This window comes from Variovorax glacialis, from assembly GCF_051216375.1.
Taxonomy (GTDB): Bacteria; Pseudomonadota; Gammaproteobacteria; order Burkholderiales; family Burkholderiaceae_C; genus Variovorax.
Genome location: NZ_JBPJZT010000003.1, coordinates 109871 through 220933, shown reverse-complemented (window position 1 = coordinate 220933; position 111063 = coordinate 109871). Strand labels below are relative to the sequence as shown.

The following is a 111063-nucleotide window of genomic DNA, read 5'->3' as shown; positions in this document are numbered from 1 at the left end:
GACCGGGGGCTGCGCCTCGACTTTGTCGCGGAAGACCTCGGAGCTGTCCTGCGGCACGAAGCCCAGCTTCGCGGCGGCGGCGTTGTCCCACCAGATGTCCCGGTTGGCCGACATGCCGTAGACGATGGTGTGCTGCACGTCAGGCGTGAACAACGACTTCTCGATGAGGTTGGTGAGGTCGCGGTAGCTGAGCCAGGTGCTCATCATCCGGCGGTTGGCGGGCTCCGGGAAGGACGAGCCAATGCGAATGCTGACGGTCTCGATGCCCCAGCGGTCGAAGTAGAACTGCGCGACGTCTTCGCCGAATGACTTCGACAGGCCGTAGTAGCCGTCGGGCCGCCGCAGCGCGTGCGCGTCGAGGTGCTCGCTCTGCTTGTAGAAGCCGATGACGTGATTGGAACTGGCGAAGACCACGCGCTTGACGCCATGCCGGCGCGCTGCTTCGTAGATGTGAAACACGCCCTTGATGTTGGCTTCGAGGATTTCCTCGAACGGACGCTCGACCGAGACGCCGCCCAGATGCACGATGGCATCGCAGCCTGCGACGAGCGCGTCGACCGCCGCCTTGTCGGCCAGGTTGCAGGGCACCGTCTCCTCGAATGCGCCCTGTGCAGGGCCCAGGGCGGCAACGTCGGACAGGCGCAGCACGTCGGCATAGGGACGCAGGCGCTCGCGGAGCACCTTGCCCAGGCCGCCGGCAGCGCCGGTCAGCAACAGGCGACCGAGCTTGCGGTCAGGGTTCGTCGTTGACATGGTGGAAACGTCTCCTGGATCAGGAAGGAAATTGAAATCGCGAGTCCGCGCGGAAGGCAGGCTGGCTCGGATGGCGCCAGCGTTCGAATTGCGCAATGATCATGGACTCGAAGTGAAACTTATATGTTGTCGTACAACGGCTTCGGATTATGATCGTGGCATGCAACCGTTGACCTCGGGTAATCCCTTAGCTCAGGCGCAGCCAGTCGCATCGGGCGACAGCGCGGGTCCCGCCATGCCTGGAGACGCCTTCGTGGGGCGGCCGCGCCAGCGTGCCCGCGGCCTGGCGCACGGCCTGGTCGAAGATCTCGGCATGAAGATCCGCGAAGGAGCGCTGCGCCCCGGCGACAAGCTGCCGACCGAGTCCGAGATCATGCAGGCCTTCAGCGTCAGCCGCACCGTGGTGCGGGAGGCGCTGTCGAAGTTGCAGGCGGCGGGCCTCGTGGAAACCCACCACGGCGTCGGCACCTTCGTGCTGCAACCGCGCGGGGGCGTCTTCCGGCTCGATCCGGGCGACGTGGCCACTTCGGTGGACGTGCTGGCGGTGCTCGAATTCCGTATCAGCCTGGAGACCGAATCCGCCGGGCTGGCCGCGACGCGCCGTACCGATGCGCAATTGTTGGCGATGCGGGAGGCGCTCGACGAGTTCGAACGCAACATGGCGCAGGCCGCCAACACGGTGCCTGCCGACTTCCGGTTTCACCTCGAGATCGCGCAGGCCACGGGCAACCCGTACTTCGCGGACATCATGAGTCACCTGGGCACGACCATCATTCCGCGCACCCGCATCAACGCGATCCGCGACCAGGAAAAGGGCAGCGAGTACCTGAGCCGGGTGAATCGCGAACATGAGGAGATCTATGCGGCGATTGCCCGCCAGGATCCCGAATCCGCACGCGCGGCCATGCGCATCCACCTCACGAACAGCCGCGAGCGCCTTCGCATCGCCCAGGAAGCTGCGAAGGGCGCCGCTGCAGGCGCTCAAACGCAAGCGCCGGCCTGAGCCGGCGCGGTCGTCTTGTTGTGTGACAACTGACGACCTGGCGGTTTCTGATCTTTTGGCGGCGCCTGTCGCTTCGACAGACGCCGCGCTGCTCAAGGCGCCCAGTGCGTGCCGAAGGGATTCGACGCACCAATGGCCGGGAAGTCGACGAAGGCCTGGCTGCAATCGAGCACGCGTTCCGGCTTGACCTTCTCCGTCGCCTCGCCGTTGAGCACGATGCGATTGGCGGTCGAAGCGAAGATCGGCAGGTTGACGCCGTCCAGCGTCAGGTTGGCGTCCGACGCGATCGTCGAGATCAGGGCCGGGCTGTCGGCAACCACGTCGGTCATCGTCATGCCGAGCGGATAGGCCGGCAGATAGCCCGTCGGGTAAGCGGGGGTCGGCGTGAAGTAGCCGCCGGTGTTGGCCGCGAAGCCCTGCAGCTTGATCGCAGCGCCCTCCATGATGCGCACGTTGCTCAGGTGGATGTCGTGGAAGTTCGGCACCTTGGGTCCGCCGCTCGGCAGCGCCTTGGTGCTGTAGTAGGCGGTGAACAGCAGGGCGTTCTGCGCATTCCGGACGCAGATGTTCTTGTAGAAGATGTTGCTCACCTCGCCGCCGCGCGCGTAGTCGGACTTGATGCGCAGGCCTTCTTCGGAATTGGTGAACGAGTTGTCGTAGACCTGCACGTTGGTCACGCCCGAGTTCGTCTCGCTGCCGATCGAAATGCCGTGGCCCCAGTAGATGTGGTTGTGCGCGATCACGATGCCGTAGGCACGATCGCTGCGCTTGCCGCGGTTGCCGTCGATGCCGAAGCCGACCGGGTTGGGGTTGTTGCTGCCCTTGAGCGCGATGTCGTCGTCGCCCGTGCTCACATGGTTGAAGGCGAAGACGAAGTTCTTCAGGTAGCCGTCGAAGGACATCTTGCCTGCCGTCGTCGTCTTGCTGCCCGTCGTCAGCGCATTCGACTTGGCACTGGACGCCGAGCCTGGATCGAAGGCGTCGGTGTTCTTGACGTTGTCGGCATTGAAGGTCTGGCCCGTGTACAGCGGATTGCCGTTGCCCGCGGGATTGGCGAAGGCGGCGAGCGATGGAGTCTGCACCTTGACACCCCAGATCGTCAGGCCGTCGACGCCGCTGGGCACGACGTGGAAGTTGGCGCTGTTGTTCAGGCTGACCTTGTACAGCGTCAGGTTCTTCGCGTAGTTGAAGACCATCATCCGGAAATTCGACTGCGAGCCGGAGCCGGTCGTGCCGTTCTGCACCATGTTGCCGAGATAGGCGAGGTCCCACCAGGTCATGTTGCGGACCGAGGACTTCGAATCGACCAGGGTGCCGCCGTTGTCGCACGGTGTGCCGTCGGGCGCCTGCGTGCTGGTGGCGAAGGCGGTGTAGGTGTTGGAGCAGCTCAGGTCCACCTTCATGATCGGGTACAGCGCGTTGGAGGTGACGATCTCCGCATAGGCACGGCTGTCGATGCTGCCTTCGCCGACCACGGCGGAGTTGACCGTGTAGTCGCCCCCGATCAGCGGGAGACAGTTGCCCGAACTGCCTGCTTGCGTCGCGCTGACGGCGGTATTGGCGCAGTATTTCGCGGGCGTGGTCTTGGGCAGGTAGGCCATGACGTCGCGCGTGGCGTACAGGGTCGCGCCCTTGTCGATCCACAAGGTCACGCCCGAGGGCAGCGTCAGCGGTCCGGAGATGAAACCGTTGCCAGGGCCCCTGCGGTTGGGCACCAGTCGCACGGCGAACTGCGGCGCCTTGTATTGCGGCTTCGCGAGCTCTTCGCCGGATGCGCCGGCGATGTTGATGTTCGGCAGCGCGGCAGCCTTCTGGCTGGCTGTTTCGCTTGCGTCGACCGACGCGATCGCCGCACCGACCGCCGCATCGACAGCGGCACCGCATGCGTCGAGGGCGGCCTGGATGCGGGCCTGGTCCGGATTCGCGGTCGCGACATTGACCGCGACGCCGACGCCCGGAATGGACGGGTCGGCCTCCGGCGGCAGCGCGCCATCCGGGCGGCGCACCAGGCTGTTGCCGGCCTCGAGGGTGGCGCAGACCTGGGCGTCGGTCGGAAGCACGGGCTCCGCGGGCAGGTCGGGATCGAAGGTCGTGGTGCCGACCTGGAACGGCTTGGCCAGGGAAGCATCCGGCTGCGCCGCGTTGGCGGCTTGGGACACCGCGGGCGTGGTCGTCGGACCGGCGGCCTGCGGCAGGAAGCCCGCGTTGCCACCGCCACCGCCGCCGCAGGCCGTGAGCACGGCAGACGCAACCAGCGGCAGCCACCAGGAAACGATCGGCTTGCGACGAGCCGATCCGGATTTCTGCAAGTTCATGGAATCACCTTTGAAGAAAAGCCGGCCTGAAGCGGCGTTCAGCCGCCGCGTCGAACGACGCAGCGCCTCCCGTCGCGAGCCAGCGGGACGGAATGCGAGTTTTAGAAAGCAGGGGTGACGGTCGTGCCGTGCGGGCGCGCGGCCGTCGAGGTCGGTCGGCCGCGTGTACGAGGTTCTTTCATGGGGTCTCCATCTATCGACGGTCGAGCAGCCAAAAAGCAGCGCGCCGGTCGTTGTTAGTTATCGGTTGTCGTACAAGAGCGGCGATTATTCGGCGCGTGCGCTGACCATGTCAACGCGTCGAACCCAGGGCGATGGCATCCGTGTCACAGGGGAAAACCCCAAGTAAGTCACGCTTTCAGGCGGTTGGGATGCCGGTGCCGTCTCACGAAGATGACGACCGTGAGGCTGGACAAGCTGGCAGACTAGTTATACGATAACCGATGAGCTGACAATGAGCGGGCGCAAGGCGCCGGCTTCTGTCCCATCCATTCGCATCCGGAGACAAATCCATGTCCTTGAATCGACGCGATCTCATGATCGGCGCGCTCGGCGGTGGCCTGATGGCCGCCGGAGGTGTCCAGGCGGCCGACAACTGGCCGTCGAAGCCCATCCGCATCGTCGTGCCTTACCCGCCCGGCGGATCGTCCGACATCATTGCGCGTTCCATCAGCCAGCCGCTGTCGGAAGCGCTGAAACAGTCGGTCATCGTCGAGAACCGGGCCGGCGCCAACGGCAACCTGGGTGCCGATTTCGTCGCGAAGGCGCCCGGCGACGGCTACACGCTGCTGTTGTGCGACGTCGGTGCCCTGGCGATCAGCCCCTCGGTCTACACGAAGCTGTCCTTCGATCCGTCCAAGGATCTGCGAGGCGTGACCATGCTGGCGTATTCGCCGCACCTGCTTGTCGTGCATCCGTCGGTGCCGGCGAACAACCTCAAGGAACTCGTTGCGCTCTCGAAGAAGAGCGACTTGAACTTCGCCGTGACTGCCACCGGCAGCGCGCCCCACCTCGCCGGCGTCGCGCTCGAACGCGCGAGCGGCGCGCGCTGGCAATACGTGCCCTACAAGGGCGGCGTCCAGGCGGTGCAGGACACCGTCGCGGGCCAGACGCAGGTGCTGATGAACGGCATGCTTGCGACGTTGCCGCACGTGCAGAGCGGCAAGCTCAAGGTGCTCGGCGTTTCCAAGGGCACGCGCATGCCGCTGATCGGCGACGTGCCGACCATCGCGGAGCAGGGCGTGGCGGGCTTCGAGTCCGGCACCTGGCAGGGCGTGCTCGTTCCCCGTGGCACTCCGGATGCGCTGGTCCAGCGTCTCAACAAGGAACTGATCACGATCATTCGCACGGCGGACATCCGCTCGCGTCTGGCCGGTCAGGGCGCCGAAGTCGTCACGATGACCCCGACCGAGCAGGAGCAGTTCTTCGAGAAGGAACGCTCGCGCTGGGCCAAGGTCGTCACTGCCGCGCAGATCAAGCTCGACTAAGCGTCGACTTTTCACTTTCGCCTCACTACACACTGACATGACTCCTCAAGAACTCAAATCCATCATGGGCTCCGGCCTGCTGTCGTTTCCGCTGACCGACTTCGACGCCGATGGCACCTTCGACAAGAAGGGCTACGTCGAGCGTCTCGAATGGCTGGCGCCCTACGGTGCCAGCGCGCTCTTCGCGGCCGGCGGCACGGGTGAATTCTTCTCGCTGACCGCCGACGAATACCCCGGCATCATCAAGACCGCCGTCGACACCTGCCGCGGCGTGGTGCCGATCATTGCGGGCGCGGGCGGCCCGACGCGCTTCGCGGTCCAGTGCGCGCAGGAAGCCGAAAAGGCGGGCGCGCACGGCGTGCTGCTGCTGCCGCACTACCTCACCGAAGCCGGCCAGGAAGGCCTCGCCGCGCACGTCGAAGCGGTCTGCAAGAGCGTGAAGTTCGGCGTCATCGTCTACAACCGCGGCCAGAGCAAGCTCTATCCCGCCACGCTCGAGAAGCTGGCCGAGCGCTGCCCGAACCTCGTGGGCTTCAAGGACGGCATCGGCGACATCGAGCTGATGAGCTCCATCCATCTGCGCATGGGCGATCGCTTTGCCTACCTGGGCGGGCTGCCGACGGCGGAGGTCTACGCGGCGGCCTACAAGGCGCTGGGCACGCCGGTGTATTCGTCGGCCGTCTTCAATTTCATCCCGAAGACCGCGATGGATTTCTATCACGCGGTCGCGAAGGACGACATGGCGACGCAGCATCGCCTGCTCAAGGACTTCTTCATGCCCTACCTCGACATCCGCAACAAGGGCCAGGGCTACGCGGTGAGCATCGTAAAGGCGGGCGCCAAGATCGTCGGCCATGACGCGGGCCCGGTGCGTACGCCGCTGACCGAACTCAAGCCGAACGAGTATGAAGCTCTTGCGGCACTGATCGCCAAGCTCGGCCCGCAGTAAGTCGACGCCGTTTCACGGCCACCGACGACACAACACCAGGAGACAAAAACATGCTGAAGAAACTCGTCCTGATCGCCGCCGCCGTCGTGGTCTTCGCCGGCTGTACGAGCATGCGCCCTGGCGATCCGTCTTCCGAGGCGGCCGTGGCGACGGCGGCCGAGAAGCTGCGCGTGGCGATGATCGACCCGACGCCCGCGGCGCTCAACGCCCTGGTCGCCGACGATCTGAGCTATGGCCATTCCGCCGGCAAGGTCGACACGAAGGCGAGTTTCATCAGCGACCTGATGGACGGCAAATCGGACTTCGTGACCATCACGATCACCGAGCAGACCATCAAGGTGATCGACAACGTGGCGGTCGTGCGGCACACGCTCACGGCCGACACCAATGACTCGGGCAAGCCCGGCAAGGTCAGCATCAAGATCCTCGGCGTCTGGCAGAAGCAGGGCGACGCCTGGAGGCTGTTGGCCCGTCAGGCGGTGCGCCCGCCGCAGTGAGGTGAGCAACAGGGGCAAGTTCGCGCCGGACGCCCTCCGGCCGGGCCAACCGTTACCCTCGCCATTGCGCGCCGGGCCGCCCATGCTGCCCGGCGCTTTTTCCGACCGATTCCAAGGACCCAAGCCATGCAGAAATTCGACAACCTCATCAATGGCGAGTGGCTCGCCGGTGCCAACTACAGCGCCAACACCAACCCGAGCAACCTGGGCGACGTGCTGGGCCAGTACGCCCAGGGCGACGCGAACCAGGTGAATGCCGCCGTTGCCGCCGCCACTGCCGCCTTCCCCGCCTGGTCCACCGGCGGCATCCAGGCGCGTTCCGAAGCGCTCGACAAGATCGGCAATGAAATCCTCGCGCGCAAGGAAGAACTCGGCACGCTGCTGGCGCGCGAAGAAGGCAAGACCAAGGCCGAAGGCATCGGCGAGGCCACGCGCGCGGGGCAGATCTTCAAGTTCTTCGCCGGCGAGTGCCTGCGTCTCTCGGGCGAGGTGGTTCCCTCGGTGCGCCCCGGCATCGGCGTGGAGATCACGCGCGAGCCCGTGGGTGTGGTGGGCCTCATCACGCCGTGGAACTTCCCGATTGCGATTCCCGCATGGAAGATTGCACCGGCACTGGCCTTCGGCAACTGCGTGGTGCTGAAGCCGGCCGACCTCGTGCCCGGCTGCGCCTGGGCGCTGGCGGAAATCATCAGCCGCTCGGGCATCCCGGCCGGCGTATTCAACCTCGTGATGGGTCGTGGCAGCGTGATCGGCGATGCGCTGGTCAATCACCCGGGCATCCATGCCATCAGCTTCACCGGCTCGGTGGGGGTGGGCCGCAACATCGCGGTGCAGTGCGCCACGAACCACAAGAAGGTGCAGCTCGAGATGGGCGGCAAGAACCCGCAGGTCGTGCTGGACGACGCGGACCTGAACCAGGCGGTCGAGCTCAGCGTGCAGAGCGCGTTCTATTCGACCGGACAGCGTTGCACGGCGTCGAGCCGCCTGATCGTGACCGAGGGCATCTACCCCAAGTTCATCGAGGCGATGAAGGCGCGCATGGCCAAGATCAAGGTCGGGGACGCGCTTGCGCAGGGCACCGACATCGGCCCGGTCTCCAGCGAGAGCCAGTTGCAGCAGGACCTGAACTACATAGAGATCGGCCAGGGTGAGGGCGCGACGCTGGCTGCGGGTGGCGAGCGGCTCCGGCTCGACACCGAGGGCTACTACATGTCGCCGGCGCTGTTCAGCGAGTCCGTCGCGAGCATGCGGATCAACAAGGAAGAAATCTTCGGCCCGGTGGCGAGCGTGATTCGCGTGAAGAACTACGAAGAGGCGCTGGCGACGGCAAACGACACGGAGTTCGGCCTGTCGGCGGGCATTGCCACGACCAGCCTGAAGTACGCGACGCACTTCAAGCGCCACAGCCAGGCCGGCATGGTGATGGTGAACCTGCCGACGGCGGGTGTGGATTACCACGTGCCGTTCGGCGGTCGGAAGGGATCGAGCTACGGTCCGCGCGAGCAGGGGCGCTATGCGCAGGAGTTCTTCACTGTCGTGAAGACGGCCTACACGCTGGCTTGAGTGTCTTGCTCCCTCCCCCTCTGGGGGAGGGGACCCAATCACTTGGTGCGGATCGCGGACTTGGGACGGAACGCCTTGCAGACTGCGTCGTCGGTTTCCAGATACGGCCCGCCGATCAGGTCGATGCAATAAGGCACCGCGGCAAAGATGCCCGGCACGGCCTGGGAGCCATCCGCATTCTTCAGCCCTTCGAGCGTTTCGGCGATCGACTTGGGCTGCCCCGGCAGGTTGATGATCAGGCTCTGGCCGCGGATCACCGCGACTTGCCGCGACAGGATCGCCGTCGGTACGAAGCGCAGGCTGATCTGCCGCATCTGCTCGCCGAAGCCCGGCATTTCCTTGTGTGCCACCGCCAGCGTGGCCTCGGGCGTCACGTCGCGCAGCGCCGGCCCGGTGCCGCCGGTCGTCAGCACCAGTGAACAGCCCGCGTCGACCAGTTCGATCAGCGCTGCGCTGATGCCGGCCTGATCGTCCGGAATCAGGCGCGATTCGAACGTGATCGGATTGCGCAGTGCGCGCTGCAGCCATTCCTCGAGGGCAGGCAGGCCCTTGTCCTCGTAGACCCCGCTCGATGCGCGGTCGCTGATCGACACGATCCCGATGCGTATGGATTCCACAAAGCCTCCAACGTCAGATCAGGAACACCGCGGAACCGGCTTCGCCGGGCCGCTGGTGTTGCCCCCGGTGAGGGGGTAGGCGGCCACACGAAGTGGGCAAGCCTGGGGGAGTTTCATGCGTCTTCTTCGCGGGACTGCTCGGCTGCTTCGGCGGCGTGGTCGTCGCTGCCGTGCACGCTGAGCTGCGCGCGAACCAGCTGGAATACTTCGCGGTAGGCCTTGCCTTGTCGCGGCGCCTCGCCGGGTGGGCCGGCCTTGATGTCCTTGCGCGCCTGGCGGATCAGGGCCCGCAATTGTTGGGCGTCAGTGCCGGGGTGGGTTTCGATCCAGCCCCCCAGCGCGTCGTCGTCGGCGATGAGGCGGTCGCGCCAGCGCTCGGCGTCGTGGAGCGCGGCGGTTTCCTGTGCCGGGCCGCGGTTCTGCTCGTCCAGAGCGGTGCGGACGGCATCGAGCGTGGCCTCGTCGAGGCCGCGCATCAGCTTGCCGATGAACTGCATCTGGCGACGCTTGCCCTCGAAATTGGTGATGCGTTTCGCCTCTTCGATGGCGTCCTTCAGCTTGTCGCCGAGGTCGAGCTTGTCGAAGAGGCCAGCGCGCAGGGTGAGCAAGGCTTCGCCGAGCGCCTGCAGTTCGGCGCTCTCGCGTTTGAGGTCGGTCTTGCTTGCCGCGTCGGTACCCTTGAGCTCGCGCTTGAGCTCCAGGTCGAGTTCGCTGCCTTCGGCGACGAACTGGCCGCGGACGAAGTAGCCTTTTTTAGGTTTGCGGGACATAGAGGCAATCGTTGGCCGCACCATCGGGAACAGGGGGCGCAAGTATCATAGCCAACACATGACCACACCATCCTCGCGCGCCGATTCCGGCTTCGCCTACAGCCGTCCCTTCTTCGAAAACCTGGTCGATTCGGCCCTGGCGCACGCCAAGCGGCTCGGAGCGACCGATGCCGGCGCCGAGGCGTCCGAGGGCTGCGGCCTGAGCGTCTCCGTGCGCAAGGGCGAGCTCGAGAACGTCGAGCGCAACCGCGACAAGTCGCTCGGCGTCACGGTCTACGTCGGCCACCGCCGGGGCAATGCCAGCACTTCCGATTTCTCCGAGGCGGCCGTCGCCCAGACCGTGCAGGCGGCCTACGACATCGCCCGGTTCACCGCGGAAGACCCGGTCAGCGGGCTGCCGGACGAAGCCGACATCGCCAAGAAGCAGCCTGATCTGGACCTGTTCCACCCCTGGGACGTGACCAGCGAGCAGGCCGCGACGCTGGCGCTCGAATGCGAGGCCGCAGCGTTGTCGACCGACAAGCGCATCACCAACAGCGAGGGCGCAGGCGTCTCGGCGCAGCAGAGCCACTTCTTCAGCGCCCATACGCGCGGCTTCCGCGGCGGCTATGCCAGCTCGCGGCACTCGATCTCGGTGGCGCCGATCGCGGGCAAGGGCGACGACATGCAGCGCGACGCCTGGTACAGCTCCATGCGTTCGGCCGACGAGCTGGCGAGCCCGCAGGCCGTCGGCCGCTATGCAGCGGAGCGCGCCCTGAGCCGGCTCAAGTCGCGCAAGATCAAGACGACCGAGTGCCCGGTGCTGTTCGAATCCCCACTGGCGGCCGGATTGCTCGGGGGCCTCGTGCAGGCGACGAGCGGCGGCGCGCTCTACCGCAAGAGCACCTTCCTGCTGGATTCCCTGGGCAAGCCGGTGCTGCCGAAGCACATCGACGTGCTCGAAGACCCGCACGTGCTTCGCGGCAAGGGCAGTTCGCCCTTCGACGACGAAGGTGTCGTTACGCGCAAGCGGAAGGTGGTCGATGGCGGGCGGCTCGAGGGCTATTTCCTCAGCACCTATTCGGCGCGCAAGCTGGGCATGAAGACCACCGGCAATGCCGGCGGATCGCACAACCTCACGATGACATCGCGGCTTACGAAGAAGGGCGATGACCTCGACGAGATGCTCGCCAAGCTCGGCACGGGCCTGCTGGTGATCGAACTGATGGGCCAGGGCGTCAACTACGTGACCGGCGACTACTCGCGCGGCGCGAGCGGCTTCTGGGTCGAGAAGGGTCGAATCGCCTTCCCGGTGCAGGAAATCACCATCGCCGGCAACCTGAAGGACATGCTGATGGGCATCGAGGCCGTCGGTGCCGACGCGTACAACTACGGCGCCAAGACAACCGGATCGCTGCTGATCAACCGGATGAAGGTCGCCGGGAGTTGAGTTCGGTCGAACTGGACGGCTGCCCGGCGCGGCAGTCGTCGATACCCGCGCCGGTCGCGCACGGCATTCGCATCGAGGCGGTGACGCTGGTACGCGGCAACGAGCGCGTCTTCGAAGGGCTGACGCTGGACCTCCGGGAGGCCCGGATCGGGCTGATCGGCGACAACGGGGCCGGCAAGAGCAGCCTGTTCCGCCTCATCAGCGGGCTCGACGCGCCTCTGCAGGGGCGTGTCGTCCTGCCCGGCGGAGAGCGCGGGCAGCCGCCGCACGTAGGGCTGATGTTCCAGAACCCTGACGACCAGATCATCTTCCCGACCGTGGGCGAGGAACTGGCGTTCAGCCTGACCGCTCGCGGGCGTCCGCGGGATGTTGCAAGGCAGCAAGTGCGCGAGTTTCTCGCGCAGCGTGGGCTGGCCGCATGGGCCGGGCGCGCCATCGGGGAGCTGAGCCAGGGCCAGCGGCAGCAGGTGTGCCTGCTGGCCTTGCAGATCAGCGAGCCGGCGACGCTGCTCCTCGACGAGCCTTTCGCGAGCCTCGATCTGCCGAGCCAGGCACGCCTTGCCGCGCAACTCGACGCGACGCGGCAGCAGGTCATCCTGTCGACCCATCTCCTCGAACACGTCCATGGTTTCGAGCGCGTGCTGTGGCTGGAGCGCGGCAGCGTGCGGGCGGATGGGCCAGGGCGCGAAGTCTGCGAGCGCTATGCCGACCACGTGCGCCAGCGCGTGCGGGACGAACGGGCCGGGCATGCGTAGCCTTTATTCGGCGCAGGCGACCTGGCTGCACGCGATCCCGGCCTGGGTCAAGCTCGCGCTCCTGTCGGTGTGCGGAACGCTCCTGGTGCTCGTTCACCGACCGTCGTACCTGGCCGTTGCCTGTATTGCGGCGTTGCTGGTCTTCGTTTCGCTCGGCCAGCCCGCGTGGCGCCGCATGCGAATGCTGGGCGGCGTGGCGATCGCCGGCGGGCTGATCGTCGGCTTTCACTGGGCCCTCGGGACGCCATGGCTTGGCGCGGCCAGCGCCCTGCGCCTTGCCAGTGCGGCGACGCTGGCGCTGATGCTCACGCTGACCACGCGCTTCGAGGACCTGCTGGCCGTGCTTGAGGCCGTGCTGCATCCGTTGCAGCGGTTGGGCGTACCGACCGGGCGGATCGCGCTCGGCCTGGGTCTGATGCTTCGCTTCGCCGAGAATTTCTACGCCCAATGGCGACGGCTCGACGACGCCTACCGTGCCCGCACTGGCCGCGGCGGCGGCTTGCGACTGTTGGCACCGCTGACCATCCGTACCTTGCAGACGGCCGAGCGCGTGGCCGACGCGCTGACTGCGCGATCGGGCCGATGAGGGCGTCGGCCTGGCTTCCCTTTGAACTCTGTCCTATCAAATTCCGATGACCTCGAACCCTTCCCTTGCTGCATCCCGATCGCTTTCCTACATTGCGCTGTTCGCGGCCTTGATGGCCGTGTTCGGTCTGATTCCGAAGATCGACCTGCCCTTCGGCGTGCCGATCACACTGCAGTCGCTGGGGGTGATGCTGGCGGGCTGCCTGCTCGGACCGCGGCGAGGGTTCCTCGCGATCGCGTTGTTCCTGCTCGCGGTGGCGCTGGGGCTGCCCCTGCTGCCCGGCGGTCGCGGTGGATTGAGCGTGTTTGTCGGTCCGACCGCCGGCTTCCTGTTCGGATGGATGTTCGGCGCCTTTGCCTGCGGCGTGATGATGCGCATGCTGGCGCGTCGCCTCGACGGCGCGACCGGCGCGGGCCTGTTCGCGGCGGCCTTCCTCTCCTGTGCCATCGGCGGGATCGTCGTGGTCTATGGCTTTGGTATCGCGGGGCTTTCGTGGGTTGCCAGCATGTCGCTGTCGCAGGCGGCGCTGGCGATGCTGATCTTCATCCCCGGCGACCTGATCAAGTGCGGCATCTGCGCAACGGTCGTGCAGACCGTGATGCGGGGCATGCCCGGCTGGCGGCTGGATCGCGACTGAGGCGTACTTGCTGGACGGGTCTACAGCTTCCGCCGAGGGCTGAAAACCGTGTCCGAAACGTAGTCCTTGCGCGGGCCACGTACCGCGTGCCGGATAGTGAAGGTGCCGTCGACGAGGAAGCGGTAGCTGCTGTCGTAGGTGTCGGGCGCGCACAGGTGGGGGGCCGAGCCGAAGAGGGCGACTGCGTCGGGCACGATCCTGATGCGATGGAAGAGGCGCAGCGGCTCTTCCCCGAAGTAGACCGAGAAGCCGTCGGCGGAGCGCTCGAAGCGGTACTCGCGATGCGCGTCGAACGCCTTGCCGTCGGCCAGCCTGACCCGGCACTCTTCGCGGTACTTGAGCATCGCGACGGGCTGCGGCGTGAACACGGCGACGCCGGTCATCGTGGCCTGGTTTTCGATGGTCCGGACGAGGTCCCAGGTGCCTTCGAGACCATCGAAAACCGTTTCAGCGGTACCCCACGGGGAGAGACCCGGCATCAGCTCGCGAGGGCCTCCCGGACCTTCGCGATGGCCCGGACATAAGGGTCGGCAAAGGCGTCGAGCGGGGCATCGGGTGCCAGCCAGCTGAAGCTGAAGACGAGGCCGTCCTCCTCCGGACTGCCCATGGCCACATGGTCGAACGCCTCGGGCAAGGCCGCCTCGTGGCGCATCAGGAAGAGGTGCCACAGCTGCGGATGGCGGTACTTGTTGCCCTCGACACCCGCCTCGCAGTAACGGTCGATGGTGCCGAGCGGAACCAGGGCGCCGGTGAAGTCGATGCCCGACTCTTCCTGCAGCTCGCGGCGCACCGCATCCTCGGGCGCTTCGCCGTGCTCGATGGTGCCCTTCGGCAGCTGCATCCCTTTGTCCTCGGGGTGGTGGAACACCAGCAGGCGGCCGTTGGCATCGACCAGGCAGGCGCAGGCCTTGAGGACCGGGCTCGCCGTCACGCTCAGGCGCCCGAGAGCGCGGCCTTGACGGCGGCGCTGACCTGGCCCATGTCGGCCTTGCCGGCAAGACGCGTCTTGACGACGCCCATGACCTTGCCCATGTCGCCCGGGCCCTTGGCGCCGAGTTCGGCGACGATCGCCTTGACTTCGACCGCCACCTCGTCGGCGCTCATGCGCTGCGGCAGGTACGCCTCCAACACCTTGATCTCCGCGGCTTCCTTGTCCGCCAGATCCGTGCGGCCGCCCTGCGTGAACGCGGCGACCGAGTCCTTGCGCTGCTTGACCAGCTTGTCGACGATGGCCACCACGGCGGCGTCATCGAGGACGATGCGCTCGTCGACTTCCTTTTGCTTGAGGGCGGCGAGCAGCAGGCGGATGGTGCCCAGGCGCTCGGAGTCCTTGGCGCGCATCGCGGTCTTAATGTCTTCGGTGATCTGGTCCTTGAGACTCATGGCGTGTTTTCCTTGACGGTCAAAAAACAAAAGCCGCGGCAGGCATTCCTGGCGCGGCTCGATCCGGCTGAACCGGGCGATGGCCTGAAGCCAACGCTGCGGGTGCTTAGTACAGCTTCTTGGGGAGCTGCATGCTGCGCACGCGCTTGTAATGACGCTTGACGGCGGCTGCCTTCTTGCGCTTGCGCTCGGCGGTCGGCTTTTCGTAGAACTCGCGGGCACGCAGGTCGGTCAGCAGGCCGAGCTTTTCGATGGTGCGCTTGAAGCGGCGCAGCGCGACGTCGAACGGCTCGTTTTCTTTTACGCGGATGGTGGTCATTTAAAAATCGGTTGGTTGAATTTGGCCTGGGGAAGATCGGGCCCCGGGCCGGGGTTCCTCAACTGGAAATGGGGTAGGCCGTTGAGGGGAGGCCAAAGTTAGCCGGACATTATAGCGTCAGCTTTGGCGTCGAGCGCCAGTGCCTGGGCGCACGCGTGGGCACTGGCCCAGGCCCACTGGAAGTTGTAGCCGCCCAGCCATCCGGTGACATCCACGACTTCGCCGATGAAATACAGGCCGGGCTGCTTCGACTCCATGGTTTGCGACGACAGGTCGCGGGTGTCGACGCCGCCCGCCGTGACTTCGGCCTTCTTGTAGCCTTCGGTGCCGCTGGGCGTGATCTGCCAGCGCGCGATGCGATCGGCCAGCGCCGACAAGGCCCGGTCCGCCGCTTCGTTGATCGGGCGCTGCAAGGCGGCGTCCTGCCCGACCCACGCGTCGGCGAGGCGCGAGGGCACCAGCGCCGCGAGTTCGTTGGCGATTCGCTTGCGCGAGCGCTGCTTCGCCTCGCCAAGCGAAGCGGCGACGTCGGTTCCGGGCGCGAAATCGATCGTCAACGGCGCGCCGGGCCGCCAGTAGCTCGAAATCTGCAGCACGGCCGGGCCTGAAAGCCCGCGATGGGTGAAGAGCAGGTCTTCCAGGAAGCTCATCCGCTCTTTCTTGCTTCCCGTCTCGATGTGCACGGGCAGCGCCAGCCCCGCCAGCCCGGCGTACGGCTCCCAGGCCTCGCCGCCGAAGGTCAACGGCACGAGCGCAGGGCGCGGCGTGACCATGCGCAGCCCGAACTGTTCGGCGATGCGGTAACCGAAGTCACTGGCGCCGATCTGCGGGATGGAAAGGCCGCCGGTCGCGACGACCAGCCGGGGCGCGCGGACGCTGCCACGGCGCGTCTCGATCTCGTAGCCGCCTTCTTCCGAATAGGCGACGTTGCCCACGCTGCAGGGCTGCCAGTGGGCGACGTGACCTGCCGCGCATTCGGCCAGCAACATGTCGATGATCTGCTGCGAGGGCCCGTCGCAGAACAGCTGGCCCTTGTGCTTTTCATGAAAGGCGATGCCGTGCCGCTGCACCAGCTCGATGAACTGCTGCGGCGTGTAGCGCGAAAGGGCCGAGCGGCAGAAGTTCGGGTTCTCGCCGATGAAATGCTTCTGCGGGGCGCGCGGGTCCAGGTCGCGATTGGTGAAGTTGGCCCGGCCACCGCCGGAAATGCGGATCTTCTCGGCAATGCGTTCGTTGTGGTCGAGCAGCAGCACCTTCAGGCCGCTCTGGCCCGCGAGCGCCGCGCAGAAGAGCCCAGCCGCGCCCGCCCCGATGACGACGACGTCGAAACTGCTCAACGTGCCGCTTCCATCAGGCGTATCGGGTCCCGCGGCGTGTCGCCGGGACGCCAGCCGCGGCCAGGCCGCGCAGCACGTCGCCCACGACGATCACCGACGGGCTCGCCAGCCCGGCAGCCGCGATGTCGGCGCGCAGACAGGAGAGCGTGGTCGCGATGTGGCGCTGCTGCGGCAGGGTCGCGTGCTGGATCACGGCCACGGGCGTATCACCCGGCAAGCCGTGCAGGAGTTCGTCCTGGATGTGCGCGACACCGGTCACGCCCATGTAGATCACCAGCGTGAGCCGCGCGTCGCGTGCCGTTGCGGCGAGCTGCTGCCAGTCCGTCGGATGCTCCGCGGCCGAATGGCCCGTCTTGGCATGGCCCGTGACGAACACGACGCCCTGCGCATGGTCGCGGTGCGTGAGCGGCACGCCCAGCGCGGTGACGGCAGCCAGCCCCGCGGTGATGCCGTTGACGACACGCACTTCGATGCCCGCTTCGCGCAGGTGCTCGACCTCTTCGCCGCCGCGGCCGAAGATGAACGGATCGCCGCCCTTCAGGCGCACGACGGTCTCGCCCTCCTGCACCGCGGTGATCATGAGGCGTTCGATGAAGGCTTGCGGCGTGCTCCGGCAACCGCCGCGCTTTCCCACGTGCACGATGCGCGCGTCGGGACGGGCATAGGCCAGGATCTCGTCGCTGACCAGATCGTCGACCAGCAGCACCGTCGCGGCCTGGATGGCCTTGACGGCTTTGATGGTGAGCAGTTCCGGGTCGCCGGGGCCGGCGCCGACGAGGGTGCAACTGCCTTGATGGGAAAGGGTGCTCATTCGGACTCCACCTGTTGCCGTTCCTGCGCCGACTGCGCCAGGCGCGCCAATTGCAGGATCTGCGCCACCTGCTGCGCGATCGCGTCGGGCACCGGCGTCTCGCCTGCGAGCACGCGCCGCGTGTAGTCGGCGGTCGTCTCGATGTCGATCTCCTTCGGCAACCCGGGAACCTCGGTCTGGGTGCCGGGCTGCTGCGCCTGCAGTTCGACGCGCTGGCCGTTCACGAAGCCGTCGACCTGCGCGATACGGCGCGGATCGGCCGCGCTCTCGCCTTCGAGTCCGCGCGAGAGCAGGGCGGTCATGCCCATCAGCTCGAAGGTGGCGGCCATGGACTCCGCATAGGCCGGGTGCGTGTAGCTGCCGATCACCACGCAGGCGCCGACGCAAGGCTGCATCAGCTTGACCACGCTGTGGCCGGGATTGCGCAGGCCGACCACGCGACGCACGTCCAGCAGGCGCTTGAGGCCGGGGCTCAGCAATTCGGTGGGCGCGAACACCACTTCGCCGTTGTCGATGGGACGGATGCCAGTGAGCGCCCGCACGCCCAGCGCGGCGAGCACGTTGGAGGCCAGCACCCGGGTCGACTCGGTGGCCGCGCCATGCACGAGCACCGGCAGTCCTTCGCGGGCCAGCAGGAGCGCCAACAGCGGCGTGAGGACCGGGAGCCGGCGCGCGCCGTTGTAGCTGGGCACGACGATCAGGGGCCGATCGGTGGCGGGAAAGCGGGCCAGCCGCGCATGCGTGGCGTCGAGGAAGCCGGCCATCTCTTCGGGCGTCTCCCCCTTGATGCGCATGGCCAGGCAGAAGGCCCCGGTCTCCAGGTCGGTCACGGTGCCGTCCAGCACCTGGCCGAACAGGTCAAGCGCCTGCGCGCGGTCGAGCGGCTTCGCGCCGCGCGCGCCGCGACCGATTTCCTTGATGTACTGGCTGATTCCCATGGGTGTCCGGATTGTCCCGCATGCCTTATGCCGCAAATCGGGCCTGCTTATGCCCTGAAGCGCAGGAGGGTCTGAGAGTTTCACGATGCTTCCGCCAAGGCCGGTGCGACGCCAGCGCGCACCATCCGCTTGAGTTCGGGCAGGCAGGAACCGCATTGGGTGCCGCATTTCAGTGCGCCCTGGAGTTCGCGCAGGCGCTCACCGTCGGATCCGCAGGCGCCGGCGAGCATGTGGACGATCGACGTCTCCGTCACGCCGAGGCAATTGCAGACGGTCTTGCCGCGCGCGGCCACGCCGCTGGGCGCGGCGGCTCCCGGGCGCAGGATCTGGCGGCCGAGGCGCTGGGCGGGCAGCCGGTCTTGCAGGAGCGCCTTGATCCAGGCTTCGGCGCGGATGTCGCCGCCCAGGAGAAAGCCTTCCAGATGGGCATCCGCGCCGTCCCGCAGCAACCGTACGGTGCGACGCTGTCCGCGCCTGGCGTCGGCATAGCGCAGGGTGTCGGCGCCGTCGAGTGCCAGGCGTTCTTCGATTTCCGCGAGCAGGGCGTCCTGTGGCGCCTCGTGCGCAGCCGCGCGAAAGAGGACGCCTGTGCGATCCCAGTCGCTCCCCAGTGATGCGCCGGCGGCACCAAAGGGCACACAGCTCGCGAACGGAAAGCGTTGCATCAATTCGCGCAACACCGCGAGGGTCCGCAAGGCGGTGTCCTGCGGCATCCATGCCGCCGCGAGCAGGGACCACGGCAGTTCGGCCTTGATGATCTTCACGGCCGCGTGCTTGAGTTCCGGTTGCTTCGAATCGGGGCAGAACGCTGGCGTCGTGAGCGCATTCACGCCCGCCAGTCGGGAGCCGGTGCTCGAAGAGCCGCTGAGGTACTCGCCGCCCCAGTGCATCGCGATGAAGGCCTGGCTCAGGCCGATCTCGGCGCTGGCCGCGACAGGCACCACGATCGACCCACGACGCGACGTGACCTGCACGAGGTCGCCGTCGGCGATCTGGCGACGCGCCATGTCCTCGGGGTGCATCTGCACCACGGGCTCCGCGGCGTGGCCGAACAGGTGGCCCACGGTGCCGGTGCGGCTCATGCCGTGCCACTGGTCGCGCAGACGGCCCGTGTTGAGCGAGAAGGGATAGCGCACCTCGCGCGACTCCGTCACCGCCCTGTAGGGCGTGTCGACGAAGCGGGCGCGGCCATCCGGCGTCGGGAAGATGCCGTCCTCGTAGAGCCGTGCACGGCCCGTCGATTCGCCTTCGCGCAGCGGCCACTGCTGAGGCGCGGCTTCGAGCATCGCGTAGCTCATGCCGGTGATGTCGAGGTCGCGGCCGCGCGTGGATTCGCGGTGCTCGTTCCAGACCGATTCGGCATCGGCGTAGGGGAAGAGCGACCCAGAGCGGCCCAGTCGTTCTTCGAGTCGGCGCGCGAAGGCCACGCCGATGGACCAGTCGTCGCGCGCTTCGCCAGGTGCGGGTACGGCCGGCCGCACACGCGAGATGCGCCGCTCGCTGTTGGTGACGGTGCCTTGCTTTTCGCCCCAGGTGGTTGCCGGCAAGAGGAGGTCGGCGTAGTCGCAGGTGGCAGTGGTCGAGAAAGCCTCCTGCACGACGACGAACTCGCACCGTTCGAGCGCACGGCGCACCGTCGCCTGGTCGGGCATCGATTGCGCCGGGTTCGTGCAGGCGATCCAAAGCGCGCGGATCTTGCCGTCGGCGGCCGCCTTGAACATCTCGACGGCCGTCTTGCCAGGCTGATGCGGCACGTCCTGCACGCCCCACAGCGCCGCGACTTCGGCGCGATGTTGCGGGTTCGCGAGATCGCGATGTGCCGAGAGCAGGTTGGCCAGGCCGCCCACTTCCCGACCACCCATCGCGTTGGGCTGGCCGGTCAGTGAGAACGGTCCCGCGCCGGGCTTGCCGATCTGCGCCGTCGCGAGATGCAGATTGATCAGCGCCGCATTCTTGGCCGTGCCGGAGGACGACTGGTTCAGGCCCTGGCAATAGAGGCTCAGCGTCGAGGCCGAAGTGGCGAACCAGCGGGCCGCCTTGGCGAGGTCTTCCTCGGAGATGCCGCAGACCTGCGCGACGCGATCGGGCGTGCAGTCCCGCGCAGTGGCCCGGATCGCATCGAACCCGCTCGTGTGATCGGCGATGTAGCGCGCATCGATCCAGCCTTCCCGCAACATCAGGTGCAGCATGCCGTTGAAGAGCATCACGTCGGTGCCCGGCTGGATGGGCAGGAAGAGATCGGCGATTTCCGCCGTGTCGGTGCGGCGCGGGTCGGTCACGACGATCTTCATCGCCGGGTTGGCCGCCTTCGCGTCCTCGATGCGCCTGAAGAGGATCGGATGCGCCCAGGCCGTGTTGCTGCCGACGATGAAGAGGCACTCGGCGTGCTTCAGATCGTCGTAGCACGCGGGGGGTGCATCGGCGCCGAGCGTCTTCTTGTAGCCCGCGACGGCACTGCTCATGCACAAGCGCGAGTTGGTGTCGATGTTGTTCGTGCCGACCAGTCCCTTGGCCAGCTTGTTGAAGACGTAGTAGTCCTCGGTGAGCAGTTGTCCGGAGACATAGAAGCCCACGGCGTCCGGTCCATGATCGCCAATTACCTGCGCGAATTTCTCGGCGGCCACGTCGAGCGCGCCGTCCCAACTGATGGCCTCGGGGGTGGAGCCTCGGGTGGCGCGCTGCAGCGGCCGCAGCAGCCGTGTCTGCATCGTGACCGCTGCGCTGGCCGTCAGGTGCAGCGTCGAACCCTTGGTGCAAAGGCGCCCGAAGTTCGCGGGGTGATCGGGGTCGCCGCGCACGCCGGTGATCTGCGCGCCGACGGATTCGATGACCACGCCGCAGCCGACGCCACAGTAGGGGCAGGTCGAGCGTGTCTCTTTCATCATGGGCCTCAGGCCGCGACGGCGTTCACTTCGCCGAACATCAGCGCGTCGCGGATGTCATGCACGCTGCGGCGGTCGCGCAGCAGCTTGAAATACCAACTGCCGTCCACCGTGTCGCCGTACAGGCAGGCCCCGACGAGCTTGTCGTCCTTGATCACCAGCTTCTTGTAGACGCCGCCGAAGGGGTCGCTCATCACGATCTCTTCCGTGCCTTCGCCGCCCATGAATTCGCCGGCCGAGAACAGGTCGATGCCGGTGACCTTGAGCTTGGTCGAAGTCACCGAACCCATGTAGCGGCCGATGCCGAACTGCGCGAGATGGTTGGCCGCGACCTTCGCCTGCTCGAACAGCGGCGCGACCAGCCCGTAGGCGATGCCGCGATGGGCCGCGCATTCGCCGACCGAATAGATGCGCGCGTCGGTGACGGTCTGCATCGTGTCGTTCACCACGATGCCGCGATTCACGTGCAGGCGCATCTTCTCGGCCAGTTCCGTGTTGGGGCGGATGCCGACGGCCATCACGACCAGGTCGGCCGCGACTTCGGTGCCGTCCTTGAACTGGATTGCGGTGACGCGGCCTTCGGGACCGCCGATCAGCTCTTGCGTTTGCGCACCGATCCGGAACCGCAGCCCGCGTTCCTCCAGCGACTTCTGCAGCAGCTTGCCTGCGACATCGTCGAGCTGACGCTCCATCAGCCACGGATTGACGTGCACCACCGTCACGTTCATGCCACGCAGCATCAGCCCATTGGCCGCCTCGAGCCCCAGCAGGCCGCCACCGATGACCACCGCGTTCCTGTGCGTCCTGGCGGTCTCGATCATGCAGTCGGTGTCCGCGATATCGCGGTAGGCGATCACGCCCTCCAGGTCGTTGCCGGGGACGGGCAGCATGAAGGGGTTGGAGCCGGTGCACATCAGCAGCCGGTCGTACGCGGCTTCGGTGCCGTCTTCGGCACGAACGATGCGCCTGACGCGGTCGACCTCGACCACCTTCTTGCCGGCGTGCAGCGTGATGCGGTTCTCGTCGTACCACGCCCAGCTGTTGAGCACGATCTCGTCCACCGTCTGCTCGCCAGCGAGCACCGGCGACAGGAGGATGCGGTTGTAGTTCGGATGCGGCTCGGCGCCGAACACGGTGATGTCGTAGAGGTCAGGCTCGATCCTGAGCAACTCTTCGAGCGTGCGGACCCCGGCCATCCCGTTGCCGACCATCACGAGCTTCCGCTTGACGCGCATGTCCATCGCGATGCCCTCCGCCTCAGGCGGCGACTTTTTCCACGTGCGCCTGGCGCGTGTAGAGGAAGTCGATCACCGCCTTGCGGGCATGCACGTAGACCGGGTCTTCGGCGAGCTCGACGCGGTTGCGAGGACGCGGGATGTCGACGCTCAGCACTTCGCCGATCGTGGCGGCCGGGCCGTTGGTCAACATCACGATGCGGTCCGACAGCAGCACGGCCTCGTCCACGTCGTGCGTCACCATGACCACGGTGCTGTGCGTCTTCTGCACGATGGCGAGCAGCTCGTCCTGCAGCTTGGCGCGCGTCAACGCGTCGAGGGCGCCGAAGGGCTCGTCCATCAGCAGCACCTTGGGTTCCATCGACAGCGCGCGGGCGATGCCGACGCGCTGCTTCATGCCGCCCGAGATTTCGCCGGGACGCTTTTGCGCGGCGGCCGTGAGCCCGACCAGCGCGAGCGCCGCTTCGGTGCGCGCCTTGAGTTGGGCCTTGTTCTCGGTCGATGCGAACACGCGCTCGACGGCGAGGTAGACGTTCTCGTGGCAGGTCAGCCAGGGCAGCAGCGAATGGTTCTGGAACACCACTGCGCGCTCCGGGCCGGGGCCCTTGATCTCGCGGTTGGCGCAGAGCAGGGCGCCCTCGGTCGGCGTGGTGAGCCCGGCAATCAGGTTCAGCAGCGTCGACTTGCCGCAGCCCGAATGCCCGATGAGCGTGATGAACTCGCCCTTGGCCACGTTGAGGCTCACGTCGCGCAACGCGAGGAAGCTGCCCTTGGCCGTCTTGAAGCGCTGCTCGACACCCTGGATCTCGATGTACTTGTTGTCATCGTTCATGACTTGACCTCCTCGAACGTGAACGCGGTGGCGATCCTGATCAGCGCGAACTCGAGCACGAGCCCGACGATGCCGATGACGAAGATCGCGATGATGATGTTGGCGACGTTGAGGTTGTTCCACTCGTCCCACACCCAGAAGCCGATGCCCACGCCGCCCGTCAGCATCTCGGCCGCGACGATCACGAGCCAAGCGGTGCCGACGGCAAGGCGGACGCCGGTCAGCATGTAGGGCAGCACGGCAGGAAAGAGGATGCGAGTGAAGATCTTCCATTCACTGAGGTCCAGCACCCGGGCGACGTTCATGTAGTCGCTCGGCACCCGTTGCACGCCCACGGCGGTGTTGATGATCATCGGCCAGATCGAGCAGATGAAGATGGTCCAGATGGCCGCCGGATTGGCACCCTTGAACACCAGCAGGCCGATCGGCAGCCAGGCCAGCGGCGAGACCGGGCGCAGCAGGCTGATCAGCGGGTTGAACATGCGCGAGAGGAACTCGAAGCGTCCGATCGCGAAGCCGGCCGGAATGCCGACCGCGGCGGCCAGGCCGAAGCCGAGGCCCACGCGCTGCAGGGACGAGAGCACGTTCCAGCCCACACCCTGGTCGTTGGGGCCCTTGCTGTAGAACGGATCGCTGAACACCGTCAGTGCCTGGTGCCAGGTTGCGAGCGGCGAGGGAAACCCGGTGGTGCTCTTCATCGCCACCAGTTCCCAGATCAGGATCAGGAGGGCGAAGCCCAGTACGGGCGGCAGCACGCGCAGCCAGAGGGCGTTGAAGTCGCGCGGCAGGCGCAGCGCGGGTTCGGCAGGCTGCGCCGGCGCGGCGGACCTGGCTGCGACGACGGGTTTCGAGGGAGCCGGCATGGCCGGGCTGGCATCGAGGGGGGAATGGAAGACGGCGCTGACCATGGCGGGCTCCTCAGGCATGGACCTTGAACGAATCGGCGTACTGCTTCGGGTTCTTACCGTCCCAGACCACCCCGTCGAACAGCTTGCTGGTGCGCATCGTGTCCTTGGGCACCGCAGTCTTCGTGGCCGCGGCGGCCTGCTTGTAGATGTCGATGCGGTTGATCTGCGTCGCCACCTGCAGGTAGTCGGGATGCTCCTTCAGCAGGCCCCAGCGCTTGTGCTGCGTGAGGAACCACATGCCGTCCGACAGGTACGGGAAGCTGACCGCGCCGTCGTTGTAGAACTTCATGTAGTTGGGGTCGTCCCAGTTCTTGCCGAGGCCGTTGGTGTAGCGGCCCAGGATGCGCTGGTTGATGGCATCCACGCTGGTGTTGACGTAGCTCTTGTCCGCGATGGTCTCGGCCATCTTGTTCTTGTTCTGCAGGCCGGTGTCGATCCACTTGCCGGCTTCCAGGATGGCCGCGGTCACGGCGCGTGCCGTGTTCGGGTACTTCTTGACGAACTCGCCGGTGGTGCCGAGCACCTTTTCGGGATGGTCCTTCCAGATGTCCTGCGTGGTGACGGCGGTGATGCCGATGCCGTCCATGATCGCGCGCTGGCCCCACGGCTCGCCGACGCAGTAGCCATCCATGTTGCCGACGCGCATGTTCGCGACCATCTGCGGCGGCGGCACGGTGATGACCTTGGCGTCCTTCAGCGGATCGATGCCGTTGGCGGCCATCCAGTAGTAGAGCCACATCGCGTGCGTGCCCGTCGGGAAGGTCTGCGCGAAGGTGTACTCGGCCTTGTTGGCCGCCATCACCTTGGCGAGCGAGGCGCCGTCCACGGCGCCCTTGTCCGCGAGCTTCTTCGACAGCGTGATGGCCTGGCCGTTGTTGTTGAGGGTCATCAGCACGGCCATTTCCTTCTTCGGTCCGCCGATGCCGAGGTGCACGCCATAGACCAGGCCGTAGAGCACATGGGCGAAGTCGAGTTCGCCGTTGACGAGCTTGTCGCGAACGCCGGCCCAACTGGCTTCCTTGCTGGGAACGATCTTCACGCCGTACTTCTTGTCGATGCCGAGCACCGAGGCCATCACGACGCTGGCGCAATCGGTCAGTGGAATGAAGCCAATCCGGACTTCCTCCTTCTCGGGCTTGTCGGAGCCCTGCGCCCAGACGGCGGCGCGCATGGCGGGGTCGAGCCCGACGACGCCCGCCGCAGCGGCCTGCAGCACACGTCGGCGACTCAGTTTGGATGTCAGCGAATCGGTCATGGGGCGAACTCCGAGATGGAAAGACAAAAGTCGTAAGCGAAAAACAAAAAAGGCGTCCTCACCGCGCAGGGGCTGCTCGAGAACGAGCCCTTGCGGGTGGGGACGCCTTTGTCCGGTTCGGTGGGCAACACCCGTCGTTGGATGTCGCCTGCCTGGAGACCTTCGTTGGTCTATGCGGGAGTCAATGCAAGCTGTGTGCCAGCGGATTCAAGTACGCCGTTGCTACTAAAACGATAGCGAATGAAGCGCTCTGTTCTTGGGCTGGAGGCCGATGGAGCTGCCGGACAGCTGAAGCGCGATTGTTGTGCGGCGCACCATTGCGGGAAGTCTCCACGTTCAGGACGATGCGTCCCTGGGCAGGTATTCGGCCATGGCGAGCACCGATTCGGCGACGTCGATCAGACGGCGGTTCTGGTTCATCGCGGTCTGGCGCAGCATCTTGTGCGCCTCCTGTTCGCTGATCCGGCGGTGCGCCATCAGCAGCCCCTTCGCGCGTTCGACCAGCTTGCGCTCGTTCAGGGCGGCGCGCACGGTGTCGAGCTCGTCGCTCATTGCCTGCAGCCGATGCGATTGCTCCTGGACCATGTCGAGGATCGAACGCTCGAGCTGTCGGCCGTAGGGTGCGGCGCCGGCCAGCGGCGTTGCGTCCGGCGTCGGCGAGCCGTCGAAGAACGCGGCAGACGTTGCAACTGTCTGGTCGCTCATCTTCGCCAGCAAGGCCTGGTGGGCATCCAGTTCCGCGCGCGCCTGGGCCGTCTTCTGGTGGCAGATCGCGCGGAGGTTGTCGGCCAGTTGTTCCTCGATGACCCGCATGGCGTCGATGCGACGCGTGCAGCAGTCGAACCACGACTGGCTCAGTTCCCTGTCGAGCACCACACCCGCGGGTGCCGCGCAGGCGATGCGGCGAAGGCGCTCCAGTTCGGCAATTTGCGCCGTCGACTGGCTCGCGCGCCAGAGCTCGACAAGCGCTTCGCCCGAGAACTCGGTGAACACCTGGAAGCACCGCTCCTGGGATTCGATGAGGTGAAGCCACTGCTGCTGACGGGTCCTGTCGTTGAGGCCCGACGCGAACGCAGCGGCACCGCACGCGCGTTCCTGCCCCGCGAACTCCTTGCCCTGCATGAAATTGAAGAGCGCCACGAGCACGCGCGAGACTTCCGGATCGGTCGCGCCGTCGGCGGCTTCGAACACGACCGCGAGCAGCCCGGCAATCAGCTTGACGAAGGCCGCGGTCGATCCGGCCGCATCGATCTCCAGGGCGCCGATGCGACGACGCAGTTCCGGCAGGGCATCCAGGCCGGGCAACACCCAGGCGATGCGGCTGAAAAGACGCGCGCCGTTCCCGATGCGGGCGGTTTCAAGCTCCAGCTGTTCGAACCCGAGGCGCGCTGCTTCTTCCATCCGCATGCACTCGGCGATCTGTTCGTCGCGCTGCGCGACGAAGCGCTGGCCCTGCGAGGCGAGCAGCACGTTCGAGATGCCGCGCTCGCGCTGCAGGGCGTGGACCAGGCGGCTGATCGTCCCGACCAGCTGGCTGGTGCGGTCGAGTTGCTCCAACCCGTCGATTTCGCATCGCAGGGCTGCAATCAGGAAGCTCAGGCCGGATTTCATGTGCGAGGGGTATGCAGCAACATCCGTGCCCTCAAAGGGTGCGCCGCCTACACTCGCTGCATGTTTGTATTGGGAATCGAATCGTCCTGCGACGAAACCGGCGTGGCGCTCGTCGAATCCGGCGCGAGCGGCCTTCCTCGGCTGGCCGCGCACGCGCTGCACAGCCAGATCGCCATGCATCAGGCGTACGGCGGCGTGGTGCCCGAGCTGGCGAGCCGCGATCACATCCGGCGCGTTCTGCCGCTGGCCGAGGCTGTGTTCGACCAGGCCGGACAACGGCTGGCGGATGTGGATGTCGTGGCGTACACCCGCGGGCCGGGCCTTGCGGGCGCCTTGCTAGTCGGCGCCGGCGTGGCTTGTGCGCTGGGCGCTGCGCTGGGCAAGCCCGTGCTGGGCGTGCATCACCTGGAGGGCCATCTGCTTTCGCCCTTCCTGAGCGCGGACCCGCCGGAATTCCCGTTCGTCGCGTTGCTGGTGTCGGGCGGTCATACCCAGCTGATGCGGGTCGACGGGGTGGGCCGCTACGAACTGCTAGGCGAAACCATCGACGACGCGGCAGGGGAGGCCTTCGACAAGAGCGCGAAGCTGATGGGGCTGCCCTATCCGGGCGGGCCGTGGCTCGCGAAGCTGGCGGAAGAGGGCGACGCCGCGGCCTTCAAACTGCCCCGGCCCTTGCTGCACAGCGGCGATCTCGACTTCTCGTTCGCCGGCCTGAAGACGGCGGTGCTCACGCAGGCAAAGAAACTCGGCGGCGAGCTCGAGGCGCGCAAGGCCGATCTCGCAGCCTCGACCCAGGCCGCGATCGTGGAAGTCCTGCTGAAGAAGTCGCTGGGCGCCGTCGAACAGACGGGCCTGAAGCGGTTGGTGGTTGCCGGCGGCGTGGGGGCCAACCGGTCGCTGCGCGAGCAGTTGAACGTGGCCTGCGCGAAACGCGGCGTGCGCGTCCACTACCCGGAACTGCACCTGTGCACCGACAACGGCGCCATGATCGCCATGGCTGCGGCGATGCGGCTGCAGGCCGGCATGCAGTCGCCGACCGAGCGCTACGCCTTCGATGTCAAGCCGCGATGGCCGTTGGCGTCACTGACCGCAGAGGCGCCAGCGTCCGCCTGACGTCACGCCGGGTGCTCGAAGGCAGGGGGAGTACGTCGAGCATCTTTCGCCACAGCTGCGACCACTGGGGCCAGTCGTGCCCGCCCTCGGTGGTGAAGACGCGTCCTGCCGGCAATGCGTCCGCCAGCAGTTGGTGGTTGGACGCGAAGCGGTCGCTGAGGCCGAATCCCAGGTACAGGAGCGGCAGGTTCTCCGCATGCTTCGGCGAGGCGTACTGCTGGAGCCAGGGCCAGAGCTTTCGGTCCACCTCCTCGTCCGGTGGCGGTCCCTCGGGCGCCTTCCAGGCACGCAAGCCGCCGGCCTTGTGGATCTCGGCGCCGATGGGGCGCCGCCCGAGATAGGGCGCGAGGGCCACGATGCCGTCCACGGCACCGGGATTCGCGAGTTCGTGGATCAGGGCGCCGAACCCGCCGATCGAGATGCCCACGAGCCAGATCGTCTTGTAGCCCAGTGCTCGCTGGGGCTGGATCACGTCGTTGTGGAGCCGTTCGACGAAGGTCTGGTCGTAGTAGTAGGAGACGTCGGCATCGACGAGCAGGGCGTCGGCAGCGAGCTCGCGCTCCTTGACGGCGTTGATGAAACCTTCGCGCTCGAACTCCTCGGGCTTCAAAAAGGCCCCTGGCAGGAACACCAGGAGGCTGTCCGAACGGGCATCGTCGTCTGCAAACTTCAGGTGCGTTTTCATGTTGCTTCGTCGGGCGCTGCGCGTCTGCTGCCCCCGCAGTCGTTGCGCGCCTTCGCCAATTAAGAGGAAAGCATTGAAAAAAACGTCACAGAACGTGACGTAGTACGCACCTATTGTGGAGTAGAAACAAGTTGGGCCGGCAACAGAAAGTTACCGGCCCGTTCATTGCCGTCGGGAAAACCCGGACGGAACGCTTCAGTTGATCGCGAGCTGCGCGACGTTGCTGACTGGAACCAGCTTGCCCAGCTTCAGCGTCAGAACGCCGTTTTCGAGCTTGGCTTCGCTGGCGGCGACGTCGATGTCCTGGGGCAGTTCGTACGCAGCCTTGAACTGGCGCTTGGCTTCGGCCTTGCTCTCGATGCGGACGACGGCGCCTTCGATACCGATCGTGACGTCTTCACGCGACAGTCCCGGAACGTCGAGCGACAGGGTCCAGGCCTTTTCGTCCTGTTCGACGTTGAGCGAACGCTGCGCGCCGGAGAGCGCCTGGTTGACGAAGCGCTCCAGACTGCGGTCGTACGAACGCGGAACGAAGCGGGCGGTGCGAATGGCGGGTGCGAAAAACATGGTGAGAACTCCTGAGCGAACGATGGGGACAAGGAATGTGTGTCCCTTACACTGCGCGGCGTTTCAACAAGACAGTGCCGCATGCCACCTCAACTAGGAGCGGCCCCAGGGACTTTCAAGCGATGAACTCCAGCTTTATTTGCCGTCGCGCCGCCTTGAAATTCGGCGCGCTGGCACTAGGCGTATCGGCGCTTGGGCGGGCCCGGGCGCAGACTGCCCCGCCCATCAGGATCGCGATGGTCGAGGGCATGAGCGGGCCCTTCGCCAATACCGGCGAGGCGGTGTTCCGCAACATCCTTTGGGCGGTGGAGCGCGTGAACGCGCGGGGCGGCATCAAGCTTCCGGGCGGCGCACGTCAGCTCGAACTGGTGCGCTACGACAGCAAGAGCCAGAACGAAGAAGCCCTGTCGGCGTTGCGTGCAGCGATGGACGGCGGTGCGCGCATCGTGCTGCAAGGCAACTCGTCGGCCACCGCCGGCGCGCTGATCGACGCGATCGAGAAGAACAACGAGCGCGACCCGTCGAACCGGGTGCTGTTCCTCAACTATTCGGCTGTCGATCCGGTGCTCACCAACGAGCGTTGCAGCTTCTGGCACTTCCGCTTCGACGCCCATGCCGACATGCGCGTCACGGCGTTGATGGATGTCGTGAAGGACAACAAGGCACTCAAGCGGGTCTACCTGATCGGGCAGGACTACAGCTTCGGCCAGGCGGTGCTGCGCGAATCGCGCCGGCAACTCGGCGTGCTTCGCCCGGACGTGGAGATCGTCGGCGACGAACTGCACCCGGTCGGTCGCGTCAAGGATTTCGCGCCCTATGCGAGCAAGATCATCGCCAGCGGCGCGCAAGGCGTGATCACCGGCAACTGGGGCAACGACCTGACCCTGCTCGTGAAAGCGGCGCGCGAAGCCGGCTTCAACGGCACCTTCTACACCTTCTACGGCAATGCGCTAGGCGCGCCGGCGGCGCTCGGCGATGCCGGCATCGGGCGTGTGGTCGCAGTGGCCGACTGGCTGCCGAACGTGCAGACGCCGCAGTCAGAGGCCTTCTACAAGGCCTTCCGCGAGCGCTTCCCCAAGCCGTCCGACGACTACGTCCACATGCGCATGCAGCTGATGATCGAGGCGCTGGCGCAGGCGATCGAACGCGCAGGCACTGTCGACACGGTGGCCGTCGCGCGCGCGCTCGAAAAGGCCAACGTCACGCTCGCCGGCCAGAGCGGCCACATGCGTGCGGCCGACCACCAGTTCCAGCAGACGCTCGTGGTCGGTGTCATGGACAGGCAGGGCACGCCCGGCGTGAAATTCGACGTCGAAGGATCGGGCTACGGCTTTCGCGTCATCAAGACAATCCCGGCCAGCCGCGCCGAAATGCCAACCAGCTGCAAGATGCAGCGTCCCTGAAACTCATAGGAAAAAAGATCGATGCGCGAAGCCATCCACAACCTCGAAGCCTCGAAGATTCGCGAGGTCGCCAACGCCGGCATCGGACGCAGCGACGTCCTTGCCTTCTGGTTCGGCGAGAGCGACGAAGTCACGCCGGAGGTCATCCGCCAGGCAGCCATCGAGTCGCTGCAGCGCGGCGAGACTTTCTATTCCCACAACCTGGGCCTGCCCGAGTTGCGCGAAGCGGTCGCCGACTACATGAGCGGCCTGCACCCGAAGATCGAGTCGTCGCGCATTGCGATCACGTCCGGCGGCGTCAACGCGCTGATGCTGGCCGTGCAGGCGCTCGTCGATGCGGGCGACGAAGTCGTGGCCGTCACGCCGGTGTGGCCCAACCTGACCGCGCAGCCGGCCATCCTCGGCGCGCGCGTGCGCTGCGTGCCCCTGGTGCCCAAGGGCGGCCAATGGACCCTTGATCTCTCCGCACTTCGCGCCGCCGTGACGTCGTCGACCAAGTTGCTCATCGTCAATGCGCCGAACAACCCGACCGGCTGGACGCTGTCGAAGGAGGAGCAACAGGCCATCCTCGATCATTGCCGCGCAACGGGCACCTGGATCCTCGCCGACGAGGTCTACGAGCGCCTGTACTACGAGCCGACGCCCAACCGGTGCGCCCCCAGCTTCCTGGATGTCGCCACGCCGGATGACCGCTTGGTCGTCGCCCACAGTTTCTCCAAGAGCTTCCTGATGACCGGCTGGCGGCTCGGCTGGCTGGTCCTCCCGCCCGTGTTGATGGAGGGCATGGGCAAGCTGATCGAATTCAACACCTCATGCGCCAGCGTCTTCACCCAGCGCGCTGCCATCGCTGCCTTGGCGCACACCGAGGAGATCACCCCGAAGATCGTCGCGCACCTCAAGTCCTGCCGCGACACCTTGCTCCCCCTGCTGGCCGACATCCCCGGCGTCCAGGTCGCTCCCGCCCCCGGCGGCATGTATGCCTTCTTCAAGCTCGACGGCTTCGGCGACTCCCTGGAAGTCGCCAAACGCCTGGTCGTCGAGGCCGGCCTGGGCCTGGCCCCCGGCAACGCCTTCGCCCCCGAAGCCCAAGGCTGGCTCCGCTGGTGCTTCGCGTCAAAGGACAAGCAGCGCCTGGTAGAAGGCGTCAATCGCCTCAAGCGCTGGTTGACCGAGCAGCAAAAGTCGTGAAACACCAAGGATCCGGCTCCGCCGGTCCGAAGGTGTTGCCCCCGGAAGGGGGTAGGCGAAGCGACACGAAGTGCGCGCAGCCTGGGGGCGAGCTATAATCCCAAGGCTTTGCATGCCGCAAGGCGCACGGTGCGCGCAGTTCCAGCGCACACCGCAAGTCAAACATCCCGGAACAAGGAAAATCAAATGATCGCAGCCTCCATCAAGGCCGAAGTTGTCAAGGACAACGCCCGCGCCGCCAACGACACGGGCAGCCCCGAAGTGCAAGTCGCACTGCTCACCGCCCGCATCAACGAACTCACCCCGCACTTCAAGACGCACGCCAAGGACCACCACGGTCGTCGCGGCCTGCTTCGCATGGTGAGCCGCCGCCGCAAGCTGCTGGACTATCTCAAGTCCAAGGACGCCGACCGTTACACCGCGCTGATCGCCAAGCTGGGTCTGCGCAAGTAAGCCGAATCGCATGCAAGAACGCCTGGGTTAGTCCGCTAGCTCAGGCGTTTTTTACTTCGGAGCCGCCAAACAGAGCGAAGCTGTGTCATTCCAACGAGGTTCCCGCCGAGCTTCTCTGGAATGGCATCGTGTTCTGAAAAGCGCTCCGGCCCCGCGGGACCTGTGGTCACCACAGGTCGAGCCGCTATCAAAAATCAGGAGCTGACATGAGCCTCTTCAACAAAGTCACCAAGACCTTCCAGTGGGGCGACAAGACCGTCGTCCTGGAAACCGGCGAGATCGCACGACAGGCCAGCGGTGCCGTGATCGTGGACATCGAGGGCACCGTCGTCCTGGCGACAGTGGTCGCTTCCAAGTCCGCCAAGCCGGGCCAGGACTTCTTCCCGCTGACCGTCGACTACATCGAAAAGACCTACGCCGCAGGCAAGATCCCCGGCAGCTTCTTCAAGCGCGAAGCCAAGCCCAGCGAGCATGAAACGCTGACCAGCCGCCTGATCGACCGTCCGATCCGCCCGCTGTTCCCCGAAGGCTTCCTGAACGAAGTGCATGTGGTCATCCATACGCTGTCGCTCAACCCCGAAGTCGATGCTGACATCGCCGCGATGATCGGTACGAGCGCTGCCCTGTCCATCTCGGGCATTCCGTTCAGCGGACCGATCGGCGCCGCACGCGTGGGCTACATCAACGGCCAGTACGTGCTGAATCCCGGCCAGACGGCGCGCAAGGATTCGCAGATGGACCTCGTCGTGGCGGGCACCGAAGCCGCCGTGCTGATGGTCGAATCCGAAGCCCTCCAACTGAGCGAGGAAATCATGCTCGGCGGCGTGGTGTTCGGCCACGAGCAAGCCAACATCGCGATCAACGCAATCCACGAACTCGTGCGTGACGCCGGAAAGCCGGTGTGGGACTGGCAACCGCCGGCCGAAGACGAAGCCTTCGTCGCCAAGGTCAAGGGCCTGGCCGAGGAAAAGCTCCGTGCCGTCTACCAGATCCGCAGCAAGCAGGCTCGTACGCAAGCCCTGCGCGAAGCCAATGCCAGCGTGATGAACGCGCTGAAGGAAAGCGGCGAGCCCTTCGACGCGGGCAAGGTCAACGACCTGCTGTTCTCGATCGAGTCGAAGATCGTCCGTAGCCAGATCCTGTCGGGCGAGCCCCGCATCGACGGTCGCGACACGCGCACCGTGCGTCCGATCGAAATCCGCAACAGCGTGTTGCCGCGTACCCACGGCTCGGCGCTATTCACGCGCGGCGAAACTCAGGCGCTGGTGGTGACCACGCTCGGTACCGAGCGCGACGCGCAGCGCATCGACGCGCTGGCTGGCGAATACGAAGACCGCTTCCTGTTCCACTACAACATGCCTCCCTTCGCCACCGGCGAAGTCGGCCGCATGGGTTCGACCAAGCGCCGCGAAGTCGGCCACGGCCGTCTCGCCAAGCGCGCGCTCGTCGCCTGCCTGCCGAGCAAGGAAGAATTCCCGTACACGATCCGTGTGGTGTCGGAAATCACCGAGTCGAACGGCTCGTCGTCGATGGCTTCGGTCTGCGGCGGTTGCCTCTCGATGATGGACGCCGGCGTGCCGATGAAGGCGCACGTGGCGGGCATCGCCATGGGCCTGATCAAGGAAGACAACCGTTTCGCGGTGCTGACCGACATCCTGGGTGACGAAGATCACCTCGGCGACATGGACTTCAAGGTGGCCGGCACGACCAACGGCATCACCGCGCTGCAGATGGACATCAAGATCCAGGGCATCACCAAGGAAATCATGCAGGTCGCCCTGGCGCAAGCCAAGGAAGCGCGCATGCACATCCTCGGCAAGATGCAGGAAGCCATGGGCGAGGCCAAGGCCGAAGTCTCCAGCTTCGCGCCGCGCCTGTTCACGATGAAGATCAACCCCGAGAAGATCCGCGACGTGATCGGCAAGGGTGGCTCGGTGATCCGCGCGCTGACCGAAGAGACCGGCACGCAGATCAACATCGACGAAGACGGCACCATCACGATTGCGTCGACCGATCCGGCCAAGGCCGAAGAGGCCAAGAAGCGCATCGAGCAGATCACGGCCGAAGTGGAAATCGGCAAGGTTTACGAGGGCCCGGTCACCAAGATCCTCGATTTCGGCGCGCTCATCAACCTGCTGCCGGGCAAAGACGGCCTGCTGCACATCAGCCAGATCGCGCACGAGCGCGTCGAGAAGGTGAGCGACTACCTGAGCGAAGGCCAGATCGTGAAGGTCAAGGTGCTCGAGACCGACGAAAAGGGGCGTGTCAAGCTGTCCATGAAGGCGCTCTCCGAGCGTCCGGCGGGCATGGAATTCAATGAGCGTCCTCCGCGTGAAGACCGCGGCGACCGTGGCGATCGCCGTGAACGCTCGGACCGCGGTGACCGTGGCGATCGTCCGCCGCGTACCGAACGCGCGCCGCGCTTCGAAAATAACGAACGCAATGGCGAGCAGGCGGAACAGTTGGCCGAGCAAGCGCCCTTGCAAGAGTCGAACCGAGGCGACCACCAGGCTTGAAGTGGAGCGACGGCGGAGACGCCGTCGCGCTTGTAGTTCCAGCAATGCCCGCCTGACCGCGGGCATTGCAGCCAGAGAAGACCATGAAAGCCATTGAGATCACATCGTTTGGTGCCCCCGAGGTGCTGCGCATGGCGGAGCGTCCCGACCCCGTCGCGGGTGAAGGCGAACTGCTGATTCGCGTGGCCGCAAGCGGCGTGAACCGTCCCGACGTGCTCCAGCGAATGGGCAACTACCCCGTTCCGCCTGGCGCCTCGGACCTCCCCGGGCTCGAAGTGGCGGGCGAAATCGTGGGCGGCGACGCAAAGGCCTTGGCCGACGCCGGTTTCAAGATCGGAAACCAAGTTTGCGCGCTCGTCGCAGGCGGTGGTTATGCCGAACTGTGCGTGGCGCCTGTCGCGCAATGCCTGCCGGTCCCCAAGGGCTGGAGCGATGTCGAGGCGGCCACGCTGCCCGAGACTTTCTTCACCGTGTGGAGCAACGTGTTCGAGCGCGGTCGCCTGCAGAAGGGTGAAACCCTGCTGATCCAGGGCGGCTCCAGCGGCATCGGGGTCACGGCCATCCAGTTGGGCAAGGCGCTCGGCGCGACCGTGATCGTGACCGCGGGCAGCGACGACAAATGCGAAGCATGCAGGAGGCTGGGCGCCGATCACGCAATCAACTACAAGACCGCCGATTTCGTCGAGGAGGCCAAGCGCCTCACCGGCGGAAAGGGCGTTGACGTGGTGCTCGACATGGTGGCCGGTGCGTATGTCGCGCGCGAGATCGAATGCCTGGCCGAGGACGGACGGCTTGTAATCATCGCCGTGCAGGGCGGCATCAAGAGTGAAATCAACGCGGGACTGGTGCTGCGCAGGCGCCTCACCATCACCGGCTCGACGCTGCGTCCGCGGCCGATCGCCTTCAAGGGCGCGATTGCCAAGGCGTTGCGTGAGAAGGTGTGGCCGTTGCTGGAAAGCGGAGCAGTCAAACCGGTCATCCACAGCAGCTTTGCTGCAAAGGGTGACCCGAGCGGCGCCGCACAAGCCCACGTCCTGATGGAATCGAATCAGCACATCGGCAAGATCGTGCTGACCTGGTGAGCGAGACATTGATGATCAAGAAGAAGCTGATCGCCGGCAACTGGAAGATGAATGGAAGCCTCGCTGCGAACGAGGCGCTCGTGGAGGCCTTGTTGACGGGCATCGCAACGCCGGCTTGCGAAGTCGCGGTGTGCGTGCCGGCACCGTATTTGGCGCAGGTGCAGTCGTTGGTTTCCGGTACGGCGATCGAATTGGGTGCGCAGGACGTGTCGGCACAAGCGCAGGGCGCTTTTACGGGCGAGCAGTCGGCTGCGATGCTGAAGGAATTCGGCGTGCGCTATGCCATCGTGGGCCACTCGGAGCGGCGCCAGTATCACGGTGAGACCGACGAGGTTGTCGCTGCGAAGACGGCAGTTGCGCTGGGCAACGGGATCACGCCCATCGTCTGTGTCGGTGAAACGCTGGCGCAGCGCGAAGCGGGCCGGACCGAGGAAGTCGTCAAGCGCCAACTCGCGGCGGTGATCCACGTCAATGGCCACTGCATCAGCGAGATCGTCGTGGCCTACGAGCCTGTCTGGGCGATCGGGACCGGCAAGACTGCAACGCCCGAACAGGCGCAGGCGGTGCATGCGGTGTTGCGCGCGCAGCTGCATCACGCGGCGAGCGAGCATGCTGCAGGCATCCGGATTCTCTACGGCGGCAGCATGAACGCCGCGAACGCGGCAGAGTTGCTCGCGCAGGTCGATATCGACGGCGGATTGATTGGCGGCGCATCGCTCAAGGCCCCCGATTTTCTGCAAATCATTGCCGCGGCCCGCTGAGACAGCGCGCCGCCAACAAATTTAGGAGTTAGAACGAATGAACGTGGTCCTCAACATTCTCGTGGGTGTGCAGATGCTCACCGCACTCGCGATGATCGGTCTCATCCTGGTCCAACATGGCAAGGGTGCCGACATGGGTGCGGCCTTCGGCAGCGGCAGCGCCGGCAGCCTATTCGGCGCGAGCGGCAGCGCGAACTTCCTCTCGCGCACGACCGCGGTCCTCGCGGCAGTCTTCTTTGCATGCACGCTGTTGCTGGCCTACTTCGGTCACTCGCGCCCCGTGGGCGGCGGCAGCCTGCTCGAGCGCGCGGCCGTTGGTGCGCCCGCGCCGGCTTCGACGCCCGCAACAGAGATTCCGGCGGGAAGCGCGCCTGCCGCTCCTGCAACGAATGCACCGGCTTCGGCCCCATCCGCACCAGCTTCGGGCGCGGCACAGATTCCGGCCAAGTAAACCTTGTCGTGATCTCTGCAGTCGTCCAGTGAAAACGGCTGTATTTCAGGGTAAACTCTAAAGCTGTTCCGGAAAGCCAAAAGCCTTTTTGAGGTTCCTCATGCCATCCGGACAGCAAAAACCGCGGTCGTGGTGAAATTGGTAGACACGCTATCTTGAGGGGGTAGTGGCGAAAGCTGTGCGAGTTCGAGTCTCGCCGACCGCACCAAATCTCACCGACAGGAATCAAACGCTTCCTGTCGGTGGCAAGCGGTGATAGAACCCCCTGATGAACCTCGATTCCTACCTCCCCGTCCTGTTGTTCATCCTGGTCGGTGTCGGAGTCGGCGTCGCACCTCAGGTTCTGGGTTACATCCTCGGTCCCAACCGGCCCGACGCGCAAAAGAATTCCCCTTACGAATGCGGCTTCGAAGCCTTTGAAGACGCGCGCATGAAGTTCGACGTTCGGTACTACCTAGTCGCGATCCTCTTCATCCTCTTCGACCTCGAAATCGCCTTTCTCTTCCCGTGGGCCATTGCGCTCAAGGAAATCGGCCCTGTCGGCTTCTGGGCAATGATGATCTTTCTCGCCATCCTCGTCGTGGGCTTCGCCTACGAATGGAAAAAGGGCGCCCTCGACTGGGAATGACAAGGAATCCGAAAAATGGCCATTGAAGGCGTCATGAAGGAAGGCTTCGTCACCACGACGTACGACTCGGTGGTGAATTGGGCCAAGACGGGATCACTGTGGCCCATGACCTTTGGTCTGGCCTGCTGTGCCGTGGAGATGATGCATGCTGGCGCTGCGCGCTACGACATCGACCGCTTCGGCATGTTGTTCCGGCCCAGTCCGCGCCAGTCCGATCTGATGATCGTCGCCGGCACGCTCTGCAACAAGATGGCGCCGGCCCTGCGCAAGGTCTACGACCAGATGCCCGAGCCTCGCTGGGTCCTCTCGATGGGCTCGTGCGCCAACGGTGGTGGCTACTACCACTACAGTTACTCGGTCGTGCGAGGGTGCGATCGCATCGTGCCGGTCGACGTCTACGTGCCGGGCTGCCCGCCGACGGCGGAGGCTCTTCTCTATGGGGTGATCCAACTCCAGCAGAAGATTCGCCGTACCAACACGATCGCGCGCGCCTGAAGAGCAAGAGACGATGACTGACTTTGCCATTTCTCCCGAGGCGCTCCAAACACAGATCACCGAAACGCTTGGCACGAAGGCGAGGAGCGTCACGCTCGCGCTGGGCGAGGTAACGGTGGTGGTCGGTGCGGCCGATTACCTGGCGGCCGCCACTCTGCTGCGCGACGCGCCGGGGTGCCGGTTCGAGCAGTTGATCGACCTCTGCGGCATGGACTATTCCGGATACCGCGACGGCGAATGGGAAGGCGAGCGCTTCTGCATCGTCACCCATCTGCTTTCGGTGAGCCTCAATCAGCGCGTTCGCCTCAAGGTCTTCGTGCCGAACGAGGACCTGCCGGTCATCGATTCGCTCACTAGCGTCTGGAATGGCGCGGGCTGGTTCGAGCGCGAGGCCTTCGATCTCTACGGCATCGTGTTCGAAGGCCATGACGACCTTCGTCGCATCCTGACCGACTACGGCTTCATCGGGCATCCGTTCCGCAAGGACTTCCCCGTTTCCGGTCACGTCGAGATGCGCTACGACGCGGAACAGAAGCGCGTGATCTACCAGCCCGTCTCGATCGAGCCGCGCGAGATCACGCCGCGCGTGATCCGCGAAGACAACTACGGCGGACTCCACTGATGGCCGAAATCAAGAACTACACGCTGAACTTCGGACCCCAGCACCCGGCAGCACACGGCGTGCTGCGCCTCGTGCTGGAACTGGATGGCGAAGTCATCCAGCGCGCCGACCCGCACATCGGCCTGCTGCACCGTGCGACTGAAAAGCTCGCCGAATCGCGCACCTATATCCAGTCCTTGCCCTACATGGACCGGCTCGACTACGTGTCGATGATGAGCAACGAGCACGCGTACTGCCTCGCGATCGAGCGGCTCATGGGTCTCGAGGTGCCCATTCGCGCCCAGTACATCCGGGTGATGTTCGCCGAGATCACGCGCTTGCTGAACCACCTCTTGTGGCTCGGCGCGCACGGGCTCGACTGCGGTGCGATGAACATGCTCATCTACTGCTTCCGCGAGCGTGAAGACCTGTTCGACATGTATGAGGCAGTGTCGGGTGCGCGCATGCACGCCGCCTATTTCCGTCCTGGTGGTGTCTACCGCGACCTGCCCGATGTGATGCCGCAGTACAAGGCCAGCAAGATCAAGAACGCGAAGGCGATCGAGCGGCTCAATGAAAACCGACAGGGTTCGCTGCTAGATTTCGTCGACGACTTTTGCAAGCGCTTCCCGAAGATGGTCGACGAGTATGAAACGCTTCTCACCGACAACCGGATCTGGAAGCAGCGCACCGTCGGCATCGGCGTCGTTTCTCCGGAGCGCGCCCTGAACCTCGGCTTCACCGGCCCGATGCTGCGTGGCTCGGGCGTCGAATGGGACCTGCGCAAGAAGCAGCCGTACGACGTGTATGACCGCATGGACTTCGACGTGCCCGTGGGCAAGACCGGCGACTGCTACGACCGCTACCTGGTCCGGGTCGAGGAAATGCGCCAGGCCAACCGCATCATCCAGCAATGTTCCGCGTGGCTCCGTGCCAACCAGGGTCCGGTCATCACCGACAACCACAAGGTGGCTGCGCCAGCGCGCGAGTCGATGAAGGCCAACATGGAGGAGTTGATCCACCATTTCAAGCTCTTCACCGAAGGCTTCCACGTGCCCGAAGGCGAGGCCTACGCGGCCGTCGAACACCCCAAGGGTGAGTTCGGCATCTATCTGGTGAGCGACGGCGCCAACAAGCCCTATCGGCTGAAAATCCGCGCACCGGGCTTCCCACATCTGGCGGCGCTCGACGAAATGGCGCGCGGGCACATGATTGCCGATGCAGTGGCCGTGATCGGCACGATGGACATCGTCTTCGGCGAGATTGACAGGTAAGTAAACCCATGAATTCCGACACCACCCACAGCTCCCAGGCGCCACTGTCGCCTGCGACGCTGGAGCGTTTTGCGCGAGAGGTCGCCAAGTATCCGCCGGCAGGAAAGCAGTCGGCGGTCATGGCGTGCCTGGCATTCGTGCAGCAGGACGAGGGCTTCGTGAGCGAACAGCGCGAGCGCGAGATTGCCGCCTACCTGGGGATGGCACCGATCGCGGTGCATGAGGTCACGACCTTCTACAACATGTACAACCAGCGGCCGGTGGGCAAGTTCAAACTCAACGTCTGTACCAACCTGCCTTGCCAGTTGCGCGACGGTGCGGTGGCGCTCAAGCATCTTGAAAAGAAGCTTGGCATCGAGATGGGCGAGACCACGCCGGACGGCCTGTTCACGCTGCAGCAGAGCGAATGCCTCGGCGCCTGCGCCGATTCGCCTGTGATGCTGGTCAACGATCGCACCATGTGCAGCTTCATGAGCAATGAAAAGCTCGATCAGCTGATCGACGGCTTGAAGGGAGCGCAATGATGTCGCCCGAGCAAGTGCTTTCGCAGTTCCAGGCCACTGGCGTCCAGACCTGCTTTCACGACCGTCACATCGCGCCGCAGATCTATGCCGGCCTCGACGGTACCAACTGGCGGCTCGCCGACTACGAGGCGCGCGGCGGCTACCAGGCCCTGCGCAAGATCCTGAGCGAGGGGCTGACGCCCGATCAGGTGATCGCCGAAGTCAAGTCTTCGGGCCTGCGTGGCCGCGGCGGCGCGGGTTTTCCGACTGGCCTCAAGTGGAGCTTCATGCCCCGTCAGTTCCCGGGTCAGAAGTATCTCGTCTGCAATTCCGATGAAGGCGAGCCGGGCACGTGCAAGGACCGCGACATCCTGCATTACAACCCGCACATCGTGATCGAGGGCATGGCCATCGCAGCCTACGCGATGGGCATCAGCGTAGGCTACAACTACATCCACGGCGAGATCTTCCAGACCTACGATCGCTTCGAGGAAGCACTGGAAGAGGCGCGTGCGGCCGGCTACCTGGGTGACGGCATCCTGGGCAGTACCTACAACTTCCAACTGCATGCGGCGCACGGTTTCGGCGCCTACATCTGCGGCGAGGAAACTGCGTTGCTCGAATCGCTGGAAGGCAAGAAGGGGCAACCTCGCTTCAAGCCGCCATTTCCGGCGAGCTTCGGCCTCTACGGCAAGCCCACGACGATCAACAACACCGAAACCTTTGCGGCAGTGCCTTGGATCATCGTCAACGGTGGCCCGGCCTACCTCGAGTGCGGCAAGCCGAACAACGGCGGCACCAAGATCTTTTCGGTCAGCGGCGATGTCGAACTGCCCGGAAACTACGAAGTGCCCATGGGCACACCTTTCTCGAAGCTGCTCGAACTTGCTGGCGGCGTGCGCAAGGGGCGACAGCTCAAGGCAGTGATTCCTGGCGGTTCGTCCGCTCCGGTGCTGCCGGCCTCCATCATGATGGAGTGCACGATGGACTACGACTCCATCGCGAAGGCAGGGTCGATGCTGGGTTCCGGCGCCGTGATCGTCATGGACGACAGCCGCTCGATGGTCGAATCGCTCAAGCGCCTCTCGTACTTCTACATGCATGAATCGTGCGGCCAGTGCACGCCGTGCCGCGAGGGCACGGGCTGGCTGTGGCGCGTGGTGGATCGCATCCACAACGGCCAGGGCAAGGCCACTGACATGGACCTTCTGAATTCCGTCGCCGACAACATCCAGGGCCGCACCATCTGCGCGCTGGGCGATGCCGCCGCGATGCCTGTGCGGGCCATGATCAAACATTTCCGCCACGAGTTCGAGGCACTGATCCCGGGCTACGTCCCGAAGGCGCCGGTCAAGGCCTGAGCGCAAGAAGAACACATATGGTTGAAATCGAACTGGACGGCAAGAAGGTCGACATCGTCGAAGGCAGCATGATCATGCATGCGGCCGACAAGGCGGGCACCTACATTCCGCATTTCTGCTATCACAAGAAGCTCAGCATCGCGGCCAACTGCCGCATGTGCCTTGTCGATGTGGAGAAGGCGCCGAAGCCGATGCCTGCCTGCGCTACACCGGTCACGCAGGGCATGATCGTCCGCACCAAGAGCGACAAGGCGATCAAGGCCCAGCAGTCGGTGATGGAGTTCCTGCTGATCAACCATCCGCTCGACTGCCCGATCTGCGACCAGGGTGGCGAATGCCAGTTGCAGGATCTGGCCGTGGGCTACGGTGGTTCTTCTTCGCGCTACGAGGAAGAAAAGCGCGTGGTCTTCCACAAGGACGTCGGCCCGCTCATCAGCATGGAAGAGATGAGCCGCTGCATCCATTGCACGCGCTGCGTCCGCTTCGGCCAGGAAGTGGCCGGCGTGATGGAGCTCGGGATGTCGAACCGCGGCGAGCACTCCGAGATCGAGACCTTCCTCGGCGACTCGGTCGACTCCGAACTGTCGGGCAACATGATCGATATCTGCCCGGTCGGCGCGCTCACGAGCAAGCCCTTCCGCTACAGCGCCCGGACGTGGGAACTGTCGCGTCGCAAGTCGGTCAGTCCGCACGACTCGACGGGTGCCAACCTCATCGTGCAGGTCAAGAACAACCGCGTGATGCGCGTCGTGCCGCTCGAAAACGAAGATGTGAACGAGTGCTGGATCGCCGACCGCGACCGCTTCTCCTACGAGGCATTGAACGGCCCTGAGCGCCTGACCCAGCCGATGCTGAAGCAGGGCGGTCACTGGCAGGCGGTCGATTGGCAAACCGCGCTCGAATACGTGGCCAACGGCCTGAAGCAGATCAAGGCCGACCACGGCGCGCAAAGCATCGGCACGCTGGTCAGCCCGCACAGCACGCTTGAAGAGTTGCACCTGGCAAACCTGCTCACGCACGGCCTTGGCAGCAACAACATCGACTATCGCCTGCGCAATGCCGAATTTGGCGCATTCGAAGGGGTCCGCTGGTTGGGCACCCCGATCGCTTCGCTGTCGCAGTTGCAACGCGCGTTCGTGATCGGTTCCAACCTGCGCAAGGACCATCCGCTGTTCGCGCAGCGCATTCGTCAGTCGATCCGCAAGGGAGGCGTGCTGAGTGCACTGACTTCCCCGGACCTGCTCGCCGATGCGGATGCCTGGGCGATGCCTGTGGCGAACGCTGTCCTGGCGCCTGCTCAGGAATGGGTTGCAGCGCTGGTCGACATCGCGGCCGCCGTCGCTGAAAGCACCGGGGCCACGGCGCCCGTGACGACGAACGAAGCTGCAAGCGACGCAGCAAAGGCGCTCGCAGCTTCGCTGCTCGGCGGCGAACGCAAGGCCATCCTGCTCGGAAACGCCGCTGCACATCATGGCGAAGCCAGCACCTTGCTGGCACTGGCGAACTGGATCGGCGCACAGACGGGCGCCAGCGTCGGCTACCTGACCGAAGCGGCCAACACAGTCGGCGCGCAAGTTGTCGGCGCCTTGCCGAAGGCGGGCGGCCTGAATGCGGGCCAGATGCTGGCTGGCGGACTCAAGGCTGCGTTGCTGCTCAACACCGAGCCCGTGTTCGACTCGGCGGCGGGTGCGGCCGCAGTGGAGGGCCTTGCCCACGCGCAGATGGTCGTGACGCTGAGCCCGTTCAAGTCCAACCTCGAATTCAGCGATGTGCTGCTGCCCATCGCGCCATTCACCGAGACGCCCGGGACCTTCATCAACGCCGAAGGTCGCGCGCAAAGCTTCCACGCAGTCGTGAAGCCGCTGGGCGAAGCGCGTCCGGCCTGGAAGGTCCTGCGTGTGCTGGCCAATCTGCTCGGCCTTTCGGGCTTCGCATTCGAATCGACGGCGGATGTGCTGGCCGATGTCGGCTCGCCCGGAGAAGTATTGGCCGACAGGCTGAACAACACGACCACCGCGTCGATCCAGACGGGCAACGGCGCAGTTGCATCGCCTGTCGTTGCAAGCATCTACCAACTCGACGGCATCGTTCGCCGCGCGCCGTCCCTGCAGCTCACGACCGATGCGCGGATGGCTCAGGCCGCCGCAGCACAGGAGGTGCTCGCATGATCGACGCGCTGCATGGCTTCGGCCTGGGCCTGGTCTCTGCCGGCTGGTGGACCGGCCTGGCGTGGCCTGTGATCTGGACGCTGATCAAGATCGTCGTCGTGGTGCTGCCCTTGATGGGCGCCGTGGCCTACCTCACGCTGTGGGAACGCAAGGCCATCGGATTCACGCAGATTCGTATCGGCCCCAACCGCATCGGGCCGCTGGGTCTCCTGCAGCCGATCGCCGACGCGCTCAAGCTGCTGACCAAGGAAATCATCCTGCCGACGGTCGCCAACAAGGGCTTGTTCCTGTTGGGACCCATCATGACCATCATGCCGGCGCTGGCAGCCTGGGCGGTCATTCCTTTCGGACCCGAAGTCGCGCTGGCCAACATCAATGCCGGCCTGCTGTTCGTGATGGCCATCACCTCGCTCGAGGTCTACGGCGTGATCATCGCGGGCTGGGCGTCGAATTCCAAGTACGCCTTCCTCGGCGCGTTGCGCGCTTCGGCCCAGATGGTCAGCTACGAAATCGCGATGGGCTTCTGCTTCGTCGTGGTGCTGATGGTGTCGGCCAGCCTCAACATGACCGACATCGTGATGGGGCAGGGCAAGGGTCACTTCGCCTCGATGGGGATCGGCTTCCTTTCGTGGAACTGGCTGTCGCTGCTGCCGATCTTCGTCGTCTACTTCATCTCGGGTCTGGCTGAAACCAATCGCCATCCGTTCGATGTGGTGGAAGGCGAATCCGAAATCGTCGCCGGTCACATGATCGAGTACTCGGGCATGAGCTTCGCGATGTTCTTCCTTGCCGAGTACGCCAACATGTGGCTCGTCTCGATCCTGTGCGCGGTGCTCTTCCTCGGCGGCTGGCTGCCTCCGTTCGACTTCCTGGCATTCATTCCAGGATGGATCTGGCTGGGTATCAAGACCTTCGTCGTGGTGACGATGTTCCTCTGGGTTCGTTCGACCTTCCCACGCTTCCGCTACGACCAGATCATGCGGCTTGGCTGGAAGATCTTCATTCCTGTCACGCTCGTGTGGCTGGTAGTGGTCGGCGCCTGGATGCAGACCCCCTTCAACATCTGGAAATAACTGGAACTGCCATGACTGCGCCCTCCGCCAGCGCGCTTGCGCGCTCCTCCTCCCTTTCCACGCCGTTCTCGCTGAAGGACTTCCTGCGCAGCTTCATGCTGTTCGAGTTGTTCAAGGGACTGGCCATTACCGGCAAGTACGCCTTCAGCCGGAAAATCACCATCCAGTTTCCCGAAGAGAAGACGCCGTTGTCGCCGCGCTTCCGCGGACTGCACGCGCTGCGCCGCTATGAAAACGGCGAAGAGCGTTGCATTGCCTGCAAGCTCTGCGAGGCCGTGTGTCCGGCGCTCGCGATCACGATCGAATCCGATGTTCGCGATGACGGCTCCCGCCGCACCACGCGCTACGACATCGACCTGACCAAGTGCATCTTCTGCGGATTCTGCGAAGAGAGCTGCCCGGTCGACTCGATCGTCGAGACCCACATCTTCGAATACCACGGTGAAAAGCGCGGCGACCTGTACTTCACCAAGGACATGCTGCTCGCCGTCGGCGACCGCTACGAAAAAGAAATCGCCGCCAACAAGGCGGCTGACGCCAAGTACCGCTGAAGCGCTGAGTTCCAGCCTAGCCCGAAACTCGCAACGAATTCGCTCCATGGACGTCAAGACCGGTCTGTTCTATCTGTTTTCCGCGGTGCTGCTGTTTGCAGCCTTCCGCGTCATCACTGCGCGCAACCCCGTGTATGCAGCGCTTTACCTGGTGCTGGCTTTCTTCCAGGCATCGGCCATCTGGCTGATCCTGCGCGCCGAGTTCCTGGCGATCGCGCTGGTGCTCGTCTACGTCGGGGCCGTGATGGTGCTGTTCCTCTTCGTCGTGATGATGCTGGACATCGATGTCGAAGGTCTTCGCGAGGGCTTCTGGCGGCATTTCCCGCTCGCCGCCGGCGTCGGGGCGCTGATCGCGCTCGAGATGGCCGCTGTGCTGATGGGCGGCTTCCGCCTGAGCGCACCGAAGAGTCCGCTCGCGTCCGGCCCCGACACGTCCAACACGCTCGAACTGGGCAAGCTTCTCTATACCGACTATCTCTATCCGCTCGAGATCGCGGCCGTGATCCTGCTGGTCGCCATGTTCGCGGCGATCGCGCTGACGCTGCGCGCCCGCAAAGACAGCAAGTACGTCAACCCGTCCGACCAGGTCCGTGTGAAGGCGCGGGACCGCGTGCGCATCGTGCAGATGCCGGTGACGCGTGCGGCGGAGCCCGTCGTCGAACAACCCTCGGCAGCAGCGGAGACCAAGGCATGACGCTCACGCTCGGACACTTTCTCTCGCTGGGCGCGATGCTCTTCGCGCTCTCGGTCATCGGGATCTTCCTGAATCGCAAGAACCTCATCGTGCTGCTGATGTGCATCGAGCTGATGCTGCTGGCCGTCAACATGAACTTTGTCGCGTTTTCGTACTTCCTCGGCGACATGCACGGTCAGATCTTCGTGTTCTTCATCCTGACGGTCGCGGCCGCGGAGTCGGCGATCGGACTGGCGCTGCTGGTCCTCTTGTTCCGCAACAAGTCGAACATCAACGTCGACGAACTCAACGCGCTCAAGGGCTGAAGGATTTCTCATGAGCGCAACACTTTCCGCATCCACACTGCTGGCGGTACCGCTGGCGCCATTGGTCGGCTCCGTCGTGGCCGGCATCTTCGGTACGAAATTCGGCGGCGCCTTCCTTGGCCGGCGCGCGACGCATTCGCTGACCATCCTCGGCGTGCTGATCTCCTTTGTCCTCTCGGTGATGACGCTCAACAGCGTCGTCAACGACGGTGCCCGCTTCAATGCCACGATCTACGAGTGGATGACGATCGGCAGCCTGAAGATGGAAGTCGGCTTCCTCGTCGATGGTCTCACGGCCTTAATGATGTGCGTGGTGACCTTCGTGTCGCTGATGGTGCACATCTACACGATCGGCTACATGGAGGAAGACGAGGGCTACAACCGCTTCTTCGCGTACATCTCGCTTTTCACCTTCTCCATGCTGATGCTCGTGATGAGCAACAACATGCTGCAGCTGTTCTTCGGCTGGGAAGCCGTCGGCGTGGTGTCCTATTTGCTGATCGGCTTCTGGTACAACCGGCCGACCGCGATCTTCGCCAACCTGAAGGCTTTCCTGGTCAACCGCGTGGGTGACTTCGGCTTCATCCTGGGCATCGGCCTCGTCGCCGCCTATGCCGGGACCTTGAACTACGGCGAGACCTTTGCCAAGGCGGATGAGCTGGCGAAGCTGAGCTTTCCGGGCACCGAGTGGATGCTGATTACGGTGATCTGCATCTGCCTGTTCATCGGTGCGATGGGCAAGAGTGCGCAGTTTCCCCTGCACGTGTGGCTGCCCGACTCGATGGAGGGCCCGACCCCGATCTCCGCACTGATCCACGCCGCGACCATGGTCACGGCGGGCATCTTCATGGTGGCGCGCATGTCGCCGCTGTTCGAGCTGAGCGATACGGCCTTGAGCTTCGTTCTGGTGATCGGCGGCATCACCGCGCTCTTCATGGGCTTCCTCGGCGTCATACAGAACGACATCAAGCGCGTGGTCGCCTACTCGACGCTGTCGCAGCTCGGCTACATGACAGTCGCGCTCGGCGCGTCGGCGTATTCGGTCGCGATCTTCCACCTGATGACGCACGCGTTCTTCAAGGCACTGCTGTTCCTCGGCGCCGGCTCGGTCATCATCGGCATGCACCACAACCAGGACATGCGGTGGATGGGGGCGTTGCGCAAGTACATGCCGATCACCTGGATCACATCGCTGGTGGGGTCGCTCGCTCTGATCGGCACGCCCTGGTTCTCGGGCTTCTATTCCAAGGACAGCATCATCGAAGCGGTCCACGAGAGCCATCTCTGGGGCTCTGGTTTCGCCTACTTCGCCGTACTGGCCAGCGTGTTCGTCACGGCCCTGTATTCGTTCCGCATGTACTTCATGGTCTTCCACGGCAAGGAACGCTACGACCAGAACCCGGATGCGCACCACCACGGGGCCGATGACGGTCACGGACATCATGACGACCACCACGAGCCGCACGAGTCGCCGTGGGTGGTGTGGGTGCCGCTGGTGATGCTGGCCATTCCGTCGGTCGTGATCGGCTACATGACGATCGAACCCCTGCTGTTCGGTGATTTCTTCAAGGGTGCGATTGTCGTCGGCGAAAAGCATGAAGCCATGAAGGAATTGGCCGAAGCGTTCCACGGCCCCATGGCCATGGCATTGCACGGTCTCACTGCCGCGCCGTTCTGGCTGGCGCTGTCCGGTGTCGTCGTGGCCTGGTATCTGTATCTGGTCAATCCGGCCGTGCCCGCCAAGATCAAGCGCGCGTTCGGTCCGATCTATCGCCTGCTCGAGAACAAGTACTACATGGACTGGTTCAACGAGAACGTGATCGCGCGCGCCACGCGTGCGCTGGGCACCGGCCTCTGGAAGGGCGGGGACCAGGGCATCATTGACGGTGCGATCGTGAACGGTTCCTGGAAACTGGTCGGCCGCATCGCCGGCGCCGTGCGCTGGCTCCAGTCGGGCTACATCTATCACTACGCTTTCGCGATGCTGCTGGGCATCTTCGTCCTCATGACGTGCTTCGTCTGGTTTAAACGGTAAGCGGCTCTCGCTGGAGAAAAACAAAAATGGGTTTGTTGAGCCTTGCCATCTGGATGCCGATCGCCTTCGGCGTGGTATTGCTGGCGTTCGGTCGTGACGAGCATGCGAGAGGCGTGCGCTGGGTTGCACTTGTCGGCTCGGTTGCGAGCTTCCTGGTCACCTTGCCGCTCTATTCGCGCTTCCAGACCGGAACCGCGGCGATGCAGTTCGTCGAAAAAGAAAGCTGGATCGAACGCTTCAACATCAGCTATCACATCGGTCTGGACGGGATTTCGTTCTGGCTGGTGCTGCTGACCGCTTTCATCACAGTCGTCGTGGTGATCTCGGCGTGGGAAGTGATCACCGAGCGCGTGAACCAGTACATGGGCGCGTTCCTGATCCTGTCCGGTCTCATGATCGGCTCGTTCTCGGCGCTCGACGGCGTTCTGTTCTACGTCTTCTTCGAGGCCACGCTGATCCCGATGTACCTGATCATCGGGATCTGGGGCGGCCCCAACAAGATCTACGCGGCGTTCAAGTTCTTCATCTACACGCTGCTGGGCTCCCTGCTCATGCTGGTCGCCCTGATCTACCTGTTCAACAGGTCGGGTGGCAGCTTCGACATCCTGACCTGGCACAAGCTGCCGCTGACCGCCAGCGAACAGACCTTCCTCTTCTTCGCCTTCTTTGCCGCATTCGCGGTGAAGGTGCCGATGTGGCCAGTCCACACGTGGTTGCCGGACGTGCACGTCGAGGCGCCCACCGGGGGCTCCGCCGTGCTGGCCGCGATCATGTTGAAGCTCGGTGCGTACGGCTTCCTGCGGTTCTCGATGCCCATTGCACCCGATGCCTCGCACGAATGGGCCTGGCTCATGATCACGCTCTCGCTGATCGCGGTGATCTATGTCGGCCTGGTAGCCCTGGTACAGCAGGACATGAAGAAGCTGGTGGCTTATTCGTCAGTGGCGCACATGGGCTTCGTGACACTGGGCTTCTTCATCTTCAACGACCTCGGCATTGCCGGCGGCATCGTGCAGATGATTGCGCACGGCTTTGTGTCCGGCGCGATGTTCCTGTGCATCGGCGTGTTGTACGACCGCGTGCACTCGCGGCAGATCGCGGACTACGGCGGCGTAGTCAACACCATGCCCAAGTTCGCGGCCTTCGCACTGCTGTTTGCCATGGCCAATTGCGGCCTTCCTGCCACCGCCGGCTTCGTCGGCGAATGGATGGTGATCCTCGGCGCGGTCAAGGCCAACTTCTGGCTCGGCCTCGGCGCCGCCACTGCGCTGGTCTTCGGCGCGGCCTACACGTTGTGGATGTACAAGCGCGTCTACCTCGGCCCCGTCGGCAATGAGCACGTCAAGGAATTGAGCGATATCAGCTCACGCGAATTCCTGATGCTGGCGCTGCTGGCGATTGCCGTGCTCTGGATGGGCATCTATCCGAAGGTCTTCACGGACGTGATGAATTCTTCCGTGGCCGAACTGCTCAAGCACATGGCAGTTTCGAAGCTGCCTTGAGTCCAAGCTGAACAAGAGAACGAGATGATTGACAAACTCAGCTGGATGACGATCTACCCCGAGGTGGTGCTGCTGGTCGCGACCTGCGTCATCGCATTGCTGGATCTGTCCACCACCAGCCCCCGTCGTACGGCCACCTACATCCTGACCCTGATGACGCTCGCCATCGTGGCGGTGCTTTGCGGGTTCAATGCCTCCACTGGCAAGACCATCTACGGCTTCGGCGGCATGGTGGTGAGCGATCCGATGGGCAACTGGCTCAAGTGCTTCGCGACCGTCGCCCTGATGATGACGCTGGTCTACGGACGTCCGTACTCGGCAGATCGCGGCATGCTCCGTGGCGGCGAGATGTTCACGATCAGCATGCTGGCCCTGCTCGGCATGTTCGTGATGATGTCAGGCAGCAATTTCCTCCTGATCTACCTGGGCCTCGAACTGCTGACGCTCTCGAGCTACGCGCTGGTGGCGCTGCGCCGCGACAACGCCGTCGCGAGCGAGGCAGCAATGAAGTACTTCGTGCTGGGCGCCATGGCGAGCGGCTTCCTGCTCTACGGCCTTTCGATGATGTACGGCGCGACCGGTTCGCTCGACATCAACGAGGTTTTCAAGGCCATCGCGAGCCGCAAGGTGAACCACCAGGTGCTGGTGTTCGGCCTGGTCTTCATCGTGTCTGGTCTGGCCTTCAAGGTCGGTGCGGCGCCGTTCCATATGTGGGTGCCGGACGTCTACCAGGGCGCACCCACCGCAGTCACGCTGATGATCGGTGCGGCGCCTGAATTGGCAGCTTTCGCCATCATCATCCGCCTGCTCGTCGAGGGCCTTCTGCCGCTCGCGATCGACTGGCAGCAGATGCTTGCGTTGCTTGCGATCGCCTCGTTGCTGGTCGGCAATCTGGCGGCCATTGCGCAGACCAACCTCAAGCGTATGCTGGCCTATTCGACGATTGCACAGATGGGCTTCATGCTGCTCGGTCTGGTCGCGGGCGTGGTCAATGGCAACACGTACAACGCGCAGTTTGCGTACAGCGCCTCGATGTTCTACATCGTGACCTACGTTCTGACCACGTTGGCGAGTTTCGGCATCATCCTGCTGCTTGCACGTGAGGGATTCGAAAGCGAAGAGATCACCGACCTCGCGGGGCTGAACCAGCGCAGCCCGCTCTATGCCGGCGTGATGGCGATCGCGATGTTCTCGCTGGCCGGTGTGCCGCCGCTCGTCGGCTTCTACGCGAAGCTGGCCGTGCTTCAGGCGCTGATCGCGTCCGGCCAGGCGATGTATATCGGGTTGGCGGTGTTCGCGGTCGTGATGTCACTGATCGGCGCGTTCTACTACCTGCGTGTGGTCAAGGTCATGTATTTCGACGCGCCTGTGACCGCCACGACCGTTTCGGCACCGCGTGACGTTCGTACGGTGCTCACGCTCAATGGCGCACTGATCCTGATCCTCGGCATCCTGCCCGGCGGCCTCATGACGCTCTGCGCGCAGGCGATCGTGGCCACGCTGGCCACCTGATCGCGGTCGTGTCGCAGGCTGCGTCGGTCTGGATGGTATTGTTGGTCGCCCTGACGGCGGCCAACTTGCCGTTCATCACCGATCGCTTGCTGGGACTGGTGCCACTCCCGGCGCGCCGCAAGTCGCTGGCTATGAGGCTGGGCGAACTCCTGTTTCTTTATTTCGTCGCGGGTGGCATCGGCCTGCTCTTCGAAAGCCGTGCCGGCCAGATTTCCTCGCAAGGGTGGGAGTTCTACGCGGTCACCGGTGCCTTGTTCATCGTGCTCGCGTTTCCAGGGTTCACCTGGCGCTACCTACTCAAACACCGGAGATAGGCGGAGATGGACGATTCACATCTGAAGGAAGAAGTCGCATCGAGCGAGATGCTCTTCAAGGGCAACTTCCTCCAGGCCAGGCGTGACACCGTTCGATTGCCGGATGGACATACCGCGACCCGCGAATACATCATTCATCCCGGGGCCGTGGTCGTGGTGCCGTTGCTCGATGACGGCCGCGTCGTCCTCGAGCGCCAGTTTCGGTACCCCGTTGGCCATGTAATGACCGAATTTCCCGCCGGCAAGCTCGATGCGGGCGAAGACCCGTTGCTGTGCGGACAGCGCGAACTGCTCGAGGAAACCGGCTACACAGGCAGCGAGTGGGCGCACGCGGGCGCCATGCATCTCGCTGTGGCCTATTCGACCGAGATCATCCATATCTACTTCGCACGGGGCCTCTCGCTCGGCGCGCGGCAACTCGACCATGGCGAATTCCTCGACGTGATCACGGCGACGCCCGAGGAACTGATGGGTTGGTGCAGGGACGGCACGGTGTCCGATGCCAAGACGCTGACTTGCACGCTCTGGTTGCAGAACGTCCTTTCCGGCGCATGGGTGCTCGACTGGAAATCGGCGTGATGTCCGATCGCGCCGGATAATCGGCGCATGAAGGTCCTTAACCTGCAGTGCGCGCACGGCCACGGCTTCGAAGGGTGGTTTGCGTCGCACGAAGCTTTCGAAACCCAACTTGCTTCAGGGCTCGTGGAGTGCCCCATTTGCGGCGACACGGCGATCACCAAGCTGCTGGCGGCGCCGCGCCTGAATCTGGGCGGTACCAAGCCGTCTCCCGAAACGCCCCCTGTGCAAGCCGTGGAGAACACGCCCGAGGCCCGTTGGTTGCGGGCGGTTCGCGAAGTGATTGCCCAGACCGAGGATGTGGGTGAACGCTTCGCCGACGAGGCGCGCAAGATGCACTACGGCGAAGCCGAAGAACGGGGCATTCGCGGCCAGGCGACGCGCGAGCAAGCCCAGACATTGATCGACGAAGGCATCTCCGTGTTCTCTTTGCCCCTGCCGGCAGCGCTCAAGGAAACGCTGCAGTAGCCGGCCGAGGCGCCGCCGCCGACCTCAAGCGGCGAACTGCAATGCCGCCAGACGAGCGTACACGCCATTCTGGGCAACCAGGGCCGCATGCGTACCCTGCTCGACGATCCCCCCGTGGTCCAGCACCAGGATGCGATCGGCTTTCTGGACCGTGGCGAGCCGGTGCGCAATGACGATCGTCGTGCGGCCGGACATCGCGGATTCCAGCGCGGCTTGGACCATGCGCTCGCTCTCGGCGTCAAGGGCACTCGTCGCCTCGTCGAGCAGCAGCAGCGGCGGATTCTTCAGGATGGCGCGCGCGATCGCGATCCGTTGGCGCTGGCCGCCCGACAGACGGACGCCTCGCTCTCCGAGGAATGTGTCGTAGCCTTCGGGCAGCGCCCTCAGGAAACCGTCCGCGAAGGCGGCCTTGGATGCCGCGTGCACTTCTTCCGCGCTCGCGTCCGGACGGCCATAGCGAATGTTCTCGAAGGCGCTAGCCGAGAAGATCACCGCGTCCTGCGGCACCAGGCCGATGCGTGTTCGAAGTTCGTCCAGCGACAGCGATACGAGCGGGGCTCCGTCGAGCGTGATTCGCCCGGATTGCGGGTCGTAGTAGCGCAGCAGCAGCTGAAAGACCGTACTCTTGCCGGCACCGCTCGACCCGACGAGCGCTACCGTTTCCCCCGGCGAAACGGACAGGCTGAAGTCCCGCAGGGCGTGCGTGCCCGGACGGGAAGGGTAATGAAAACTCACGGAATCAAGGCTCACCGCACTTCCGGCTTCGGGGATCGGAGCCCGTACAGGCTGCTCGGGCGACAGGATGACGGGCTTGGCATGCAGCAGTTCCATCAGCCTCTCGGTGGCGCCGGCGGCGCGCAAGAGATCGCCGTAGACCTCCCCGAGCACGGCCGCCGCGCTCGCAAGGATGATCACGTAGACCACGGTCTGGCCGAGGTGGCCAGCGGTAATGTCCCCGTGCAGCACAGCCTGGGTCCCTTGGTACAGCCCCCAGAGCAGCGCCGCCGACGTCGCGATGATGATGAAGGCCACCAGAACGGAGCGCGCCTTTGTACGGCGCACTGCCGTGCGGAACGCGCTGTCGGTCGAAGCGTCGAAGCGGGCCGCTTCGCGGCTTTCGGCGGTGTAGCTCTGCACGACCGGGATGGCGTTCAGCACCTCGGCCGCAATGGCGCTCGAATCGGCCACGCGATCCTGGCTGGCGCGGGAGAGCTTGCGGACGCGACGCCCGAACCACATGCTCGGCAGGACCACCAGCACCAGGATGCCGAGCACCTGCACCATCACATAGGGGTTGGTCCAGATCAGCATGGCCAGGGCGCCGACGCCCATCACCGCGTTACGCAATCCCATGCTGAGCGAGGAGCCGACCACTGTCTGGACCAGGGTGGTGTCGGCCGTGAGGCGGGACAGCACTTCGCCGGTCTGCGTGGTTTCGAAGAACACCGGGCTCTGGCGGAGGACGTGCGCATAGACGGTGTTGCGGAGGTCGGCCGTCACGCGTTCGCCAAGCCAACTGACGGTATAGAAGCGCGCTGCCGAAAAGACACCCAGGGCGACGGCAACGGCGAAAAGCGCGACGAAGTGATCGCGCAGCGCCATCGTCTGCTCGCCTCTGCCGCCGGGCACCAGCCCGCCGTCGATCAGGCTGCGAAGCGCTACCGGAAACACCAGCGTGGTCGCCGCTGCCAAGACGAGGAAAACGGCCGCCAGGCCAATCTGGACACGGTAGGGCCGCATGAACGGGGCCAGGCCGGACAGCGACTTGGGAGCGCCTGTGCCGGGCGAAGGAGAAGCAGGGGAAACCATGGCGAGATTCTAGCTAACGGTTGCCCGCTCAAAAGTCGCCTTGACAGTAATTGTCGCGGCAACTAATATTCAGACATGTCTGATTCAAAGCATCCCGATCCGGCGGGTCCGGCAGGCGATCTGCCTGAGGTCAAGGCCTTCTACAAGGCGGAGAACTATCGCGCCGAGGAAAGCATTGGCTACATGATGCGGCGCATCCTGACCGCCGTGGGTCAGTCCGTCGAACTCCACATGTGCGAGCCGGGCGGCCCGACCTATCCGCAGTGGGTCCCGTTGCACAAGTTGCACATGGGCCAGGCGACGACCGTCGCGGAACTGGCCCGCGAATGCCAGCTCGATACCGGCGCCATGACCCGGCTCCTCGACCGCCTGGAGGCCAAGGGCCTGTGCCGGCGGGTGCGTTCCGTGGCCGATCGGCGCGTGGTCAACATCGAACTCACCGACGAAGGTCGCGCCGCAGCGGAAGAGGTGCCCCATGTGCTCAGCCGCGTGCAGAACGAGCACCTTGCCGGATTCACCAACGAAGAGTGGCAGCAACTCAAGAGCTATTTGCGCCGCATTCTCGATAACGCACAGGCCCTGTCGGCCCGTGGAGAAAAAGATGACTCGACTCCTTCCTGAAGGCGCTTTGCGCCATAAGACCGCCGTGGCGGCCGCGGTGTTCGCGCTGGCGCTGGCCGGCTGCGCGAACATGGGCAATACCTCATCCCAAGCCACGCTTCGCGACGCCGCATCGCTGGGCCTTACGCCCGCGCCGGCCACGCCGTCCGCACCTGCCATCAGCGCAGCCGCCCCGACCGTCGATAGCCAATGGTGGCTTGCATTCGGGAATGCGCAGCTCGACGCGCTGGTCGCCCAGGCGATCCAGGGCAATCCGAGCTTGCAAGTCGCGCGCGCCCGCCTGGCCCGCGCACAGGCCAATGTCTCCGTGACCGAAGCTGCCGACAAACCCCAGATCAATGGCGCGCTCGACCTGACCCGCCAGAAGTTCAGCGGCAACTACATCTATCCGGCGCCGCTGGGTGGCTCGGTCCAGGAGACCGGAGCACTTCAACTGAACGGCAGTTGGGAACTCGACTTCTTCGGCAAGAACCGCACCGCGATCGAAGCCGCCATCGGCTCCGCCAACGCTACGAGCGCCGACGCCGACGCCGCGCGCATCCTGCTCGCCAGCAATGTCGCCCGCAGCTATGTCCAGTGGGCTCGCCTGCACGATCAACTGGCTGTCGCCGAGCGCACGCTTGCCCAGCGGGAGGAAGTCTTCAAACTGGTGCGCGACCGTGTGGCCGCGGGCCTCGATACCCGCCTGCAGTTGAAGCAGAGCGAAGGTGCCATTCCGCAGGCACGCCAGCAGATCGAGTCGTTCCGCGAGCAGATCGAGATCGCACAGCATGCGCTCGACGCGCTGGTCGCACAGCCCGGTGCGACTGCCGCGCTCGTTCCGCCGGCGCTCGGCAGCCTCAAGACGATGGCACTTCAGCCGGTCATCCCCGCCAATCTGCTGGGGCGTCGTGCGGATATCGCCGCCGCCCGCTGGCGCGTCGAAGCGGCGACCAGCGACGTCGCCAACGCGAAGACCCAGTTCTATCCCAACATCAATCTCGTCGCGTTCGCCGGCTTCTCCAGCATCGGCGTCGACAACCTTCTCAAGTCAGGCAGCCAGCAGTGGGGCGTGGGTCCCGCCATCCGCTTGCCGATCTTCGAAGGCGGCAGGCTGCGCGCCAACCTGCGCGGCAAGGAAGCCGATCTGGACGGCGCCATCGAGAGCTACAACTCGACCGTGCTCGACGCCGTGCGCGACGTGGCCGACCAGGTGACGAGCGTGCAATCGGTCGTTCGCCAGCAGGTCCAGCAGCGCGAGTCGCAGGATGCGGCCGAAGCCGCCTACGACATTGCCGTGCAGCGCTACAGTGCAGGTCTTGGCAACTTCCTTGACGTGCTGACTGCCGAAACCACCGTACTGCTTCAGCGCCGCGAAGGCGTGGATCTTGCGGCACGTGCGCTCGACAGCCAGGTTGCTCTCGCACGTGCGCTGGGCGGAGGCTGGCAGCCCACCGCCGACACCACCGCCGCCGCCGAATCCGCGCCCAAACACCCCTGAACATCGCCTTGACGCCGAAAGACATTGCCATGGAAAACAACAACGTCGCCAACCCCGTCGCACCCGAAGCGCCGGCCCCCAACAACAAGCGCCGCCGCGCGCTGACCGCACTCGCATCGATCGTCGTTCTCGCCGGCGCAGGGTGGGGTGTGTACGAGTGGCTGGTCGCCAGCCACTATGAATCGACCGACAACGCCTACGTGCAGGGCAACGTGATCCAGATCACCCCGCAGATCGGCGGTACCGTGATGGCGATCATGGCGGACGACACCGACCTCGTGAAGGCCGGTCAGCCGCTCGTGCAACTCGACCCGTCCGACGCCAAGGTGGCCCTCGACCAGGCCGAGGCGGCGCTCGCGCAGGCCGTGCGGCAGGTTCGCACCCTCTACGTCAACAACGCATCGCTGGCGGCCCAGGTGTCGCTGCGCCAGGCCGACATCGTCCGCGCACAGAGCGACATCGCCCGCGCGCAGGACGACCTCAAGCGCCGGCAGGCGCTGTCGGGCAACGGTGCGGTGTCGAAGGAAGAACTCAACCACTCCGAAACCGCGGTGGCCAATGCCAAGAGCGCCCTTGCAGCCGCACAGGCCAGTGTGCTGGGCGCGCGCGAACAGCTCGCGAGCAACCAGTCGCTGACCGAAGGCACCAGCGTCGAACAGCATCCGAGCGTTCAGGCCGCCGCAGCCAAGGTGCGCGAGGCTTATCTCGCCACGCAGCGCGTCGCGATGCCGGCGCCGGTCGAAGGCTACGTCGCCAAGCGCACCGTTCAGCTCGGCCAGCGCGTGTCCGCCGGCACGCCGATGATGTCGATCGTGCCGCTGAACCAGCTGTGGGTCGATGCCAACTTCAAGGAAGTGCAGCTGCGCAACATCCGCATCGACCAGCCCGTGAAGCTCACGGCCGACCTCTACGGCAAGAAGGTCGAGTACAGCGGCCGCGTCGCCGGGCTTGGCGTTGGCACCGGCGCGGCCTTTGCGCTGCTGCCCGCGCAGAACGCGACCGGCAACTGGATCAAGGTGGTTCAACGTGTGCCGGTGCGCATCGCGCTCGATCCCGAGCAGCTCAAGGCCAACCCGCTGCGCGTCGGACTGTCGATGGACGCCGAGATCGACGTGAGCCAGAAGGGCGGCAAGATGCTCGCCGACGCACCGCGTGACAGCGCGCTGGTCCAGACGCAGGTCTACAGCAAGCTCGACCACGGCGCCGACGCCGAAGTCGAACGCATCATCGCCGCCAACATGGGCCGTGATGTTCCGCGCAAGGCGCCGGCCTCCAACTCGAACAATCACGGCACACCGGCGCCCTCGCAGGGTCAGCCCGGCTGATCGATCCGGCGCGCACGATGTCGAACGCCCCGGTTACCCAGCCGCTCCCGCCGCTCGAGGGCGCCGCCCGCCTGTGGGGGACGATCGCGCTCTCGGCCGCGACCTTCATGAACGTGCTCGACACGTCGATCGCCAACGTCTCGCTCCCGGCCATTGCGGGCGACCTCGGCGTCAGCTCGACCCAGGGCACCTGGGTCATCACCAGTTTCGCGGTGTCGAATGCCATCGCCGTGCCGCTCACCGGCTGGCTGACGCAGCGCTTCGGCCAGGTGCGGCTGTTCATGGCCAGCGTTCTGCTGTTCATCATCACGTCGTGGCTGTGCGGCCTGGCGCCCAACATGACGATGCTCATCGCGTTCCGCGCGCTGCAGGGTTTCGTCGCGGGGCCGATGATCCCGCTGTCGCAGACGCTGCTGCTATCGAGCTATCCGCGCGCGAAGGCAGGCCTTGCCATGGCGATGTGGTCGATGACGACGCTGGTGGCGCCCGTCATGGGACCGCTGCTGGGCGGCTGGATCACCGACAACATCTCGTGGCCCTGGATCTTCTACATCAACATCCCGGTCGGCCTGCTCGCCGCGGCCATCACCTGGGGTCTCTACCGCAAGCGCGAAAGCGGTACGCGCAAGGTGCCGATCGACGGCATCGGACTGGCGTTGCTGGTGCTGTGGGTGGGCTCGCTTCAGCTCATGCTCGACAAGGGCAAGGAGCTCGACTGGTTCCATTCGCCGGTGATCCTGACACTTGCCGTGACGGCCGGTGTCGGCTTTGCCTTCTTCCTCGTCTGGGAGCTGACGGACAAGCATCCGGTGGTCGACCTGCTCCTGTTCAAGCGGCGCAACTTCTGGTCGGGCGCCTTCGCAACGGCGGTGGCCTATGGCCTCTTCTTCGGGAACGTGGTGATCCTGCCCCTGTGGCTGCAGCAGTACATGGGCTACACGGCCACGCAGGCCGGCATGATCATGGCGCCTGTCGGCATGCTGGCGATCTTCTTCTCGCCCATCGTCGGCCTCACCGTGGCCAAGGTCGATCCGCGCCGCTATGCGACCTTCTCGTTCCTCGTGTTCGCGCTGGTGCTCTGGATGCGGTCGAACTTCAATACGCAGGCCGACTTCTGGACCATCATGATCCCGACGATCATCCAGGGCGTGGCGATGGCGTTCTTCTTCATCCCGCTGGTCACGATCACCCTGTCGGGCCTCACGCCGGACCGGATCCCGGCGGCATCGGGCCTCTCCAACTTCCTGCGGATCACTGCAGGCGCGATCGGAACCTCGACCGCCACCACCGTGTGGGAGAACAGGGCGGCGCTGCACCATGCGCAACTGGTCGAATCGGTCACCCAGGGCAGCGGCGCCGCGAGCAGCGCCATCGCCGGCCTCGGAGGCACCGGTTTCAGCCCCGACCAGGTGCTGGGCCAGCTCAATCGCATGGTCGACCAGCAGGCGTTCATGCTGGCGTCCAGCGACATCTTCTACGGCTCCGCCATCCTGTTCCTCGTCCTCATCCCCCTGGTCTGGCTGTCCAAGCCCACCCGCGGCCCCGCCTCCGCCGACGCTGCCGCTGGAGCGCATTAGAGCCCACCCCCAGGCTGCACGCACTTCGTGTCGCTTCGCCACCCCCCTTGCAGGGGGCGTTGCCTGCGGCCCGGCGAAGCCGGTTCCGCGGCAACCCACGCAGTGGGGCGCAACTACGCACCAATAACCGTCCAGGGCAAGCGCAGCGAAGCCCGTTCGCGGAACACCGCGGAACCGGCTTTGCCGGTCCGCTGGTGTTGCCCCCGGCAGGGGGGAGGAGAGCGACACGAAGTGCGCGAGCCTGGGGGCGAGCTAGGCATTTGCCCCAGTAGGCAAGTTTTTGCGGCGCTGCAAACAATGCGGTCCGCGCAACCATGGTGGTGCGCACAGATGGACTGCATGACTGATTTTTCCTGCCAGCACACGGGCGACCGCGCGAGATGAGCGACATCATTCTCGAAACACGCCAGCTCACCAAGGAATTCAAGGGGTTTACCGCGGTCAGCAAGGTCAATCTTTCGGTCGTCCGGGGATCGATCCACGCGCTGATCGGCCCGAACGGCGCCGGCAAGACGACCTGCTTCAACCTGCTCACGAAATTCCTCGAGCCGACCTCCGGCACGATCCTGTTCAACGGGCAGGACATCACGAACGAACGTCCGGCGCAGATCGCGCGGCGCGGGATCATCCGCTCGTTCCAGATTTCCGCGGTGTTTCCGCATCTCACGCTGCTCGAGAACGTGCGCCTGGGCTTGCAGCGCGCGCTCGGCACGTCCTATCACTTCTGGAAGAGCGAAAGATCGCTCACGCCCCTCAACGATCGTGCCCGCGCGTTGCTGGCCGAGGTGGGTCTCGAAGACCTGGCTGACGAATTGACGGTGAACCTGCCCTATGGCCGCAAGCGTGCGCTGGAAATCGCGACCACGCTGGCCATGGAGCCCGAACTGATGCTGCTCGACGAGCCGACGCAGGGCATGGGCCACGAAGACGTCCATCGCGTGGCCGAACTCATCAAGCGCGTGTCCGCCGGCCGCACCATCCTGATGGTGGAGCACAACATGAGCGTCGTCTCGACCATCGCCGACACCATCACGGTGCTGCAGCGAGGTGCCGTCCTGGCGGAGGGGCCGTACGCCGAAGTCTCGAGAAATCCGCAGGTGATGGAAGCCTACATGGGCACCACCGACGGCCAGCTGCAAGGGGCGCACTGATGGCGACGCCCGCGCTCGAAATCAAGGGATTGCAGGCCTGGTACGGCGAATCGCATGTGCTGCATGGCGTCGACATGGTCGTGCAGCCCGGCGAAGTCGTCACGCTCCTGGGCCGCAACGGCGCCGGCCGCACCACGACGATGCGTGCGGTCCTCGGCCTCACGGGCGCCCGCAAGGGCAGCATCAAGGTCAACGGCACCGAAACCATCGACATGGCGACGCACCGCATCGCCCATCAGGGCATCGGCTATTGCCCGGAAGAGCGCGGCATCTTCGCCAGCCTCTCGTGCGAAGAGAACCTGCTGCTGCCACCGGCGCTGAAAGCTGCGGGGCAGGGCATGTCGGTGGACGAGATCTACGCGATGTTCCCCAACCTGGCCGAGCGCCGGAACAGCCAGGGCACCCGTCTGTCGGGCGGCGAGCAGCAGATGCTGGCCGTCGCGCGCATTCTTCGCACCGGCGCCAAGCTGCTGTTGCTCGACGAGATTTCAGAGGGGCTCGCGCCGGTGATCGTGCAGGCGCTCGCGCGCATGATCCACACACTGCGCGGCAAGGGCTACACGGTCGTCATGGTCGAGCAGAACTTCCGCTTTGCGGCGCCGCTGGCCGACCGCTTCTACGTCATGGAACACGGCCGCATGGTCGAGGCCTTTGGCGCCGCCGAACTCGAGGCCAAGATGCCGGTGCTCAACGAGCTGCTCGGCGTCTGAATTTCTCAACCCCTTGATTGGAATGGAGACCCCCATGAAAAACCAGCTCACCGCACTGACCTTGGCGGTCGCCGCCCTGGCGCTCGCTTCGGGCGCAGCGAATGCGCAGGAAAAGGTGAAGATCGGCTTCGTCACCGACATGTCCAGCCTCTACGCCGACGTCGAAGGCAAGAACGGCGCGCTCGCCATCCAGATGGCGATCGACGACTTCGGCGGCAAGGTGCTGGGCCAGCCCATCGAGCTGTTGACTGCCGACCACCAGAACAAGGCCGACATCGCGGCGTCGAAGGCACGTGAATGGATCGACACCGAAGGCGTGACGATGGTCTTCGGCGGCACGAACTCCGGCACGGCGCTCGCGACGGCCAAGGTGGCGCAGGAGAAGAAACGCGTCTACTTCAACAACGGCGCGGCGACCTCCGCGCTGACCAACGAGCAGTGCAGCCCGTACACGGTGCACTACGCCTATGACACGGTCGCTCTGGCGAAGGGCACCGGCGGCGCGGTGGTCGAGCGCGGCGGCAAGAGCTGGTTCTTCCTGACGGCCGACTACGCCTTTGGCCAGGCCCTCGAAGCCGACACCACGGCGGTCGTGAAGGCCAAGGGCGGAACGGTGGTCGGGGCGGTGCGCCATCCGCTCAACGCGTCGGATTTCTCGTCCTTCCTGCTGCAGGCCCAGAACTCGAAGGCGCAGATCCTCGGCCTGGCCAACGCGGGCGGCGACACCATCAACTCGATCAAGGCGGCGAAGGAATTCGGCATCGGCAAGACCATGAAGACGGCCGGCCTGCTGATCTTCCTGAGCGACGTGCACAGCCTCGGCCTCAAGAACACCGAAGGCCTGCTGCACACCACCAGCTGGTACTGGGACCTGAACGACGACACGCGCAAGTTCGCCAAGCGCTTCTTCGACAAGACCAAGCGCATGCCGACCGACGTCCAGGCCGCCGACTACTCGGCCACCACGACCTACCTGAAGGCCGTGCAGGCCGCCAAGTCGACCGATGCCGACAAGGTGATGGCCGAACTCAAGAAGACACCGATCAACGACTTCTATGCCAAGGGCACCATCCGCCCCGACGGCCGCTTCGTGCATGACATGTACCTGGTCGAAGTGAAGTCGCCCGCCGAATCCAAGCAGCCTTGGGACTATCTCAAGGTGAACGCCAAGCTGCCGGGCGACCAGGTTTTCACCGCGAAGGCCGACTCCAAATGTGCCTTGTGGAAATAGGGCTCGCCCCCAGGCTTCGCGCACTTCGTGTCGCTTTGCCTACCCCCTGCCGGGGGCGGCGGCCCTCTCGCAAATCCTTCCTCCTACCATCTGAGACAACCATGAAAAAGACAATTGCACTCTCCGCCGTTTCCCTTGCCGTTGCGTTCGCCACGGGCGCCGTGCAGGCGCAGGAGAAGGTCAAGATCGGCTTCATCACCGACATGTCGAGCCTCTATGCCGACGTCGAAGGCAAGAACGGCGCGACGGCAATCCAGATGGCCATCGACGACTTCGGCGGCAAGGTGAACGGGCTGCCGATCGAGCTCCTCACGGCCGACCACCAGAACAAGGCGGACATCGCGGCGTCGAAGGCGCGTGAATGGATCGACACCGACAACCTGACGATGCTGTTCGGCGGCACCAATTCCGGCACCGGCCTCGCGATGGCGAAGGTGGCGCAGGAGAAGAAGCGCGTCTTCGTCGTCAACGGTGCTGGGACTTCGGCGCTCACCAACGAGCAATGCAGCCCGTACACGGTTCACTACGCTTACGACACCGTGGCGCTCGCCAAGGGCACCGGTGGGGCCGTTGTGGCCAACGGCGGCAAGAACTGGTTCTTCCTGACGGCGGACTACGCCTTCGGCGCGGCACTCGAAGCCGACACGGCCAAGGTCGTCAAGGAAAAGGGCGGCACGGTGGTCGGCAGCGTCAAGCATCCGCTCAACGCATCGGACTTCTCGTCCTTCCTGCTGCAGGCGCAGAACTCGAAGGCGCAGATCCTCGGCCTGGCCAACGCGGGTGGCGACACCATCAATGCGATCAAGGCGGCCAAGGAATTCGGCATCACCAAGACCATGAAGATGGCGGGTCTGCTGGTGTTCATCACCGACATCCACAGCCTGGGCCTGAAGAACACCGAAGGCCTGCTGCTCACCACGAGCTGGGACTGGAACCTCAACGAGCAGACGCGCGCCTTCGGCAAGAAGTTCTTCGACAAGACCAAGCGCATGCCGACCGACATCCAGGCCGCCGACTACTCGGCCACCACGACCTACCTGAAGGCCGTGCAGGCCGCGAAGTCCACCGATGCCGACAAGGTGATGGCCGAACTCAAGAAGATGCCGATCAACGACTTCTACGCCAAGGGCAACATCCGCCCCGACGGTCGCTTCGTGCATGACATGTACCTGATGCAGGTCAAGTCGCCGTCCGAGTCGACGCAACCGTGGGACTACTACAAGGTCGTCGCCAAGCTGCCCGGCGAGGAGGTCTTCACGACCAAGGCCGAGAGCAAGTGCGCCGTATGGAAGTAAGGCTCGCCCCCAGGCTGCGCGCACTGCGTGTCGCTTCGCCTACCCCCTGCCGGGGGCGGGCCGGCCGCTTCGGGCGGCCGGGCGCGGCGGCCCTCTGGTGAAGAAGGTCGCTCCCGGTTGTTAAGACATTCATGAACATTTCACTTCCTGCCTTGTTGAGCCAGCTTCTGCTGGGGCTGGTCAACGGGTCGTTCTACGCCATCCTGAGCCTGGGGCTCGCGGTGATCTTCGGGTTGCTCAACGTCATCAACTTCGCGCATGGCGCGCTGTTCATGATGGGCGCCGTGTTCACCTGGATGGCGATGAACTATTTCAACGTCAACTACTGGGTGATGCTGGTGGTGGCGCCGGTCATCGTGGGGCTCTTCGGCGTGCTCATCGAGCGGTTGCTGCTGCGCTGGATCTACAAGCTCGACCACCTCTACGGCCTCCTGCTCACGCTCGGCCTGACGCTGCTCGTGGAAGGCGTGTTCCGGTCCATCTACGGCGTCTCGGGCCTGGCCTACGACACGCCGGATGCGCTCGCGAGTGCGACCGACCTCGGATTCATGATCCTGCCCAACTACCGCGCCTGGGTGGTGGTCGCGTCGCTCGTCGTCTGCTTCGCGACCTGGTTCGTCATCGAGAAGACGCGGCTCGGTGCCTACCTGCGCGCCGGCACCGAGAACCCGCGGCTGGTGGAGGCCTTCGGCGTCAATGTGCCGCTGATGATCACGCTGACCTACGGCTTCGGCGTTGCGCTCGCCGCTTTTGCCGGCGTGCTCGCCGCACCGGTGATCCAGATCTCGCCGCTGATGGGGCAGAACCTCATCATCGTGGTGTTCGCGGTGGTCGTCATTGGCGGCATGGGCTCGATCATGGGGGCCATCCTCACAGGCCTGGGGCTCGGCGTGATCGAAGGGCTGACCAAGGTGTTTTATCCGGAGGCCTCCTCCACCGTGGTGTTCGTGATCATGGTCATCGTGCTGTTGATTCGTCCCGCCGGCCTGTTCGGCAAAGAAAAATAAGACGGCAGCCGCATGAAGAAACTCTCTCTTGTCATCTACCTGCTGCTGCTCGTCGCGCTGATCGTGGCACCGTTCGCTGGCGCCTATCCGGTGTTCGTGATGAAGCTCATGTGCTTCGCACTCTTCGCCTCGGCGTTCAATCTGCTGCTGGGCTACACCGGGCTCCTGTCCTTCGGCCACGCGGCCTTTCTCGGTGGCTCGGCTTATGTCGCAGGCCACGCGATGAAGGTGTGGGGCCTCACGCCTGAACTGGGGCTCATCGCGGGCACGGTCACCGGCGCACTGCTCGGCTGGCTCTTCGGGGTGCTGGCGATCCGTCGGCAGGGCATCTACTTCGCGATGATCACGCTGGCGCTGGCGCAGATGGTGTTCTTCGTCGCGTTGCAGGCCAAGTTCACCGGCGGCGAGGACGGCCTACAGGGCGTACCGCGCGGCAAGCTGTTCGGTGTGATCGACCTGCAGAGCGACCTCACGATGTACTACGTGACGCTCGTGATCGTGGTGGCTGCCTTCCTGCTGATCGTGCGCACCATCCACTCGCCCTTCGGGCAGGTGCTGAAGGGCATCAAGGAAAACGAACCTCGCGCACTCTCGCTCGGGTACGACGTGAGCCGCTTCAAGCTGCTGGCCTTCGTGATCTCGGCGGCGCTGTCTGGCCTCGCCGGTTCGCTCAAGACGTTGGTGCTGGGCTTTGCCACACTGTCGGATGTGCACTGGAGCGCCTCGGGCCAGGTCATCCTGATGACGCTGGTCGGCGGCCTCGGCACGCTATCGGGTCCGATCGTGGGCTCGGCCGTGGTGGTGCTGCTCGAGAACAAGATCGGCGAGCTTGGTCACCTGCTGGCGCGCATCACCACCGTCGACTGGTTCAACACGCTGGGCGAATCCGTCACCATGGTCACGGGCCTGATCTTCGTGATCTGCGTGCTGGCGTTCCGGCGCGGGATCATGGGCGAGATCATCGCCTTCATCGACCGCCGGCGAGGGGTGGCGAAGGGCTGAGCGGCGAGCTGCCTCCCTCATCGGGGGGAGAGAAGTCGGCTGTTTCGGACCTGTCTGATGGCTTGCGCGGCGCGCCTCTCCTACCATCGATGTCTTGCTGTCACACAAGTCCGGGCCTTGAGCGCCCGGCGGCTTGCACCTCGCAAGCCTGCCCGCAGCGTCGCCCGGAGGGCGGCGCTGCGAAGGCTCGAATCGATCGAGCACCTTTCCGACATCTCGCTCTAATCGACTTCTAGCCGCCGACGCTCAGAGCCGCAACGGTTGCGCGTAGCCGGTGAGTTCCAGATAGCCGCGCCCGACCGCCTTGCCGCTCTCATCGAGCAATTCACTCAGCCCTTCCCAGTACACCGTGCCGGTCGAGCCCTGGCTGTCGAGCTCCTGGTCGTCGAGCAGGGCGCGTACGGAGAACGTGCCGGCGGGCGTCCCGATGCGCCATCGCGTGGGATACACCGCCCGGGTCCGTGGGCTCGTCCATGTCCCTTCGGCGTCGAAGCGCAGCGCATCCGGCCCGAACACCTGTTGACGCCCATCGGCGGTGCGCAGCGACCCGCCCGTCCACAACACCGATCCGTCGCGGCGCCGTATGCGAAACGCCATCAACGCGCTGCCATCGAACAGGTTCATCCCGATCCAGTCCCAGCCCGCCGCATCCGGGTCCAGGTAGGCGTCGCTCCACTCGTGATCGAGCCAGGCGGTGCCCTGCACATCGAAACGCACGCCTTGCAAGCTCAGGCTGCCCTTCGCCGCGAGATGCGGCTCGCTGTAGTAGTAGCTGGCCTGTTCGGTGTCGGGGCCCTTTCGAGAGAGCCCCGCGCTGCCTTGCAGCATCACGGGCTGCGTAGGCTCGAAGCGCAGGTCGAGCGAGAAGCCTTCGGCCGGCAGGCGCGCCGCGTAGCCTTGGCCGTCGCGCTGCAGCGTCCAGTCACGAAGGCGAACGTCCGTATCGGTTTCCGACGCAGACGCCACGCCGAAGCCCGCGCGCGCGATGCGCTGGTCGTGCCAGAGCTTGCGTCCCTGGAGGTCGGTGATGGCCGCGTGCGCAAAGATCAATTGCTTCGCCGCAAAGGCGGAGCGCATCGACTGCGTCGCTTCGACGCGCGAGCGGAAGAAGGTGAGCTGGAACCCGAATTCGCGCGCGCCGGCCTTCCCGTGCCCCGTGATGTACCACCACTCGGTGCGCAACTCGGGATGGCTGCCGAAGTCACGCGGGAATTGCATGGTGCGCGGCGGCAATGCCCAGGCGGCCGGCGCCCCGAGCGCGCATAGCAGAACGGCGCGCCGCGAAAGTCCATAGGCGCGCATGCTCAAGTCATTCCCCGAGCGCGGCGTCGATTCGCCGCTGCGCTTCGCCGACGTCGCCGAAGGCCTGCTGTACCCAAGCGGCATCGTGATAGCTCGGCAGATAGCGTTCGCCCGAATCGCAGAGGAGCGACAGGATCGAGCCTCGCTTCCCGGCCTCTCGCATCTCGCGGGCCAGCCCCAGCATGCCGATGAAGTTGGTGCCGGTCGACGGCCCGACCTTGCGGCCGAGCAAGGTCGAGAGCGCACGCATGGCCGCCATCGAATCGACGTTCGGCACTTCCATCATCCGATCCACCAGCGTGCGCACGAAGCTGGGCTCGACGCGCGGGCGTCCGATGCCTTCGATGCGCGAGCCGGGCGCCGTCAACGCGGCATCGCCGCTTGCGTGATAGGCCGCGAACACCGAGCCTTCCGGGTCCACGACGCAAACCTGCGTGTCATGGCAGCAATAGCGCACATAGCGGCCGATGGTCGCACTGGTGCCGCCGGTGCCCGCGCCCACCACGATCCACGCCGGCACCGGATGCCGCTCGCGCGTCATCTGCTGGAACATGCTCTCGGCGATGTTGTTGTTGCCGCGCCAGTCGGTCGCGCGCTCCGCGTAGGTGAACTGGTCCATGTAATGGCCGCCGCGCCGCTCGGCCAGGGCGCGCGCTTCCTCGTACACCTCGCCGGCGTGATCGACGAAGTGGCAATCCCCGCCATGGAAGGCGATCTGCGCCACCTTCTCGGGCGATGTGCTGCGCGGCATCACCGCGACGAAGGGCAGGCCGAGCAGGCGCGCGAAATAGGCTTCGCTCACCGCGGTGGAACCGCTCGATGCCTCGACGATGGTGGTGCCTTCACGGATCCAGCCATTGCAGAGCGCATAAAGGAAGAGCGAGCGCGCGAGCCGATGCTTGAGACTGCCGGTCGGATGGGTCGATTCGTCTTTCAGGTAGAGGTCGATGCCGGCCGATGCGAAGCCCGGCAGCCGCAAGGGTATGAGGTGCGTGTCGGCGCTGCGCCGGTAGTCGGCTTCGATGCGAAGGATCGCGGTGCCGAGCCAGCCGGCGCTGCCAGAGGAGGAGTCAATCATTCGCACATTCTCTGCCAATCGATTCAGAATGGCGCTCTCTGGAATCCGATGCAGAAGACTTCGCCCGCTCCAAGCCCCGATGCATATGTGCTGGCCCTCGACGGTTGGCAGCGTGCCTGTGTCGAGAAGCTGCGCGCGGCGGTGCGTGAAGCGTCCGCGATGGAAGAGGTCGTGAAGTGGCGGCACCTCGTCTATCTGGCGAACGGGCCCGTGCTGCTGATCCGCGCGGAAGATGATCGGGTCCTGTTCGGCTTCTGGCGCGGCGAGCGCCTGCGTGCCATCGAAGCGGGCCTGAAGCCTGGAGGAAAGTTCGAGATGGCCACCTTGGAACTGCGTGAAGGGATGACCATCGACACCGCAACGGTGGGTCGCCTGACGCGCGAGGCGGTCGATCTCAACCAGCGTCTCGGTGATCCGACGCTCGACGCCAGGCGGCCCTGAAACCCGGAGACTTCAAGATGCAGGATGCGAGCCCATTCTTTCGCGAAGCCGGCACGGGGCCGGGCGTGGTGTGTCTCCATTCGAACGCGAGCAGTTCGAGCCAATGGCGCGGCCTGATGGAGAGGCTGGCCCCGGCGTTCCACGTGCTGGCGGCGGATGCCTACGGCGCGGGCAAGAGCCCCCCTTGGCCGACCGACCGGCAGGTCGCGCTCCGCGACGAGGTGACACTGCTCGAGCCCGTCCTTGCGCGTGCTGGTGACGATCCTCTCGTGCTGGTCGGCCATTCGTATGGCGCTGCCATCGCGCTCGTCGCCGCCGTCGCGCAACCCCATCGTGTGCGCGCATTGGCCCTGTACGAACCTACCTTGTTCGCACTGGTCGACGCCGAGACGCCGCCGCCCAATGCGGCCGACGGCATTCGCGCTGCCGTCGACGGCGCCGGCATCGCGCTCGACAACCGCGATCCGTCCGAAGCGGCCCGCTGCTTCATCGATTACTGGATGGGCGCAGGCGCCTGGGCGCGCACGCCCGATGCCCGCAAGGGCCCGATCGAAAGTTCGATGGTCAACGTGCGCAACTGGGCGCACGCATTGCTCAACGAACCCACCCCGCTGCAGGCTTTTGCCGCGCTTCGGGTTCCGGTGCTCTACATGACTGGAAGGCAGTCGCCGGCATCGTCCCTCGGCGTCGCGAAACTGCTGACGCGCACGCTGCCCAATGTCGAGGTCGTCGAGTTCGAGGCGCTCGGCCACATGGGGCCGGTAACGCATCCCGATGTCGTCAACGATGAGATCTGCCGCTTCCTCGCGACGCTGGTCGACGAATGAAATCCCGCCGGCTCACCAGTCTTCCTTGACCGCCATCACCGCATCGCGTCCCGCGGCCGCGCGGCCGGCCAGCCATGCGGTGACCGTCCCCGCCGCCAGCACGGCTGCGCAGAGTGCGGCGAGTCGCTCCCAGGGCACGAGGAGATCCATCGTCCAGTGGAAGCTCTGCGGGTTGACCACGTGCACCAGCACCACCGACACCGCCAGCCCCAATCCCAGCCCCGCCACCGCGCCGATCGCCGTCCAGGCCGCGCCTTCGCCGGCCACGATGGCCAGCACCTGTGCGCGCGTGAATCCCAGGTGCGCGAGCAGCCCGAACTCCTTGCGTCGCGCCAGCACCTGCGCGCTGAAGCTGGCGGCAATGCCGAACAGGCCGATGCCGATCGCGACCGCCTGCAGCCAGTAGGTGACGGCAAAGCTGCGGTCGAAGATGCGCAGCGAAGTCGCACGGATCTGGCCGACCGAGGCCAGCTCGACGGGTTCGCTCGCACCGAGTTCGCGCGCTGCAAGCGTGCGCACCGCCTGCTCGGCCTCGCCGACGTTCGCTCCCGGCGCCAGCCAGAGCGCGATATCGCTCACGTTGCGCTCGCCCGTGAGACGCTCGAAATCGCGCGCGTCCATCGTGATGGCGCCGAACTGCCGGACGTAGTCGCGCCACACACCGGCGACGAAGAAGACGGATGGCGAAGTCCGCTCGCCTGCAGCACCGGGCGCGAACGCGCGTGCCAACGGCTCGAAGGCCCGGCCCGGCTGCGCGCCATACAGCTCGACCATCGCCTCGCTCACGTAAACGCCGATCTGCCCCGCCGGCACCGGAAATGCTGCGCCGATCAGGGGCAGCGCGCGGCTCGCATCCTCGTCCAGGCTGCGCGCAATGAGGGTGACGGCAGGCCGCGAGGGATCCAGCAGCAACGGCCGTGTGCGCAGCGTGCCGGTGCGCACCACGCCCGGCAACTGACCGAGCGACTTCACGAAGGCCGGATTGAATGTCGCCCGCTCGCTCGTCGAACTTCCGCCGGCCGCGCTGCGCACGTAGAGGTCGGCCGGCAGCACCACGTCGAGCCAGCGCGTGACCGAATCACGAAAGCTCGCGACCATGACCGTCAGCGCAACCGCGAGGCTGAGGCTGGCCACCACGCCGCTGACCGCCACCGCCGCGGTGCCGCGCATGCGGCGCGCACGCTCGATCGCGAGCAGCGGCAGCACCCGTCGCGCGAACAGGGGTGCGAGCCGGTCGTAGAGGAGGGCGATGAGCCACGGCAACGCCGCGATGCCACCGACCAGCAGAAAGCCGACCGAGAGATAGGCCGCGATGGGAATGCCGAACACCGCTGGTGCCGTGGCCAGCGCCCCACCGGCTGCAATCAGCAGCAACGCCATCCGATGGCCTGCGCCGCGTGTCGGCGGAGCGCCCAGGCCTTTCAGCGTCTGGGCCTCCGGCAAGGCCTGCGCGGCGCGTGCAGGCCACCATCCGCCCACGCCGGCAGCCAGCACGCCGAGTGCGCCGTAGAGCACCGCGGCGCTTGTGCTCCAGTGCAAGGTGGGCGCCACGCCTTCGAAGTAGCCGCCACCGAGATCGCCGCCCAGCACCTGCAGCGCGAACTGTGCGAGCGCCGTGCCCAACGCGATGCCGGCGATGCTTCCGATCAGCCCGAGCACGAGCGACTCGGCCAGCACCAGCCGCAGGCGCTCGCTTGGCGTGACACCAAGCACGCCAAGCAGCGCAAACTGCTGCGCCCGCTTCGCGACGCTCAGGGCCAGCACCGAGAACACCAGAAAGGCCCCGGTGAACAGGGCCACCAACGCCAGCACGGTGAGATTCACGCGATAGGCGCGCGAGAGGTTGCTGACCCGCTCCGCCGCGTCGCCCGGTTCCGCGATCTGGATGCTCGCCGGCCAGCCCGCCGAGTCGCGCAGCGATCGGATGAATGCCAAGCGATCCGCGCCCGCAGCGAGCCGCAGGTCGATTCGGGTGAGGCGGCCGCCGCGGTCGAACAGATCCTGCGCCGCGCCGATATCCATCACCGCGAGCGAGGCGCCGCCCGCGGCAACCTGCCCGGCGACATTGAGTGTTTGCCACTGGCTGCCGACGCGCAGCTGAACAGTCGTCGCGGTCTCTCCCAACGCCTTCCGGGCGGCCGCGTTGAGAAACAAATGACCCGGCGCGAGCAGCGCCAGCCGATCGCCGCCCTCCGCGGGCCGCGGCATCAACGCCGGCGCAATGGTCGGCAGCACCAGCGCATCGACGCCGACCACGCGCAACGGCACGCGCCGCTCGCCGGCCAGCGCCACGCCCTGGACTTCCAGCACCGGGCTTGCGAGCGCCACCTGCGGATGCCGCGCCACCTGCGCGAACACCGACTCGTCGAAGCTGCCTTGCAAGGCGCGCAGTTCGAGGTCCGGCTGACCGTTGACCGAACGCACAGCGCTCGAGAATTCATCCAGTGCCGAGGCGTTGATCAGCTGCACCGAAAACGCCAGTGCGACCCCCAGCATCACCGCCACGACCGCCGCCGCGTTGCGCCACGGGTGGTGGCGCAGCTCCTGCCAGGAGAAAGTGGAAAGCAGCGCCCTCATGCGAGGCGATTCTCGCCTGCCCCGACTGCTAGCATCCGTCGGCTACAACAACGAGGAGACAGATCCATGTTCCGCACCCGGCGCGCCCTTGCGGTCGCGGTCTTCAGTGCCAGTCTTTGGAGTTCGATGTCCAACGCCCAGAACCCGCCTCCCGCACTGCCCGATCCCGCGACGACGACGGTCGATGCGTTGGGCTGGATGCAGGGCTTCCCGCCGCCGCCCGACAAGCTGATCACCTTCGACAACCCGTCCGGCAGCGTCTATCCGCGCACGCGCTGGTCCTTCTCGCACGTGCGCGAATCCGTACCGACGCGGAACGTGTGGCGCGGTGGTGGCCAGCCGAGTCCCTTGCCAGCGGCGCCGCGCGATCTCGACAGCGTGCCCTTCAAGACGCTCGGCGGCGCCGACATGACTTTCGCGCAGATGATCACGGGCACCTACACCGACGGGATCCTCGTGCTGCATCGCGGTCGCGTCGTATACGAGAAGTACTTCGGCGCGCTCACGCCCGAGCGCCCGCACCTCGCGATGTCCGTCACCAAGTCCTTCGTCGGCACGCTGGCCGCCATCATGGTGGCCGAGGGCACCCTCGACCCGGCGGCGCCCGTCACGAAGTACATCCCCGAACTCAAGGATGGCGCGTACGGCGACGCCACCGTGCGCCAGGTGATGGACATGACCATCGGCGTGCACTACTCCGAGAACTATGCCGATCCCAAGGCGGAGATCTGGGACTACGCCCGCGCGGGGGGCATGATGACCCAAGGCCCCAACTACACAGGGCCCAAGTCCTTCTACGAATTCCTGGGCACGCTCAAGAAGGAGGGCGCGCACGATGACGGCTTCGCCTACAAGACGGTCAATGCCGAGGTCCTCGCCTGGATCCTGCGGCGGGCGAGCCAGAAATCACTCGCGGACCTGATGAGCGAAAAGATCTGGCGCCGCATCGGTGCCGAGGAAGACGCCTACTTCATGGTCGACCGCATCGGCACCGAATCGGGCGGAGGCGGGCTGAACACCACGCTGCGCGATCTCGCCCGCTTCGGCGAAACCATGCGCAACGACGGTCGTGCCAACGGGCAGCAGGCCATTCCGAAGGCGGTGGTCGACGACATCCGCCGCGGCGGCGATCGTGCCAAGTTCGTCAAGGCCGGCTACCCGCTGCTACAGGGCTGGTCGTACCGCGACATGTGGTGGGTCACGCACAACGCGCATGGCGCGTTCATGGCACGAGGCATCCACGGACAGAGCATCTACGTCGATCCGAAGGCGGAGATGGTGATCGTGCGCTACGCCGCGCACCCCATTGCCGCCAACGGCGCGAACGATCCGCTCACGCTGCCCGCGTTCGATGCCGTGGCGAACTACCTGATGGCGCAATGAAGGGCGTTCAGAGCTGGCTGGATGCCGAGGCCAGGTAGGCGCGGACCGCAGGGCTGGCACTGAGCCCTGCCGCACGGGCGTAGGCCTGCCGTGCTTCTCCGGCCTCGCCGGCCCGTCCCAGCAGGTGAGCCCGGGCCGCCCAGTAGGGTTGGTAATTGGCGACCTCAGCCGGCGCCAGCGCGTCGAGCGCACGCAGTCCTTCGGCCGGCCCCGCAGCCACGCCGACCGCGCAGGCGCGGCTGACCTGCGCGCCGACGCTCGGCCGCAGGGCCAGGAGCCCGTCGTACAGCGCCACCAGCGCGTCCGGCGGCACTTGCGCACCCAGGCGCCGCGCACAGTGGGCGGATTGGATCGCGGCCTCCATCTGGTAGGCGCCGGCGGCGTTCATCGATGCCGCGGCGCCTAGCGCCTGCTCGGCCTGGTCGCGCAGCGCGTGGTCCCAGCGTGCGGTGTCCTGCTCGTCGAGGGGCACATAGTCGCCCTGGTCGCTGCGCCGGGCCTTCGCGCGGCTTTCGCAGAACAGCATCAGCGCGAGCAGGCCCAGCGGCTCGGGTTCGCAGGGCATCAGGCCGCACAGGATGCGGCACAGGTCGATCGCCTCAGCCGTCAGGCCGCGCTGCGTGGCGTCGGCGCCGTCGACATCCTCCCAGCCGGTGCCATAGGCGGCGTAGATGCCGTCCAGCACATCCTGCAGTCGCTGCGGCAGGTCGCTCGCGCGCGGAAATTCGAAGGGGATGCCTGCAGCGCGGATGCGCGCCTTGGCACGCACCAGCCTTTGTCCGAGCGTTGCCGGTGCAATGAGGAATGCGCCTGCCATGCGGGCAGCGTCCAGACCCAGCACGGTTTGCAGCATCAGCGGCGCGCGCGCCGCCGCATCGATGGCCGGGTGCGCGCACACGAACAGCAGGCGCAGCCGTTCGTCCGGCACGGCTTCGCCGCCCGAGGCGTCGTCGCCGATCTCGTCGGTCAGCAGCAGCAGGGTCTGCGTCGCTTCGTCCTGCACCCGGCTGTGTCGCCAGGCGTCGAGGGTGCGGTTTCGCGCGACGCTCAGGAGCCAGGCCTCGGGCCGCTCGGGCACGCCATCCAGGGGCCAGCGCTCGAGCGCGCGGGCGAAGGCATCGGCCAGCGCGTCCTCCGACGCGGCGATGTCGCGTGTGCGCGCCGAGAGGATCGCCACCAGCCGCCCGTACGACTGGCGCGCGGCCATCTCTGCGGCCGCGCGTGCTTCCTCTAGCTGAAGCGCCGGGCCGGTCACATGTCCGGCGTGCTGAAGACGGGGCGCACTTCCACGCCGCCGGTGCTGGCGCAGGGCGCGCGGGCCGCCCATTCGAGCGCCGCGTCGAGGTCCGGCACATCGATGACGAAGTAGCCGCCGAGTTGCTCCTTGGTGTCGGCAAAGGGCCCGTCCTGCACCTGGCGCTTGTCGCCGCGCACGCGCAGCGTGGTGCCGGTCATGGGCGGCGTCAGGCCGTGGCCGTTCAGCACGATGCCCGATTGCCGCACCGCGCCGACGTAGGCCATCCAGCTGGCCCGGTAGGCTTGGGCAGCTGCATCCTCCCGCTGGTCGAATTCCGACTGGGGCTGGTAGAACATCAACATGTATTGCATGGGGACTCCGAAATTGGAAGAACACGAGCAGGATCGCTCACAGCAATGACGATGCGCAAGGGGGCATTTCGACAGGTCCCCCGCAAGTTTTTTTTGATGCGCGGAGGTAAGCTTCGCGCCATGCAGACACTCCCCACCTACGACGACGTGGTCGCCGCTGCCGCGCGGCTCGAAGGCCAGGCCCACCGCACGCCGGTGCTGCGCTCGCGGACGGCGGACGCCCGCTGGGGCGCCCAGTTCTTCTTCAAGTGCGAGAACTTCCAGCGCATGGGCGCCTTCAAGTTCCGCGGTGCGTTCAATGCCTTGTCGAAGTTTGATGCGGCCCAGCGCAAGTCCGGCGTGATCGCCTTTTCTTCAGGCAACCACGCACAGGCCGTCGCGCTGGCTGCGAGCATCCTCGGGATGCCGGCCGTCATCGTCATGCCCAACGACGCGCCGGCCGCCAAGCTCGCCGCCACGCGCGGGTACGGCGCCGAGGTGGTGCAGTACGACCGCTTCACCGAAGACCGCGAAGCCCTCACCCGGCGCCTGGCCGCCGAGCGCGGCATGACGCTGATCCCGCCCTATGACCATCCCGACGTGATTGCAGGGCAGGGCACGGCGGTGAAGGAGCTGATCGATGATGCGGGGCCGCTCGACGTGCTCTACATCTGCTTGGGCGGCGGCGGCCTGACGAGCGGCTCGGCGTTGTCGGCCCGCGCCCTGTCGCCCGACTGCAGGGTCTTGGGCGTCGAGCCCGAGGCCGGCAACGACGGCCAGCAATCGCTGCGCGCGGGCCGCATCGTGCACATCGAGACGCCCAAGACCATCGCCGACGGCGCACAGACCCAGCACCTGGGCGAATACACCTTCGGGATCATCCGCCGCGACGTGAACGACATCGTCACCGTGAGCGATGCCCAGCTCGTCGATGCGATGCGCTTCTTCGCCGAGCGCATGAAGATGGTGGTCGAGCCCACGGGCTGCCTTGCGTTCGCAGGGGCCTGTGCGGCCGGCGATGCGATCCGCGGCGCGCGTGTCGGCGTGATCATCAGCGGCGGCAATGTCGATCTCGGGCGCTACGCGGCGCTGCTCGCAGGCTCGGGCACCTAAGGTCGTATTCCTTCGGCGCTCAGGTGCAGCTCGCGGTCGGCACGCGCTGCCGCGGTTTCCGAATGCGTGACCAGGACCAGCGAGGCGCCATGCTCGCGCGTCTGCGCGATCAAGACGTCCATCACGCGGGCCGCGGTCGTCGGGTCAAGATTGCCGGTCGGTTCGTCGGCCAGCAGCAGCGAAGGGCGATGCACCAGGGCACGGGCGATGGCGACGCGCTGCAACTGGCCGCCGCTGAGTTCCTGGGGAAGACGCGCACCCAAGCCCGCCAGCCCGACGGCCTCCAGCATCTGCGTGACACGCGCATCGGCGGCCGGGCCGCGCCGGCCGAGCAGCATCAGGGGCAATCCGACGTTCTGCGCGACGTCCAGATGCGGCAGCACGTGGAAGGCCTGGAAGACGAATCCCACGTGCTGGCGGCGCCAGATCGCCCGCGCATCGGCGCCGAGCGTACCGATGTCCGTGCCGTCGTGCGTGACGGTGCCCGAATCCCAGCTGTCGAGCCCGGCCATGCAGTTGAGCAGGGTCGACTTGCCGACCCCCGACTCGCCCACGATCGCGACGAACTCGCCGGCCGCGACGTCGAGGGACACGTGCTCGAACACCGGCACCTCGCCATAGTGCTTTGCCAGATCGGAGATGCGCAAGCTCATGCGATGTCGATGACCTCTCGGACGACCTGCGCGATGGCGTCCGGCGCCTCCGCCGCGATCACGCGGCGCTGCGGCATGCTGCGCAGCCAGGTGATCTGGCGCTTGGCAAGCTGGCGCGTGGCGGCGATGCCGCGATCGCGCAGTTCGGTGATGGGCCATGCGCCGTCGAGCGCCTCCCAGGTCTGGCGATAGCCGACACAGCGCATCGAGGGCAGGTCCGCCGCTAGGTCGCCCCGTGCGCGCAGCGCCTGCACCTCGGCGATGAAGCCCGCCGACAGCATCGCATCGAAGCGTGCCGCGATGCGTTCGTGCAGCCATGCGCGATCGGTGGGTTCCAGCGAGATGAATGCGGCGGCCGGCCATCCGGCATCCGTGGCGCCTGCGCCATGAAAGCTCGACAGGGGCTGCCCGCTGCTGTGCCAGACCTCCAGCGCACGCTGGATGCGCTGGCTGTCGTTCGGCGCCAGTCGCGCGGCGGTGACGGCGTCAACCTCCGCGAGGCGGGCGTGCATCGCCGGCCAGCCGAGGTCGGCCGCATCGGCTTCGAGCTGCTTGCGTACTTCCGGGTCGGCCGCAGGCATGGCATCGATGCCGTCGGCGAGTGCCTTGAAGTAAAGCATCGTCCCGCCCACGAGCAGCGGCAGCTTGCCGCGCGCGTTGATCTCGCCGATGAGGCGCTTCGCATCCTGCACGAAGGCGGCCGCGCTGTAGGCCTCGCCGGGGTCGCGGATGTCGATCAGGTGGTGCGGCACTTCGGCGCGCTCCTGCAGCGTGGGCTTGGCAGTGCCGATGTCCATGCCGCGGTAGACGAGCGCCGAATCGACGCTGACGATCTCGACCGGCCGCACCCGCGCAATGGCGAGTGCAGCCGCGGTCTTGCCCGACGCAGTGGGGCCGGCCAGCGCGACATAGCGCTGAGAGTCGGGGGCGGGTGACGTGGTCGAGGCACGCGGCGCGCTGTGCGAAAGGGCCGGTGCGGCAAGGGGCGGCATGCGCCCGAGGTTAACAAAGCCGGCGCGCCGAGCGCCTGGGGTGCGTCAGATCGCCGGCCCCGGCTGCCGGGCTTGCCGGCGCGACTCTGGCGCTGGCGGCGGCGCGGTGGCGGTGGTTTCGTCGTGCGACGCCATCTCGGTGGGCGGCTCCTTCATGCGAAACAACTGCGTGAGCGCTGCGCGGTACTGCGCCTGGCCGATCGAATTGGCGTTGTGGTGCGATCCGCCCTCGATAAGTACGAAGAGCTTGGGCACGGTCGCGGCGTCGTACAGCTTGCGGCCCAAGGTCGGGTTGATGAGGCTGTCGGCCGCGCCATGCACCACGAGCAGGGGTGCGCCGATGTCCTTCACCTTGCTGATGGCCTCGAAGCGCTGTGTGATGAACGGCCCGAAAGGCAGCCAGCCCCATTTGAAGCTGCTCACCACGTCGGCGATGGACGTGAAGGTGCTTTCGACGATGACGCCACTTTCGTCGTGGACGCGGGAAGCCAGGTCGATCCCGATCGCGCCGCCGAGCGAATGGCCGAAGATGTATCTGGGCTGCTTCGGATGATTGGCGGCGAGCCAGGTCCAGGCCGCGTAGGCGTCCTCGCGGGCCGAGTCTTCCGAAGGCAGACCCTTGGAGCTCTTTCCGAAGCCGCGGTAGTCGATCGCCAGCACCGCGAACCCCAGTTCATGCATGCGCCGCATCCGTGGCGCCGACCCGGCCACGTTGTACCTCGCACCGTGCAGGTAGAGCAGGACCGGGGTGTCTGGCGTGTCGGGTGCGCCGCCGAGCCACAGCCCGTGCAGCCGCGCCGGCTCGCCGGTGACCGAGGACTTGAAATCGATCCAGACGTCGTCCATGCCCTCGCTCATGGCTTCCGAATTGCCCCAGCTTCGGTCGCTGGGCTGGAAGATCCACTCGCGCTGGCGCTCGTCGAGGGTGGAGCAACCGCCCGCCAGCAGGGCGACCAGGGCGGTAGCGGATGCGAACAGAGTCCAGGATTTCATGAAGGCTGAAGGACAGGCGAAAGGGCCGGAAAGTTCAACGAAAGACCTAATGCAACGTGCGTGCCCGGTCCTTCGATGACGCTCGAAAACCCTTGGTTTCATCTTCAAGATCGGCCAAATGCACCGAAATCCACTGCCGAGCGCGCCGTATACGCTTGGGTCCGGCAGGATGCAGGCGATGTAAAGACCGCGCTAGCGGCCGCGCATGAACAAGGCGTCGAGCTCGCGGACCGAGAGCTGACGCCAGGTCGGGCGGCCATGGTTGCACTGGTCAGACCGCTCGGTGGCCTCCATCTGGCGCAGCAAAGCGTTCATTTCGTCGACGGTCAGCTTGCGGTTGGCGCGCACTGCGCCGTGGCACGCCATGGTCGAGAGGAGTTCGTTCTGGGCGCGCTGCACCACGGTACTGGCGTCGTGGTTGGCCAGTTCCGCGAGCACGCTCCGCGCCAGTTCGACGGGGTCGCCATCGGCCAGCGTGCCGGGCACGGCGCGCACCGCCAGGGTGCGTGGCGAGAAGGGCGTGATTTCGAGGCCGAGCGATGGCAGCACGGCGGCGCAGGCCTCGGCGGTCGCCACTTCCTGCGGCGTGGCCGCGAAGGTGGCGGGGATCAGCAGCGGCTGGCTGGTGATCGCAGCGCCGTCCAGCTGGGTCTTGAGCCGCTCGTACACGATGCGCTCGTGCGCCGCGTGCATGTCCACGATCACGAGGCCCTGGGCGTTCTCCGCCAGGATGTAGATGCCCTGCAGTTGCGCCAGGGCACGGCCCAGCGGCCAGGCTTCGGACTGGCCCGGCGCCGAAGATTGAACCGGCGTGGCCGGGGACAGCGCTTGCGGCGCCAACGGCGCGATCCAGGGGCTGTCCGCGACCGTCGGTGGTTCGGCCGGCACTTCCTTCCGATAGGCGGGCCACATGGCTGCCGCATCGCCGAGGCCGCGCTCCGCGGCAAACGGCATCGCGGGTTGCGTCCATGACGCCGAAGCGGGCAGCATGCGCGGCTTGAAGAAGGGTTCGGCCGGCGCACCCACGGCATCTCCGGCGCGCGGTGCGGCGAGCGCGTCCTCGATCGCGTGGCGCACCGCCTGGTGCACTTCCCGCCCGTCCCGGAAGCGGACCTCGATCTTCGTCGGATGCACATTGACATCGACCCGCGCGGGATCGATCTCGAGGTACAGCGAATACACCGGCTGGCGCTGGCCGTGCAGCACGTCCTCGTAGGCGCTGCGGACCGCGTGCGCCAGCACCTTGTCGCGCACGAAGCGACCGTTGACGTAGAAGAACTGCTGGTCGGCCCGCGAGCGCGCGGCATCGGGGATACCGGCGCGGCCCGTGACGCGCACCGGTCCGGCGACATGCTCGACCGCGACGCTCTGCGGGACGAAGTCGTCGCCGAGCGTGTCGGCAAGCCGTTGATCGCGCGAGACGGCGGCCCGCCACTGCTCGACCAGCTTGCCCTCGTGCCAGATCGCGAAGCCGACCTCGGGCCGCGCGAGGGCGTGGCGGCGCACGGCCTCGATGCAGTGCGCCAGCTCGGTCGCGTCGGTCTTCAGGAACTTGCGGCGTGCCGGCGTCGCGAAAAAGAGCTCGCGCACTTCGACGGTGGTGCCGGTCGCGCGGGCCACGGGCCGCAGCTCGCCGGTACGCCCATCGAGCAGGAAGGCGTTGTCGGCGCCGGCGAAGCGCGAGAGGATGCTCAGCTCCGCGATGGCGTTGATGGCCGCGAGCGCCTCGCCACGGAAACCCATCGTGCCCACGGTCTCGAGATCGTTCAGGCTCGCGATCTTGCTGGTGGCATGGCGGCGCAGGGCCAGCGGCAGTTCGTCGCGCGGCAGGCCCAGGCCGTCGTCCTCGACCGAGATCAGCCGCACGCCACCCGCGGACAGCCTGACCGTGACCTGCCGGGCGCCGGCATCGAGCGCGTTGTCGAGCAGTTCGCGGACCACGGACGCGGGACGCTCCACGACTTCGCCGGCGGCGATCTGGCTGATCAGTTCGTCGGGAAGTTCGCGAATTGGACGGCGCGCCGCGGCGTCGATGGAAGAGGGGAGAGCGCTCACGGGGACATTCTAGAAGGCCGTCAAACGGTATCGTGATAATGGCCGCCATGGAAATCGTCACCTTTCTCGTCGACTTCGTCCTGCACGTCGACAAGCATCTCGAAGCCTTCGTCATCGCCTACGGGCCCTGGGTGTATGGCTTGTTGTTCCTCATCGTGTTCGTCGAGACCGGGCTGGTCGTGATGCCCTTCCTGCCGGGCGATTCGCTGTTGTTCATCGTCGGCGCGCTGTGCGGCGCGGGGCTGATGAGCTTCGGGCTCGCGGTGCCGATCCTGCTCGTGGCCGCCATCCTTGGCGACCAGTGCAACTTCAGCATCGGCCGCTATTTCGGCCCGAAGGTCTTCCAGTGGGAGAGTTCGCGCTTCTTCAACCGCAACGCGTTCAATCAGGCCCACGCCTTCTACGAGCGCTTCGGCGGCGTCACCATCATCCTGGCGCGCTTCATGCCCTTCATCCGTACCTTCGCGCCTTTCGTGGCGGGCGTGGCGGAGATGAACCGGGGCAAGTTCACGCTCTTCAACGTCGTGGGCGCGCTGCTGTGGGTGGTCGGCCTCTGCACCGTCGGCTATTTCTTCGGCAATCTCCCGATCGTGAAGGAACACCTGGAGAAGATCATCTGGGCGTTGATCCTCATACCGGGCCTGATTGCGATCTACGGTGCGTGGCGCGCCCGCGGCGCATCGGCCGCGCGCTGAGCAGGGGCCACGTCGCGGTTGCGCCCTTTGCTAGGGGCGCTGCCGCTCCGGCACCCGCGCCGTCAGCGGCGCCGGAACGTAGCCCGGGTCGAATTGACAGCCGCCGCCAAAGCGGATGTCGAACGCCTTGCAACTTTCGGCAATGCTCGCCGGCGTAGGCTTGCGACCGTTATCGACCCAGTCGAGCAAGGCAGCGAAAAGCGTGGGGTATTCAGCGTCGCTCAGGTAGCTGTGCTCGGATTCGCGGCTGAAGGTCTGGACCAGCAGTTCCGCCGTGCCAGCGCGCTCCCGCGCATCGCGATAGGCCGATTCGAGTTCGACGAAAGCCGTCGGGTCGTCGATGGCGTGCAGGCCGAGCGTCGGCACGTTCACCCGACCGGTCGGATCGCTGTCGGCGGCGAGCTTGCGCACGGCTGCGGGGTCCGCACGGTAGCGCAGCACCGCCGCGTTGAGCGCGATGTCGTCGGCGGATCCGCTGTACTTCACACCGATGTTGCCGAATGGGTTGATGCCGTCGAGCCGCTCCTGCACTATGTCCCGGAACAGGAAGGTGGCCCAGTTCACGTTGCCGACGAGCGATCGTTCGGGAATGCGGATGGTGTCGAGGAGTTGGTCGAGGTTCGCACGCTGTTGTGCGGTCCGTTCGGCCGGCGGCTTGCGCACGCCGGTGCAGTCGTCGATGCGGCCTGCCAGTTGGGCCGACGTGAGTTTCGAATCGCGCGGAAGGCCTTGCCAGAGCGGATAGGCAGGCTCGCTCGGCAACGGATGGTTGTTGCAGATGTACTGGTAGACCACGCGCAGGTCCAGTCGGTAGTCGTAGGCTTGCGTGCCACCGCCGAGGACGCCGCTCGTGAGCAGCACGCCGTCGTACGGGCCCTTGCGCCCGTCGACCGTCGCATACATTTCGGCGGCCTTGGCAGCCACCCCGGCACCGTAGCTCTGGCCGTGCAGCAGGGTGCGGCGCGGAGTGCCGAAGGTCTGGACGAACCATGCCCGCAGGCGCTCGGTGTCTTCGGCCGCCATCGTGACGCCGTAGCCTCCGCGTCGGTAGGTCGACCCAGCCCACGCGTAGCCGGCCTTCACCGTGATCGCCCATCGCTGGAGATCTTCGGTGGCGCGCGCCATCGTCGGCGCACCCAGTTCCGGGCCGCCATGCGCATGCATCACGAGCACCTGGTTCCAGTTGGCGGGAATGGCGCCCCAGTAGAAGGCACCGGCGCTGTCCTGCCCGCTGTAGCAACGCGTGTCGTCGGGGATGCCTGTGGGGCAGGGCGATGTGGCGGGCGGAGGAGAGGCGTTCGCGCGTTGCGGGGTCGGGCCGGCGTTGTGCGTCGCGCTGCACGCGCTCAGGACGACGGCGCATACGGCGATGAGGATTTGAAGTTTTTGTCTCATTCCGCGTTTATACGTTCAGGCGAGCCACGAAAAAGCGCGCCCTAAGGCGCGCTCTTTGGTCACGACCAGGTCCTTGCTCAGTAGCGCGGACCGTTGTTCGGGTAGTAAGTGTTGTTGGGGTAGTAGGTGCGCTCGGAATTGCGCTCGTCGACGTTGCGGCCCACCTGATTGCCGATCAGACCGCCCACCGCAGCACCACCGACGGTACTGGCCGTATTGCCGCCGATCGCATGCCCGATCACCGCGCCGCCGACCGCACCGCCTGCGGTGCCGAGCTGCTGGTTAGGGCCGCCTGCGCAGCCGGCCAATGTGAGAACGCAAGTGGCAGCCGCTGCCGAGATCCAGAGTCTTGTCTTCATGATGTCCACCTTTCAGTGATTGGGTGAATTCATTCTCTGGAGAACGCTGTTGCGGGATGTAGGAGACGGCCCCGGTACGGTGACCGAAAGCGTGGTCGCACCTTGCGCGACTGCAGCGCTGCGCACTGCGCGCCAACACCTGCTCGGCTTGATGACCCGCGCGAAAGTGTCATCAGAAGTTGCCGCTGCGCAGCGGCGCCGTCGAAGCGCGTGCGCACTGACCATCACCGCAGGCCGGGTGCGCGCACAGCGGGCCGCAGGCAAGCAGGAACCGGCTTGGGCGTCGACAGCCAGAACCTGAACGGCGCGAACCGCATCTACGAAGACTGCGGTTTCATCGTGGTCAAGCGCAACTGCGTGTTCCGCAAGCCGCTGGAACTCGACCAGGTGCCTTGAGCCCCGGCGCCCGGGACTACTCGATCGCCTTGGCCATGTCCTCGACCACCTTCTTGGCGTCGCCGAAGACCATCATGGTCTTGTCCATGTAGAACAGTTCGTTGTCCAGGCCCGCATAGCCCGCGGCCATCGAGCGCTTGTTCACGATCACCGTCTTGGCCTTGTAGGCCTCCAGGATCGGCATGCCGTAGATCGGCGTGCCCTTCTGCAGCGCCGCCGGGTTCACCACGTCGTTGGCGCCCAGGATGATCGCGACGTCGGCCTGGCCGAACTCGCCGTTGATGTCCTCCATCTCGAAGACCTGGTCGTAGGGCACCTCGGCCTCGGCCAGCAGCACGTTCATGTGGCCCGGCATGCGGCCGGCCACGGGATGGATCGCGTACTTCACCGTCACCCCATGCTCGGTGAGCTTGGCCGCGAGTTCCTTCACCGCGTGCTGCGCCCGCGCCACCGCGAGACCGTAGCCCGGCACGATGATCACGGTCTCGGCATTGGAGAGCACGAAGGCCGCGTCGTCCGCGCTGCCGCTCTTGACCGGACGCTGCTCCTTCGCGCCGGTGGCGGCACTGGCCGCCTCGCCGCCGAAGCCCCCCAGGATCACGTTGAAGAACGAGCGGTTCATCGCCTTGCACATGATGTAGCTCAGGATCGCGCCCGAGGAGCCCACCAGGGAGCCCGCCACGATCAGCATCGCGTTGTTCAGGCTGAAGCCGATGCCCGCGGCCGCCCAGCCCGAGTAGCTGTTGAGCATCGACACCACCACCGGCATGTCCGCCCCGCCGATCGGGATGATGATGAGAACGCCCATCACGAAGGCCAGCACCAGCATCGCGAGGAAGGCCGCCCAGCTCTCGGTGGCCATGTAGAGCAGGCCCAGCGCGATGGTCAGCAGGCCCAGCACGAGGTTGAGCATGTGCTGGCCCTTGAACTGCACCGGAGCGCCCTGGAAGAGGCGGAACTTGTACTTGCCCGAGAGCTTGCCGAAGGCGATCACCGAGCCGCTGAAGGTGATGGCGCCGATGGCCGCCCCGAGAAACAGCTCCAGCCGGTTGCCCGCAGGGATCGCATAGCGCAGGAAGCCGTCCACGATCATCGTGCCCTCGGGCGTGTTGACCGTGCCGCTCGCCGCCACCGGCAGCGGGGTGATGCCGAAGGCCCAGGGCTCGACCACCGCGGCCACCGCGATGAAGACAGCGGCGAGACCGATCATGCTGTGGAAGAAGGCGACCAGTTCGGGCATCTGCGTCATCTCGACGGTCTTGGCGCGGTAGGCGCCGTAGCCGCCGCCGACCACCAGCCCGAGCAGCACCCAGGCCATGCCAATCATCCTGCCGCCGGAGAGCTGCACGATCAGCGCGGCGGTGGTGAGGATGGCAATCGCCATGCCGACCATGCCGAAGAGGTTGCCCCGGATGGAGGTGGTGGGGTGGCTGAGGCCCTTGAGGGCCTGGATGAAGCAGACCGAGGCGATCAGGTAAAGGAGCGTGACGACATTCATGCTCATGATGCATTCCCCTTGTCGCCTGCGGCCACCTTCTTGTCCTTCTTCTTGAACATCTCCAGCATCCGCCGGGTGACCAGGAAGCCGCCGAAGACGTTCACTGCCGCGAGCGCCACCGCCAGCACGCCCATGGTCTTGCCGAGACCTGTCTCGGTGAGCGCTGCCGCCAGCATGGCGCCAACGATCACGATCGCCGAGATGGCGTTGGTGACCGCCATCAGCGGCGTGTGCAGCGCCGGGGTGACGGTCCACACCACGTGGTAGCCCACATAGATGGCCAGCACGAAGATGATCAGGTTGATGACGGTGTGTGAGACGGGATCCATGGCTGCTTCTCCTCGCTTGTTCGCGGTTTCGCGCTGTTCGCTGGTTTTGTCTGTTCGGCTTACTTCTTGGTGACCTGGCCGTCCTGCGCCATGCGGCAGGCCGCCACGATGTCGTCCTCCAGGTCGATCTTCAGCGCGCCTTCCTTGGTCACGATGAGCTTGAGGAAGTCGAGCACGTTGCGCGCGTAGAGCGAGGAGGCGTCCGCCGCGACGAGCGCCGCGAGGTTGGTCTCGCCGACGATGGTCACGCCGTGCTTGACCACCGTCTTGTCGGCCTCCGACAGCGGGCAGTTGCCGCCCACGCCGTCGGGGCCCTTGCCCGCGGCGATGTCGACGATGACCGAGCCCGGCTTCATCGACTTGACCATGTCCTCGGTGATGAGGGTGGGTGCGGCCCGGCCCGGGATCAGGGCGGTGCTGATCACCACATCGGCCAGCGCCACGCGCTTGGCGACCTCGACCTGCTGGCGCGCGAGCCAGCTCGGGGGCATCGGCTTGGCGTAGCCACCGACGCCGACGGCCGCTTCCTTCTCTTCATCGGTGTCGTAGGACACCTCGATGAACTTGCCGCCGAGCGATTCGATCTGCTCCTTGACCGAAGGGCGCACGTCGGAAGCTTCGATGACGGCGCCCAGGCGCTTGGCGGTGGCAATGGCCTGCAGGCCGGCCACGCCGACGCCCAGGATCACGACCCGCGCGGCCTTCACGGTGCCTGCAGCAGTCATCAGCATCGGGAAGAAGCGCTGATAGCGATCGGCCGCGATCATCACGGCTTTGTAGCCCGCGATGTTGGCTTGTGAGGACAGCACGTCCATGCTCTGCGCGCGCGTGGTGCGCGGGGCGGCTTCAAGGGCGAAGGCGGTGAGGCCCGCGGTCGCGAGGCGCTGCAGGCCCGCGGCGTCGAAGGGGTTGAGCATGCCGATCACGACGGTGCCCGGTTTCATGAGGGCGAGTTCGTTGTCGAAGGGCGAGCGCACCTTCAGCACGATGTCGGCGCCGAAGGCACCGGACTGGTCGGTGATCTCGGCACCGGCTGCCTGGTAGGCCGCATCGGTGACGCTGGCGGCCACACCCGCACCCGACTGCACTCGGATGACATGGCCCTGGGCCACGAGCTTCTTCGCGGTCTCGGGAGTGACGGCGACACGGGTTTCGCCCACGGCGGTTTCAGCGGGAATGCCTATCTGCATGTTCGATGGACTCCAGGCGTTGAGGCCGCGCTGCGCAGCCATACGAGGCGGGGCATCGGTGCGCTCATTCGAAGTTCAGCAGCACCTTCATCGCCTGCGACCGATCCGCGGCGAGCGCGAAGGCACGGGCCGAATCGCGATAGGACAGCGTCGCCGAGATCAGCGGCTTCACGTCGACCAGCCCCTTGTTGAGCAGCGCCACTGCCACCGCGAATTCCTCGTGGAATCGGAAGGCGCCGCGCAGGTCGAACTCCTTCGCCACGATGGTGTTGATCGGCAGCGTCATCTCGCCGCCCAACCCAAGCTGCACGATGATGCCGCGCGGCCGCAGGGCATCGAAGGCGCCACGCAGTGCGCGCTCGTTGCCGCTGGCCTCGAACAGCACGTCGAAGTGTCCCTTGTCGGCGGTGAATCGCTTCAGGCCGTCCGGCTCCTCGGCCACGTTGACCACTTCGTCGGCGCCGACCTTGAGCGCCTTGCCCAGCGTGTGCGCGCCGACATCGGTCGCCACGATGTGCGTGGCGCCCGCGCGCCGCGCGGCAATGATGGCCAGCGCGCCGATCGGCCCGCAGCCGGTGACCAGCACGTTCTTGCCGAGCAGAGGGCCGGCGCGGCGCACCGCGTGCAGCGCCACCGACAGCGGCTCGGCCATCGAGCCTTCGCCGTCGCTCACGCTGTCGGCGAGCCGGTGGGCCTGCCAATGCTCGACCACGATCTCCTGGCGGAACGCGCCCTGCACATGGGGCGTGCGCATCGCGCTGCCGTAGTAGCGCATGTCGAGGCAGTGGTTCTGCAGGCCCTGCTGGCAATAGCGGCACAGTCCGCAGGGCCGGCTCGGGCTGATGGCCACGCGTTCACCCGCGACGAAGCCGCCGGCATCGGGCCCGGCCTCCTCAACGATGCCCGCGACCTCGTGGCCCAGCACCATCGGCTCCTGGATGCGCACGGTGCCGAAGCCGCCATGCTGGTAGTAGTGCAGATCCGAGCCGCAGATGCCGCCGCAGCGCACGCGAACGCGCAACTGGCCCGGGCCGGTGGGCGGCGTGGGATAGGTTTCTACGCGCAAGTCGCCGGGGGCGTGAATGACGAGGGCTTCCATGAATTCTTCTCCTGTTTTTCTAGAGCGTTGCTGTCACGCCGCCGTCGACGTAGAGGATGTGGCCGTTGACGAAGTTGGAGGCCTCGCTGGAGAGGAACACCGCCGCGCCCACCAGGTCCTCGACGTCGCCCCAGCGCCGCGAGGGCGTGCGCCCGACGAGCCACTTGGTGAACTCCTCGTTCTTCACCAATGCTTCGGTCAGTTCGGTCTTGAAGTAGCCCGGCCCGAGGCCGTTGACCTGGATGCCGTGCTGGCCCCAGTCGATGGCCATGCCCTTGGTCAGCATCTTCACCGCGCCCTTGCTCGCCGTGTAGGGCGCGATGCCGGGGCGGCCGAGTTCGCTCTGTACCGAGCAGATGTTGACGATCTTGCCGCGTCCGCGCGGGATCATTTTTTGTGCGACCGCCTTGCCGACGAGAAACACGCTGTCGACGTTGGTCTTCATCAGTTCATGCCAGTTCGCTTCCTCGAACTGGTCGAGCGGCCCGCGGCGCTGCATGCCTGCGTTGTTGACGAGGATGTCGATGGCGCCGATGTCGGCTTCGATGCGGCCGATGGCCTCGTTCACTGCCTCGCCCGAGGTCACGTCGAACGCGGCCGTGAAGACCGTGGCGCCTTCGTCGCGCAGCTGCGCGGCGGCCTGGTCGAGCTTGGCGGCATTGCGTGCGTTGAGGATCACGCGGGCGCCGGCACCGGCCAGTCCGCGAGCCAGTGCGAAGCCGATGCCCGCGCTGGAGCCGGTGATGAGCGCCGTGCGCCCGGTGAGGTCAAAGTTCTTGAGGACGGATTGCAACAGGGTCTCCAGCAGTGAATGGGGTTTCGCCGAGCCAGCGCAGGACGGCCTCGCACTGTGCCTGAATCGGCTGCGTCGCGTCCGTTCGGACAACGCCGGGCTCACCGAGAGGCGGTTCGAGCACCTGGAACTGGTTGTCCACGAGGCTGGCCGGAAACAGGTGGGCGCGACGGGCCGCGACCCGTGCCTTCGACGCTTCGCGGCTGATTTCGAGGTAGACGATCTTCAGGGTCGGCGCGGCTGCGCGCAGGCGATCGCGGTAGCGTCGCTTTAACGCGGAACAGGTGAGCACCGTGTGGTCCGGGGAGAAGGCCAGCACCGAGCCGAGCTTGGCGAGCCAGGGTTCCCGGTCGTGGTCTTCCAGGGCGATACCGCGCCGCATCTTGTCGCGGCTTTCCGGCAGGTGGTAGTCGTCGCCTTCGACGAGCAGGCCCTCCAGTGCGCGCGCCAGGCTGGCCGCGACCGTCGACTTGCCGCAGCCTGCGACCCCCATGACGAGCAACTTGTGGGGCATCGCTCAGTTCGCCATGACCTGGGGATTGACGGGCGTCGGCGGGCGGCCTGCCGACGGACCGAAGCCGAGCGCGGCAATGAGGTTCTCGGCGGTGAGCGCGGCCATGGCATGACGGGTGCGCACCGAGGCACTGCCGATGTGCGGCGTCAGCACCACATTCGGAACCGTCAACAGGTCGGTATGGATCGCGGGCTCGCCCTCGAACACGTCCAGACCGGCAGCGGCGATCGTGCCGTCGCGCAGGGCCTGCGCCAGCGCGGCGTCGTCGACGATGCCGCCGCGTGCGATGTTGGTGAGCGTGGCGGTGCGTTTCATCTGTGCCAGTTCGGCTGCGCCGATCGCATGGTGGGACGAAGGCGAGTAGGGCACCACCAGCACGAGGTGGTCGGCCTCCCTCAGGAGCGTCTGCTTGTCGACATGGCGGGCCGCGCATCGGGCTTCGAGGTCTGCGGGCAGGCGCGAGCGATTGTGGTAGATCACCTTCATCCCGAAGCCGGACGCGCCGCGCCGTGCGATGGCCTGGCCGATGCGGCCCATGCCGAGGATGCCCAGCGTCGCGCCGTGCACGTCGCCGCCCACGAACATGTCGTAGATGCCGGTCTTCGTCCATTCGCCCCGGCGCAGGAAGCGTTCGGATTCGGCGATGCGGCGCGCGGTCGCCATCATCAGTGCGAACCCGTAGTCGGCGGTGGTCTCGGTCAGAACGTCGGGCGTGTTGGTGACGAGCACGCCGCGCTCCGTGCAGGCCGCGACATCGACGTTGTTGTAGCCCACGCCGACATTGCAGACGGCCTTGAGCGAAGGACAGGCGTCCAGCAGCGTGGCATCGATGCGCTCGCTGCCGGTGCTCATGACGCCTTGCTTGCCCTGGAGCCGTTGCACGAGTTCAGCGGGGCGCCAGACCGTGTCGGCGGGGTTGTCCTCGACGTCGAAGTGCGCCCGCAGGCGGTCGGTGATGTCGGAAAAAGTGGCTCGGGTGGCCAGGACGGCGGGGCGCATGAAAGTCTCCAGCAGGTCGGTCAGCGGTGGCCCAAAGGTATCCGCACCGCCGGAAGCGACCAAGACGGGATCGTTCTGGTGCTATTCAAAACGCTTATGTATGCGGATTGGAGCGTGGAGACCGCTCGCTATGCGGGCGGTCGTGGGCCGTCGCCGCCCACTCAATCCAGCTTCAGCGCGCCGAGCCGGTCGATGATCAGGTCATGCAGCGTCTGCGCAGCCACGGAGAGGCTGCCCTCACGACGCCGCACGAGGTACACCGTGCGCCTCAGCGACGGCAGCGGCAACGGCCGCGTCACCAGCGTCTCGCGCCGGAAGTGAAACAGCGTGAGCGCCGGCACCGCGCTGACGCCGAGCCCGGCCTCGACCAGGCCCATCACCGTGGCCAGATGCTCGACCTCGAAAGTCGCGTTGAGCCGCAGCGGGTGCAGTGCTGCGTCGAGCGACTGTCGCACGCTGCTGTTGCGCGCCATCTGGATGAAGGGCCAGGGCGCGAGCTTCTTCATCGTCAATCGCGGTTCGGTCGCGAGGGGATGGTCGGCGCGGCAGACGAGGTGGAAGCGGTCGCTGCACAGCTTGCGCGCCAGCAGATCACTCGCCGAGGCAGTGCCGGCTTCCGACGAAGCCAGCGCGAAATCCGCCTGGCCGCCGCGTAGCTGCGCAATGCAGGCGTCGGACAGCGCATCGTGCAACTCGATGGCGATGCCCGGCCACGCCTGCTGGAACTCCGCGAGGATCGACGGCAGCCATCCGGCGGCCAGCGAAGGCAACGCGGCGACGCGCACGCGGCCCTTGCGCCGCTCGACGTGGTCGGCGAGGTCCTTGATGGCGCTGCCCATGTCGTCCAGCAGGCGACGGGCCGAGCCGTCGAACAAGCGGCCTTCGGGCGTCAGTTGCACGCTGCGCGTATCGCGGTCGAACAGCCGCGTCCCGAGGGCATCCTCCAGGCCGCGAATCAACGCGCTGAACGCCGGCTGCGAGAGGTGGCAACTCTGCGCCGCGCGCGTGAAGTTGCACTGGTCGGCCAGCGCCAGGAACGCGCGCAGTTGGCGCGTCGAGAGATCAAGGGTCTTCATGCATTGATCCGGAATGCGGATGAATCCATCCGAACTTTCGATTTTACGGATGAGGCGGCGGCGCCTAGAGTGCAGTCCATGAACCCCATCGACCGCCCCCCGCTCCTGATCGGCTGCGCCGCCGGCTTCTCGGGTGATCGCACCGACGCCGCGGGCCCGGTGGTCGATACGCTCATCGCCCGTCTTCAACGCGGCCCCGCTGGCCAGCGCGCCTTCCTGATCTTCGAGACCCTCGCCGAGCGCACCCTGGCGCTTGCGCAGTTGCGTCGGCGGGCCGACCCCGAAGCGGGCTACGAGCCGTTGCTCGACGCGATGCTGCGCCCGGTGCTCGCGCGTTGCCTCGCGCAAGGCGTCCGCATCGTCAGCAACTTCGGTGCTGCCAATCCGCGCGCCGCGGCCCGGCACATTGCGCGCATGGCGCGCGAACTCGGCGCCGAGCCGCCGCACATCGCGGTGGTGGAGGGCGATGACCTGTCGTCGCCCGCGCAAGTCGCGCTGTTGCGGGAACAGCTTGGCGCAAGGATGGATGGCATCCGACTCGTCAGCGCCAACGCCTACATCGGCGCCGAGCCGATCGCGGCCGCGCTCGATGCAGGCGCGCAGATCGTCGTCTGTGGGCGTGTGGCTGATCCGTCGCTCACCGTCGGGCCGGCGATGTCGCACTTCGGCTGGCGCAGCGACGACTGGGAGCGGCTCGGCCGCGCAACCATGGCCGGCCATTTGCTCGAATGCGGTGCGCAAGTCTGCGGTGGCTACTTTGCCGATCCGGGCTACAAGGACGTGCCGGGCCTGGAGGCGGTCGGCTTCCCCATCGCCGAGATCGATGCCGACGGCTGCTGCACGATCGGCAAGGCCGACGGTACCGGAGGCCTCGTGACGGAGGCGACCGTGAAGGAACAACTGCTGTACGAGGTGCATGACCCGGCGGCATACCTGACACCCGATGTCGTCGCCGACATCTCCGAGGCGGAAGTCCGCGCGCTCGGTGCGGACCGCGTGGCGGTGTCCGGCGTGCGCGGCCATGCGCGGCCGACGCACTACAAGGTCAACGTGTGCCATGAAGGCGGCTGGCTGGCCGAGGGCGAGATCTCCTACGCGGGGCCGCGTGCCGAGTCGCGCGCAAGACTGGCCGCCGATGTGCTGAGGAAGCGTCTGGACGGCCTCGCGTTGCGCGTCGACCTCATCGGCGCAGTCAGCGTATTCGGCGACGACGCGGGCCGCACGCTCGCGGCGACACCGGACGCGGGTTTGCGCGATGTCCGCCTGAGGGTTGCCGCAACGCATGAGGACCGCGCGCAGGCCGAGCGCCTCGCGCGCGAAGTCATGGCGCTGTACACCTGCGGCCCGGCCGGTGGCGGCGGCGTGCGGACCGCGCTCACGCCGCGGCTCAACACGATCTCCTGCCTGTTGCCACGCGAGGCGGTGCCCGTCGGCTTCGCAAGGATCGAGGCGGTGACCGCATGAACACGCTTCACGAAATAGCCCTGTACCGCGCCGCGCACGGCCGCACCGGCGACAAGGGCGATCGCTCCAACATCAGCGTCATCGCGTGGCATCCGGCCCTCTATCCGTTGCTGGTGGAGCAAGTCACGCCCGAAGCGGTGGCTGCGCAGTTTCGGCATCGCGCGCCCGAGCGCGTGCAGCGCTTCCTGCTGCCGAGGCTCCATGCGATGAACTTCGTGCTCGACGGCGTGCTCGACGGCGGCGTGAACGATGCGCTGAACCTCGACACGCACGGGAAGGCGCTGTCCTTCCTATTGCTCGACCTGCGGATCCACGTTCCGCAGGACCTGCTTTCCCTGCTCGCCGGCAGCGACGAGCCCTGATTTCCCCATCTCGCCTACTCACCCTCTGGAGACAAGACAATGAAACGCTTCCCCTTCACCATGCTCGCTGCCGCGCTGGCGATCGTCCCGTTGCTGGCACAGGCGCAAGCCTTCCCCGAGAAGGCCATCACCTTCGTGGTTCCCTTTGCTGCGGGCACGGCCACCGACCAGATCGCCCGCGCGATCGGCAACGGCGTGACGGCGGAGACGAAGCAGCCCGTGGTGATCGACAACAAGGCCGGCGCCAGTGGCTTCATCGCCTCGCAGCAGGTCGCGAAGGCGCCGGCGGACGGCTACACGGTGCTTATTACCACCAACACCACGCACGCGGCCAACGAGCACCTCTTCAAGAAGCTGCCCTACGACCCGGTGAAGGACTACGCGCCCATCGCCGCGCTCGGCAAGGGCGGCCAGATCATGGTGGTCAACCCGTCCTTCCCCGCCAAGACCGTTGCCGAGTTCGTCGCGCTGGCGAAGAAGGAGCCGGGCAAGTACAGCTTCGGCAGCGGCAGTTCGTCGAGCCGGATGGCGGGCGAGCTGTTGCAGCAGATGGCCGACATCAAGCTGCTGCACGTGCCCTACAAGAGCAATACGCTCGCGGTGACGGACCTGCTCGGCGGCCAGATCAACATGATGATCACCGACACCGCAACCGGCCTGCCTCAGGTGAAATCGGGCAAGCTGCGCGCACTGGGTGTCTCCAGCGCCACGCGTTCGACCTTGGCGCCTGACGTACCGACGATCTCCGAAGCCGGCGTCAAGGGCTACGAGATGGGCTACTGGTTTGCCGCCTATGCGCCGGCCAAGACGCCGCCCGCGGTGATCAAGCGACTGAACGAGTTGCTGGTCAAGGCCGCGAAGAGCGAGGCGGCCAAGGCCGCGTTCTACGAACCGACCGGGACCGAGGTCTTCACGACATCGCCGGAAGAGCTTGCAAAGTTCCAGGCGGCCGAATCGCAGAAGTGGGGCCGCATCGTGAAGTCGGCGGGCATCGAGGCGGAGTAACTCCCCCGGCTACCGCCCCACGGTCGACATCACCGTCGCCCGGCATCGCGGCTGTTCGGCGGGCGGCAGGAGGCGGCAGTTGTCCAGCGCGCGCTGCTGCATGTCGCTCAGCCGGGGCTGATTGCGCCGCGGGGGCGGCGGCGGCTGGTGCCAGTGATGCGGTGGTGGCGATTGCCAGTGGTGCGGCGGCGACTGCCAGTGTTGCTGGTGACCCCTGCGAACCCAGCGATGGCCATTGCCACGCTGCCAGCCCCTGTCCCACATGCAACGCTCGAAATTGACGCCCCTGCGATCGCAGGCGTGCAGGTCGCGATCGAACTGGGAGCTGTTGTGCCACTGGGCCATGGCGGGTAGCGCCGTCAGCGCCGCGACCGCCAGCGCGAGTGTCGAGATCACTTTCTTCATGATTCCGGATTCTGCGCCCGCCGTCGGCGCGGAGTTGCAGCAATTTGCGCCAACGGGCGCCGCGGTTGCGCTATCGGAACTGCTGCCCGCTTCACTTGCGCGGCCGGTCCTTGCGCTCGTACTTGCGCCAGTACTGGAACTCTTCCTCGTGGACTTCGATGTCCAGTTCGGAGATCCTGGCCTGCAGCCGCTCCTGCACCTCGGCCACGGCGCGGTTGTAGATGACCGGGCCGACTTCCTCCAGGAAGAAACCGAGGAGGGCGCCCGCGGCGATGTTGCCGATGGGCTCCTCCATGTTTTCGCGGAAGTACCTCTCGATGGAGGTGATGGCCTCTTTCCGGGATTCCTTGCTCAGTTCGATCGTCATGAAAACCTGCCCTCCATGCGCATATGGTAGGGCTTATGGAATGGGCGATCTCCGTCGGCGCCACGCGCGCCAACGCGGATGTCAGGCCTCCTGCGGCCAGTAGAGCCGCCGGGGGTTGTCCACCAGCAACTTGCGCTGCAACTCGGGCGTGGTCGCGATGTGCGGAATGAAGTCGACCAGCAGTCCGTCGTCGGGCATGTGGTCCTTCAGGTTCGGATGCGGCCAGTCGGTGCCCCAGAGCACGCGGTCTGGGAATGCCTCGACGATGCGGCGCGCGAACGGAACCACGTCGCGGTAGGGCGCCTGTTCCTGCGCCAGTGCCGGGGGTCCGCTCACCGACAGGCGCTCGGGGCAGCTGACCTTGGTCCACACGTTCGCGTGCTCGCGCATGAACTTCACGAAGAGCTCGAACTCGGGACCGTCCACCGGCTTGCGGACGTCCGGGCGCCCCATGTGGTCGACCACGACGGTGGTCAGCAGGCTGGTGAAGAAATCCCACAGCTCCGGGAGGTCGACCGCTTCGAAATAGATCACCACATGCCAGCCGAGGCGGTGGATCCGGGTGGCGATCTCCATCAGTTCGTCTTTCGGCGTGAAGTCCACCAGTCGCTTGACGAAGTTGAACCTGACGCCGCGCACGCCGGCGGCGTGGAGCTCGTCGAGTTCGGCGTCGCTGATGCTGCGCCGGACGGTGGCAACGCCCCTTGCACGGCCATCCGAGGCGCGGAGCGCATCGACCAGTGCCCGGTTGTCGGCGCCATGGCATGTGGCCTGGACGATGACATTGCGATCGAAGCCCAGGTGATCGCGCAGCGCGAAGAGCTGGTGCTTCGACGCATCGCAGGGTGTGTACTTGCGCTCCGGCGCGTAGGGAAACTCCGCGCCCGGCCCGAAGACATGGCAATGCGCGTCCACGCTCCCGGGCGGAAGCTCGAACCTGGGCCTGGAAGGACCGGCGTACCAGTCGAGCCAGCCGGGCGTCTTGATGAAATCCGTCATCGGTCTACCTTGTCCACTCCGTCGGATCAGGCCGGCACCATGCCGTGGCGTCGAACGACTTCCTGGGCCTCGTCGGAAGTCAGGAAGCTCAGGAACGCTTCGACGGCATCACGGCGCTGTGAGGCGGCGACCATCGCGGCCGAGAACGTGGTCGTGATCTGGACGGCATCGGGCAGTGGCCCGACAACCTCGATGCCCTCGAGGTGCATCAGCTCGCTGAGCTGCTGGAAGCCGAGCGCCACCTTGCCGCTGGCAACGAGTCCACCGACCGGGACGCCGGCCGGAGCCTGCACCAGGCGCTCCTTCAGTTCGTCCCCGATGCCCCACCGGGCGAACAGCGCGATGAGCGCCACGCCGCTCGGTCCGGTCGAGTAGCCGATCGTCGGTGCCGCCTGCACCGCGCGGCGCAAAGCTTCTTCTGTCGCGATGTCCGGCGCAGGGCTGCCTGTGCGCACGGCGACAGCCACGCCGGACCGCGCCATCGCGATGACGCTGCCCGCGATCAGCCGGCCACTCGCTTTGAGCTTGCCGATGGCGTCGGCCGCAAGCACCACGATGTCGAAGGCCTCGCCCGAATCGACACGCCGGGCCGCATCGACCCCGCCGACCGATTCGACAGACACGTCGTTGCGCGTTCGCTGCCGCCACGCGTCGGCAAGCTCGTTCAGCAACTGACGCGTCGCCATGGAGGAAATGATCTGGATCGGGGTGCTGCTCATGGTTAGTCCGCCTTGATATGTCGGGCCTTGATGATCGCAGCGTAACGCTTGCTGTCGTCGCCCAGCACGGTGCGGAACTCCGCCGGCGTGATCGGCGTGGGCACGGCACCGAGGTTGTCGATCACCGCGTGCACGGCCGGGGTCGCGAGCGCCTTGTCGATCTCCCGGTTCAGGCGGCTGACGATTTCCGGCGGCGTGCACACCGGCACATAGAAGCCATGCGTGGTGCCGGCGTCCAGTCCCTTGAGCCCCGCCTCGTCGAGCGTGGGCACATCGGGGAACAGCGCCGAACGCTTCATGCCGGCCACGGCGATCATCCGCAGCTTGCCCGCACGCACCTGGTTGAGGGCGATGCCGGGATCGAAGTAGTAGTCGATCTGTCCGCCGAGAAGATCCTGCAAGGCCGGCGCAGCGCCCTTGTACGGCACGTGCACCGTGGAGATGCCGGCCTGGCTGTTCATCATCTCGGCCGCGAGATGCGGGCCGCTGCCGCTGCCCGCCGAACCGTACGAGAGCTTGCCCGGGTTGGCCTTGGCATAGGCGATGAACTCCGCCACGTTCTTGACGGGAATCTCGGGCCGGACGACCAGGAACAGCACCATGCGCGAGGCACCCGCCACCGGCACCAGGTCCTTCGATGGCGCAAAGGACAGCTTATCGTAGATGTACGGATTGATCGCCACCGTGCTTCCCGCAGACATGAGCACGGTATAGCCGTCGGGCGGTGCCTTGGCCACCGCGTCCGCACCGATGTTGCCGTTGGCGCCGACCCGGTTTTCGACCACGACCGGTTGTCCGAGCGCCTCGTACAGCGGGACGGCAATCGCACGCCCCACGACGTCGGGCGAGCTTCCTGGAGGAAAGTTGACGATCAGGCGGATCGGCTTGCTTGGCCAGGCGGCGGGGGACTGCGCCAGCGCGGTGGGAGCGGCGAACGCGAGCACGGCGACGGTAGACAGGGCAGCCATGGCATGACGGCGGGCGGATCGAAGGACTGGTTTCTGCATGTTGGGAATCCGTTCAGGCCTCGACGGGCAGGCCGGTGAAGTTCTCGGAGAACTGAAGACGTCCGGCAGCCGTGCCGGTCATGGTGGCGAGGTCCGCGCGCTTCAGGCGCCGCGTGAATTCGCTGTCGCCCGAGAACTGGTGAACCATGGTGCACAGCCCGGCGGCGAAGCGCTGCACCATCCACATGCGCTTCAGGCAGGTCTGCGAATAGTGCGCGAGGCGGTCATCGTCCGAGCGCTTGTAGTAGGCCGTCAGTGCCCGGCCAAGCACCTTGACATCCGCCATCGCGGAGTTCAGTCCCTTGGCCCCCGTGGGCGGCACGATGTGCGCCGAGTCGCCGGCCAGGAACAGGCGGCCATGCTGCATCGGCTCCGACTGGAAGCTGCGCATCGCCGTCACACCCTTCTGGGTGATCCGGCCTTCGTTGATGGGGGGCATGCCGGGCACGTCCAGCCGCCTGTGCAGTTCCGACCAGATGCGGTCGTCCGACCAGTCGTCCGGGTTCTCGTCCGGTGCGCATTGAAGGTACAGCCGCGTCACGCTGGGCGAGCGGATGCTCTGCATCGCAAAGCCGCCTTCGTCGCAGCCCCAGACCACTTCGTCGGTGGCGGGCGCCGATTCGGAGAGGATGCCCAGCCAACCGAACGGATACACGCGGTCGTAGGCCTTGAGGACACTGGGAGGCATCGCCCCGCGGCTGATGCCGCGAAAGCCGTCGCAGCCGACCACGAAGTCGCAATGCAGTTTGCGCGGCGAGCCGTCCTGCGTGTAGTGCAACACGGGCCGGTCGGTGTCGATGCCTTCGATGCGCTCGACCGGCGTGTCGAAAAGCATTTCAGCGCCCACGCGCAGCCGTGCGGCCATCAGGTCCGCAACGACCTCGTGCTGGGGATACACCCAGGCGCTGCGGCCTCCCGTGGCTTCATGGAAGTCGATCCGATGTGATGCGCCGCCGAAGCGGAAATCGATCGCGTGCTGCTCCAGGCCAACGCGTGCGATGCGATCGCCAAGGCCGAACTCCCGCAGCATCTCGACCGTGCCGTGTTCCAGCACGCCGGCGCGCAGCCGCGCCTGCACATGCTCGCGCCCGGCGCGTTCGATGATGACCGAATCGATCCCCTCCAGATGGAGCATGTGAGAGAGCATCAATCCCGCCGGCCCCGCGCCGACGATGCCTACCTGCGTGCGATTCATGCGTCCTCCTGCAGCGTGATCAGGCCCATGCCGGTCGTCATCGGTGCGTAGTAGTTGCGATGAATTCGCCGCACCTTGTCCGACAGCGCGCCGCGCATCACGAGCCACATGATCAGCTCGATGCCCTCGACGCCGAACTTCTCCATCAGCTGCTGGTGCGTAAGCTGCAGCAGGCTGTCGGGATCGGACTCGATGCGTTCCAGGAAGTCCATGTCGTTGTCGCGGTGCATGGCGCCGAATTCCTTGCCGGTCAGCTGGTGCGACATGCCGCCCGTGCCGATGATCGCCACGCGGATGTCGCGCTCGAAGGATTCAACCGCTCGCCGGATGGCCTGGCCCAGCCGATGGCAACGGCGGGCCGTCGGCAGCGGATGCTGAAGCACGTTCACCGCGAGCGGGATCGTGGGCACGGGCCAGGTCTCGCCATGCTCGAAGCACAGGTGCATCGGCACGAGGAAACCATGTTCCACGCGCATTTCCTGGCACACGGTGATGTCGAATTCGTCATACACCAGCGAACGGCACAGGTGCTGTGAGAACGCCAGGTCGCCTGGGATGGCCGGCAGGGGCCGGACGCCGAAGCCCTCGTCGGCGATGGCATAGCTGTCCGCGCAGCCCACGGCGAAGGTCGGGTACTTGTCGAAGAAGAAGTCGGCGCCGTGGTCGTTGTAGACCATGATGGCGACGTCGACCTTCATCTCCTTCAGCCATGCGCGCACCGGCACGTAGGCGTCGAAGAGCGGCTTCCAGGCCGGCGTGGTGTCGCGACCGCGGTCGTAGGCGCCGCCGATGGAAGGCACGTGGGAAGTCCCGATGCCTGCAACGATGTGTCCCATCAGGTGGCCTCTCTCTGGTTGCGCGTCGACAGGAACTGCTCGTAGCTTTCGCCGCGCATCTGCGCGCCCATGTGGTAGAGCCCGTTGCGCGTCACCACGCCGAGCTTGATCAGGAAATAGATGTTGCCGCCGGCCGCCAGCAGGCCCGGGAAGTCGCGACGGCGCACGAGTTCCTTCTCGGCGTCGGTGAGCGAGAAGGCGGCCATGAAGGCTTCTTCGTCCTGCACGTAGGCTTCGCGGTTGTGCGCCTGCGAGAGCGCATTGCACATCTTGTTGATGCGGTAGCCGCGCCACGATGTGCTTAAATCAAACACGTCGGAGCCCGCTATCGTGGCGCCCCGTTCAAGCTGCTGAATCGTCACTGCTCGCCCTTTCGCTATGGAAGTTGCGGGCGAGTCTAGGAGTCGATGCGGTAGTTCTTCTATACAACTATCGATCGGAAATCCTTCGTGATTCCGCGCGAAGGCCTTGCAGTCATGTCGTTCGCTCAGCCTGTGGTCGTCGAGGACCTCCTGAACTACAAGCTCAGCCGTCTGCTGGCCAGCAGCGGTTCCATGGTGACGCGGCTGTGCGAGGGCCGCTACGGCATCACGCGGCGCGAATGGCGGCTGATCTGCATCCTCGCGGCACAGGACGGCCTGTCTCCCTCGGCGCTGGCGCAACGTGCCCATCTCACCCGCGCGCGCATCTCGCGCCACATCGCCGACCTGACCGAGAAAAAGCTCGTGTCGCGCAAGACCGTGGCGACCGACAAGCGCCGGTGGGTGGTTTCGCTGACCGCCAGCGGACGAACCATCTACGACGAACTGTTTCCGCAATCGGTGAAGTTCAACAACATGGTGCTCGGGGCGCTTGCGCCCGCGGAGCTTCGGCACTTCGATGCCGCGCTGAAGAAGCTCACCGACGTGGCGGACGCGCTGAGTGCCACGGTCGTGCTGGAGGAAAAGGCCGACCGCCGCCATGGAGGCAGTCGACGCTTCTCTCGCGCGACCTTCGACGACCGTTTGTGGTGAAGGGCGGCAGCGTGGCCTCGAACACAGGCCACGACCGAGCGCAGTCCTTGCCTGTCTCGATGGGATGCCTATACTTTATTTCCCGCTGCCATCGAGCGCAGACGACATTCGGAGTGAAGTCATGACCCTTCCGGAGAGTCCCGCCACAGCCATCGACATCCTGCTCGAACCTGACGCCAGGATGCTCGAACACGCCGAAGCCAACAACGCGCGCCTGCTTCAGGCTTTTCCCAAGGGCTTTGCCCTCGACGCGACCCACCGGCCACATGTCACGCTCGTGCAACGCTTCGTCCGCACGGCTGAGCTGGACAAGGTGTACGCCGCCGTCGAAAAGGTTCTCGCTGGAACTCGACTGGGCGAGCTGGAACTGGAGGCTTTCCGCTACTACTACATCCCGAGCGGGGAGATCGGCTTGGCAGGCATCGTCGCGAAGACCACGCCTCGCCTCCTCGAACTGCAGGCGGCGCTGATCGAAGCGGTGGCGCCGTTCACGACCGAGACCGGCGATTCGGCCGCGTTCTTCACCACACCCGACGACCCTGTCATCGACCCGCAGCTCATCCAGTACGTTTCGGTGTTCGTGCCGAAGGCTTCCGGTGAGCATTTCAATCCGCACGTCAGCACCGGCGTCGGGCTTCGCACGTTCCTCGACGCGATGCTCGCCGAGCCCTTCGATCCGTTCGCCTTTTCGTTCAGTGGCGCGGCCGTCTATCAGTTGGGCCAGTTCGGAACGGCCGCCAGGAAACTCAAGGCGTGGGATTGAAGCTCCGGATCAGGTCGTGGTCCGCAATCCCGGGAAGAGCTTGAACGCATCGTCGCGAATCATCGCGATGGCCTCTGCGCCGGTGAGGTTCGCGTCCGGCGCGACGGTCGGCACCGCGGCGCCCAGGGATTTCTCCAGCGCCAGCATGCTGTGCACCAGCGCCTTGCCGAGCGGCGACAGCGGCAGATCCGGCGGAAGCAGCGCGACATCGAACTTCGGAACCGGCCGGGGGACGACCTCGGGCCATTGATCCGGTGTCCTGGGCTTGCCGAGCGACAGAACGGGAGCGAGGTCCGGGGCCGAGGCGTCACGTGCCGTGAGAGGGCGCCCGAGCGACCAGCGCCTGCGCAGGGTCTGGATCAATGAAGTGTGGCGACACTCGTCGTTGACCACGGTGCGCTCGGGTACCCATGCCGAGATCGCGATGGCGGGCACCCGCGCACCTGACCGGTTGAACGTGAACCCCATCTGCCCGATGGGTGCCGTGCGGGTCGGTGGCACGGCGGGTGGCGGCGGCACATGGTCGTAGGTTCCACCCGATTCGTCGAAGGCGACCAGCAGGAATGTGTTGAGGTAGTTCGATCCGCCGGGCGACGACGAAGAGCGGACCGCGTCGTAGACGGATGCGAGCAGCGCGTCGCCGCCCAGAAGCGAGGAGGGCGGGTCGTAAGGCAGGCCGTGAAGCAGTGCCGAGATCGGCGGGTGCATGTCATTGTGGCCGTGCCACAGGTTCGGTTCGATGAACGCGTAGGTCGGCAGGCGGCCATTCCGAGCGTCATCGAGGAAGTCGGCAACCGTCGAGAAGTTGGTCGCGAATCGGTTGCGCAACCGCGAAGCATGAATGAGCCCGGTGAAGGAGGCCGGGCTCGGCGAGTCGCAGTACACGCGCCATGTCAGCCCCTTGGCCTCCAGGCGCTCGAACAGCGTCTCCGCCTTGTTGTGAAGGGGAAAGGAATCGGGAGGGGACATGTTGACCACGTAGCCCGACGCCGTGCCTGCATGGAAGAAGGAGCGGTTGGTGAAGGTCTGCGAGGGCACCTCGCAGAACCAATGGTCGAAGACCGCGAACCCGCGAGCCAGTGCTGACATCACCGGCATCTGATCCGGCGTGTATCCCGTCATGATCTGCGCGTACTCGTCGTAGGTGGGCTGGCGCCGCATCTCGGCGGTGAAAGCGCTGATGTAGTCCATCACGAACCCGTCCATCGTCGGCTGCTGGTGCGGGTCGCTGGGTGCGTTGTACGGCGCCACCATGCGCGCCAATGGCATGAAACGGTTCTTCGGATCGAGGATGCCGTACAGGTCGGTGTTGATGTGCGGGTACTCTTCGCCCGGATCCGGCTGCGGCGTGTTCATCGTGGCCGACACGCCGTAGGGCACGAACTTGCGCTCGGCGCCATGCTCGGCCCACTCCGGGATGGGGTTCTTGAGGTCCTTGCCGATCACGCCTTCAAACGACCTCACTTCGCCGGGGGCGTAGAGGCGCCCGAGCAGATTGTCGAAGGAGCGGTTCTCGAACATGACGACGACCACGTGGTCGAGCGCCTTGCGCGGATCGCTTCTGGACCCTTGGGCCCGAGTGATCTGGGGAAACGCAACGCCGGCCGCTGCCGCACCGACGATCTCGATCACCTTGCGCCGTGTCGTCATGATTCACCTCGTGGCCTGAACTGCGACTGGAACAACTTCGCGCACCGTGGGCCCTTGTCGGCGCCCAGGCGCGCAGTGCCGCAGATTAGGCTCTGACAAGTCGCGCGACAATCCCGGCGCCCACGGTGCGCCACGTACGTGGACCGGAACTCCAGCGCCGGCGCGACATCACGAACGAAATGGAGCGAACGATATGAAGGCGGAACAACGCCAAGTCCTCATCGATGCATTGAGGTTGCGATTCGAGCAGAACGCGCATAGACACCCTGGCGTCGCCTGGGCCGAGGTCCATGGTCGCTTGCTAGGTAGCCCCGGCAAGCTGAGGTCGCTTCAGGAGATGGAGAGAACGGGCGGCGAACCCGATGTCGTCGGGGCCGCAGGCGATGACGGCGCCTACCTTTTCTGCGATTGCGCCGCTGAAAGTCCGCAGAGGCGCAGGAGCCTGTGCTACGACGCGGAGGCCCTGAACGCCCGGAAACTGAACAAGCCACAGGGCAGCGCCGTCGACATGGCTGCGGCCATGGGTATCTCGCTATTGACCGAGGCGTGGTACCGCGAGCTTCAGCAGTTCGGGGAGTTCGACTTGAAGACGTCCAGTTGGGTGGCAACACCCCCCGACGTCAGGAAACTCGGCGGCGCCCTGTTTTGCGACAGGCGCTTCGGCCGGGTCTTCGTGTATCACAACGGCGCCGAGTCGTACTACGCGGCGCGAGGGTTCAGAGGCTCGCTGAGCGTCTGAACCTGGCGCCGTCGTTCATTTCCCGAACAGCTTGGTCACGCGCTGCCACGAGCGCAGCATGAATCCCGCGCGCTCCACATCGGCCTGCGCGACCAGTGGCGCTTCACCCACGGGCTTGCCATTGGATTCCGCGACCACCTTGCCGATCACCGAACCCTTGGCCACCGGCGCCTCCAGGTCTGGCTTGATCTGTGCGGTGGTGCGCACTTGCTGGCCGCGCGGCACCGTCAGCGACCAAGGGGCCCCCAGGGTCGCTGGAACCGTGTCGACCTTGCCGAAGTTGACCTTGGCCGTCGCGACCACCGCGTCCGGCTGAATGGGGGTGGCCTTCTCGAAGTTGCTGAAGCCCCAGCCGAGCAGCTGGCGCGTCTCGTCGGCACGCGCCTGCGCGCTGTTGGTGTTCAGGATTACCGTGATCAGGCGCATCCCGTTGCGTTTGGACGAAGTGACGAGGCAGTAGCCCGCTTCCTGGGTGTGCCCGGTCTTCAGCCCGTCGACGGTCGGATCGGTGTAGAGCAAAGCGTTGCGATTCCCCTGCTTGATGCCGTTGAACTTGAACTCGCGCTCTGCATACATCGGATAGAAGTCGGCACTGTCGCGGATGATGGCGCGCGCCAGGATCGCGAGGTCCCGCGCAGACGCCTTGTGCGCCGGGTCGGGCAGGCCGGTCGCATTGACGAAATTCGTCTGCGTCATCCCGAGGCGCTTGGCTTCGGCATTCATCAGCTTGGCGAAGCCTTCTTCGGAGCCGGCCATGTGCTCGGCGATGGCCTTGGAGGCGTCATTGCCCGACTGGATGATGATGCCGCGCAGGATGTCGATCACCGTCGCCTGGCTGTTCAGCGGCAGGTACATGCACGATTCGGTGCTCGAGCCACGGCACCAGGCGTTCTGGCTGACCGAAACGAGGTCTTCCTTCTTGAGCTTGCCCGAGCGAAGCGCCTGTTCGACCAGGAAGCTGGTCATCATCTTGGTCAGGGACGCCGGCGGCAGCGGTTCGTCGGGGTTGGCCGAGGCGAGCACCTCGCCGGAGTCGAAGTCCATCAGCAGCCAGGCCTTGGCAGGGATCGCCGGCGGGCCGCCGGCAACAGCGGTCTGTCCGGCTGCTGGCGCCGGGGCAGGCGCCTCGGCGGCGGGCTTCGCATGGGGTGCGCGCTTGGCGGCGTGGGTGGCCGCGAAGGAAACCGAACTGGGAGCCAGGCCGGCCGTAGCGATGGCGAGGGCGAGCGGGAGGATGGAGAGGGTCTTGGATTGCATAAGCGTTCAGGGCAGAACGGAGATTGTCGCGGATGAAGCGTCGATTTTCGATCGTGCGTGGATGATCGAAGATTGGAGTGCAAGTTCAGTGCATTTGGGCCGCAGTTGCCTCGGAGTGCGTTGCGGAGCAGCATTGGCAGATCTTCGTCGCCGCGGCGTCGAACGTCGGCATTCAGCCAGATTGAACATTCTCGAATCGAGTCCTTATGCCATACCTTCAACTGGACGTGACCCGCAGCTACTCTGACAGCGACAAGAAGCGCCTGGCCGCGGCGATGAGCGAGACCTACGCGCGCATGATGTCCGTGGACATTCGACGAATCAGCGTCGCCATCCGCGAGTTGGGCGCAGGCGGGGTGTGGCGTATACCCGAGGTAGGGGAGGCGCCGACGCCCGTCTCGATGCTCATGCTGGAAATCCGCAGGGGCCGCCCCGCCGAGCTGCGCATGGACCTGGCCAAGGCGCTCTGCCAGCACTGCGTGGACATTCTCGGCCTGCAGGAGAACCGGCTCAACGTCGAGTTCACTCAGCATGACGGCGACGAGATGTACCACCCCGCACTGGGCGGCTACAGCCAGGACTGGAAGCCCGGCGAGGCGTGAGAGACGCAGACCTCGATGGTGCGCACCGGCGGCCAGCGGGGCCGGCCGAGGATTGAACGCCTCTGACCAATACCAAGGTGCTATCGGAGCCGGCGCGCCAGCTACCTAGAATGAAACGGCGTCGCCTCGCGGGAGCGCTGCGCACGGGCGGCGGCAACCCGTTGGCCATCGGGCATCGTTGACGATGATTGGCGCCCATGCCTGGCGCTGCCATCGTGAGTTCATTGCGAAAAGGGCTCATGTTCGGAACCTCCTTCATGCGAAGACTCCTGGCAGTCGTAGCGGCGGTATCGATGGCCGTCTGGGTGGCGCCCGCATCGGCACTCGACCCCTCTCGCGAAGTGTCCAAATACGGACACACCGTATGGCGGAACCTGGACGGCTTTGGTCCGGGGACCATCGGCCCGATCGCGCAGACCGCGGACGGCTACCTCTGGCTGGGTACGCCGAGCGGCCTGCTGCGCTTCGACGGCGTTCGCGCCGTGCGATGGAGCGCCCCTTCCGACAGTGCGCTTCCCGACGAACGCGTGCGTGCCCTGTTCGGATCGCGAGACGGGGCGCTCTGGATCGGCACGGCCCGTGGTCTTGCGAGCTGGAAGGACGGCAAGCTGACGCTTCATCCATCGACGAGCGGCAAGACTGTCAATGCCATCGAGGAAGACGAGGACGGCACGATCTGGGTCGGCGGCGCGGGCGGGACCAAGGCCTTCGTCTGCACGATCGGCGACGACAACAGCGAGTGCCTCGGAGAGAACGAAGGCTTCGGGAATGCCATCCTGGCGCTGTACCGCGATGCATCCGGCGCCTTATGGGCCGCAGGGACGGATCGGATATGGAAACTGAAGCCGAAGCCTATCGCGTCGGTTGCGCTCACCAGCCAGATCGGCGCGCTTCGTACCGTGACCGGAACACCTGACGGCGGCGTCGTCGTCGGCACGAGAGGGCAGATCCTCGAGATTTCGGATGGCGCAGTGCGCCCGACGGAGCTCCCTGCCTGGGCGCAGGGCCGGGTCTTCACGAAGGCGCTTCGCGATCGGGATGGAGCGCTCTGGATTGCAGCGGCCGACTTCGGCCTGTTGCACTTCCGCACTGACGGCGTCGATTCCTTCACCTCGCTCGAAGGCCTGTCCGGCGATCACGTCCTGGGGCTGTTCGAGGATCGCGAGGGAGATATCTGGGTATCCACGTCCCGAGGACTGGACCGCTTTCGGCCCATGGCGGGAGCGGCCTACACGCGCGTCGACGGGGTGGCCGGGCGAGCCGCGTCAGTTCTGGCTGCTCGCGATGGGAGCGTGTGGGTCAGCACGTCGACGGGGGTGTATCGATTCGACAAAGGGCGGGTAGCCAGCATGCGGGACTCCCGCTCCGCGACCTTGTTCGAAGATCGCAGCGGAAGAATCTGGATGGGTTCGCAGTACGACTTCGGCTACATGGATGCCGGACAGTTCGTGGCCGCACCCGGCGTTCCCGGAGGAACCATCGATGGCATTGCCGAGGACTCCAAGGGCGCGATGTGGATCGCGCATCGCAGCTCAGGCCTTCTGCGATTGCTGCCGGATGGAAGCGTCGAGCGAACGCCATGGGCAGACTTGCAGAAACGCGGTCGGGTATCGACCATGGTCATCGATCCGCTGGATGACAGCCTGTGGCTCGGCCTCTGGTCCGGTGACGTCGTGAACGTGCATGAAGGAGAGGTCCGCAGCTTCGTCTCGCTGCGCGAGCCCGACAGTCGAGGGGTCATCCAGATCCGTATCGATGCCGATGGCGCCCTGTGGATCGGAAGCAGGGCGGGCTTGACGCGAATCAAGCGCGGGCGTGTGACCAGGTTGGGCCGCGACAGCGGTATCCCCTGCGACGGTGCGCATTGGACGCTCTTCGATGAACGCACGGTGTCGATGTACACGCCGTGCGGCCTGGTCCAGCTCGATCGGTCGGAGTTGGACGCCTGGTCCGCCGCTGCAGACCAGGGCACGAGCATGAAGGTCAAGGTTCGACTGCTCGACCATTGGGACGGTGTAGGACAGCCATCCAACGCCAGTGCAGTGGGCCAGATCGAGGCCACGCAGCTTTTTACGCCGAAGGCAGCAAGTTCCAGGGACGGCCGGCTCTGGGTCGTCACCGGAGATGGCATCGTTTCGATAGACCCCTTGCGCATTCCGACCAACGAGAACCCCCCGCCCGTGCATGTCGAGCAGATCACGAGCGACAGCATTGCCTACGAGGCTCGCGATGGCTTGAGCCTGCCACCCCTTCAACGCAATCTCGAGATCCAATACACGGGCCTCAGTCTGGCCGTGCCTGAACGCGTGCAGTTCCGCTACAAGCTGGAGGGCCGAGATGTCGACTGGCAGGAGGCGGGCAACCGACGGGAGGCCTTCTACACCGACCTGTCCCCGGGACGCTACCGCTTCCGCGTGATGGCCGCCAACTCGAGCGGCGTCTGGAACACGGAGGGCGACACGCTGAACTTCTCGATCGCCCCCGCCTACTACCAGACCCTCTGGTTCTACGCGCTGTGCGCGCTCGGCGGGCTTGCAGTGCTCGTCGCCTTGCACAGGTTGCGACTGAGCCGAGTCTCCGGCCAGATCCGCGGCCGGCTCGAAGCCCGACTTGCGGAGCGGGAGCGCATCGCGCGCGAGCTGCACGACACCCTGCTGCAGGGCATTCAGGGGCTGATACTGCGCTTCCAGGCCGCGGCCGATCGAATCCCGCCGGACGTGCCCGCGCGAGCGCTCATGGAGAAATCGCTGGACCGCGCCGACAAGCTCCTCACGGAGAGTCGCGACAAGGTCAAGGACCTTCGGCCGTCGGCGAGCGTTGCCAGGACGCTCGAGGAGGCCCTCGTCATCGAAGGCGCGCAGTTCGCCGAACTCCACCCTGCGAGCTTCGTCATCAGCGTGCAGGGCGCGCTCCGGTCCCTGCATCCGATCGTCCAGGAAGAAATTCTGCTCGTCGCTCGCGAGGCGCTGGGGAATGCATTCCGGCATGCGCGAGCCGCCAATATCGAGGCTGAAGTGACGTATGGCGAGGAGGCTCTGCAGATCCGCGTGCGCGACGATGGACAGGGCGTCGATTCGGAACTGCTCGCTTCGGGGCGCCCCGGCCATTTCGGGTTGACGGGGATGCGCGAGCGGGCGCACAAGCTCGGCGCGCATCTGGTCGTCTGGAGCAAGCCAGGGGCGGGCACCGAGGTGGAGCTTCGCGTGCCGGCAGCGGTGGCCTATCCCCGCGAGGATCGCGGCCCGACGCGTCTTCCGCGCTGGGTGGCCGCGCTGCGCGCCAATCTGCTGCGCCGTTGACGCGGCGTGACCGACCGGCACAGCCGAACGGCGGCCAGAGGTCGCCGCCGCCGCGCCGGCGCTCAGTTCAGGTGGAGTGCACCCGAAATGTGGGGCGGAAAGACGAACGGTTGCGTCGTCGGGTCGAGGTGCGTGTCGTCGAGGCAGCCAGAGATGGTCCCAAGAGAGGACTGGTCTCGCACGGACAACGCGAACTGCGCCACGCCTGGACCGCAGCCGTACTTGTCTTCACCGGCAGTGCCCGGCCACTGCACGTAGCCCCCCTCGACCCGGCCGAAATGCACCCGGTTGTCGCGATCGAGCCAATACCAGCGACCGCCGACGACCGTGACGCCGCTGCTGCCGATGCCGGCAAGGCCGATGCGGTCGATCTTCGCGGTCCAGCTGCCGCCATTGCCGTTCGTGGTCCAGCGGCAAGTCGGAGGGGTCGGGACGACACCGTCACTGGCAAGGTTGTCGACGCCAGCGAAAGTCACGCCCTTTGTCAGCAGACCGCCGGCCACGTCGGTGCCGCGGGAGACCTCGTAGCCCGACAGACAGGTATCGAGCGCGCCTTGGGCGAATGCTATGTCGGCGCCACTGAAAACGAGAACACCCGCTACGACGGCGCTGCGGCAGCTCATCAAGTCAACGTAGGTGACCATGTCATCTCCTTCGGGTTCGCGATGAGCGGCCGATGCCATCTGCCTCGAACCGACGCGGCCGCCTGACGTCGTTCAAGCTCGCTGACACTGCAGCGACTATCGAATCATCGGCAAGGCAGGTCTTGCGACGAAGCTGACCTGGCGTGGGGGTGAAGGAACTTCAGTGTGAGATGCCGGTGCGATGCTACGCGCTTCCGACGCAATCGCAAGACGATCGCGCGCCGCCCGCTGCTCGACCAAGATGCGTCGTTGCCACAGGGAGCACCCCTCTCTCAAACGTTGGAGAATTTCATGGCTACGATTGCCGAGATACAGGTGCACTGACGCCTCAGGAGTGCCATTCATGCCAAGCGAACTCATGCTGGTCAAGCAGGTTGCGCTCCCCGCGCAGTCTGCCGTCGCCACTGTCTATGAATCAACGAATCTCGCGGACGCATTTGCGATTCAACTTCCCTTTGGCGCCTCTGGCGATCCCGATGTCCTGTGGCGATTCCTCATTTCGCAGCAGCCATCCTGGATCGGATGGTTCACCCACGTCCGAGACGCAATCGTCGCGTACGTTGGGCTGAAGACCGCCAAGCACCTTGCGACTCTCTCCGGCGAAGCCCACGCTGACCGCATTGGCATCTTCAAGGTCTATAGCAAAAGCGAAACCGAGATTGTCTTGGGCGAGGACGACAAGCACCTTGATTTCAGACTGTCGGTACTCCGCACTCCGGACTTGTCTCCACCGCTCGGTGGCCAACTGACAGTCTCAACCGTCGTCCACTGCCACAACCTCTTGGGCCGGGCCTACATACTGGTCATCGCTCCTTTTCATCGTCAGGTTGTGAAAGCCAGTCTTCGTCGCGCTGCACATATCGGTTGGCCTAAGGCAGGCAACTCGTCTAACCGCTGAAGACGGGCCCTTGGCGCGAGTCGCAGCCCTTGATCGGAGGGAGATGCACGTCTTCCAGCTTCCGCAGGCGGATTTGACGGCGAATCTCGGGCCGGTATGCTGATACTGGACACGCCAACAGCGGTCAACCACGTAC

The 111063-nt window shown here is 65.8% G+C and carries 107 protein-coding genes, 1 tRNA gene and 1 pseudogene (1 of these 109 running past the window's edge); 59 read left to right on the top strand and 50 right to left on the bottom strand.

Annotated features, from left to right (window positions below):
• Window positions 1-753, bottom strand: the 5' portion of a protein-coding gene (locus tag ACSFBL_RS09645) for an NAD-dependent epimerase/dehydratase family protein (RefSeq protein WP_435515550.1). Its footprint begins 66 nt before the window's first position; the window shows 753 of its 819 coding nt (coding positions 1-753); the start codon lies at window positions 751-753; the stop codon falls past the left edge of the window.
• A 160-nt stretch (window positions 754-913) separates the two neighbouring features.
• Here ACSFBL_RS09645 and ACSFBL_RS09640 point away from each other — a divergent pair, with 160 nt between their 5' ends.
• Entirely contained in the window at window positions 914-1756 is an 843-nt protein-coding gene (locus ACSFBL_RS09640; RefSeq protein WP_435515917.1) for a FadR/GntR family transcriptional regulator, read from the top strand.
• A gap of 92 nt (window positions 1757-1848) precedes the next feature.
• On the opposite strand, the gene ACSFBL_RS09635 is transcribed toward ACSFBL_RS09640, so the two are convergent.
• Window positions 1849-4071: a glycoside hydrolase family 28 protein gene (locus ACSFBL_RS09635; protein WP_435515549.1), complete on the bottom strand. Its 2223-nt coding sequence runs from the start codon at window positions 4069-4071 to the stop codon at window positions 1849-1851.
• A gap of 512 nt (window positions 4072-4583) precedes the next feature.
• Between ACSFBL_RS09635 and ACSFBL_RS09630 the strand changes: the two genes are divergently transcribed.
• From ACSFBL_RS09630 to ACSFBL_RS09615, 4 genes are all read left to right on the top strand, one after another.
• Window positions 4584-5558: a Bug family tripartite tricarboxylate transporter substrate binding protein gene (locus ACSFBL_RS09630; RefSeq protein ID WP_435515548.1), complete on the top strand. Its 975-nt coding sequence runs from the start codon at window positions 4584-4586 to the stop codon at window positions 5556-5558.
• Between the two features lie 37 nt (window positions 5559-5595).
• Window positions 5596-6507, top strand: coding sequence for a 5-dehydro-4-deoxyglucarate dehydratase (gene kdgD, locus ACSFBL_RS09625; RefSeq protein WP_435515547.1), 912 nt, complete (start codon window positions 5596-5598; stop codon window positions 6505-6507).
• A 50-nt stretch (window positions 6508-6557) separates the two neighbouring features.
• A complete protein-coding gene (locus ACSFBL_RS09620; RefSeq protein WP_435515546.1) occupies window positions 6558-7004 on the top strand; it encodes a nuclear transport factor 2 family protein in 447 nt (148 codons plus the stop codon).
• 126 nt (window positions 7005-7130) lie between these two features.
• Window positions 7131-8567 carry an aldehyde dehydrogenase family protein gene (locus ACSFBL_RS09615; RefSeq protein WP_435515545.1) on the top strand — a complete coding sequence of 479 codons (1437 nt, stop codon included), beginning with the start codon at window positions 7131-7133 and terminating at the stop codon, window positions 8565-8567.
• Between the two features lie 38 nt (window positions 8568-8605).
• On the opposite strand, the gene mog is transcribed toward ACSFBL_RS09615, so the two are convergent.
• A complete protein-coding gene (mog, locus tag ACSFBL_RS09610; RefSeq protein WP_435515544.1) occupies window positions 8606-9184 on the bottom strand; it encodes a molybdopterin adenylyltransferase in 579 nt (192 codons plus the stop codon).
• 113 nt (window positions 9185-9297) lie between these two features.
• Window positions 9298-9954 carry a ribosome biogenesis factor YjgA gene (gene yjgA / locus ACSFBL_RS09605; protein WP_435515543.1) on the bottom strand — a complete coding sequence of 219 codons (657 nt, stop codon included), beginning with the start codon at window positions 9952-9954 and terminating at the stop codon, window positions 9298-9300.
• Window positions 9955-10012: 58 nt separating this feature from the next.
• On the opposite strand from yjgA, the gene pmbA reads away from it, so the two are divergent.
• From pmbA to ACSFBL_RS09585, 4 genes are read left to right on the top strand one after another with little or no spacing between them, the layout of a single operon-like run.
• Window positions 10013-11383: a metalloprotease PmbA gene (gene pmbA, locus ACSFBL_RS09600; protein WP_435515542.1), complete on the top strand. Its 1371-nt coding sequence runs from the start codon at window positions 10013-10015 to the stop codon at window positions 11381-11383.
• Window positions 11380-12138 (top strand): energy-coupling factor ABC transporter ATP-binding protein, encoded by a 759-nt coding sequence (locus tag ACSFBL_RS09595; RefSeq protein WP_435515541.1) that lies wholly within the window; start codon window positions 11380-11382, stop codon window positions 12136-12138. The genes pmbA and ACSFBL_RS09595 overlap by 4 nt, the downstream gene beginning before the upstream one ends.
• Window positions 12131-12724, top strand: a complete 594-nt coding sequence (locus ACSFBL_RS09590) for an energy-coupling factor transporter transmembrane component T family protein (protein WP_435515540.1) — start codon at window positions 12131-12133, stop codon at window positions 12722-12724. The genes ACSFBL_RS09595 and ACSFBL_RS09590 overlap by 8 nt, the downstream gene beginning before the upstream one ends.
• A 46-nt stretch (window positions 12725-12770) precedes the next feature.
• Window positions 12771-13361 (top strand): biotin transporter BioY, encoded by a 591-nt coding sequence (locus ACSFBL_RS09585; RefSeq protein WP_435515539.1) that lies wholly within the window; start codon window positions 12771-12773, stop codon window positions 13359-13361.
• Window positions 13362-13381: 20 nt separating this feature from the next.
• On the opposite strand, the gene ACSFBL_RS09580 is transcribed toward ACSFBL_RS09585, so the two are convergent.
• From ACSFBL_RS09580 to ACSFBL_RS09520, 13 genes and pseudogenes are all read right to left on the bottom strand, one after another.
• Window positions 13382-13840 carry a DUF6314 family protein gene (locus tag ACSFBL_RS09580; RefSeq protein ID WP_435515538.1) on the bottom strand — a complete coding sequence of 153 codons (459 nt, stop codon included), beginning with the start codon at window positions 13838-13840 and terminating at the stop codon, window positions 13382-13384.
• A complete protein-coding gene (locus tag ACSFBL_RS09575) occupies window positions 13840-14292 on the bottom strand; it encodes an NUDIX domain-containing protein (RefSeq protein ID WP_435515537.1) in 453 nt (150 codons plus the stop codon). Before ACSFBL_RS09575 ends, ACSFBL_RS09580 begins: the two co-directional genes overlap by 1 nt.
• A gap of 2 nt (window positions 14293-14294) precedes the next feature.
• Window positions 14295-14744, bottom strand: coding sequence for a GatB/YqeY domain-containing protein (locus ACSFBL_RS09570; protein WP_435515536.1), 450 nt, complete (start codon window positions 14742-14744; stop codon window positions 14295-14297).
• Window positions 14745-14850: 106 nt separating this feature from the next.
• Window positions 14851-15063: a 30S ribosomal protein S21 gene (rpsU, locus tag ACSFBL_RS09565; protein WP_007833691.1), complete on the bottom strand. Its 213-nt coding sequence runs from the start codon at window positions 15061-15063 to the stop codon at window positions 14851-14853.
• 98 nt (window positions 15064-15161) lie between these two features.
• Window positions 15162-16400 carry a BaiN/RdsA family NAD(P)/FAD-dependent oxidoreductase gene (locus ACSFBL_RS09560; RefSeq protein WP_435515535.1) on the bottom strand — a complete coding sequence of 413 codons (1239 nt, stop codon included), beginning with the start codon at window positions 16398-16400 and terminating at the stop codon, window positions 15162-15164.
• A 13-nt stretch (window positions 16401-16413) separates the two neighbouring features.
• Complete coding sequence (gene cobA, locus ACSFBL_RS09555) at window positions 16414-17211, bottom strand: uroporphyrinogen-III C-methyltransferase (RefSeq protein ID WP_435515534.1); 798 nt, start codon at window positions 17209-17211, stop codon at window positions 16414-16416.
• Window positions 17208-18149 carry a DNA-binding protein YbiB gene (ybiB, locus tag ACSFBL_RS09550; RefSeq protein ID WP_435515533.1) on the bottom strand — a complete coding sequence of 314 codons (942 nt, stop codon included), beginning with the start codon at window positions 18147-18149 and terminating at the stop codon, window positions 17208-17210. The genes cobA and ybiB overlap by 4 nt, the downstream gene beginning before the upstream one ends.
• Window positions 18150-18229: 80 nt before the next feature.
• The gene (locus tag ACSFBL_RS09545) at window positions 18230-21031 is read right to left on the bottom strand and encodes a nitrate reductase (RefSeq protein WP_435515916.1); all 2802 of its coding nucleotides are present in this window, start codon (window positions 21029-21031) and stop codon (window positions 18230-18232) included.
• Between the two features lie 23 nt (window positions 21032-21054).
• A pseudogene (locus ACSFBL_RS09540) lies at window positions 21055-22266 on the bottom strand (NAD(P)/FAD-dependent oxidoreductase); the annotation flags it as partial.
• Window positions 22267-22288: 22 nt separating this feature from the next.
• Complete coding sequence (locus tag ACSFBL_RS09535; RefSeq protein ID WP_435515532.1) at window positions 22289-23098, bottom strand: ABC transporter ATP-binding protein; 810 nt, start codon at window positions 23096-23098, stop codon at window positions 22289-22291.
• Complete coding sequence (gene ntrB, locus ACSFBL_RS09530; protein ID WP_435515531.1) at window positions 23095-24006, bottom strand: nitrate ABC transporter permease; 912 nt, start codon at window positions 24004-24006, stop codon at window positions 23095-23097. Before ntrB ends, ACSFBL_RS09535 begins: the two co-directional genes overlap by 4 nt.
• Before the next feature lie 10 nt (window positions 24007-24016).
• Window positions 24017-25261, bottom strand: a complete 1245-nt coding sequence (locus tag ACSFBL_RS09525; RefSeq protein ID WP_435515530.1) for a CmpA/NrtA family ABC transporter substrate-binding protein — start codon at window positions 25259-25261, stop codon at window positions 24017-24019.
• A 336-nt stretch (window positions 25262-25597) separates the two neighbouring features.
• Window positions 25598-26872 (bottom strand): nitrate- and nitrite sensing domain-containing protein, encoded by a 1275-nt coding sequence (locus ACSFBL_RS09520; protein WP_435515529.1) that lies wholly within the window; start codon window positions 26870-26872, stop codon window positions 25598-25600.
• Between the two features lie 60 nt (window positions 26873-26932).
• Here ACSFBL_RS09520 and tsaD point away from each other — a divergent pair, with 60 nt between their 5' ends.
• The gene (tsaD, locus tag ACSFBL_RS09515) at window positions 26933-27985 is read left to right on the top strand and encodes a tRNA (adenosine(37)-N6)-threonylcarbamoyltransferase complex transferase subunit TsaD (protein WP_435515528.1); all 1053 of its coding nucleotides are present in this window, start codon (window positions 26933-26935) and stop codon (window positions 27983-27985) included.
• On the opposite strand, the gene ACSFBL_RS09510 is transcribed toward tsaD, so the two are convergent.
• Together ACSFBL_RS09510 and ACSFBL_RS09505 are read right to left on the bottom strand one after the other, a co-directional pair.
• Window positions 27930-28670, bottom strand: a complete 741-nt coding sequence (locus ACSFBL_RS09510) for an alpha/beta hydrolase (protein WP_435515527.1) — start codon at window positions 28668-28670, stop codon at window positions 27930-27932. The two genes, tsaD and ACSFBL_RS09510, sit on opposite strands and share 56 nt — an antisense overlap.
• Before the next feature lie 195 nt (window positions 28671-28865).
• Window positions 28866-29237, bottom strand: coding sequence for an Hsp20/alpha crystallin family protein (locus tag ACSFBL_RS09505; RefSeq protein WP_435515526.1), 372 nt, complete (start codon window positions 29235-29237; stop codon window positions 28866-28868).
• Window positions 29238-29359: 122 nt separating this feature from the next.
• Between ACSFBL_RS09505 and ACSFBL_RS09500 the strand changes: the two genes are divergently transcribed.
• The 25 genes from ACSFBL_RS09500 (at window position 29360) to ACSFBL_RS09380 (ending at window position 53151) form a co-directional block, all read left to right on the top strand.
• Window positions 29360-30640: a branched-chain amino acid ABC transporter substrate-binding protein gene (locus ACSFBL_RS09500; RefSeq protein WP_435515525.1), complete on the top strand. Its 1281-nt coding sequence runs from the start codon at window positions 29360-29362 to the stop codon at window positions 30638-30640.
• 21 nt (window positions 30641-30661) lie between these two features.
• Entirely contained in the window at window positions 30662-31828 is a 1167-nt protein-coding gene (locus ACSFBL_RS09495; RefSeq protein ID WP_435515524.1) for a pyridoxal phosphate-dependent aminotransferase, read from the top strand.
• Window positions 31829-32014: 186 nt separating this feature from the next.
• On the top strand, window positions 32015-32281 hold the full coding sequence (gene rpsO / locus ACSFBL_RS09490) for a 30S ribosomal protein S15 (RefSeq protein ID WP_007837783.1): 267 nt from the start codon (window positions 32015-32017) through the stop codon (window positions 32279-32281).
• Window positions 32282-32487: 206 nt separating this feature from the next.
• Complete coding sequence (gene pnp / locus ACSFBL_RS09485) at window positions 32488-34797, top strand: polyribonucleotide nucleotidyltransferase (RefSeq protein ID WP_435515523.1); 2310 nt, start codon at window positions 32488-32490, stop codon at window positions 34795-34797.
• A gap of 83 nt (window positions 34798-34880) precedes the next feature.
• Window positions 34881-35879 (top strand): NAD(P)H-quinone oxidoreductase, encoded by a 999-nt coding sequence (locus tag ACSFBL_RS09480; protein WP_435515522.1) that lies wholly within the window; start codon window positions 34881-34883, stop codon window positions 35877-35879.
• 11 nt (window positions 35880-35890) lie between these two features.
• A complete protein-coding gene (gene tpiA / locus ACSFBL_RS09475; protein WP_435515521.1) occupies window positions 35891-36640 on the top strand; it encodes a triose-phosphate isomerase in 750 nt (249 codons plus the stop codon).
• Between the two features lie 37 nt (window positions 36641-36677).
• The gene (secG, locus tag ACSFBL_RS09470; protein ID WP_435515520.1) at window positions 36678-37091 is read left to right on the top strand and encodes a preprotein translocase subunit SecG; all 414 of its coding nucleotides are present in this window, start codon (window positions 36678-36680) and stop codon (window positions 37089-37091) included.
• A 123-nt stretch (window positions 37092-37214) separates the two neighbouring features.
• Window positions 37215-37299 (top strand) — tRNA-Leu (locus ACSFBL_RS09465).
• Between the two features lie 60 nt (window positions 37300-37359).
• Window positions 37360-37719 carry an NADH-quinone oxidoreductase subunit A gene (locus tag ACSFBL_RS09460; protein ID WP_435515519.1) on the top strand — a complete coding sequence of 120 codons (360 nt, stop codon included), beginning with the start codon at window positions 37360-37362 and terminating at the stop codon, window positions 37717-37719.
• Window positions 37720-37734: 15 nt separating this feature from the next.
• Entirely contained in the window at window positions 37735-38214 is a 480-nt protein-coding gene (locus tag ACSFBL_RS09455) for a NuoB/complex I 20 kDa subunit family protein (protein ID WP_012748606.1), read from the top strand.
• Window positions 38215-38227: 13 nt separating this feature from the next.
• Window positions 38228-38836 (top strand): NADH-quinone oxidoreductase subunit C, encoded by a 609-nt coding sequence (locus ACSFBL_RS09450; protein ID WP_435515518.1) that lies wholly within the window; start codon window positions 38228-38230, stop codon window positions 38834-38836.
• Window positions 38836-40089 (top strand): NADH-quinone oxidoreductase subunit D, encoded by a 1254-nt coding sequence (locus ACSFBL_RS09445; RefSeq protein ID WP_435515517.1) that lies wholly within the window; start codon window positions 38836-38838, stop codon window positions 40087-40089. The genes ACSFBL_RS09450 and ACSFBL_RS09445 overlap by 1 nt, the downstream gene beginning before the upstream one ends.
• Window positions 40090-40097: 8 nt before the next feature.
• On the top strand, window positions 40098-40613 hold the full coding sequence (locus ACSFBL_RS09440) for an NADH-quinone oxidoreductase subunit NuoE family protein (protein WP_435515516.1): 516 nt from the start codon (window positions 40098-40100) through the stop codon (window positions 40611-40613).
• A complete protein-coding gene (nuoF, locus tag ACSFBL_RS09435; RefSeq protein ID WP_435515515.1) occupies window positions 40613-41953 on the top strand; it encodes an NADH-quinone oxidoreductase subunit NuoF in 1341 nt (446 codons plus the stop codon). The genes ACSFBL_RS09440 and nuoF overlap by 1 nt, the downstream gene beginning before the upstream one ends.
• 17 nt (window positions 41954-41970) lie before the next feature.
• A complete protein-coding gene (gene nuoG / locus ACSFBL_RS09430) occupies window positions 41971-44121 on the top strand; it encodes an NADH-quinone oxidoreductase subunit NuoG (RefSeq protein WP_435515514.1) in 2151 nt (716 codons plus the stop codon).
• Window positions 44118-45194, top strand: coding sequence for an NADH-quinone oxidoreductase subunit NuoH (gene nuoH, locus ACSFBL_RS09425; RefSeq protein ID WP_435515513.1), 1077 nt, complete (start codon window positions 44118-44120; stop codon window positions 45192-45194). The genes nuoG and nuoH overlap by 4 nt, the downstream gene beginning before the upstream one ends.
• A gap of 11 nt (window positions 45195-45205) precedes the next feature.
• Window positions 45206-45745 (top strand): NADH-quinone oxidoreductase subunit NuoI, encoded by a 540-nt coding sequence (gene nuoI / locus ACSFBL_RS09420; RefSeq protein ID WP_435515512.1) that lies wholly within the window; start codon window positions 45206-45208, stop codon window positions 45743-45745.
• Between the two features lie 46 nt (window positions 45746-45791).
• The gene (locus tag ACSFBL_RS09415) at window positions 45792-46439 is read left to right on the top strand and encodes an NADH-quinone oxidoreductase subunit J (RefSeq protein ID WP_435515511.1); all 648 of its coding nucleotides are present in this window, start codon (window positions 45792-45794) and stop codon (window positions 46437-46439) included.
• Window positions 46436-46744, top strand: coding sequence for an NADH-quinone oxidoreductase subunit NuoK (gene nuoK, locus ACSFBL_RS09410; RefSeq protein ID WP_028248920.1), 309 nt, complete (start codon window positions 46436-46438; stop codon window positions 46742-46744). Before ACSFBL_RS09415 ends, nuoK begins: the two co-directional genes overlap by 4 nt.
• A 10-nt stretch (window positions 46745-46754) precedes the next feature.
• On the top strand, window positions 46755-48779 hold the full coding sequence (gene nuoL, locus ACSFBL_RS09405) for an NADH-quinone oxidoreductase subunit L (RefSeq protein ID WP_435515510.1): 2025 nt from the start codon (window positions 46755-46757) through the stop codon (window positions 48777-48779).
• Window positions 48780-48805: 26 nt separating this feature from the next.
• Complete coding sequence (locus tag ACSFBL_RS09400) at window positions 48806-50281, top strand: NADH-quinone oxidoreductase subunit M (protein WP_435515509.1); 1476 nt, start codon at window positions 48806-48808, stop codon at window positions 50279-50281.
• A gap of 24 nt (window positions 50282-50305) precedes the next feature.
• Complete coding sequence (nuoN, locus tag ACSFBL_RS09395; RefSeq protein ID WP_435515508.1) at window positions 50306-51793, top strand: NADH-quinone oxidoreductase subunit NuoN; 1488 nt, start codon at window positions 50306-50308, stop codon at window positions 51791-51793.
• Window positions 51794-51801: 8 nt separating this feature from the next.
• Window positions 51802-52107 carry a DUF2818 family protein gene (locus ACSFBL_RS09390; protein ID WP_435515507.1) on the top strand — a complete coding sequence of 102 codons (306 nt, stop codon included), beginning with the start codon at window positions 51802-51804 and terminating at the stop codon, window positions 52105-52107.
• A gap of 6 nt (window positions 52108-52113) precedes the next feature.
• The gene (locus ACSFBL_RS09385; protein WP_435515506.1) at window positions 52114-52686 is read left to right on the top strand and encodes an NUDIX domain-containing protein; all 573 of its coding nucleotides are present in this window, start codon (window positions 52114-52116) and stop codon (window positions 52684-52686) included.
• Window positions 52687-52713: 27 nt separating this feature from the next.
• Window positions 52714-53151 (top strand): DUF1178 family protein, encoded by a 438-nt coding sequence (locus ACSFBL_RS09380; protein WP_435515505.1) that lies wholly within the window; start codon window positions 52714-52716, stop codon window positions 53149-53151.
• A gap of 24 nt (window positions 53152-53175) precedes the next feature.
• Here the strand turns inward: ACSFBL_RS09380 and ACSFBL_RS09375 are convergent, their stop codons facing one another.
• Window positions 53176-54960, bottom strand: coding sequence for an ABC transporter transmembrane domain-containing protein (locus ACSFBL_RS09375; protein WP_435515504.1), 1785 nt, complete (start codon window positions 54958-54960; stop codon window positions 53176-53178).
• 75 nt (window positions 54961-55035) lie between these two features.
• Between ACSFBL_RS09375 and ACSFBL_RS09370 the strand changes: the two genes are divergently transcribed.
• The 10 genes from ACSFBL_RS09370 to ACSFBL_RS09325 all read left to right on the top strand — a co-directional run bounded on the left by ACSFBL_RS09370 (window position 55036) and on the right by ACSFBL_RS09325 (window position 66359).
• Window positions 55036-55581: a MarR family winged helix-turn-helix transcriptional regulator gene (locus tag ACSFBL_RS09370; RefSeq protein WP_435515503.1), complete on the top strand. Its 546-nt coding sequence runs from the start codon at window positions 55036-55038 to the stop codon at window positions 55579-55581.
• A complete protein-coding gene (locus tag ACSFBL_RS09365; protein WP_435515502.1) occupies window positions 55562-57061 on the top strand; it encodes an efflux transporter outer membrane subunit in 1500 nt (499 codons plus the stop codon). Before ACSFBL_RS09370 ends, ACSFBL_RS09365 begins: the two co-directional genes overlap by 20 nt.
• 29 nt (window positions 57062-57090) lie before the next feature.
• Window positions 57091-58386, top strand: a complete 1296-nt coding sequence (locus ACSFBL_RS09360; RefSeq protein WP_435515501.1) for an HlyD family secretion protein — start codon at window positions 57091-57093, stop codon at window positions 58384-58386.
• Window positions 58387-58403: 17 nt separating this feature from the next.
• A complete protein-coding gene (locus ACSFBL_RS09355; RefSeq protein ID WP_435515500.1) occupies window positions 58404-59963 on the top strand; it encodes a DHA2 family efflux MFS transporter permease subunit in 1560 nt (519 codons plus the stop codon).
• Window positions 59964-60343: 380 nt separating this feature from the next.
• On the top strand, window positions 60344-61114 hold the full coding sequence (locus tag ACSFBL_RS09350; RefSeq protein WP_435515499.1) for an ABC transporter ATP-binding protein: 771 nt from the start codon (window positions 60344-60346) through the stop codon (window positions 61112-61114).
• Window positions 61114-61824: an ABC transporter ATP-binding protein gene (locus ACSFBL_RS09345; protein WP_435515498.1), complete on the top strand. Its 711-nt coding sequence runs from the start codon at window positions 61114-61116 to the stop codon at window positions 61822-61824. The genes ACSFBL_RS09350 and ACSFBL_RS09345 overlap by 1 nt, the downstream gene beginning before the upstream one ends.
• 34 nt (window positions 61825-61858) lie before the next feature.
• Window positions 61859-63055 carry an ABC transporter substrate-binding protein gene (locus tag ACSFBL_RS09340; RefSeq protein WP_435515497.1) on the top strand — a complete coding sequence of 399 codons (1197 nt, stop codon included), beginning with the start codon at window positions 61859-61861 and terminating at the stop codon, window positions 63053-63055.
• Between the two features lie 101 nt (window positions 63056-63156).
• Window positions 63157-64350, top strand: a complete 1194-nt coding sequence (locus ACSFBL_RS09335) for an ABC transporter substrate-binding protein (RefSeq protein ID WP_435515496.1) — start codon at window positions 63157-63159, stop codon at window positions 64348-64350.
• Window positions 64351-64481: 131 nt separating this feature from the next.
• Entirely contained in the window at window positions 64482-65357 is an 876-nt protein-coding gene (locus ACSFBL_RS09330; protein ID WP_435515495.1) for a branched-chain amino acid ABC transporter permease, read from the top strand.
• A 12-nt stretch (window positions 65358-65369) separates the two neighbouring features.
• Window positions 65370-66359 (top strand): branched-chain amino acid ABC transporter permease, encoded by a 990-nt coding sequence (locus ACSFBL_RS09325; protein WP_435515494.1) that lies wholly within the window; start codon window positions 65370-65372, stop codon window positions 66357-66359.
• Between the two features lie 246 nt (window positions 66360-66605).
• On the opposite strand, the gene ACSFBL_RS09320 is transcribed toward ACSFBL_RS09325, so the two are convergent.
• A complete protein-coding gene (locus tag ACSFBL_RS09320; protein ID WP_435515493.1) occupies window positions 66606-67661 on the bottom strand; it encodes a lipocalin-like domain-containing protein in 1056 nt (351 codons plus the stop codon).
• A 7-nt stretch (window positions 67662-67668) separates the two neighbouring features.
• Window positions 67669-68739 carry a PLP-dependent cysteine synthase family protein gene (locus ACSFBL_RS09315; RefSeq protein WP_435515492.1) on the bottom strand — a complete coding sequence of 357 codons (1071 nt, stop codon included), beginning with the start codon at window positions 68737-68739 and terminating at the stop codon, window positions 67669-67671.
• An 87-nt stretch (window positions 68740-68826) separates the two neighbouring features.
• On the opposite strand from ACSFBL_RS09315, the gene ACSFBL_RS09310 reads away from it, so the two are divergent.
• A complete protein-coding gene (locus ACSFBL_RS09310; protein ID WP_435515491.1) occupies window positions 68827-69180 on the top strand; it encodes a DUF1801 domain-containing protein in 354 nt (117 codons plus the stop codon).
• Between the two features lie 17 nt (window positions 69181-69197).
• A complete protein-coding gene (locus ACSFBL_RS09305) occupies window positions 69198-70007 on the top strand; it encodes an alpha/beta fold hydrolase (RefSeq protein WP_435515490.1) in 810 nt (269 codons plus the stop codon).
• 12 nt (window positions 70008-70019) lie between these two features.
• Here the strand turns inward: ACSFBL_RS09305 and ACSFBL_RS09300 are convergent, their stop codons facing one another.
• Window positions 70020-72584 carry an FtsX-like permease family protein gene (locus ACSFBL_RS09300; RefSeq protein ID WP_435515489.1) on the bottom strand — a complete coding sequence of 855 codons (2565 nt, stop codon included), beginning with the start codon at window positions 72582-72584 and terminating at the stop codon, window positions 70020-70022.
• A 66-nt stretch (window positions 72585-72650) separates the two neighbouring features.
• Between ACSFBL_RS09300 and ACSFBL_RS09295 the strand changes: the two genes are divergently transcribed.
• A complete protein-coding gene (locus ACSFBL_RS09295) occupies window positions 72651-73967 on the top strand; it encodes a serine hydrolase domain-containing protein (protein ID WP_435515488.1) in 1317 nt (438 codons plus the stop codon).
• Between the two features lie 7 nt (window positions 73968-73974).
• Here the strand turns inward: ACSFBL_RS09295 and ACSFBL_RS09290 are convergent, their stop codons facing one another.
• Together ACSFBL_RS09290 and ACSFBL_RS09285 are read right to left on the bottom strand one after the other, a co-directional pair.
• Entirely contained in the window at window positions 73975-75174 is a 1200-nt protein-coding gene (locus ACSFBL_RS09290; protein WP_435515487.1) for an RNA polymerase sigma factor, read from the bottom strand.
• Window positions 75175-75218: 44 nt separating this feature from the next.
• Window positions 75219-75575, bottom strand: coding sequence for a YciI family protein (locus tag ACSFBL_RS09285; protein ID WP_435515486.1), 357 nt, complete (start codon window positions 75573-75575; stop codon window positions 75219-75221).
• A gap of 120 nt (window positions 75576-75695) precedes the next feature.
• On the opposite strand from ACSFBL_RS09285, the gene ACSFBL_RS09280 reads away from it, so the two are divergent.
• Complete coding sequence (locus tag ACSFBL_RS09280) at window positions 75696-76667, top strand: threo-3-hydroxy-L-aspartate ammonia-lyase (RefSeq protein ID WP_435515485.1); 972 nt, start codon at window positions 75696-75698, stop codon at window positions 76665-76667.
• Here the strand turns inward: ACSFBL_RS09280 and ACSFBL_RS09275 are convergent.
• From ACSFBL_RS09275 to mutL, 4 genes are all read right to left on the bottom strand, one after another.
• On the bottom strand, window positions 76664-77320 hold the full coding sequence (locus tag ACSFBL_RS09275; RefSeq protein WP_435515484.1) for an ABC transporter ATP-binding protein: 657 nt from the start codon (window positions 77318-77320) through the stop codon (window positions 76664-76666). The two genes, ACSFBL_RS09280 and ACSFBL_RS09275, sit on opposite strands and share 4 nt — an antisense overlap.
• Window positions 77317-78312, bottom strand: a complete 996-nt coding sequence (miaA, locus tag ACSFBL_RS09270; RefSeq protein ID WP_435515483.1) for a tRNA (adenosine(37)-N6)-dimethylallyltransferase MiaA — start codon at window positions 78310-78312, stop codon at window positions 77317-77319. The genes ACSFBL_RS09275 and miaA overlap by 4 nt, the downstream gene beginning before the upstream one ends.
• Before the next feature lie 45 nt (window positions 78313-78357).
• Window positions 78358-79305, bottom strand: a complete 948-nt coding sequence (locus tag ACSFBL_RS09265; RefSeq protein WP_435515482.1) for an alpha/beta hydrolase — start codon at window positions 79303-79305, stop codon at window positions 78358-78360.
• Between the two features lie 192 nt (window positions 79306-79497).
• Window positions 79498-81360, bottom strand: coding sequence for a DNA mismatch repair endonuclease MutL (gene mutL, locus ACSFBL_RS09260; protein ID WP_435515481.1), 1863 nt, complete (start codon window positions 81358-81360; stop codon window positions 79498-79500).
• Between the two features lie 47 nt (window positions 81361-81407).
• Between mutL and ACSFBL_RS09255 the strand changes: the two genes are divergently transcribed.
• Entirely contained in the window at window positions 81408-82055 is a 648-nt protein-coding gene (locus ACSFBL_RS09255; RefSeq protein ID WP_435515480.1) for a DedA family protein, read from the top strand.
• A gap of 30 nt (window positions 82056-82085) precedes the next feature.
• On the opposite strand, the gene ACSFBL_RS09250 is transcribed toward ACSFBL_RS09255, so the two are convergent.
• The 10 genes from ACSFBL_RS09250 to ACSFBL_RS09205 form a co-directional block, all read right to left on the bottom strand.
• The gene (locus ACSFBL_RS09250) at window positions 82086-83450 is read right to left on the bottom strand and encodes a hypothetical protein (RefSeq protein WP_435515479.1); all 1365 of its coding nucleotides are present in this window, start codon (window positions 83448-83450) and stop codon (window positions 82086-82088) included.
• A gap of 77 nt (window positions 83451-83527) precedes the next feature.
• Entirely contained in the window at window positions 83528-83809 is a 282-nt protein-coding gene (locus tag ACSFBL_RS09245; RefSeq protein WP_435515478.1) for a glycine zipper domain-containing protein, read from the bottom strand.
• A gap of 412 nt (window positions 83810-84221) precedes the next feature.
• Complete coding sequence (locus ACSFBL_RS09240) at window positions 84222-85709, bottom strand: NAD(P)(+) transhydrogenase (Re/Si-specific) subunit beta (RefSeq protein ID WP_435515477.1); 1488 nt, start codon at window positions 85707-85709, stop codon at window positions 84222-84224.
• Complete coding sequence (locus tag ACSFBL_RS09235; protein WP_435515476.1) at window positions 85706-86032, bottom strand: NAD(P) transhydrogenase subunit alpha part 2; 327 nt, start codon at window positions 86030-86032, stop codon at window positions 85706-85708. Before ACSFBL_RS09235 ends, ACSFBL_RS09240 begins: the two co-directional genes overlap by 4 nt.
• A 59-nt stretch (window positions 86033-86091) precedes the next feature.
• Complete coding sequence (locus ACSFBL_RS09230) at window positions 86092-87222, bottom strand: Re/Si-specific NAD(P)(+) transhydrogenase subunit alpha (RefSeq protein ID WP_435515475.1); 1131 nt, start codon at window positions 87220-87222, stop codon at window positions 86092-86094.
• Between the two features lie 64 nt (window positions 87223-87286).
• Window positions 87287-88321 carry an L-idonate 5-dehydrogenase gene (locus ACSFBL_RS09225; RefSeq protein ID WP_435515474.1) on the bottom strand — a complete coding sequence of 345 codons (1035 nt, stop codon included), beginning with the start codon at window positions 88319-88321 and terminating at the stop codon, window positions 87287-87289.
• A gap of 19 nt (window positions 88322-88340) precedes the next feature.
• A complete protein-coding gene (locus ACSFBL_RS09220) occupies window positions 88341-89114 on the bottom strand; it encodes a glucose 1-dehydrogenase (RefSeq protein WP_435515473.1) in 774 nt (257 codons plus the stop codon).
• Window positions 89089-89628 carry a gluconokinase gene (locus ACSFBL_RS09215; RefSeq protein ID WP_435515472.1) on the bottom strand — a complete coding sequence of 180 codons (540 nt, stop codon included), beginning with the start codon at window positions 89626-89628 and terminating at the stop codon, window positions 89089-89091. Before ACSFBL_RS09215 ends, ACSFBL_RS09220 begins: the two co-directional genes overlap by 26 nt.
• Before the next feature lie 3 nt (window positions 89629-89631).
• Window positions 89632-90627, bottom strand: coding sequence for a 2-hydroxyacid dehydrogenase (locus ACSFBL_RS09210; RefSeq protein ID WP_435515471.1), 996 nt, complete (start codon window positions 90625-90627; stop codon window positions 89632-89634).
• A gap of 161 nt (window positions 90628-90788) precedes the next feature.
• Window positions 90789-91703 (bottom strand): LysR family transcriptional regulator, encoded by a 915-nt coding sequence (locus ACSFBL_RS09205; RefSeq protein WP_435515470.1) that lies wholly within the window; start codon window positions 91701-91703, stop codon window positions 90789-90791.
• Between the two features lie 78 nt (window positions 91704-91781).
• On the opposite strand from ACSFBL_RS09205, the gene ACSFBL_RS09200 reads away from it, so the two are divergent.
• Genes ACSFBL_RS09200 through ACSFBL_RS09190 form a run of 3 tightly spaced genes read left to right on the top strand, consistent with a single transcriptional unit; the run spans window position 91782 to window position 94534 of the window.
• Window positions 91782-93167, top strand: a complete 1386-nt coding sequence (locus ACSFBL_RS09200) for an acyclic terpene utilization AtuA family protein (protein ID WP_435515469.1) — start codon at window positions 91782-91784, stop codon at window positions 93165-93167.
• Window positions 93164-93529 (top strand): AtuA-related protein, encoded by a 366-nt coding sequence (locus tag ACSFBL_RS09195; protein WP_435515468.1) that lies wholly within the window; start codon window positions 93164-93166, stop codon window positions 93527-93529. The genes ACSFBL_RS09200 and ACSFBL_RS09195 overlap by 4 nt, the downstream gene beginning before the upstream one ends.
• 39 nt (window positions 93530-93568) lie before the next feature.
• Window positions 93569-94534 carry a Bug family tripartite tricarboxylate transporter substrate binding protein gene (locus tag ACSFBL_RS09190; RefSeq protein ID WP_435515467.1) on the top strand — a complete coding sequence of 322 codons (966 nt, stop codon included), beginning with the start codon at window positions 93569-93571 and terminating at the stop codon, window positions 94532-94534.
• A gap of 9 nt (window positions 94535-94543) precedes the next feature.
• Here the strand turns inward: ACSFBL_RS09190 and ACSFBL_RS09185 are convergent, their stop codons facing one another.
• The 8 genes from ACSFBL_RS09185 to ACSFBL_RS09150 form a co-directional block, all read right to left on the bottom strand.
• Window positions 94544-94939 carry a hypothetical protein gene (locus ACSFBL_RS09185; RefSeq protein WP_435515466.1) on the bottom strand — a complete coding sequence of 132 codons (396 nt, stop codon included), beginning with the start codon at window positions 94937-94939 and terminating at the stop codon, window positions 94544-94546.
• Window positions 94940-95030: 91 nt separating this feature from the next.
• Complete coding sequence (locus ACSFBL_RS09180) at window positions 95031-95306, bottom strand: DUF2164 domain-containing protein (protein WP_435515465.1); 276 nt, start codon at window positions 95304-95306, stop codon at window positions 95031-95033.
• A gap of 81 nt (window positions 95307-95387) precedes the next feature.
• The gene (locus ACSFBL_RS09175; protein WP_435515464.1) at window positions 95388-96305 is read right to left on the bottom strand and encodes an amidohydrolase family protein; all 918 of its coding nucleotides are present in this window, start codon (window positions 96303-96305) and stop codon (window positions 95388-95390) included.
• A gap of 26 nt (window positions 96306-96331) precedes the next feature.
• Window positions 96332-97024, bottom strand: a complete 693-nt coding sequence (locus ACSFBL_RS09170) for a substrate-binding domain-containing protein (RefSeq protein WP_435515463.1) — start codon at window positions 97022-97024, stop codon at window positions 96332-96334.
• 2 nt (window positions 97025-97026) lie between these two features.
• Window positions 97027-98031 carry a Bug family tripartite tricarboxylate transporter substrate binding protein gene (locus ACSFBL_RS09165; RefSeq protein WP_435515462.1) on the bottom strand — a complete coding sequence of 335 codons (1005 nt, stop codon included), beginning with the start codon at window positions 98029-98031 and terminating at the stop codon, window positions 97027-97029.
• A 13-nt stretch (window positions 98032-98044) separates the two neighbouring features.
• On the bottom strand, window positions 98045-99226 hold the full coding sequence (locus ACSFBL_RS09160; RefSeq protein ID WP_435515461.1) for a 4-hydroxybenzoate 3-monooxygenase: 1182 nt from the start codon (window positions 99224-99226) through the stop codon (window positions 98045-98047).
• Window positions 99223-100062 (bottom strand): class III extradiol dioxygenase family protein, encoded by an 840-nt coding sequence (locus tag ACSFBL_RS09155; protein ID WP_435515460.1) that lies wholly within the window; start codon window positions 100060-100062, stop codon window positions 99223-99225. The genes ACSFBL_RS09160 and ACSFBL_RS09155 overlap by 4 nt, the downstream gene beginning before the upstream one ends.
• Window positions 100062-100376 carry a protocatechuate 3,4-dioxygenase gene (locus ACSFBL_RS09150; RefSeq protein WP_435515459.1) on the bottom strand — a complete coding sequence of 105 codons (315 nt, stop codon included), beginning with the start codon at window positions 100374-100376 and terminating at the stop codon, window positions 100062-100064. Before ACSFBL_RS09150 ends, ACSFBL_RS09155 begins: the two co-directional genes overlap by 1 nt.
• A 162-nt stretch (window positions 100377-100538) precedes the next feature.
• Here ACSFBL_RS09150 and ACSFBL_RS09145 point away from each other — a divergent pair, with 162 nt between their 5' ends.
• Both ACSFBL_RS09145 and ACSFBL_RS09140 read left to right on the top strand, forming a co-directional pair.
• Window positions 100539-101075, top strand: a complete 537-nt coding sequence (locus ACSFBL_RS09145; protein ID WP_435515458.1) for a MarR family winged helix-turn-helix transcriptional regulator — start codon at window positions 100539-100541, stop codon at window positions 101073-101075.
• A 121-nt stretch (window positions 101076-101196) separates the two neighbouring features.
• A complete protein-coding gene (locus tag ACSFBL_RS09140; RefSeq protein ID WP_435515457.1) occupies window positions 101197-101838 on the top strand; it encodes a 2'-5' RNA ligase family protein in 642 nt (213 codons plus the stop codon).
• Window positions 101839-101847: 9 nt separating this feature from the next.
• On the opposite strand, the gene ACSFBL_RS09135 is transcribed toward ACSFBL_RS09140, so the two are convergent.
• Window positions 101848-103488 carry an alkaline phosphatase family protein gene (locus ACSFBL_RS09135; protein ID WP_435515456.1) on the bottom strand — a complete coding sequence of 547 codons (1641 nt, stop codon included), beginning with the start codon at window positions 103486-103488 and terminating at the stop codon, window positions 101848-101850.
• 193 nt (window positions 103489-103681) lie between these two features.
• Between ACSFBL_RS09135 and ACSFBL_RS09130 the strand changes: the two genes are divergently transcribed.
• Window positions 103682-104227 carry a DUF4256 domain-containing protein gene (locus ACSFBL_RS09130; RefSeq protein ID WP_435515455.1) on the top strand — a complete coding sequence of 182 codons (546 nt, stop codon included), beginning with the start codon at window positions 103682-103684 and terminating at the stop codon, window positions 104225-104227.
• 15 nt (window positions 104228-104242) lie between these two features.
• On the opposite strand, the gene ACSFBL_RS09125 is transcribed toward ACSFBL_RS09130, so the two are convergent.
• Window positions 104243-105484: a D-alanyl-D-alanine carboxypeptidase family protein gene (locus ACSFBL_RS09125; protein WP_435515454.1), complete on the bottom strand. Its 1242-nt coding sequence runs from the start codon at window positions 105482-105484 to the stop codon at window positions 104243-104245.
• 206 nt (window positions 105485-105690) lie between these two features.
• Here ACSFBL_RS09125 and ACSFBL_RS09120 point away from each other — a divergent pair, with 206 nt between their 5' ends.
• Window positions 105691-106086: a tautomerase family protein gene (locus ACSFBL_RS09120; protein ID WP_435515453.1), complete on the top strand. Its 396-nt coding sequence runs from the start codon at window positions 105691-105693 to the stop codon at window positions 106084-106086.
• A gap of 257 nt (window positions 106087-106343) precedes the next feature.
• Complete coding sequence (locus tag ACSFBL_RS09115) at window positions 106344-109385, top strand: sensor histidine kinase (RefSeq protein WP_435515452.1); 3042 nt, start codon at window positions 106344-106346, stop codon at window positions 109383-109385.
• A 62-nt stretch (window positions 109386-109447) separates the two neighbouring features.
• Here the strand turns inward: ACSFBL_RS09115 and ACSFBL_RS09110 are convergent, their stop codons facing one another.
• Window positions 109448-110029 (bottom strand): hypothetical protein, encoded by a 582-nt coding sequence (locus ACSFBL_RS09110; protein WP_435515451.1) that lies wholly within the window; start codon window positions 110027-110029, stop codon window positions 109448-109450.
• A gap of 343 nt (window positions 110030-110372) precedes the next feature.
• On the opposite strand from ACSFBL_RS09110, the gene ACSFBL_RS09105 reads away from it, so the two are divergent.
• Window positions 110373-110927, top strand: a complete 555-nt coding sequence (locus ACSFBL_RS09105) for a DUF2867 domain-containing protein (RefSeq protein WP_435515450.1) — start codon at window positions 110373-110375, stop codon at window positions 110925-110927.
• The last annotated feature ends 136 nt before the right edge of the window (window positions 110928-111063 follow it).

Bases quoted from the DNA above. Each gene is read 5' to 3' on its own strand.
- rpsO (WP_007837783.1), top strand. From the start codon at position 32,015: ATGATCGCAGCCTCCATCAAGGCCGAAGTTGTCAAGGACAACGCCCGC.
- ACSFBL_RS09385 (WP_435515506.1), top strand. From the start codon at position 52,114: ATGGACGATTCACATCTGAAGGAAGAAGTCGCATCGAGCGAGATGCTC.
- tsaD (WP_435515528.1), top strand. From the start codon at position 26,933: ATGTTTGTATTGGGAATCGAATCGTCCTGCGACGAAACCGGCGTGGCG.
- ACSFBL_RS09370 (WP_435515503.1), top strand. From the start codon at position 55,036: ATGTCTGATTCAAAGCATCCCGATCCGGCGGGTCCGGCAGGCGATCTG.
- ACSFBL_RS09295 (WP_435515488.1), top strand. From the start codon at position 72,651: ATGTTCCGCACCCGGCGCGCCCTTGCGGTCGCGGTCTTCAGTGCCAGT.
- ACSFBL_RS09265 (WP_435515482.1), bottom strand. From the start codon at position 79,305: ATGAAATCCTGGACTCTGTTCGCATCCGCTACCGCCCTGGTCGCCCTG.
- nuoN (WP_435515508.1), top strand. From the start codon at position 50,306: ATGATTGACAAACTCAGCTGGATGACGATCTACCCCGAGGTGGTGCTG.
- nuoL (WP_435515510.1), top strand. From the start codon at position 46,755: ATGAGCGCAACACTTTCCGCATCCACACTGCTGGCGGTACCGCTGGCG.
- ACSFBL_RS09480 (WP_435515522.1), top strand. From the start codon at position 34,881: ATGAAAGCCATTGAGATCACATCGTTTGGTGCCCCCGAGGTGCTGCGC.
- rpsU (WP_007833691.1), bottom strand. From the start codon at position 15,063: ATGACCACCATCCGCGTAAAAGAAAACGAGCCGTTCGACGTCGCGCTG.
- miaA (WP_435515483.1), bottom strand. From the start codon at position 78,312: ATGCCGCCCCTTGCCGCACCGGCCCTTTCGCACAGCGCGCCGCGTGCC.
- ACSFBL_RS09340 (WP_435515497.1), top strand. From the start codon at position 61,859: ATGAAAAACCAGCTCACCGCACTGACCTTGGCGGTCGCCGCCCTGGCG.
- ACSFBL_RS09175 (WP_435515464.1), bottom strand. From the start codon at position 96,305: ATGACGGATTTCATCAAGACGCCCGGCTGGCTCGACTGGTACGCCGGT.
- ACSFBL_RS09460 (WP_435515519.1), top strand. From the start codon at position 37,360: ATGAACCTCGATTCCTACCTCCCCGTCCTGTTGTTCATCCTGGTCGGT.
- yjgA (WP_435515543.1), bottom strand. From the start codon at position 9,954: ATGTCCCGCAAACCTAAAAAAGGCTACTTCGTCCGCGGCCAGTTCGTC.
- ACSFBL_RS09585 (WP_435515539.1), top strand. From the start codon at position 12,771: ATGACCTCGAACCCTTCCCTTGCTGCATCCCGATCGCTTTCCTACATT.
- ACSFBL_RS09290 (WP_435515487.1), bottom strand. From the start codon at position 75,174: ATGGCCGCGCGCCAGTCGTACGGGCGGCTGGTGGCGATCCTCTCGGCG.
- ACSFBL_RS09155 (WP_435515460.1), bottom strand. From the start codon at position 100,062: ATGGGACACATCGTTGCAGGCATCGGGACTTCCCACGTGCCTTCCATC.
- ACSFBL_RS09355 (WP_435515500.1), top strand. From the start codon at position 58,404: ATGTCGAACGCCCCGGTTACCCAGCCGCTCCCGCCGCTCGAGGGCGCC.
- ACSFBL_RS09350 (WP_435515499.1), top strand. From the start codon at position 60,344: ATGAGCGACATCATTCTCGAAACACGCCAGCTCACCAAGGAATTCAAG.
- ACSFBL_RS09120 (WP_435515453.1), top strand. From the start codon at position 105,691: ATGCCATACCTTCAACTGGACGTGACCCGCAGCTACTCTGACAGCGAC.
- tpiA (WP_435515521.1), top strand. From the start codon at position 35,891: ATGATCAAGAAGAAGCTGATCGCCGGCAACTGGAAGATGAATGGAAGC.
- ybiB (WP_435515533.1), bottom strand. From the start codon at position 18,149: ATGGGAATCAGCCAGTACATCAAGGAAATCGGTCGCGGCGCGCGCGGC.
- ACSFBL_RS09180 (WP_435515465.1), bottom strand. From the start codon at position 95,306: ATGACGATCGAACTGAGCAAGGAATCCCGGAAAGAGGCCATCACCTCC.
- nuoI (WP_435515512.1), top strand. From the start codon at position 45,206: ATGACTGCGCCCTCCGCCAGCGCGCTTGCGCGCTCCTCCTCCCTTTCC.
- ACSFBL_RS09450 (WP_435515518.1), top strand. From the start codon at position 38,228: ATGACTGACTTTGCCATTTCTCCCGAGGCGCTCCAAACACAGATCACC.
- ACSFBL_RS09615 (WP_435515545.1), top strand. From the start codon at position 7,131: ATGCAGAAATTCGACAACCTCATCAATGGCGAGTGGCTCGCCGGTGCC.
- ACSFBL_RS09400 (WP_435515509.1), top strand. From the start codon at position 48,806: ATGGGTTTGTTGAGCCTTGCCATCTGGATGCCGATCGCCTTCGGCGTG.
- ACSFBL_RS09375 (WP_435515504.1), bottom strand. From the start codon at position 54,960: ATGGTTTCCCCTGCTTCTCCTTCGCCCGGCACAGGCGCTCCCAAGTCG.
- ACSFBL_RS09230 (WP_435515475.1), bottom strand. From the start codon at position 87,222: ATGCAGATAGGCATTCCCGCTGAAACCGCCGTGGGCGAAACCCGTGTC.
- ACSFBL_RS09105 (WP_435515450.1), top strand. From the start codon at position 110,373: ATGCCAAGCGAACTCATGCTGGTCAAGCAGGTTGCGCTCCCCGCGCAG.
- ACSFBL_RS09305 (WP_435515490.1), top strand. From the start codon at position 69,198: ATGCAGGATGCGAGCCCATTCTTTCGCGAAGCCGGCACGGGGCCGGGC.
- ACSFBL_RS09510 (WP_435515527.1), bottom strand. From the start codon at position 28,670: ATGAAAACGCACCTGAAGTTTGCAGACGACGATGCCCGTTCGGACAGC.
- ACSFBL_RS09195 (WP_435515468.1), top strand. From the start codon at position 93,164: ATGAACACGCTTCACGAAATAGCCCTGTACCGCGCCGCGCACGGCCGC.
- ACSFBL_RS09525 (WP_435515530.1), bottom strand. From the start codon at position 25,261: ATGACCGATTCGCTGACATCCAAACTGAGTCGCCGACGTGTGCTGCAG.
- ACSFBL_RS09445 (WP_435515517.1), top strand. From the start codon at position 38,836: ATGGCCGAAATCAAGAACTACACGCTGAACTTCGGACCCCAGCACCCG.
- nuoF (WP_435515515.1), top strand. From the start codon at position 40,613: ATGTCGCCCGAGCAAGTGCTTTCGCAGTTCCAGGCCACTGGCGTCCAG.
- ACSFBL_RS09500 (WP_435515525.1), top strand. From the start codon at position 29,360: ATGAACTCCAGCTTTATTTGCCGTCGCGCCGCCTTGAAATTCGGCGCG.
- ACSFBL_RS09125 (WP_435515454.1), bottom strand. From the start codon at position 105,484: ATGCAATCCAAGACCCTCTCCATCCTCCCGCTCGCCCTCGCCATCGCT.
- ACSFBL_RS09160 (WP_435515461.1), bottom strand. From the start codon at position 99,226: ATGAATCGCACGCAGGTAGGCATCGTCGGCGCGGGGCCGGCGGGATTG.
- ACSFBL_RS09225 (WP_435515474.1), bottom strand. From the start codon at position 88,321: ATGGAAGCCCTCGTCATTCACGCCCCCGGCGACTTGCGCGTAGAAACC.
- ACSFBL_RS09315 (WP_435515492.1), bottom strand. From the start codon at position 68,739: ATGATTGACTCCTCCTCTGGCAGCGCCGGCTGGCTCGGCACCGCGATC.
- ACSFBL_RS09190 (WP_435515467.1), top strand. From the start codon at position 93,569: ATGAAACGCTTCCCCTTCACCATGCTCGCTGCCGCGCTGGCGATCGTC.
- ACSFBL_RS09210 (WP_435515471.1), bottom strand. From the start codon at position 90,627: ATGCGCCCCGCCGTCCTGGCCACCCGAGCCACTTTTTCCGACATCACC.
- ntrB (WP_435515531.1), bottom strand. From the start codon at position 24,006: ATGGTCAGCGCCGTCTTCCATTCCCCCCTCGATGCCAGCCCGGCCATG.
- ACSFBL_RS09415 (WP_435515511.1), top strand. From the start codon at position 45,792: ATGGACGTCAAGACCGGTCTGTTCTATCTGTTTTCCGCGGTGCTGCTG.
- ACSFBL_RS09250 (WP_435515479.1), bottom strand. From the start codon at position 83,450: ATGAGACAAAAACTTCAAATCCTCATCGCCGTATGCGCCGTCGTCCTG.
- ACSFBL_RS09235 (WP_435515476.1), bottom strand. From the start codon at position 86,032: ATGGATCCCGTCTCACACACCGTCATCAACCTGATCATCTTCGTGCTG.
- ACSFBL_RS09630 (WP_435515548.1), top strand. From the start codon at position 4,584: ATGTCCTTGAATCGACGCGATCTCATGATCGGCGCGCTCGGCGGTGGC.
- ACSFBL_RS09570 (WP_435515536.1), bottom strand. From the start codon at position 14,744: ATGAGTCTCAAGGACCAGATCACCGAAGACATTAAGACCGCGATGCGC.
- ACSFBL_RS09280 (WP_435515485.1), top strand. From the start codon at position 75,696: ATGCAGACACTCCCCACCTACGACGACGTGGTCGCCGCTGCCGCGCGG.
- ACSFBL_RS09440 (WP_435515516.1), top strand. From the start codon at position 40,098: ATGAATTCCGACACCACCCACAGCTCCCAGGCGCCACTGTCGCCTGCG.
- ACSFBL_RS09590 (WP_435515540.1), top strand. From the start codon at position 12,131: ATGCGTAGCCTTTATTCGGCGCAGGCGACCTGGCTGCACGCGATCCCG.
- ACSFBL_RS09320 (WP_435515493.1), bottom strand. From the start codon at position 67,661: ATGCGCGCCTATGGACTTTCGCGGCGCGCCGTTCTGCTATGCGCGCTC.
- ACSFBL_RS09110 (WP_435515451.1), bottom strand. From the start codon at position 110,029: ATGGTCACCTACGTTGACTTGATGAGCTGCCGCAGCGCCGTCGTAGCG.
- ACSFBL_RS09505 (WP_435515526.1), bottom strand. From the start codon at position 29,237: ATGTTTTTCGCACCCGCCATTCGCACCGCCCGCTTCGTTCCGCGTTCG.
- secG (WP_435515520.1), top strand. From the start codon at position 36,678: ATGAACGTGGTCCTCAACATTCTCGTGGGTGTGCAGATGCTCACCGCA.
- ACSFBL_RS09275 (WP_435515484.1), bottom strand. From the start codon at position 77,320: ATGAGCTTGCGCATCTCCGATCTGGCAAAGCACTATGGCGAGGTGCCG.
- ACSFBL_RS09520 (WP_435515529.1), bottom strand. From the start codon at position 26,872: ATGAAATCCGGCCTGAGCTTCCTGATTGCAGCCCTGCGATGCGAAATC.
- nuoK (WP_028248920.1), top strand. From the start codon at position 46,436: ATGACGCTCACGCTCGGACACTTTCTCTCGCTGGGCGCGATGCTCTTC.
- ACSFBL_RS09545 (WP_435515916.1), bottom strand. From the start codon at position 21,031: ATGAAAGAGACACGCTCGACCTGCCCCTACTGTGGCGTCGGCTGCGGC.
- ACSFBL_RS09285 (WP_435515486.1), bottom strand. From the start codon at position 75,575: ATGCAATACATGTTGATGTTCTACCAGCCCCAGTCGGAATTCGACCAG.
- ACSFBL_RS09640 (WP_435515917.1), top strand. From the start codon at position 914: ATGCAACCGTTGACCTCGGGTAATCCCTTAGCTCAGGCGCAGCCAGTC.
- ACSFBL_RS09535 (WP_435515532.1), bottom strand. From the start codon at position 23,098: ATGAACGATGACAACAAGTACATCGAGATCCAGGGTGTCGAGCAGCGC.
- ACSFBL_RS09245 (WP_435515478.1), bottom strand. From the start codon at position 83,809: ATGAAGACAAGACTCTGGATCTCGGCAGCGGCTGCCACTTGCGTTCTC.
- ACSFBL_RS09135 (WP_435515456.1), bottom strand. From the start codon at position 103,488: ATGACGACACGGCGCAAGGTGATCGAGATCGTCGGTGCGGCAGCGGCC.
- ACSFBL_RS09185 (WP_435515466.1), bottom strand. From the start codon at position 94,939: ATGAAGAAAGTGATCTCGACACTCGCGCTGGCGGTCGCGGCGCTGACG.
- ACSFBL_RS09365 (WP_435515502.1), top strand. From the start codon at position 55,562: ATGACTCGACTCCTTCCTGAAGGCGCTTTGCGCCATAAGACCGCCGTG.
- ACSFBL_RS09325 (WP_435515494.1), top strand. From the start codon at position 65,370: ATGAAGAAACTCTCTCTTGTCATCTACCTGCTGCTGCTCGTCGCGCTG.
- ACSFBL_RS09300 (WP_435515489.1), bottom strand. From the start codon at position 72,584: ATGAGGGCGCTGCTTTCCACTTTCTCCTGGCAGGAGCTGCGCCACCAC.
- ACSFBL_RS09580 (WP_435515538.1), bottom strand. From the start codon at position 13,840: ATGCCGGGTCTCTCCCCGTGGGGTACCGCTGAAACGGTTTTCGATGGT.
- ACSFBL_RS09165 (WP_435515462.1), bottom strand. From the start codon at position 98,031: ATGCAGAAACCAGTCCTTCGATCCGCCCGCCGTCATGCCATGGCTGCC.
- ACSFBL_RS09455 (WP_012748606.1), top strand. From the start codon at position 37,735: ATGGCCATTGAAGGCGTCATGAAGGAAGGCTTCGTCACCACGACGTAC.
- ACSFBL_RS09240 (WP_435515477.1), bottom strand. From the start codon at position 85,709: ATGAGCATGAATGTCGTCACGCTCCTTTACCTGATCGCCTCGGTCTGC.
- ACSFBL_RS09205 (WP_435515470.1), bottom strand. From the start codon at position 91,703: ATGAAGACCCTTGATCTCTCGACGCGCCAACTGCGCGCGTTCCTGGCG.
- cobA (WP_435515534.1), bottom strand. From the start codon at position 17,211: ATGAGCACCCTTTCCCATCAAGGCAGTTGCACCCTCGTCGGCGCCGGC.
- ACSFBL_RS09335 (WP_435515496.1), top strand. From the start codon at position 63,157: ATGAAAAAGACAATTGCACTCTCCGCCGTTTCCCTTGCCGTTGCGTTC.
- kdgD (WP_435515547.1), top strand. From the start codon at position 5,596: ATGACTCCTCAAGAACTCAAATCCATCATGGGCTCCGGCCTGCTGTCG.
- pnp (WP_435515523.1), top strand. From the start codon at position 32,488: ATGAGCCTCTTCAACAAAGTCACCAAGACCTTCCAGTGGGGCGACAAG.
- ACSFBL_RS09330 (WP_435515495.1), top strand. From the start codon at position 64,482: ATGAACATTTCACTTCCTGCCTTGTTGAGCCAGCTTCTGCTGGGGCTG.
- ACSFBL_RS09200 (WP_435515469.1), top strand. From the start codon at position 91,782: ATGAACCCCATCGACCGCCCCCCGCTCCTGATCGGCTGCGCCGCCGGC.
- ACSFBL_RS09115 (WP_435515452.1), top strand. From the start codon at position 106,344: ATGCGAAGACTCCTGGCAGTCGTAGCGGCGGTATCGATGGCCGTCTGG.
- ACSFBL_RS09635 (WP_435515549.1), bottom strand. From the start codon at position 4,071: ATGAACTTGCAGAAATCCGGATCGGCTCGTCGCAAGCCGATCGTTTCC.
- ACSFBL_RS09380 (WP_435515505.1), top strand. From the start codon at position 52,714: ATGAAGGTCCTTAACCTGCAGTGCGCGCACGGCCACGGCTTCGAAGGG.
- ACSFBL_RS09620 (WP_435515546.1), top strand. From the start codon at position 6,558: ATGCTGAAGAAACTCGTCCTGATCGCCGCCGCCGTCGTGGTCTTCGCC.
- ACSFBL_RS09215 (WP_435515472.1), bottom strand. From the start codon at position 89,628: ATGCCCCACAAGTTGCTCGTCATGGGGGTCGCAGGCTGCGGCAAGTCG.
- pmbA (WP_435515542.1), top strand. From the start codon at position 10,013: ATGACCACACCATCCTCGCGCGCCGATTCCGGCTTCGCCTACAGCCGT.
- ACSFBL_RS09345 (WP_435515498.1), top strand. From the start codon at position 61,114: ATGGCGACGCCCGCGCTCGAAATCAAGGGATTGCAGGCCTGGTACGGC.
- ACSFBL_RS09360 (WP_435515501.1), top strand. From the start codon at position 57,091: ATGGAAAACAACAACGTCGCCAACCCCGTCGCACCCGAAGCGCCGGCC.
- ACSFBL_RS09145 (WP_435515458.1), top strand. From the start codon at position 100,539: ATGTCGTTCGCTCAGCCTGTGGTCGTCGAGGACCTCCTGAACTACAAG.
- nuoH (WP_435515513.1), top strand. From the start codon at position 44,118: ATGATCGACGCGCTGCATGGCTTCGGCCTGGGCCTGGTCTCTGCCGGC.
- ACSFBL_RS09130 (WP_435515455.1), top strand. From the start codon at position 103,682: ATGAAGGCGGAACAACGCCAAGTCCTCATCGATGCATTGAGGTTGCGA.
- ACSFBL_RS09140 (WP_435515457.1), top strand. From the start codon at position 101,197: ATGACCCTTCCGGAGAGTCCCGCCACAGCCATCGACATCCTGCTCGAA.
- ACSFBL_RS09495 (WP_435515524.1), top strand. From the start codon at position 30,662: ATGCGCGAAGCCATCCACAACCTCGAAGCCTCGAAGATTCGCGAGGTC.
- ACSFBL_RS09170 (WP_435515463.1), bottom strand. From the start codon at position 97,024: ATGAGCAGCACCCCGATCCAGATCATTTCCTCCATGGCGACGCGTCAG.
- ACSFBL_RS09255 (WP_435515480.1), top strand. From the start codon at position 81,408: ATGGAAATCGTCACCTTTCTCGTCGACTTCGTCCTGCACGTCGACAAG.
- nuoG (WP_435515514.1), top strand. From the start codon at position 41,971: ATGGTTGAAATCGAACTGGACGGCAAGAAGGTCGACATCGTCGAAGGC.